The following is a 115,343-nucleotide window of genomic DNA, read 5'->3' on the forward strand; positions in this document are numbered from 1 at the left end:
TCAGTGCGTGTCTTCGGCTTCGATCTCGGTGCGGTCGCCGGACCACTGGGTGTGGAAGGTGCCGGGCTTGTCGATGCGCTTGTAGGTGTGCGCGCCGAAGAAGTCGCGCTGGCCCTGCACGAGCGCGGCGGGCAGGCGGTCGGCACGGATCCCGTCGTAGTACGACAGCGAGGACGAGAACGCGGGGGAGGGGATCCCGGCCTGCGCGGCGGCGACGACGACGCGGCGCCACGCGGCCTGGGCGCGGGTGAACGCCTCGGCGAAGTACGGGGCCGTCATCAGCACCGGCAGATCCGGGGTCTCGGCGTAGGCGTCCGCGATCCGGTTCAGGAACTGGGCGCGGATGATGCAGCCGCCGCGCCAGATCTTGCTGATCGCGCCGAGGTCGATGTTCCAGCCGTACTCGGCCGCGCCCGCGCGGATCTCGTCGAAGCCCTGCGAGTACGCGACGATCTTCGACGCGTACAGCGCCAGGCGCACGTCCTCGATGAACGCGGCCTCATCCGCCACGACGAACTCCTCCGCCGGGCCGGGGAGGGACCCGGCGACCGCGCGCTGCTCCGGGTGCGAGCTCAGCGAGCGGGCGAAGGTGGCCTCGGCGATGCCGGAGACCGGCACGCCCAGGGACAGCGCGGTCTGCACGGTCCAGGCGCCGGTGCCCTTGGCGCCGGCCTGGTCCAGGATGACGTCGACGAGGGGCTTGCCGGTGGAAGCGTCGACCTGACGGAGCACCTCGGCGGTGATCTCGATCAGGTACGACTCCAGCTCGCCGCGGTTCCACTCCGCGAAGATCTCCGCGATCTCGGCCGGGCTCTTGCCCGTGCCGCGGCGGATCAGGTCGTACGCCTCGGCGATGAGCTGCATGTCGGCGTACTCGATGCCGTTGTGCACCATCTTCACGAAGTGCCCGGCGCCGTCGTGGCCGACGTGCGTGACGCACGGCTCGCCCTCGGCGATCGCTGCGATGGAGCGCAGGATCGGGCCGAGCGTGACCCAGGACTCGTCGGACCCGCCCGGCATGATCGACGGACCGGTCAGCGCGCCCTCCTCGCCGCCGGAGATCCCCGCGCCGACGAAGTTGATCCCGGTGGAGCGCACCGCCTTCTCGCGGCGGATCGTGTCCGGGAAGAACGCGTTGCCGCCGTCGACGATGATGTCGCCCGGCTCGAACACCTTGACGAGCTCGTCGATCACCGCGTCGGTGCCCGCACCGGCCTTGACCATGATGATCGCCGTGCGCGGCTTCGACAGGCTCGCCGCGAACTCCTCGTACGTCGCCGCGGGGATGAAACCGGCCTCCGGGTGCGCGTCGAGCACGCCCTGCGTCTTCTCGTAGGTGCGGTTGAAGATCGCCACGGTATTGCCCTCGCGGCTCGCGAGGTTGCGGGCGAGATTCGAACCCATGACAGCGAGTCCGACGACTCCGATATTGGCAACGGCAGTGGGCACGGTGATCTCCTCGATGTGTCCGGTGGGGGATGCGTTCAGCGTATCGCTGACCCGGCCGGGACCACGGATCCGCGACGGGAGGACGCCGGCGATGAGGCGGAGGAAAGCCGAAGTCATTGCGGTTTTCTCCACCGTGTAACGATCCGAACAAACGTGGCTCGTTATCGTGCGCAAACTGGAACTCGCGGGGCTAGTCTCGTGCGATGGGCGGGTGAGCAGCGGTACGCTCGCCACACCTTGATTACATCGGCGTATCGAAGCGGATCGTCGATGACCCGAATCGGAAGGCAATCACAATGATGCGAAAGAATGCCATCGCCGGTGTCGCCGCAGCAGCGGCACTGCTCCTGTTGGCGGGGTGCGCGAATCAGGCCGCGACTCCCTCGTCCAGCAGCGGAGGCGCAGGCCAGCCCAACATCCCGACGGTGAGCACGGTCGAGAGTCCGAAGGACGCGGTGCTGCCCGCCGGCGACGGGAAGGCCACCTGCTCCAACCTGACCCTCGGCTACATCGGCGCCGAGACCGGTCCGAACGCCCAGCTCGGCATCAACATCGTCAACGGCGTCCAGCTCGCGATCGACCAGCACAACAAGTCCAACCCCGGCTGCCAGGTCAACTTCAAGAAGTTCGACACCGAGGGCGACCCGAACAAGGCCACCGGCCCGGTGACCCAGGCCGTCAGCGAGGCCGACATCGTCGGCGTCGTCGGCCTGCCGTTCTCCGGCGAGTCGAAGGCCACCGGCAACATCTTCGAGCAGCAGGGTCTCGTGCACCTGACCCCGTCGGCCACCAACCCCGGTCTGACGAAGAACGGCTGGACGACGTTCTTCCGCGCCCTGGGCAACGACTCCCAGCAGGGTCCGGCCGCCGCGAAGTTCGTCACCGACACGCTGAAGGCCAAGAAGGTCTACCTCGTGCAGGACGACTCGGACTACGGCATCGGCCTCGCCACCGCGACCAGCCAGGCGCTCGGATCCGCGCAGATCGGCAACGACAAGGTCACCACCGGCCAGAAGGACTTCTCAGCCGTGATCTCCAAGATCATGAACGCGAAGCCCGACGCGGTCTACTACGCCGGCTACTACGCCGAGGCGGCCCCGCTCGACCAGCAGCTGGTCGCCAAGGGCTTCAAGGGTTCGTTCGTCGGCCCTGACGGCGTGAAGGACGACCAGTTCATCAAGCTGGCCGGTGACGCGTCGAAGAACGCGTTCTTCACCTGCCCCTGCATCCCGGGCGAGCTGCTGACCACCTTCGAGGGTCAGTACAAGGCCGCGTTCAACGCCGAGCCCGGCACCTACTCGATCGAGGGCTACGACGCCGCGACCGTTCTGCTGAGCGGTATCGACGCCGGCAAGAACACCCGCGCCGCCCTCAAGGACTGGGTGAAGACCTACGACAAGGACGGACTGAGCAAGAAGTACAAGTGGGACTCCACGGGTGAGCTGCAGGCACCCGCGGTGTACGGCTACAAGATCGACAACGGAAAGATCGTCTACATCGGACAGATCGGCAAGTGATCGACGGATCCCGCGGCGCGACCCCCGTCGCGCCGCGGGATCCTTTCCCCCTGCTCTCTCCTGGCGCAATGACGCGCCCCCTGTGGAAGCGAACCTGAATGCTGGATCTCGTCGCCCTGTCCGTCGTGCACGCGGACTCGTCCTGGATCAATTTCGACATCAACGCCCTGTTCCAGAACTTCTGGAGCACCACCTTCGACGGCCTGACGTTCGGCGCCGTGTACGGACTCATCGCGGTCGGATACACGCTCGTCTACGGCGTCCTCAGCCTCATCAACTTCGCCCACTCCGAGGTCTTCATCGTGGGTGCGTTCGGCGTGGTCATCACGCTGACCTCGCTCGGTTTCGGACCGAGCGCCCCGACCATCGGCCCGGCCGCGATCATCATGGATCTGCTGCTGGCGCTCGTCGTCGGCATGATCTGCTCGGCGGCCACCGCGTTCATCGTCGAACGCGCGGCCTACAGACCGCTGCGCAAACGCAACGCCCCCCGGCTCGCGTTCCTGATCACCGCGATCGGCGTCTCGTTCGCGATCCAGTACATCATCTTCATCCTGCCCAAGTTGTCCCTGCTGCCGGGCCTGGGCTTCCTGAACTCGATCGGCGGCGGCAACGCCCAGCCCGCCGTGGTGATGTACATCCCGAGCCCGGTCTTCGACGTGTTCGGCACGATCATCACCGACCAGCAGATCATCATCGTCGTCGCTGCGATCCTGCTGATGATCGGCACCGACATGTTCATCCGCCGCAGCCGCACCGGCCGCGGTATCCGCGCGGTCGCGCAGGATCCGGACACCGCGACCCTGATGGGCGTCTCGAAGGAGCGCACCATCGTGATCACGTTCATCATCGGCGGTCTGCTCGCCGGCGCCGCGGCCCTGTTCTACATCATGCTGGTCCCGTCCGGCGTCATCTACAACGGCGGGTTCATCCTCGGTGTCAAGGCGTTCGCCGCCGCGGTGCTCGGCGGCATCGGCAACGTCCGCGGAGCCCTGCTCGGCGGCATCCTGCTCGGCATCGTCGGCAACTACGGACAGATCCTGCTCGGCGATTCCCAGTGGACGGACGTCGTCGCGTTCGTGATCCTCGTTCTGGTCCTGCTGGTGCGTCCGACCGGCATCCTCGGCAGCACCCTCGGAAGGAGCAAGGCATGAGCGCCTCAGCCGACGGTCCCCGTCCTCTCCCCACAGCGGAGTCGGCGCGCGAGACGATCGAGACCGAATCGGTCGCCACCGTCCGCCGCGGCCCGTTCCGCGGCCTCCGCGAGCGCTGGAACGAGCTGTCCCGGCCGACGCAGTGGGCGTGGATGCTCATCGTCGTCGCGATCGCCTACGCGATGCCGTACATCAACTTCTTCCCGCTGACCACGGCCCCGGGCAACGACTGGCCGCTGGCCCTGTTCGCGATGGCGGTGTACGCGCTCGTCGCCGTCGGCCTGAACATCGTCGTCGGCTACACGGGCCTGCTCGACCTGGGCTATGTGGCCTTCTTCGCGGTCGGCTCGTACACCGCGGCGATGTTCACGAGCCCCGACTCCCCGTATCTGAAGATCCCGTACCTGTGGACGCTTCCGCTGGCGATGGTGATCGCGATGATCTTCGGCGTCGTCCTGGGCGTGCCCACGCTGCGCCTGCGTGGCGACTACCTCGCGATCGTCACGCTCGGGTTCGGTGAGATCGTGCGGATCCTGGCGACCATCATCCCGGCGATGAAGGGCCAGGTCGGCTTCCAGAACGTCGGACGCCCGCCGGGCGTCGCGCCGAACGGGGTGCCGATCTTCGCGAACTCGAACGGCACGCCCTGGTACTGGCTGACGGTCACGATCCTGATCATCGTCCTGCTGCTCGCGGGCAACCTGGAGCGCTCGCGCGTCGGCCGCGCCCTGGTCGCGATCCGCGAGGACGAGGACGCGGCGGAGACGATGGGTGTGCCCACGTTCAAGTACAAGGTGTGGGCGTTCGCACTCGGCGCGAGCGTCGGCGGTCTCTCCGGGGCGCTGTTCGCCGGCCAGGTCGGCTTCGTGAACAACCAGAAGTTCGACGTGCAGACCTCGATCCTGTTCCTGGCCGCCGTCGTGCTCGGCGGCACGGGCAACAAGGTCGGCGCGATCCTCGGTGGCGCGATCGTCGCGTACATCCCGCTCCGGTTCACCGCGGTGGCCGACTACAAGTACCTCATCTTCGGCGTCGCGCTCGTGATCCTGATGATCTTCCGGTCGCAGGGCCTGATCCCGGCGAAGATGCGGCTGATGGCCTACGCCCGCAAGGCGGCCGAATGGGTCGCGCCGCCGAAGACACCGGCGACACCGCCGCCCTCGGCGGCCCCGCCCAAGGAAGGGAGCGCCTCGTGACCGAAGAGACCCCGGAGCCGGTGGAGCCGGTCGAGGTGCCCGTCGACGGCGGTGAGCCTGACATCGTCTCCGGCGAGGCGCCGCCGCTGGTCGAGGGCGCGGAGTCGGAGCGGCCGATCGAGGTCGAGGTCGGCGAGAAGCTCGTCGAGGTGAGGAACCTCACGGTGAAGTTCGGCGGCCTCACGGCGCTCGACGACGTCACCTTCGACATCAAGCGCGGAGAGATCCTCGGACTCATCGGACCGAACGGCGCCGGCAAGACGACCTGCTTCAACGCGATGACCGGCGTCTACCGGCCCACCAGCGGCGACGTGCTCCTGGAGGGGCAGTCGGTCAAGGGGCGCAAGCAGCACCAGATCACCCGCCTCGGCATGGCGCGCACGTTCCAGAACATCCGCCTGTTCGGCGAGATGACGGCCCTGGAGAACGTCGTCGTCGGCCTGGACGCGCGGCACCGCACGTCGGTGCCGGGTGCACTGATCCGCTCGCCGCGGCACGTGCGCGAGGAGCGGTCGTCGGTCGACAGGGCGATGGCCCTGCTCGAGTTCGTCGGCATCTCCCAGCACGCGCAGAAGCGTTCGCGGGACCTGTCCTACGGATCCCAGCGCCGCCTCGAGATCGCGCGCGCCCTCGCCACCGACCCCAAGCTGCTCTGCCTGGACGAGCCGGCCGCCGGCTTCAACCCCGCGGAGAAGGAGGACCTGATGGCGCTCATCCGGTCCATCCGCGACGAGGGGTACACCGTGCTGCTCATCGAGCACGACATGAAGCTCGTGATGGGCGTCACCGACCGCATCGTGGTGCTGGAGTTCGGCAAGAAGATCGCCGACGACCTGCCCCCGGTCATCCGCAACGACCCGCGCGTGATCGCCGCCTACCTGGGAGTGCCCGAAGATGACGTTGCTTGAGCTGAAGGACATCTCCGTCCACTACGGGCGGATCAAGGCGATCCACGACATCTCCTTCTCCGTGGAGGAGGGCGAGATCGTCACTCTGATCGGCGCGAACGGCGCCGGCAAGACGACCACCATGCGCACGATCTCCGGGCTGCTCCAGCCGTCGAGCGGATCCATCCTGTTCGACGGGCAGGACATCACGAAGATGAAGGCGCACGTGCGCGTCGTGCACGGGATCTCGCAGGCTCCCGAGGGCCGGGGGATCTTCCCCGGCATGACGGTGCTGGAGAACCTCGACATGGGCACGTTCGGCCTGAAGAACAAGTCGGGCGTCGCGGAGTCGTACGAGCGCGTGTTCTCGCTGTTCCCGCGCCTCGACGAGCGCAAGAAGCAGCTCGGCGGCACGATGTCGGGCGGCGAGCAGCAGATGCTCGCGATCGGCCGCGCGCTGATGTCGCAGCCGCGCGTGCTGCTGCTCGACGAGCCGTCGATGGGACTCGCGCCGCAGTTCATCCGGCAGATCTTCAAGATCATCACCGAGATCAACGCGCAGGGCACGACCGTGCTGCTGGTCGAGCAGAACGCCAACCAGGCTCTGGCCAGGGCGCATCGCGCGTTCGTGCTGGAGACCGGCGCGATCACCCGCACCGGCACCGGCAAGGAGCTGCTCGCGGACCCGGCGGTGAAGGAGGCCTACCTCGGCGTCGGCTGAGGCCGGCGACCGACAGCAGAAGAACCGCGTCGTCCGTCTCGGGCGGCGCGGTTCTGCGGTGTCCGGGCGTCAGTCCTTGCGGTAGCCGGAGCGGCCCAGCGCGAACAGCGCGCCGAAGCAGAGCACAGTGGCGCCGACCGCCATGAGGCCGATCAGCCAGGCGAGCGCTTCAGTGAGGAACACACCATCGGTCATGGCTCCAGCCTAGCGTCCGCGCCGTCCAGCGAAGTCGGGTAACATGGACGGGTCCTCGGCGAGGGATGGCGCACGTGCGCGCACATCCGTGATCGACGCGGCGAGCCCGAGCTCTCTTCGAGTGCGGTGCTCTCCTTCCGTCGTCGTGTCGAGACGACAGATCAGACCACCCGCGCAGCCCGATGCCGCGCGTGAAGAAGGAGAACACCATGTCCGAAGACACCAAGGTCACCGCCGAGCTCCGCACCGGCTTCGGCAAGGGCTTCGCCCGCCGCCTCCGCGCCGCCGGCCAGATCCCCGCCGTCATCTACGGCCACGGCACCGAGCCGGTCCACGTCGCGCTGCCGGGCCACCAGGTCTCGCTGATCATCCGCCGCGCCAACGCGCTGCTCGAGCTCGACATCGAGGGCAAGGCCCAGCTCGCGCTCGTCAAGGACGTGCAGAAGGACCCGGTGCACCAGATCATCGAGCACATCGACCTGCTCGTCGTGAAGAAGGGCGAGAAGGTCGCCGTCGACCTCCCCGTCGTCCTCGTGGGCGAGTCGGCCGCCGGCACCATCGCGAACCTCGACGCGACCCACCTGTCGGTCGAGGCCGAGGCCACCCACATCCCCGAGCACGTCGAGGTCTCCGTCGAGGGCCTCGAGGACGGCACGCACATCACCGCCGCCGACGTGAAGCTCCCGCAGGGCGTCACCCTCGTCGCCGACCCGGAGACCCTCGTCGTCGCCGTCTCGGTGCCCGCCGCCGCGATCGCGGCCGAGGAGGCCATCGCGGCCGCCGACGAGGCCGTCGCCGAGGCTCAGGCCGAGGAGGCCGCCGCGGAGTGATCCTGCGGCTCTGAAGAGCTCGAGAAGGGGGTGCGACCTGGTCGCGCCCCCTTTCTCCTTTCCTGAGGCTCCCCGTTCGGGGATCACCCCGCGCTCCGGCAGGATGGATGACATGGCGCAGACGTGGCTGGTGGTGGGGCTCGGCAACCCGGGTCCGAAGTACGCGGCGACCCGGCACAACGTCGGGCAGATGGTCGTGGACGAGCTCGCCGCGCGGCGCGGCGAGAACTTCCGTGAGCACAAGGCCGGCGCGCGGGTCGTGGAGACCTGGCTGCGCCCGGGCGGCGACAAGCTCGTGCTCGCCAAGCCGAACTCGTACATGAACGTGTCCGGCGCCCCGGTCGGGGCGCTCGCGAAGTTCTACTCGGTGCCGCCGGAGCGGATCGTGCTCGTGCACGACGAGCTCGACATCCCCTTCGACACGATCAAGCTCAAGGTCGGGGGAGGCCACGGCGGGCACAACGGCATCCGCGACGTCGCCCGGGTCCTGACCACTCCCGACTTCCCTCGCGTGCGGGTCGGGATCGGGCGCCCGCCGGGGCGCCAGGATCCCGCCGACTGGGTGCTGGCGCCGTTCGGCGCCGCAGAGCGCCCGAATCTGCCGATCCTCATCGCGGATGCGGCGGACGCGGTGGAGCAGCTCCTCGGCGAGGGACTGATCGCGGCGCAGCAGAAGCACCACGCCCCGCGGTGAGCGGACCGGTGCCCGTGCTGGTCAGTGCGAGGTCGCGGCGACGCCCAGCGCGATGACGAGCGACAGATAGCCGACGAAGAAGAACACGAACGGGCCGAGCGCCGAGATGACCAGCGCCGCGATCCCGGATCTGCGTCCACGTCGCCTCGCGATCGCGACGATGCCCTGCACGAGCGCCCAGATGCCGACCGCGCTCGCGACCCAGGCGGTGATCTCCCACCACAGCACGATCTGGCGCACCGGCGTGAGGATCGAGAGATCCTCGGCCGCGATCCGGGCCTCGAGCGTGGTCAGACTCGAGGCCGCGCCGACGCCGTACCCGATCTGCCAGGCGAAGACGGCGCCCACGATCGCCAGGACGACGGTGGCGACGAGCGAGAGCAGCAGGGCGATCCGGCCGAGTGCGGGCTTGCCCGCAGGGCGCGTGGTCGGAGCATACGGGGCCGCGTAGCCGGCGGCCGGCCCGGTGAACGCGCCGGGCGGCGGCTGGTACGCGGGGATCGGCATGCCCTGGGGCGGCTGCGGAACCGGCGGCAGGCCGGGACCGGGCTGCCACACCGGAGCAGCGGAGGGCGGCTGAGCACCGTACGGCTGCGGCTGAGCACCATACGGCTGCGGCTGAGCACCGTACGGCTGCGGCGGTGCGCCATACGGCTGCGGCGGTGCGCCATACGGCTGTGGCGGTGCGCCATACGGAGCGGGTGGCGGGGCGGCCGGCGGCACGTAGTGCCCGCCCTGCTCGGAAGCCGGCGGGACGGGCGGGACCTGCTGCGGATCGCTCACGCCCTCATCCTAGGGCGGCTGATTCGCCCTGCACAGCCGGGTGTTCCGGCGACTTCTCCGCAGTTTGTTTTTCTTTGCTCATCTGGGGTTCGAACGGCGGTGGTGCCGGGTCGGATGGGATATGAGATCGACGACGGCCTCGGTTCTGGTGCCCGCGGATCTGCCGCGCGCCGAGGTGTGCGGGCCGGCTTCTGCGCGACGGGCACGCGGCGCCCGATCCGCGGCCCCTCCTGGTCGGACCCGCACGGCGGCAGGCGCCGACCACGGATCCGCGGAGGGCGTCCGATCTCCGACTGCCGAGAGACGCCGGTCGGAGTCGCGCGTCCACCTCAAGGCGCGAGACCCGCCGCGGACGTCGGCGGCGCCACGTAGACTTCTCCGGTGACTGTGCAGGGGATCGTCAGGGCTCTGGAAGAGGAGGCGTCCGGATTCCGCGACGCCCTGAGCTGGGCGCAGACCGATGCCGACCTGCTGGCGAGCGCCGGGATGGACGCGCCGACCCTCTCCGGCCTCCTCGAACGCCGCGCGGCGTCCGGAAAGCCGGCCGCGCTCCTCGTCGTCGCGCCGACCGGTCGCAGGGCCGAATCGCTCGCCGCGGCGCTCGGCTCCTACCTGCCGGACGCCGAGATCCTGGACTTCCCTGCCTGGGAGACGCTGCCGCACGAACGGCTCAGCCCGAGCCCCGACACGGTCGGGCGCCGCCTCGAGGTGCTGCGCCGGATGACCGTCTGGAGCGGAGAGCGCCCGCTCGTCGTGGTCGCCTCGGTGCGCGCCGCGCTGCAGCCCGTCGCCGCCGGCCTCGGCGATGTCGAGCCGCTCGAGCTGACCGTCGGCGGACGCGGCTACGACCTCGACGCCGTCGCCGCCTCGCTCGTCGAGCGCGCCTACTCCCGGGTCGACATGGTGTCCCGCCGCGGCGAGTTCGCGGTGCGCGGCGGCATCCTCGACGTCTTCCCGCCCACCGCGGAGCACCCCTCGCGCGTCGAGTTCTTCGGCGACGAGGTCGATCGGATCCGACTCTTCTCCGTCGCCGACCAGCGCTCCCTCCCCGGCGAAGTCAGGGCCGTCGCGCTGCCCGCGAGTCGCGAGCTGCTGCTCACCCCCGAGGTGCGCGAGCGCGCCGCGGCCCTCGTCGGCACCTTCCCGGGCATCGCCGGAATGCTGCAGAAGATGGCCGAGGGGATCCCCGTCGAGGGCATGGAGTCGCTCCTGCCCGTCGTCGCCGGGCCCGTCGTGCCGCTCACCGACTACCTGCCCGAGGGCGCGGCCGTCGCGCTCGTCGATCCGGAGCGGAGCGGCGCCCGCGCCGCGAGCCTCGGCGAGACCAACCGCGAGTTCCTCGAGGCCGCGTGGAGCGCGGCCACGGCGGGGGCGTCCGCGCCGATCGACCTGCAGACCGGCGACTTCCTCTCGGTCGCCGAGCTGCGCGGAGCCCTGCACCACCGTGGCGGCGTGTGGTGGCGGCTGAGCGCCTTCGACGCCGGGCCTTCGACAAGCTCAGGGACCGATTTCATCCCCGACCAGGGCGCCGACGGGGTCAGCGCCACCCCGATCCCGTCGTTCCACGGCAACGTCGACGGCGCGATCGAGTTCACCGCCGCCCGGGTCGCAGACGGCTGGCGGGTCGTGCTCGTCGCCTCCGGTCCGGGCCTCGTCGACCGCGCCCGCGACGTGCTCGCCGACCGCGGGGTCGCGGCGCGGGTGGTGCCCTCGCTCGACGCGATCCCGGACGCGGGCGTCGCGACGCTCGTCACCGGCGCGATCGAGGCCGGGTTCCAGGTCGCATCGGCGAAGATCGCCGTGCTCACCGAGAACGAGTTCTACGGGCGCACGATCGGCGGCGACACCCGCGTCGTGAAGAAGCTCGCCTCGCGGCGCAAGAACGTCGTCGATCCGATGCAGCTGAAGGCCGGCGACTTCGTCGTGCACCAGACGCACGGCATCGCGCGCTTCGTCGAGATGACGCAGCGCGAGGTCTCCTCGGGCGGACGGAACGCCGTGAAGACCACCCGCGACTACCTCGTGCTCGAGTACGCGCCGTCGAAGCGCGGCTACCCGGGCGACAAGCTCTACGTGCCGACCGATCAGCTCGACCTGCTCTCCAAGTACGTCGGCGGTGAGGCGCCGCAGCTGTCCAAGATGGGCGGCAGCGACTGGGCGGCCGCGAAGGGCAAGGCCCGCAAGGCCGTGCGCGACATCGCCGTCGAGCTCGTGAAGCTGTACTCGGCGCGGATGGCCGCGAAGGGGTACGCGTTCGCCCCGGACACCCCCTGGCAGCGCGAGCTGGAGGAGGCGTTCCCGTTCGCCGAGACGCCGGACCAGCTGCAGACGATCGACGAGATCAAGGCCGACATGGAGCGGCCGATCCCGATGGACCGGCTGCTGAGCGGCGACGTCGGCTTCGGCAAGACCGAGGTCGCCGTGCGCGCCGCGTTCAAGGCGATCCAGGACGGCAAGCAGGTCGCGATGCTCGTGCCGACCACCCTGCTCGTCAAGCAGCACCTGGAGACGTTCAGCGAGCGTTTCGCAGGCTTCCCGGTCAAGGTGCGCCCGCTCTCGCGCTTCCAGACCGACAAGGAGGCGCGGCTCACCCTCGACGGGCTGCTCGAGGGATCCGTCGACATGGTGATCGGCACCCACCGGATCCTCACCGATCAGGTGATGTTCAAGGATCTGGGCCTCATGATCATCGACGAGGAGCAGCGCTTCGGCGTCGAGCACAAGGACGCGCTGAAGAAGATGAAGACGAACGTCGACATCCTCGCGATGAGCGCGACCCCGATCCCGCGCACGCTCGAGATGGCGGTCACCGGCATCCGGGAGATGTCGACCCTGCAGACCCCGCCCGAGGACCGGCACCCGATCCTCTCCTTCGTCGGCCCGAAGAGCGACAAGCAGGTCGCCGCCGCGATCCGCCGCGAGATCCTCCGCGAGGGGCAGGTCTTCTACGTGCACAACCGGGTGCAGTCGATCCAGCGCATCGCGAGCGAACTCGCCGAGCTCGTGCCCGAGGCGAGGATCGCGGTCGCCCACGGGCAGATGGGCGAGCACCAGCTGGAGCAGGTGGTCGACGACTTCTGGGAGCGCAAGTTCGACGTGCTCGTGTCCACCACGATCATCGAGACCGGCCTGGACATCTCGAACGCGAACACGATCATCATCGACCGCGCCGACCGCTACGGCCTCAGCCAGCTGCACCAGCTGCGCGGACGCGTCGGCCGCGGCCGCGAGCGCGCGTACGCCTACTTCCTCTACGACGACGGCAAGCCGCTGAGCGAGACGGCGGCCGACCGGCTGCAGACGATCGCGGTGAACAACGACCTCGGATCCGGCATGCAGGTCGCGCTCAAGGACCTCGAGCTGCGCGGCGCGGGCAATCTGCTCGGCGCCGAGCAGGCCGGGCACATCGCCGGCGTCGGCTTCGACCTGTACCTGCGCATGATCGGCGAGGCCGTCGCGACGTTCCGCGGCGAGGAGACCGAGACCGGCGCCGAACTGCGACTGGAGCTGCCTGTGGACGCGCGGATCCCCGACTCGTACATCGACAGCGAACGGCTGCGGCTGGAGGCGTACCAGAAGCTCTCCAGCGCGGCCACGGCGACGGCGTCCGAGGATGCGATCGGCCATGTCGTCGAAGAGCTCACGGACCGCTACGGCGCCCCGCCGGCCGAGGTCGAAGGTCTCGTCGCGATCGCCCGGCTGCGGCGCCGGGCGGCGCGCGCCGGGCTCACCGACGTCGTCGCGATGGGCTCGAACCTGCGGGTGGCGCCGGCGCGCTTCGAGGACTCCATGAAGGTGCGGCTGCAGCGGCTGTACCCCCAGGCCAAGCTCGTCGGCGGGGGAGAGGCGCTGGTCGTGCCGATGCCCGGACCGGATCGGGCGGACCCCGTCGAGTGGACGGGTCAGCTGCTCACCGCGCTCTTCCCGGACTCCGTTCCCGCGGAGGCCGCATCCGAGCCCGTCGCGTCGGGATCCGCCCGATGAGCGGGGAGCGTCTGGTCCGTGCACGCCGCGACCGCAGCAGGCCGCGGTTGCGCGCGTCGAACCCGGGGGAGCCGCGCTGGCACTGGCTGGCCACCCGCGAGCTGCATCGCGGTCGGGTGCGGATCGACGCGGACGAGGTCGAGCTGCCCAGCGGCGAGCGGACCGTGTTCGAGGTGGATCGGAGCATCCCGTTCTCCGTCGCGACGCTGATCCTGGACGGCGAGCACGTGCTCGTCAGCCGCCAGTACCGGTACGCGATCGACCGGTGGATCCTGGACCTTCCGGGCGGTGCCGGCCGCTCCGGCGAGGCCCCCGAGGCGGCCGCGCGCCGCGAGCTCGCCGAGGAACTGGGGCTCGCAGCCGGAGAGCTGCTGCCGCTGCACACGTTCTTCCCGAGCCCGGGGCGCAGCGTCTGGGCGACCCATCTGTTCCTCGCGGCGCGGGTGCGACCGGGCCGTGCGGCGCAGGACGACCGCCCGGGGCGGGTGCAGCAGGTGCGCATGTCGCTCGCCGAGCTCGACGGCCTCATCAGCGCGGGCGAGATCGTCGATCCGCCGCTGCTCGTCGCCCGCACGATGGCCGCCGCGAAGGGTCTGCTCCCGCCGATCGGCGCCTGACACGTCCCGGCGCCTCGGGCGCTGCGTCGGCCTGCGCCGGAAAACGGAGAGGCGTGCGGCGTGTCGGGCCGGATCCGGCCGCGGCTCGCCGTCCGTGGGCCTGATGGCTCTCTGTTTTCCGGTAAGGGCGGGACTACGCTGACGGCATGATCTACGAGCACCTCGGGTCTCGGCCCCGCATCCACGCCACCGCGGTCGTGGCCCCGTCCGCGGTGATCTCCGGCGACGTGACGATCGGACCGAACTGCCAGGTGCTGCACGGCGCCGTGATCACCGCCGAGGGCGGCCCGATCACACTCGGTGACCACGTGATCGTGATGGAGAACGCGCTCATCCGCGCCACGGCCGCGAACCCGGTGCACATCGGCGACCACGTGCTCGTGGGGCCGATGGCGAGCATCTCCGGCGCGACCATCGACGACGAGGTGTTCCTCGCGACCGGTACGCGGATCTTCAACGGCGCGCACATCGGGGAGCGCAGCGAGGTGCGGATCAACGCGGTCGTGCACCTGCGCACGACCCTGCCCGCCGACAGCGTCGTGCCGATCGGCTGGGTGGCGGTCGGCGACCCGGTGCTGATCCTCTCGCCCGAGCGGCACGAGGAGATCTGGGCGGCGCAGCACGAGCTCGACTTCCCCGGCTACGTCTTCGGCGTCGACCGGTCCACGCCCGATCTGATGGTGCAGCTCACCGAGAGGTACGCGCGTTCGCTTGCGCGGCACTCCGAGGACCACGCGCTCTGAGCGGATCCGTGGTCCGCATGGCGGCTGCGCGAGACGCCTTCGGATCCTGATGGTGAATCGGTGAATCGGATCCGGATTCCGTAGCGATCCTGCGGATTTCGTCGCAGATCCATCGGGATGCATAATGGACAGCTGTTCCGCCGGACGCCCCCGGAGCCGTGCGAGGACCCCACCGCACCCCGAAGGAGAACCGATGGGCACCAAGATTCAGCCGCTCGCGCACGGCGGCGGCACCCTGAAACGCAACCTGGGATTGTGGGCCATCGTCGGCCTCGGTCTCGGGTACATGACCCCGACGATCGTGTTCGACACGTTCGGCATCGTGTCGCAGCAGACCGACGACGTCGTCCCCCTCGCGTACGTGCTGGCCCTTGTCGTGATGATGTTCACGGCGGTCAGCTACGGCAAGATCGCGGGCGCGATCCCGAGCGCCGGATCCGCCTACACCTACGTACGCGAGTCGATCCACCCGAACCTCGGCTTCATGGTGGGCTGGACCTCGCTCATCGACTACATCCTGCTGCCGATGGTGAACTGCCTCATCATCCGCAACTACCTCGAGCAGCTCGTCCCGGGAATCTGGCCGGGCGTCTGGGTGATCCTGTACTGCATCGTCGTGACCTCGATCATCTACCTGACGATGCGCGGCACCTCGAACCTGAACATGCTCCTCATCGTGTTCGCGGGCATCGTCATCATCGCCTTCGTGGCCCTGGTGTGGGTGCAGCTCGCGCAGGGCGCGGGTGCCGGCACCGTGGCCTCGGTGCAGCCGTTCTTCCACGACGGCGTGCAGTTCGGCGCGGTCCTCGCCGGTGCCACCGTCGTCTGCTTCTCGTTCATCGGCTTCGACGCCGTCACGATGTACGCGGAGGAGGCGAAGCACCCGAGGATCATGCCGAAGGCGATCCTGTACACGGTGATCCTGGGAGGTGCGATCTTCCTCATCTCCAGCTACTTCACGCAGCTGCGGTTCCCGGACTGGCACCAGTTCAACGACGCCTCGCTCAGCGACAGCTCGCTCACCCAGATCGGCGACGTCGTCGGCGGCCGCGTGTTCCAGATCATCCTCACCTCCGCGGGCTTCGCCGCGACCGTCGCGTCGGGCCTCGCCTCGCACGCCTCGGTCTCGCGCATGCTGCTCGTGATGGGCCGCAACAACGTGCTGCCGCGCCGCACCTTCGGCTACATCAACCCGAAGACCCACACGCCGACGTTCAACGTCGTGCTCGTCGGGGCGATCTGCCTGCTCGCGATGTCGTTCAGCCTGGATCTGATCGCCTCGTTCATCAACTTCGGCGCCCTCATCGCGTTCACGTTCGTGAACATCTCGGTGATCGCCTGGTTCGCCGTGCGCAAGAACCTCCGGCACACCCCGAAGGACGTCTTCCGCTACATCGTCATGCCGCTGATCGGCATGGCGCTCACCGGTCTGCTGTGGGTGAACCTCAGCCCGGACGCGCTCCTCGGCGGAGCGGTGTGGACCGTGATCGGCTTCGTCTACCTGCTCGTGCTGACCCGCGGCTTCCGGAAGAAGGTGGCGTCGTTCGACGAGAACGAGGCCGTCACCGGGTACAACAAGGTTCCGCTGGACGAGCTGGTCGGGCCCGAGCACGTCGACAGCGAGGGCGTCGACAGCGAGCATCTCGACCCGGAGCCGACCGGCGGGCGCTGACCCCGGTCCGACCGCGACGACGAAGCGCCGGCCCCCGCGGAGGGGACCGGCGCTTCGTGGCGTGCGTGGCGGGATCCGTCAGATGACGCCCTGGGCGAGCATCGCGTTCGCGACCCGCTCGAAGCCGGCGATGTTGGCGCCCGCGACGTAGTCGCCGGGGACGTCGTAGCGCTCGGCGGCCTCGAACGCGGCGTGGTGGATGTCGCTCATGATGGCGCGCAGGCGGCGTTCGCTGTCGTCGAAGCCCCAGCGCTGACGGGCGGCGTTCTGGCTCATCTCGAGCGCGGAGGTCGCCACGCCCCCGGCGTTCGCGGCCTTGCCCGGTGCGAACAGCACGCCCGCGTCCTGGAACAGCGCGACGGCCTCGGGCGTCGACGGCATGTTGGCGCCCTCGGAGACGGCGCGCACGCCGTTCGCGATGAGCGCGCGGGCGCCGTCGGCGTCGAGCTCGTTCTGCGTGGCGGAGGGGACGGCGATGTCGACGGGGACCTCCCAGACCGATCCGCCCTCGACGAAGCGGGCGCCGGGACGGCGCTTCGCGTACTCGACGATGCGGCCGCGCTCGACCTCCTTGATCCGGCGGAGCAGATCGACGTCGATGCCGGCGTCGTCGACGACGTAGCCGGACGAGTCCGAGGCGGTGACGGCGGTCGCGCCGAGCTGAGCGGCCTTCTGGATCGCGTAGATCGCGACGTTGCCGGATCCGGAGATCCCGACGCGCTTGCCCTCGAGGGACTCGCCGTGCACCGCGAGCATCTCCTGAGCGAAGAAGACGGCGCCGTAGCCGGTGGCCTCGGTGCGCACCTGCGCGCCGCCCCAGCCGATGCCCTTGCCGGTGAACATGCCGGACTCGTGGCGGTTCGTGATCTTGCGGTACTGGCCGAAGAGGTAGCCGATCTCGCGGCCGCCGACGCCGATGTCACCCGCGGGGACGTCGGTGTGCTCGCCGAGGTGTCGGTAGAGCTCGTTCATGAACGACTGGCAGAAGCGCATGACCTCGGCGTCGCTGCGGCCGTGCGGGTCGAAGTTGGATCCGCCCTTGCCGCCGCCGATGCCCTGGCCGGTGAGCGCGTTCTTGAAGATCTGCTCGAAGCCGAGGAACTTGATGATCGAGATGTTCACCGAGGGGTGGAAGCGCAGGCCGCCCTTGTACGGGCCGAGCACGGAGGAGTACTGCACGCGGTAGCCGCGGTTGACCTGCAGCCTGCCGTCGTCGTCGACCCACGGCACCCGGAAGATGACCTGGCGCTCCGGCTCGACGAGGCGCTCCAGGACACCGGCGTCGACGTACTCCGGGTGGCGGTCGAGCACCGGGCCGATCGAGTGCAGGACCTCGTGGACGGCCTGGTGGAACTCGGGCTCGTTCGGGTTCAGCGCGCGGACCGCGTCGAAGATCGGCTGCGCGATCGAGGAGAGCGGATGGAACTCGGCGGTGGGGGTTTCGATGATGGTGTCGGTCACGCGGGGATGCTTTCGGATGGGGATGGAAAGGCGCGCGGTCGATCGTGTCATGCGCAGAGGGCCGGATACGGCGGATTCCTCACTCTAATACAGCAGATTCCTCACTTCCGGGCCGTTATGGAAGTGAGGAATCTGCTATACGCACGACTTGAGCTCAGCCGGTGTTCTGCAGGCCGGCGGCGACGCCGCTCACGGAGAGCAGCAGCAGGCGCTGCAGCTCCGGATCCGGTGCCGGCGCCTCGAGATCTGCAGCGGCCGCGTCCGCATCGCGCAGCGCGCGCAGGGCGCGCAGCTGCAGCAGCGACAGGGCGTCGACGTACGGGCTGCGCATCGCGACAGCACGCTGCAGGATCGGCTTGTTCTGCAGCAGGCGCTCGCCGCCCGTGATCCGGATCACCCAGGACCGGGTGAGCTCCATCTCCTCGAGCACGAGGGACGCGAGGTCGTCGCGGTCGCCGAGGGCGAGGTAGCGGCGGGCGATGCGGGGGTCGGTCTTGGCGAGGCTCATCGCGACGTTGTCGACCATCGTGTGCAGCAGCGGCCACTCCTTGTAGGCGGTGCGCAGCAGCTCCTCGTCGCCGACCGCCTCGAGCGCGGTGCCCAGGCCGAACCAGCCGGCCAGGTTGATCCTCGCCTGCGTCCAGGCGAACACCCACGGGATCGCGCGGAGGTCCTCGAGGGACTCCACGGACAGGCCGCGGCGGGCGGGGCGGGAGCCGAGCGCGAGCAGCCCGATCTCCTCCATCGGCGTGACCGTGGCGAACCAGGGCGCGAAGCCGTCGGCCTTGACGAGGGCGAAGAAGCGGTCGCGGGAGGCGCGGTCCATGGTCGCCGCGACCTCGGCGAACCGCACGGCGGCCTCGCTGTTGCGCCGCTCCACGCCGGGGGAGGACGCGAGCAGGGTCGCCGCGGTGACCTGGTCGATGTGCCGCATGGCGATCGCGGGCTCGCCGTAGCGGGCGAAGATGACCTCGCCCTGCTCGGTGAGCTTGAACCGGCCGTCGACGGAGTGCGGCGGCTGGGCGAGGATCGCGGAGTTCGCGGGGCCGCCGCCGCGTCCGAGCGCACCGCCGCGACCGTGGAACAGGGTCAGCTCGATGCCCTCGCGCTGCGCCCACGCGGCGATCTCGGCCTGCGCCTCGTAGAGGGCGAGGTTCGCCGCGACGGGGCCGACGTCCTTCGAGGAGTCGGAGTAGCCCAGCATGACCTCCAGGCGCCGGCCGGTCGTGGCCAGGCGGGCCGCGAAGGCGGGGTGCTCCGCGACCTCGGCGAGGATCCCCGGGGCCGCCTGCAGGTCGGCGAACGTCTCGAACAGCGGCACCACGTCGAGCACCGGCAGGTCGTCGCCGCACGCATAGGCCGCCAGGCGGTGCACGTTCGCGAGATCCTGCGCGGATTGCGTGAAGGAGACGACGTAGCGTCCGGCGGCGCGCGATCCGTGGGTGCGCTGGATGTCGCGGACGGTGCGGAAGACCGCGAGAACCTCCTCGGTCTCGGCGCTGACCGTGCCGCCGTACGGAGCCTTGTCGAGCTCGGCGAGCACGCGGGCGTGCACCTGGGAGTGCTGGCGGACCTCGAGCTCGGCGAGGTGGAAGCCGTACGTCTCGACCTGCCAGATGAGGTGCTGCACGCCGCCGAACGCGTGCCGGCGGGCACCGGCGTCCGCGAGCGAGGACTGCACGACGCGCAGGTCGGCGAGCAGCTGCTCCGGATCTGTGTAGCCGCCCCCGCCGAGGCGGGTCTGCGCGACCCGGTGCGCGAGCAGGACGAGCACCCGGCGATGCGGCTCCTCGGGGGAGCGGGTGGCCGTCTCGGCCGCGAGCTCCGGGTACGCCGACTGCAGCGTCTCCCACAGGGCGACCATCGCGGCGCTGGGCGGCGTGTCCTCGGCGTCCAGGGTGAGGGTGCGCCCGATCCGGTCGATCGCGCGCTCGAGGCCGCGCAGCACGTGGTCGGCGGCGATCTCCGCCGCCTCCCGGGTCACAGCGGCGGTGACGAACGGGTTGCCGTCGCGGTCGCCGCCGACCCAGGATCCGATCCGCACGAACGCGGGGACGATCGGGGCGGAGGATCCGGACTCCTCGCCGCGCAGCGCGTCGTCGATCCGCCGGTACACGTGCGGGATCGTGGTGAACAGGGTCTCGTCGAAGACGCTCATCACCGTGCGGACCTCGTCGGTCGGCGCCGGCTTGTGCGCACGCAGCGGGGCCGTGCGCCAGAGCGTGTCGACCTCCTCGAGCATGCGCCGGCGGGTGCGGTGCGCGTCGGCGCCGCCCGGGGTCGCCGCGTCGTGCTCGCTGAGCAGCTCGGCGAGGCGGCGGATGCTCGAGGACACCGCGCGACGGCGGGCCTCGGTCGGGTGCGCCGTGAACACGGGGTGGAAGCGCAGGCCGCCGAGGCGTCGGCGGGCCTCGTCCTCGCCGACCTCGGACACGAGCTGGGCGAAGGCGCCGGCCACGGTGTCGACCCGGGAATCGGTCCCGGGGCCCGTCGAAGGCTCGGCCCGCTCCCGGAGCACGCGCACGCGCTGGTGCTCCTCGGCGAGGTTCACGAGGTGGAAGTATGCGGTGAACGCGCGCGCCACCTCGTCGGCCCGCTGCACCGAGAACTCCTCGGCGATGCGGGTGGCGCGATCGAACGCCTCCGCGGACTCGTCGGTGTAGGCCTCGATCGTGGCCTGGCGGAGGCGCTCGACGTCGTCGAACAGCTCCTCGCCGCCGGATTCGCGCAGCACCTGGCCGAGCAGGGCGCCGAGCATGCGCACGTCGGCGCGCATCTCCTCGGGCAGCTCGCGGCCTGCTTCAAACCGCACGGCGATGCGGATGGCTTCGGTATCGGTTGTGTCGGGGGTCACGCTCCTGAGCGTAGACCGAGGCTGTGCCCGGGATGGTTCCGTGACGCCCGGCGTCGCGGAGGCCCCGAAGCCCTGCCCGCGGGACCCGGGCCGTCCCCCGCGGCGCACCCGCGCCGCGCGATACGGTGAAGGGGATGAGCCGCACGACCCGCCTTCTCCGGTCCGCACAGTTCCCGGCCGTCCTGCTGCTCGCCGCCGCCGGAATCGGACTGCTGCTGGCGAACCTGCCGACGCATGACGCGGTCGCGGGGATCCTCGGCGCGCATCTCGCCGTCCCGGGCACCGGGCTCGACCTCTCCGTGTCGCACTGGGTGTCGGACGGGCTCCTCGCCCTCTTCTTCTTCGTCGTCGCGCTCGAGCTGCAGTTCGAGCTCACCCGCGGCGACCTCAGCAGCGTCCGCGCGGCGATCCAGCCGGCCATCGCGGCGGCGGGCGGGATCCTCGTCCCGATCGCGGTCTACCTGCTGATCGCCGGGGCGTCGACGGGGTCGGCGGCCGGCACGGCGAGCGGCTGGCCCGTCCCGACCGCGACCGACATCGCCTTCGCGCTCGGCGTCCTCGCCGTCTTCGGGCGGGGGCTGCCGTCCGCCGTCCGGGCGTTCCTGCTCGCGCTCGCGATCCTCGACGACATCGTCGGCATCGTGTTCATCGCCGTGCTCTTCGCGCACGGGCTCAACCTCGGCCTGCTCGCCGTGGGGCTCGTCGCCGTGGCCGCGTTCGCGGTGCTGAGCCGGCTGCTGCGCGGACGGCGGAGCCCGGTGATCGCCGTGCTCATGGTGCTGGTCGGTCTCGTCGCGTGGGGCTTCGTCTCGGCGTCCGGCGTGCACGCCACGATCGCCGGCGTGATGCTCGGCCTGGTCATGGCGCCACGGGCCGCGGGGCCGACCCGGCACGCCCTGGAGCCGTGGGTGAACGGGCTCGTGCTGCCGCTGTTCGCGTTCGCCGCCGCGTTCGTGGTCATCCCGCGGGTTCCGGTCGGGGCGCTGTCACCGGCGTTCTTCGGGATCCTCGTCGCGCTGCCGGTGGGCAAGCTCGTCGGCATCGCGGCGTTCGGCGCGGTCGCGCAGCGGATCCGTCCTCGGGGCACGCCCCCCGCGATCCGGTTCCCCGACCTGCTCGCGACCGGTGCGCTCGGCGGCATCGGGTTCACGGTGTCGCTGCTGCTCGCGAACCTCGCCTTCGCCTCCGACGCGGGGGTGCGGGATCAGGCGATCCTCGCCGTGCTGCTCGGCTCGGTGATGGCGCTGCTCCTCGCCGCGGTGCTCGTGTCGTGGCGGGCGCGCGCCCATCGCGCCGCGGGGGATGCGGCCGACGACGAGGTCGACGAGGATGACGTCGAGGAGGCGTGGGATGAGCGATGAGGTGACGGATCCGCACGATGCGACCGATCCGCTCCGCGCGGCCGCCGAGGTGATGCGGCAGGTGCGCGAGCGCTGCGTGTGGTCGCGGGCCATGACGCACCGCGAGCTGCTGCCGTACCTGCTGGAGGAGTCGTACGAGCTCATCGAAGCGGTCGAGCGCGACGATCGGGCGGAGCTGCGCGAGGAGCTCGGCGACCTGCTCTGGCAGGTGCTGTTCCACGCCGCGATCGCCGCACAGGATCCGGAGGATCCGTTCGACATCGACGACGTCGCCCGCACGCTCTCCGAGAAGATGACGCGCCGGCACCCGCACGTCTTCGGCGACGCCGTCGCGACCACGCCGGAAGAGGTGCTCGTGCACTGGAACGCCGCGAAGGCGGCGGAGAAGCACACCCGGCGGAGCGTCCTGGACGGGATCCCGCGCGGGATGCCCGCGCTCGCGCTCGCGCAGAAGATGCTCGGCCGCGCGGCGAAGCGCGGGGTGGATGCGGGGCCTCCGACGGGCGCAGCGACCGAGACGCCCGCATCCGAGGCCGAGCTCGGCGACGCCCTGCTCGCCCTCGTCGCGACCGCACGCGCGCGCGGCTGGGACGCCGAGCGCGCCCTCCGCGAGCGCACCCGCGCCCTGGAGGACGCCGTCCGCATCGCCGAGGCCAAGGACTGACGCTTCGAGGAGCGATGTTGGTCCCCGAACCGGACGATCGGGAACCAACATCGCTCCTCGAAACCGTGGGAAGGGCCGTCCCACGCGACCTGGAAGAATGGATCCGTGGCAACGGTCAATCCTCCGCGCGGGATGCGCGACTTCCTCCCCGCCGACAAGGCCCGTCGTGAGCGCGTGCTCTCCGTCATCCGCGATCGCTACCGCGCGCACGGCTTCGACGAGATCGAGACGCCCGTCGTCGAGGAGTACGACCGTCTGCACGCCGGGATCGGCGGCGACAACGAGAAGCTGTCGTTCAACCTCCTGCGCCGCGGACTCGACGCGGACGCGATCCGCGCCGGCGCCGAGGACCCCGCCGCACTCAGCGACCTCGGCCTGCGCTACGACCTGACCGTCCCGCTCGCGCGGTTCTACGCGAGCAACCGCGGGCAGCTGCCCAGCGTGTTCCGCGCCATCCAGATCGGCCCGGTCTGGCGCGCCGAGCGGCCGCAGAAGGGCCGCTACCGCCAGTTCGTGCAGTGCGACATCGACATCATCGGCGACGACTCCGCCCGGGCCGAGGCCGAGCTCATCGTCGCCTCGCTCGACACGGTCGACGCTCTGGGCCTGACCGGTGCGATGGTGCGCGTGAACGACCGCCGGGCCCTGGACTGGATGCTGGACTCGTTCGGCTTCAGCGAGGAGGAGCGCCCCGGCGTGCTCATCACGATCGACAAGCTCGACAAGATCGGCCCGGACGGCATCGTCGCCGAGCTGCGCGAGCGCGACGCCACGGCCTCCGCCGTGGACGCGTTCGAGGCGTTCCTGCGCCGTCCGCAGACTCTCGAGTACCACCCCTACGGCGAGCGGCAGATCCGCAAGGCGCTGCCCGAGGACGTGCCGGACGAGCTCGTCGCGCACCTCGTCGGCCTCGGGCAGGCGGTCGCGGCCGCCCGCCCGGCCGCGGAGGGGATCGACCCGATCCCGCTGCAGTTCGATCCGTTCCTCGTCCGCGGCATGGGCTACTACACCGGCACGATCATGGAGCTCGCGCACCCCTCGGTGGCGTACTCGCTCGGCGGCGGCGGTCGCTACGACGGCATGATCGGCCGCTTCCTCGGCCAGCAGGTGCCGGCCGTGGGCTTCTCGATCGGCTTCGAGCGGATCGTCGACCTGCTCGAGTCGCAGGACGACGCTGCCACGCGCGCGGTCGTGCTGATCCACGACGCGGACGTCCCGGTCGCGGAGCTCGTCGCGCACAAGGCCGCCCTGATCGGCGAGGGCGCGCGCGTACGCCTGGAGCGCCGCACGAAGAACCTCAAGGGCCTGCTCGAGCGCGCGGCGGCCGACGGCTACAGCGCCTTCGCGACCGTGCGCGCGGGCGTGGCCGCCGACGCGCTCGAGGTCAAGCCGCTGTCCTGAGCAGCGGCTGTCCCGTCCCGGGGTCGTCGAGCGAGGCCGCCGAAGGCGACCGAGACGAAACGTGTCGTCCCGACGATCGCCGCTGTTTCGTCTCGCCTTCGCCTCGCTCAACGACCGGTGAGACTGCACGCGTACCGTGCGTCGACTGCCGGTCACGCGCCGTTCATGTCGATGCGGTCTGATCGGAGCATGGATCCTCGCCGTCCGGAGCGGATCCGCTCCGCATCCCTCGCCCTGGGCGTCATCGGCGTCGTCTTCGCGGGCTCGGCGGTCGCGGCCCGGATCGCTCTCGGCCGGCAGGCGCGGATCGCCCGCCGGCGGATCGGCAAGCCGCACGGCGAGGACGCGGTCGACGCGGACCGGATCTGGCGGCGACGGCTGACGGGCGAGCCGATCGAACTGCTCCTGCTCGGCGACTCCCTGGCCGCGGGTCTCGGCGCCGAGCGGCGCAAGGACACCCTCGGCGGGCGCCTGGCGAAGGGGCTCGCCCGACGCACGCGGCGGCCGGTGCGGCTGCGCACGGCGGCGATCGTGGGATCCGAATCGCCGGACCTGGATGCGCAGCTCGCGAGCCTGGAGACGGACTACCTGCCGGACGTCGCCGTGATCGTCGTGGGCGGGAACGACGTCACGCACCGGATCCCGGTCTCGGTCTCGGTGCAGCACCTCGAGGACGCGATCGGCTGGCTGCACGCCCTCGGCGCCGCCGTGGTGGTCGGCACCTGCCCCGACCTCGGCGCGCTGCGCCCCGTGCCGCAGCCGCTCCGCGCGATCGCCTCCCGCCTGTCCCGACGGCTCGCTGTGGCGCAGGCGCAGACCGCGCTCGATCACGGCGCGACCGCGGTCGACCTGCGCCGCGCGGTCGGGCCGATGTTCTTCGACGAGCCCGAGGAGATGTTCGGCCTGGACCGGTTCCACCCGAGCGCGCTCGGCTACCGGCGCACCGCCGACGCGCTGCTGCCCGCCGTGGTCGCCGCGGCGGGGGAGACCGGGCTCGCACCCGCGCCGACGGGGATCGCGGTGGAGGCCGCGGCCTTCAGCTCTCCGGTGCGCTGAACGACGCCGCCCACTCCTCGACCCGGGCGGTGCTCTCCTCCTCGGAGAGATCCTCGATGCGGGTCATCACCGACCAGCGCACCCCGAACGGATCCCGGATACTCGCGTACCGGTCGCCCGAGACGAACGTCGACGGGGCTTCCCTCACGGTCGCACCGGCCGCGACGGCACGCTCGACGACCGCGTCGACGTCGGGCACGTAGATGCCCATCGAATAGCAGTCGGCGTCGCCGGAGGGGGAGGGGACGAGCCCGTAGTCGGGGTTCGGGTCGCCCAGCTGCAGGCCGCCCAGCCCGAAGTCGAGGTCGGCGTGCGCGACCACGCCGCCGAACTCCGTGACGCCGACGACCCGGGCGCCGAAGATCGCGACGTAGAAGTCGATCGCGCCCCGCGAGTCGGGGATGGCGAGGAACGGGGTGAGGGTGGTCGCCGCGTTCGGGCGGCCGTCGGTCGTGTGGGCGCCGGTGACGCCCGTGGTCTTCTCTTCGCTCATGGTTGCGACGCTACGCCGCGGCGGGGAGCGGCGGCTTGGAGATCCGCGACAGCCTGTCGTGTGCGCCGATCGCGGCCCGGTGGTCGCGCCGCGATCCGGCCCCGTCTCAACGTCGGCGGCCGGCCGTACCCTCGGAGCATGGTGAACCCCACGCGCGGCGTGCTCTACCCCGCGCGACTTCCGCAGTTCCACCGCATCGCCCCGCCGGCGGACGCGGCGGAGCTCGTGGCGTGGGTCTGGATCCCGGAGTGGGATCTCGAACCGGGGCGCTCGTCCCGGCAGGACCTCGTCTCGTACCCGGCGCTGAACCTGGTGGTGGAGGCGTCGGATCGCGAGACCGCGCCGGTGCAGCTGTTCGGGGCGACCACCCGGGCCGGCTTCCGCGACCTGGCCGGCCGCGGCTGGGCCGTCGGCGCCCTGCTGCGCCCCGCCGCGGTGGCCGCGCTCGCGGCGGAGCCGTCCTCGTTCCTCGACGGAGCGATCGAGATCGACGCGCCCGAACTGGAGCGCGAGGTGGCCCGCGCGATGGCCTCGGGCGACGGCCGCCTCGAACGCGCCGCCGGCGCCGTGTGCGACTGGCTGCGCGACCGCGTCGGCGAGGTCACCGCCCCCGTCCGGCACGCGAACGCCATATCCGAGCTGCTCATGTCGGATCCGTCCATCCGCACCCCGGAGCAGGCCGCCACCCGACTCGCCGTCTCGGTGCGCACGCTGCAGCGCATGGCGCACCGGTACGTCGGGCTGTCGCCGGCGGCGATGATCCGGCGCCGTCGCCTGCAGGAGGCGGCCGAGCGGATCCGCACCGACCCGGCCGCCGAGCTCGCCGGCATCGCCGCGGATCTCGGCTACGCCGACCAGGCGCACCTCGCCAACGACTTCCGGGCCGTTCTCGGGTTCACGCCGTCGTCGTACCGCCGCGACGCCGATCCCACCCGATCCTGATCCCGCGCAGGGCGACGCCGACGACGACCACCGCCGTGCCGATCAGCACCGAGGGCGGGGGGAGCGATCCGGCGAGCACGAGGCAGCCGATCGCGCCGAGCACCTGCAGCGGCTTCGGATAGCGCCGCGCGTCCCGGCGCTGCACGAAGGCGGAGACGTTGGCGATGAAGTAGTACACCAGGACGCCGAACGACGAGAAGCCGATCGCGCCGCGCAGGTCGGCGACCAGCAGCACCGCGACCACGACGAGCCCGGCCGCCAGCTGCGCCCGCCGCGGCACGTGGTGGCGAGGATCGACGGCGGAGAGCAGGCCGGGCAGGTCCCGCTCCCGCGCCATCGCGAGGGTCGTGCGCCCGATGCCGGACAGCAGCGCGAGCAGCGCTCCGGTCGCTGCGGCCGTCGCGGCGATCCGGACGACCGGGCTCGCGGCACCCCAACCCGCGACGGCGACGACGTCCGCGAGCGGAGACGTGGAGTCCGCGGCCGCCCCGCCGAGGGTGAGCGCGACCGCCCCGCCGACGAGCAGGTAGACGACCAGGGCCGTCGCGAGCGCGATCGTGATCGCCCGCGGGATCGTCCGGGACGGGTCCCGCACCTCCTCGCCCATCGTGGCGATCCGCGCATAGCCGGCGAACGCGAAGAACAGCAGCCCTGCCGCCTGCAGCACGCCGTACCCCGACCAGCCGGGCAGGGGCGCGGGGGCGGCGTGCGGAAGGACGGTACCGGCGGCGGCCAGCACGACGAGCAGCCCGACCAGGGTCGCGGCGACGAGCACCTGGGTGACGCGCGCGGTCCGGGTGACGCCGAAGCTCGTGACCGCGGTGAGGATGACGACCGTCGCGATCGCCACCGGCCGCTGCCATGGGGACGGGGCCGCATACGCCGAGACCGTGATCGCCATCGCGGCGCAGCTCGCGAGCTTGCCGATCACGAAGCACCAGCCGGCGACGAAGCCCCACCACGGGCCGAGCTCGGCGCGCCCGTACGCGTAGGTTCCGCCGGAGACCGGATGGACCGCCGCGAGCTGGGCCGATGAGGTGGCGTTGCAGAACGCGACGAACCCGGCGACCACGAGCGAGACGAGCAGTCCGGCGCCTGCTGCTCCGACCGCCGGACCCCACACCGCGAAGACGCCCGCGCCGATCATCGATCCGAGCCCGATCGACACGGCGTCGGCGAGGGTCAGGCGGCGGGCGAGCGGCATGTCTCCATCATGCGCGACGACGGTGAACGGCCGGTGCCGGGGCCTCCGAACGCGCCGCCGTTCTGTACGGCGGATCGATCGAGGTGCGGCGGATCGCCCGAGACCCCTCCCTCAATTGATCTAGTTGCACTAGAATAACCGGACAGGAGGTGAGGGCGATGCTCATCCGGATCGACACCGACAGCGCGCAGCCGCTGTTCGAGCAGATCGCGGCCTCGGTGCGCGCCGAGGTGCTCGCCGGTCGTCTGCGCCCGGGCCACCGGCTGCCCGCGGCGCGCGAGCTCGCGCAGGCGGTCGACGTCAACGTGCACACCGTGCTGCGCGCCTACCAGGAACTGCGCGACGAGGGCCTCGTGGACCTCCGCCGGGGTCGGGGAGCCGTGCTGTCCGCCTCCGCCGCGCCCCTCGCCGATCTCGCCTCGGACATCACCGCGCTCGTGCGTCGCGCCGCCGCCCTCGGCCTCAGCCCCGCCACCCTCGCCGCCCTCATCGCCGCCCAGAATCAGGAGAGGACATCATGATGGATCGAACCGGTTCCGCCGGGCGGAACGTGACCGCGATCCCCGCGGCCGACCTGCGCCGTGCCCGGGTGATCTCCCTGCTGATCGGGGTCGTCATCCCGCTCGTGCTCTCCGGCGTCGTGCTCGGGATCATCCTCGGCTGGCTGCCCGAGCTGCCCGCGCCGGCGGTGACGCACTGGGGGCCGACCGGCGCCGACCGGTTCGGACCGCCGGCGACGTTCGCGTGGGCCGCCGTGCTGCTCGGATTCGTGCTCCCCGCGATCCTCACGATCGCCACGGTCGCGGTGGTCCGCGACAACTGGGGCGGGGCCGCGCGGCTTCTCGGCGGCATGGCACTGGGCCTGTCCGGGCTCAGCGCGGTCGTCAACCTCGCCGCGGTGGGCACCCAGCGGGGCCTCTCCGACGCGAAGCAGGCTCCGGATCTGTGGCCCTACATGCTGATCGGCGCGGCCCTCTTCCTCGTGCTCATCGCCGTGGGGTGGCTGGTGCAGCCGCACATCCGCCCGGCGCCGGCGGCACCGCTGCAGCCCGTGCACGTGACCTCGATCGCCCGCGGCGAGCGGGTCGCCTGGCTCGCGACCGCGACGATGTCACGGGTGGCCCTGATCCTCATCGCACTCGTGATGGTCCTCGTCGTGGCGCTCACGGCCGTGATGGCGATGCGGTTCACCGACCGGCTGTGGGTGCCGGTGGTCACGCTCGTGCTCGTCGGCGTCGCGCTGGCCACGGCGGTCTCGTTCCGGGTGCGGATCGACCAGGACGGCCTGTCGGTGCGCTCGCAGGTCGGCTTCCCCCGGGTGCACGTTCCGCTCGACGAGATCGTCGCGGTGCGCGCGGTCGACTGCAATCCGTTCGGCGAGTTCGGCGGCTTCGGCTGGCGGCTCGGGCTGGACGGACGCACCGGGATCGTGCTGCGCACCGGTCCGGCGATCGAGGTCGAGCGCCGCGACAAGCGGGCGCTCGTCGTCACGGTCGACGGCGCCGACATCGCGGTCGCGGTGCTGCGGGCCTATCTGGACCGCGGATCGGCGTCCTCGGCGGCCGCGGAGGAGGCGGGATCATGAGCGGACGAGGAGAGGTGTCCGGGATGCGGGAGCACGGATCGCCCGCACGGGTGCGCGGGGGCGCGATCGCCCTCTACACGGTGCTCGCGTGGGGGCTGGCCTGGCTGATCTGCCTGCCGCTCTGGCTGGGCCGGGGCCTGGCCACCCCCGGCGCGGTGATCATCCTGACGGCGATGATGTTCGCGCCGACGATCGCCGTGGTGGTCACGATGCTGGTCACCGGCTTCCCGCGCAGGGGGGAGCGACTGCGCTCCCTCGGCATGTGGCCGCTGCGCCCGGCGAAGCGCGTGGTCTGGCTCACGGTGATCGGCTGGCTGGGCCCGCTCGCCGTCGTGCTGCTCGGGATCGGCGTCGCGATCGTGCTGGGCTGGCTGCACCCCGACTTCACCTTCCCGCTCATCGCCGAGCAGCTGAAGAAGGTCGTGCCCGCGGGGGTGACCCTTCCGCCGATCGGCGTGATCGTGATCGCCCAGCTCGCGGCGATCCCGGTCGGGGCCCTGTTCAACGGCATCTTCGCCTTCGGCGAGGAGCTCGGCTGGCGGGGCTGGCTGGTGCCGGCGCTGCGCCCGCTCGGCACCTGGCCCGCGCTGCTGATCAGCGGTGCGATCTGGGGGATCTGGCACGCGCCGGTGATCCTGCTCGGCTACGACTTCGGCCGCCGGGATGTCGTGGGCGTGCTGCTCATGGTCGGCGGCTGCGTCGCCTGGGGCGTCCTGTTCGGCTGGCTTCGTCTGCGTTCGGCCTCGCTCTGGCCGTCGGTCTTCGCACACGGCATGCTGAACGCCTCCGCGGGGCTGTCCGTGCTGATCAGTCCGCTGCACCCGAACCTGGCGCTTATCAGTCCGCTCGGGGCATCCGGCTGGATCGCGTGCGCGGTCGTGATCGCGATCCTGCTGCTGACCGGCCAGTTCCGTCGGCAGCCCGCGCTCGCCGCCGGGCGTCGGAAGGATCCGGCGCCCGTCGCGAGCCCGCCGCCGGCCGCAGCGCCCGTCGCCCCGCCCGCCGCGACGCTCGACGGGCGGCCGCAGACCGCGGGCCCGGCCCCGACGGATCCCGGAGAATCCGATCCTTCGCGCTCTTGATCGCTCGCCGCGGACCGACGATGCTGAAGCCATGGCCGATCCGACCCCTGCGAACTGGCGCGCCACCGACGACTTCCTCGCCGAGACCCTCGTCGGTCATGACGGAGCGCTCGAAGCCGCGCTCGCCGCACAGGCTGCCGCGGGCATGCCGGCGATCGAGGTCGCGCCGGTCAGCGGCAAGCTGCTCGCCCTGCTGGTGCGGATCTCCGGCGCCCGCCGGGTCCTGGAGATCGGCACGCTCGGCGGATACTCCACGATCTGGATGGCCCGGGCCGTCGGCCACGGCGGCCGGGTGGTCACGATCGAGGCCGAACCCGGCAACGCCGCCGTCGCACGGGCGAGCATCGACGCGGCGGGCGTCGGCGAGAGGGTCGAGATCCTGATCGGGCGCGCCGCGGACGTCCTGCCGACGCTCGCGGATCCGGGCCCGTTCGACCTCGTCTTCGTGGACGCGGACAAGGAGTCCAACACGCTCTACCTGGACTGGGCGGCACGGCTGGGCCGGTCCGGCACCGTCGTGGTGCTCGACAACATCGGCCGCGCGGGCGACATCGTCGACCCGGACTCCGCCGACAGCATGGTGGTCGGCACCAGGGCGGCGCTCGAGATGCTCGGGACGGATCCTCGCTTCGACGCGACCGCGCTGCAGACGGTCGGGATCAAGGGCTGGGACGGCGTCGCGATCGCCGTGGTCGCCTGAGACGCCGCGCCGGCGATCGGCGGCGGCGGGTTCCGAGTCCGGCCGTTCGGCCGCGCACGCCCGCCCCGAGACCGGACACACCTGCGCTCACGGCCCCGGATCTCCCGGTGGCGGGTCAGAATGGACGCGTGACGCAACCGATGGGTCTCGGAGGGCGGCCGATGATGCCGCCGCCTGGCGCGCCCGCGGAGGAGCGGCTCATCGCGCGGTTCCACCCGCACGCGCGTCACTTGTTCTGGTCCGCGCTCGTCCTGATCGTCGTCGCTGGGGCGACCGGGTATTTCACCAAGAACCTGCCTAGGCCGTTCGCCGACTGGATGCTGTGGGTCGCCGCGGGCGCCGTCGTGCTGCTGCTCGTCGTCGTGCCGTACATCGTCTGGGCGTCCCGCCGGATCACGATCACCACGCGCCGGGTGATCGTGCGCGACGGGATCGGATCCCGGCGCAGCATCGAGATGTCGCACGCCCGCGGCTACACGATCACCGTGCGCCGCGGACCCCTGCAGCGCATGGTCGGAATCGGCACGATCGTGCTGTCGAACGGGGTGGACGCGCCGCTGCGGCTGCGCGATGTGCCGAACGTCGCGCTCGTGAACGAGACCCTGGCCGACCAGGTCGAGGTCGGGCAGATCCTCGCGCACCGCGATGCGCAGTCCGCGCTGAACCCGCCCGCGGAGTGACCCGGGCCCGCTGAGCCGTCCGCACGGTCGGCGTCGGGCCGGCTTCCGATGCGGAAGAATGGATCTTCGAGGAACGGAGATCCGATGGCTTTGCGTGTGGGTGTGATCGGCGGCGGACAGCTGGCGCGGATGATGATCGCTCCGGCGGTCGAGCTGGGGATCGACATCCGCGTGCTCGCCGAGGACGACGGCATGTCGGCGCAGCTCGCCGCGACCGCGGTGGGCGACTACCGCGACCTCGACACCGTGCGGCGCTTCGCCGCAGACGTCGACGTCGTCACCTTCGACCACGAGCACGTGCCGCAGGAGATCCTGCGCGCCCTCGTCGCCGACGGGATCCCGGTGCACCCCGGCCCCGACGCGCTGCGCTTCGCGCAGGACAAGCTGGACATGCGCGCCCGCCTCACCGAGCTCGACGTGCCGCAGCCGGACTGGGCGCGCGTCACCGGCACCGCCGAACTGCAGGCGTTCCTCGACGCCCACGACGGCCGTGGCGTGGTGAAGACCCCGCGCGGCGGCTACGACGGCAAGGGCGTCCGTGTGGTGTCCACCGCCGACGAGGCCGCGGACTGGTTCGCCGGACTCGCCGAGGGCGGTGCGCTGCTCGTCGAGGAGCTCGTCCCGTTCGTCCGCGAGCTCGCACAGCAGGTCGCCCGCCGCCCGGGCGGCGAGCTCGCCGCCTACCCGGTCGTGGAGACCGTGCAGCGGGACGGCGTCTGCGCCGAGGTCATCGCCCCGGCGCCCGGCGTCGACGCGGAGCACCTCGAGGAGGCCGCGCGGATCGGCCGCGCGATCGCGGAGGGCCTCGGCGTCACCGGCATGCTCGCGGTCGAGCTCTTCCAGACCGCCGACGGGCGGGTCCTCGTCAACGAACTCGCGATGCGCCCGCACAACAGCGGCCACTGGAGCCAGGACGGCGCCGTGACCGGCCAGTTCGAGCAGCACCTGCGCGCCGTCGCCGACCTTCCGCTCGGCGGGACCACGCCGATCGCGCCGTGGTCGGTGATGATCAACATCCTGGGCGGCCCGGCCGACGCCGGCATGGTCGACCGGATCCCCGCGGCGCTCGCCGCGAGCCCCCTCGCGAAGGTGCACACCTACGGCAAGTCGCCCCGCCCGGGGCGCAAGGTCGGGCACGTGAACGTCGCGGGAGCGGATCTCGAGCAGACCCTCGCGACCGCCCGCGGGGCCGCCGCCGCCTTCGCCTGAGCCCGACCCGGCTCCGCCCCCGGCCGAGCTCACTCGGCCGGTCCACCCCTTCGTCCACCGTGGGAAAACAGAGAGGCATGCGGCGTGTCGGAAGTCCGCAGCCCGTGACACGCCACGATGACACGCGGTGCTCTCCGTTTCCCGGGGAAGGGGAGGGAAGGGGCGGGGCGGGTGGCAGGAAGCGGATCCGGTCCCGAGCATCGCCCGGGCGCGCCGCAGCGGGGATCTCCCAGCCGCCGCCCCTAGCCTGGAGGGGTGACCGGGACACTGCATGCCTCCGCCGCGCCCCTCGTCGGCGTCGTGATGGGATCCGACTCCGACTGGCGCGTGATGAGCGACGCCTCGCAGGCCTTGACCGAGTTCGGCATCCCGCACGAGGTCGAGGTGGTCTCCGCCCACCGCACCCCCGAGAAGCTGCACCGCTACGGCGTCGAGGCGCGGGAGCGCGGGCTCAAGGTCATCATCGCGGGAGCAGGGGGAGCCGCGCACCTGCCCGGCATGCTCGCCTCCGTCACCGCGCTGCCGGTGATCGGCGTGCCGGTGCCGCTCGCGTACCTGGACGGCATGGACTCGCTGCTGTCGATCGTGCAGATGCCCGCCGGCATCCCGGTCGCCACGGTCTCGATCGGCGGGGCGCGCAACGCCGGGATCCTCGCCGCACGGATCCTCGGCACCGGGGATCCGTCGATCGCCGACCGGATCGAGGCGTACGCGCGGGAGCTGGAGTCGCAGGTCGAGGAGAAGAACCGGCGGCTGAAGGACAGCCTGTGACGCAGGTCCTGCACCGCCCCTCCTCGACGTCCGGTCCGCGCGCGTCGCTCATCCGGACGCGCCCGATGCGGGACCCCGACTTCGGCTCGCCCGAGGTGATGACCCGCCGCGGCTGGTGGCTGGTCGTGCTGAACGTGCTCATCCCCGGATCCGCGCAGATCCTCTCGGGCAACCGGCGGCTGGGGCGCTTCGGCCTCGGCGCCACGCTGACGATGTGGGCGCTGATCGTGGTCGCCGCCCTGACCGGACTGCTCTGGCGGCAGGCGCTGCTGTGGCTCACGATCGGCGGCGGCTGGGTGTCCTGGGTCGTGCTGACGCTCATCCAGGTGCTCTGCTACGCCTATGCGCTGCTCTGGATCGTGCTCACCTTCGACACCCTGCGGATCGTGCGCCTGGTGCGCATCAAGAACTACGCGCGGATCGCGATCCCGCTCGTCGCCGTGCTCGTGGTCGCGCTGTGCGGCAGCGGCGCCGCCTCCGCCGCCACGATCGTCGCCTCGAGCCGCACCGCGATCACGACGCTGTTCGGATCCGGCGGACCGAGCCTGCCCCCGAGCGATGGCTACTACAACGTGCTGCTGCTCGGCGCCGACAGCGGAGCCGGGCGTGACTCGATGCGCTTCGACAGCATCTCGGTGGTCTCCGTGAACGCCGAGACCGGCAAGGTGACGATCTTCGGGATCCCGCGCGACATGCCGAACGTGCCGTTCGCCGCCGGCCCCATGCACGACGCCTACCCGAACGGCTTCACCGCGCACGACGACGAGAACTGCGGGTGGGGCGCCGGGATCAACCAGCTCACCAACGCGGTCGAGGTCTGCCACAGCGGGAAGTCGTACTACCCGGACGCGAAGGCGCACGGATCCACTCCGTCGATCGAGGCCACGAAGGCGGCCGCCGAGGGAGTGCTGGGGATCACCATCCCGTACTACGTGTTCCTCGACATGAACGACTTCGCGCGGCTCGTGGACGCGCTGGGCGGCGTCGACATGGACGTCAAGGAACGGCTGCCCGAGGGCGGCCCGCCGCCGGGATCGGGTGCGAAAGACGTGAACACCTGGGCGACCGGCTGGATCGAGCCCGGCAAGCAGCACATGAACGGCGACACCGCGCAGTGGTACGCCCGCTCTCGGTACACGACGAGCGACTTCGACCGGATGCTGCGTCAGCGCCAGCTGCAGGAGGCGATCCTGAAGCAGTTCACGCCGCAGAACGTGCTCACGCACTTCAGCGAGATCGCCAAGGCGGGAACCGCGATGGTGAACACCGATCTGCCGCAGGACAAGCTGCCCGAGTTCGTCGACCTCATGATGAAGGCGAAGCAGCAGAGCGTGCAGGCGGTCGAGCTGACTCCGGCGAACGGCGTGGACGAGTTCACCCCGGACTGGAACCAGATCCATCAGATGGTGAAGACGGCGCTGCACCCGACGCCGAGCCCCACGCCGACCCACTGATCCGGCCGACCCTGGAGCGCCTGGGAGACCTGCCGGCGGACGCTGGTTAGGCTCGAGTCATGGCTGTGCTGCGCGTGGTGCTCGATCAGGCGAACGACATCGTCGACCCCGATCAGGCGGACGCCGCACGCTCCCTGGTCGCGGGGCTGGTCGCCACGGCGCCCGAGCGGTGCACGGTCGAGGCGATCGTCCCGGCCGGAGCCGACGACGACGCCGCGGCCTCCGCCGATGCGGTGCACCGTCTGGCACTCGGCCGCCGCGAGCTCGGCGCGGCCTGGCAGCTCGGCGTCGTCGCGGGGGTCGGCGGCGGCATGATCCACGCCCCCTCGCTCTTCGCCCCGCTCGCCAAGCACGACCGGGTGCACGACCACGACCAGACCGTGGCGACGGTGTGGGATCTGCGCGCCTGGACCGCTCCCGAGCAGCTGTCCCGGGCGAGCGTGCTCTGGCAGCGTGGGATGCTCAAGCGCGCGGCCAAGCACGCCGACGCCGTGGTGGTGCCCACACACGCCATGGCGGAGCAGCTCGCCGAGCTCGGCCGCTTCGGGGACCGCATCCGGGTGATCCCCGGAGCCGCGCCGGACGGCTTCGCGATCCCGCACGACGGGCCGGAGCGCCGGGCGGCGCTGGGCGCTCCGGCCCGCTATCTCGTGGCGACCGGCACCGCCGGGACTCTCGACGGCGTCTTCGCCGCGGCGGCGGCCGTCGACGCGGACGCGTTCGTGCTCGACGCCCCGGACGGATCCGCTCCCGCGATCGCCGCGGTCGCCGTGGCCGCGGGTGTCGAGGCGCCGCGCGTGCACGTGCTCGGACGGCTCGACGCACAGGACCGCAGCGCCCTGCTCGGCGGGGCGATCGCGCTCGCCGCGGCGGACCCGGCGCCCGCCTGGCCGTGGCGTGTGCTCGAGGCGCTGGCGATCGGCGTGCCCGTGATCGCGGCCGACGGGGGAGTGCATCGCGACGTTCTCGCGGACGGCGGCCTGCTCGTGCCGTCGGACGGATTCGTCGCGGCGGTGCAGCGGGCTGCGGGCGAGGGGGCGCGCACGCTCTCGGTGCTCGCGTCCGACCGCTCCCGCGCGTACTCGTGGAACGGCTCCGCCGAGCGTGTGTGGGCGCTGCACGCCGACCTGTGAGGCGGGCGTCCGCAGGGCGCGCTCGATGGCAGCCGCGGTCCCGGTACGCTGACAGGGTGCCGAGAGTGGATGCTGTGCCAGGTGCGTCGAAGGCCCCGATCGGCCGGCGATGGGCGAGATGAACGCAGGCCCCTCCTCCCTCGGCCGGAGAGCGGTCGCGGCGGTGCGGGCCCTGTGGCGGCGGTCGCGCGGGCTTGCGCTGATCGGGCCGGCACTCCGGGCCGCCGACCGCGTCGTCTGGTTCAGGGCCGTGCGCCGCAGCGGACTGATGGATGCCGACTTCTACGCCGCGCAGAGAGGGTGGCGTCGGGCAGGCCCCGCGCGCGCCACGATGGACTATGTGACCCGCGGCTTCCGGGCGGGTGTCTCGCCCAATCCGCTCTTCGATGAGCTCTACGCCGGCCGCGGGCTCCCCGACAGCGACCGGGTTCCGGCCCTGTACGCCTATCTCGTCAGCGACCGGGCGACGGCGCCGGTGCATCCGTGGTGGTCGATGGCCGACTACCGGGAGCGGCACGACCTGGACGGCTCCGTCGGGGCGCTGGAGCATGCCTGGGAGAGACGAGCCGGGGCGCGACTGACCGTGCGCGTGAACGACGCGGGCGTCGATGTCGATGTCGACGGCTGGCGGTCGGCGGCGATGCGCGCGGTCGCGGGCGGCACGATCGGCGCACGCCCGCAGGAACCTGTCCGAGCCGCCCTGATCCGCGCGCTGCAGAGGGCGGACCGGCATTCGGATCTGAAGATCGCCGCGGCGATGCGCACGGCGGACAGCCACGTGCACGTGGTGGGGATCGATCCGGAGCCCAGCACCTGGGCGGGCGTCGGAGTCGCCGCGCTGGCGTTCCCCGACGGCGGCCTGACCGCGGTGCGGTATCCGCGGGGAACGCGGTACGTCGAGATCCTCGCGGACGCCGCGCGGAACGCGCACACCGAGGTCGTGGTCGTCACCGATCCGCGTGCCCACGTCACCGCCGACCAGTTCGCCCGGCTGACGGAGCTGGGCGCGGACGGGCCGGTGGCGCCCGTCGAACTCGACGAGAACGGCACGATCGGCGCGGTCGGTGCCGCCGTCGTGCCGGTCCAGCAGCGCTCGGTGCGGGTCGCTCTCCTGCGCGGCCACCCGAGGGAGGATCTCGAGCGCTTCGCGCACGCCGTCCTGGACGTGCCCCTGCTCACCGGACGGACCGTGGCGCTGCCGACCCGGATGCTGGTCGAGGCTCTCGAGAGGCCTCTGCCGACGGGGTTCGAGCTGGAGGCGCTCGGTCTGCGACTCTCGCGGACCGCTGCGCCGCGCGTCGACACGGCGACCGCCGTCGGCCGCTTCGCACCAGACTCGGCGTTCCGTCCGGCGCGGTCGCCGCTGCCGCCGGAGCTCGACGCACGGGACGATCGGACGGAGGCGGAGCGGATCATCGCGGCCGCGGGGTTCGCGGTGCAGGAGTGGGGCCGGTCGGTCGGCGATCCCGCACCGCTGCTGAGGCGTCGTGACTCCCGGCTGCGCTGGGCGATCAAGACGTCTGCGCCGGCAGGACCCGCCGGCGACGTCTGGGGCGACACGCATTTCGCGCAGGGGCTGGCGGCTGCGCTCAGACGACGCGGCCACGAGGTGGTCATCGACGCCTTCCCCGCCGCGAACCGGGCGAGCTCCTACCTGGACGACGTGCACCTCGTCGTCCGCGGACCGTTCCGGATCACGCCGCCCCGATCCGGGGTGCGGATCGAATGGATCATCAGCCATCCCGACGAGATCACGCGGGCGGAGGCGGCCGAGTTCGACCTGCGCTTCGCGGTGTCGCCCGGATGGTCCGCGCGGACGTCGGAGCGGTGGGGGCTGTCCGTCGAGCCGCTCCTGGAGGCGACCGACCGGGACAAGTTCTACCCGCGCGGGGTGGAGCGCACCGGTGAGGTCGTCTTCGTCGGGACGGCTCGCGGGATCCCCCGGCCGAGCGTGGTCGCTCCTCTCGCCGCGGGGGTCGACGTGCGCGTCTACGGGCCGGACTGGCGCGGCTTCATCCCGGCGCAGGCGATCGCCGCCCCGACGATCGCCAACGAGGACCTCAGCGAACGGTACGAGTCGGCCTCGGTCGTGCTCAACGACCAGTGGCCGGCGATGCGGCGCGAAGGGTTCATGGCCATGCGCCCGTTCGACGTCGTCGCCGCGGGCGGACGCGTCGTCAGCGAGCACATCACCGGGCTGGCGGAGATCTTCCGTGGGGCGCTCGTCGAGTACGAGGACGAGGCCGAGCTCGTGCGGCTGCTGCGCGGGGATCTCGACGCCCGATTCCCCTCACAGGACGAATTGAGCGAGATCGCGGCGTACGTCCGGGCCGAGCATTCGTTCGACGCGCGGTCCGCCGTGCTCGAGCGGGCTGTGTGGAACTTCGCAGGAGCGGTCACGTAGACTGACCAGTCGCGCGCGGACCCGGAGACCGCGGCTCTGCGCGCGCGCGTTCGCATCACTGAGAAATAGGAGCCATCCGAGTGACCGGAAGAGTCGGAAAACTTGCGTCCTTCCCGACCGGCGGACGCCGGGTGATCTTCTACCTCTTCTACGATCACGAGGGCCGGGTCGACGACTACATCCCGTACAAGCTCGAGCGGCTGCGTCCCTTCGCGGAGCACATCTTCGTCATCGTCAACGGGTTCGTGACCGACGAGGGCCGCGCCAAGCTCGAGGCCGTCGCCGACGAGGTCTGGCAGCGCGAGAACGTCGGATTCGACGTCTGGGGCTACAAGGAGGGCCTCGCGCACTTCGGCGAGGATCGTCTCGCGGAATACGACGAGCTCCTCCTGATGAACTACACCTGGTTCGGCCCCGTCAACCCGTTCGAACCGGTCTTCGAGAAGATGGACGCTCTGTCCGTCGACTACTGGGGGCTCACCGAGCACGGGCAGCTGCGTCCGAACCCGTTCACCCGCAAGGGAGTGCTGCACAGCCACATCCAGTCGCACTGGATCGCGGTGCGCAAGAGCATGTTCCAGAGCGAGGAGTTCCGCTCGTACTGGCGGGACATGCCGCCGATCGTCTCGTACACGGACTCGATCCTCGGCCACGAGTCGAAGTTCACCCACCACTTCTCGTCGCTCGGATTCCGGTACGAGGTCGCCTTCCCAGAGCGGAACTACTCGACCTGGCATCCCGCCTTCTACGACTCGGAGGCGCTGCTGGAGGACGGATGCCCCGCGCTCAAGCGGCGGCCGTTCTTCCACGACCCGCTGCTGCTCGATCGTCACTCGATCATCGCCCGCCGCTTCGCCGAGAAGGCCGAATCGCTCGGCTATCCGGTCGATCTGATGTGGCGCAACCTCTCACGCAGCTCGCAGCCGAAGGCGTTCAACACGAACGCCGCGATGCTCGAGGTGATGCCGGACATCGACATCCAGTACGACGCGGAGAGCCCGCTGCGGGTCGCGGTCATCGCGCACATCTACTACGTCGAGCTCACCCGGGAGATGATCGCGCACTGCGCGACGATCCCCAGCGAATACGACCTCTACGTGACCACCACGGACGACGCGAAGGCGGAGGCGATCCGGACGATCATCGCCGAGGCCGGCGATCCGCATCTCGGCACAGTCGATGTGCGGGTGCTGCCGTCCAACCGCGGGCGCGACATCGGCGCGTTCTTCGTCGGGTGCGCGGACGTCCTCCGGTCGGACGACTACGACGTGATCTTCAAGATCCACTCGAAGAAGACCGTGCAGGAGGGCAAGAACGCGGGGGACACGTTCCGGCGGCATCAGCTGATGAACCTGCTCAACTCGCCCGGGTACACCGCGAACCTGCTGGGGCTGTTCCAGCAGGAGCCCGGTCTGGGGATCGTCTACGCGCCCACCATCCACATCGGCTACCCCACGCTGGGCCGGGGCTGGTTCGCCAACAAGGAGGCGACGCGCAAGATGGCGGACGAGCTGGGGATCCACGTCCCGTTCGACGACCCGTCACCGCTCGCCCCCTACGGGTGCATGTTCGCGTTCCGCCCCGACGCCCTGCGGATCATGTCGGACGTGGAATGGACGTACAAGGACTACCCGCTGCCGCAGAACCATCGGGACGGGAGCATCTCCCACGTCCAGGAGCGGCTGTTCAGCTACGCCGTCGCCGAGCGCGGCTACTACACCAAGACCGTCGCGACGACCCGCTACGCGGCGATCAGCCACACGTCGATGGAGTACAAGCTCGACCGCATGAGCGCGAACCTGCAGGGGTACGCGATCGACCAGGTCCATCTGCTCGACGCCTCGGGGGACTTCGTCGGCGGAGGCCCGCTCGGGTATCTGCTCGCCTACACCCGCTTCCACTACCCGCGCTGGTTCCCGCTCGTCGAGGGGGTCTACCGTCCGGTGCGGGGCGTCTATCGCGGCGTCCGCTACGCCATCGATCCGCGGTACCGGCGCTGGCGGAAGTCGCTGAAGGCGGCGCCGATCGAGGAAGTCATCGACGAGACGATCGACGACACGATCGACGAATGGGAGCTCTTGTGATCTCTCTCGCCGAGGCGTTCGACCCCCGTCGCAACGCGATCGGCTTCGTGAGGTGGCTGATGGCGTTCATGGTCATCTTCTCGCACGCCGGGCCGATCGCCGGGTTCTACGGCGGGAAGGATCTCGGCACGCAGCTCAGCCGGGAGCAGTCGCTCGGCGGCGTCGCCGTGTGCGGCTTCTTCTTCCTGTCCGGGTTCCTGATCACCCGCAGCAAGATGGGGCCGATCAGCACCCTCCGGTTCCTCTGGCACCGCTTTCTGCGCATCTACCCGGGCTTCTTCCTGATCCTGCTGATGACAGCGTTCGTCTTCGGGCCGATCGCGTGGGCGCGCGAGGCCGGCACCATGAACGGGTACTGGAACGCCGGGACGGCTTCTCCGCTGACCTATTTCTCGAACAACTTCACCCTGATCCTGAAGCAGATCGACATCGCCGGGATGGGGACGTCGACGCCGGCGTACCAGATCAGCGGCATCCGCGACTGGAACGGCTCGGCGTGGACCCTCGCCTTCGAGTTCGGCGCGTACCTCCTGGTGGCGCTCCTCGGCGTGTTCGGGGCCCTCGCGAACCGCCTCGTCGGCGGGCTGGTCGCAGGGGGCATCATCGCGCTGTCCACGATGCAGTGGCTCGGAATCGGCAACCTCCCCGGGCTGAGCCACGTGTTCGGCGACAACCGGCTGCTGCTGCTCTTCGCACCGTTCGCGTGGGGCATGCTCTTCCAGCTGTTCAAGGATCGGATTCCGATCGACGATCGCGTCGCGATCGCGTGCCTGGTCGTCGCGGCGGCGACCTACGCGAAGGGCGGATGGCTCGTCGCGGGTCAGTACGCCTTCTGCTACGTGCTGATGTGGTTCGGGATCCGCGCCACCCGGCTCGCCGGCTGGGACCGTCATGCCGACCTGTCGTACGGCATCTACATCAGCGGGTGGCCGCTCATGTGGCTCGCCACCTATTTCCACGTCCAGGACTGGGGATGGCTGGCCTACCACGCCATCGTCGTCGTCGGGTGCCACGTGTACGCCTACGGCAGCTGGCACCTGGTCGAGAAGCCGGCGATGTCGCTCAAGCGATGGACGCCGCGGTGGGGTCATTGGCTGCTCGACCGCACAGCGGACGCGCGAGCCGGCTGGCAGTCCCTCCTCGAGCGTCGACTCGTGATCACGCGATCGAAGGTGGGGTCATGACCGGTTTGCACGACGTCAGCAGCCATGGCGCGACTCCCCGTGCCCCTCGACGGTGGTGGCGACACGCGGGGTACGCTCCACTGTCGGTCCTCGCGGCCGCGTCGGTCGCCGCGCTCCTGCTCGGGATGACGACGACGGCGCAGCAGAACCGGCACACCGTCCCCGCCGTCACCGCCGCGCCGACCGGAACCGCCAAGGAGTGCCGGCCGCCCGTCGCCGCGCCCGCAGCACAGCCGTGGCTGTCCGGCGGCGCGAGCGCCGAGCAGACCTGGCAGCAGCACTCGGCCGAACTCGCGAAGCCGTACCTCGTGGGTTCGAACGGCTGGACCTTCTGGAGCGACTACATCGAGCAGTACGCGTCGCAGGCGGTCGGCCGGGACACGCTGAGCCAGGCGCAACTGGACGCGTGGGCGAGCTACCACAAGTCGATCCGCGACAACCTGGCGGCTCAGGGCATCGAGTTCTACATCGAGATCACGCCCTCCACGTCGAGCGTGTATCCGGAGCAGCTGCCGACCTGGATGCAGTCGCTGCGCGGGTCGACCATCCTCGATCAGTACTTGTCCGTCGCCGGCGACCTCCCGGTGATCGATCTGCGCCAAAACCTCATCGCGGCGAAGACCCCCGACACGCACCTGTTCAGCTGGAGCAACAGCCACTGGACCGGCTACGGCGGGTATGTCGGATGGAAGCAGATCGCGTCGTGCGTGAACGCGATGCACCCCTCGGACAAGCCGCTGCAGGTGCCGGCCATCACCGGCACCCGTGTCATCGGCGACTTCAACGAGTGGGCGAGCTTCGGGGTGCCGAGCCCTGGGCAGGACTGGTCGGTCCCGACCTTCGCCCATCCGCTGCAGGATGTGACGTACACCGACAACAACCAGCAGACCAAGACGGTCCCCGGCGACACGGACATGGACGCGGGCTGGCTTCCGCTGCACACGTCGGTTCCGAACTCGTGGACCGGCAAGAGCGCCCTGATCATCCGGGACTCGATGGGCAACGCCCTGTCGCCGTACTGGGATCAGGCGTATTCGCCGACCGTGCAGGTGTCCCACCTGTACAACAGCTACTCGGTGTGGCCGAACTATCGGCAGCTGGTGGACGAGTACCACCCGAAGGTCGTGATCGTGCAGATCGCGGAACGCCACCTCATCAATGCACCCCCTCCGGGAGCCGGGTACTAGTCTGAACGGGTGAACTCGAAACGCCGTCAGCTGCTCGGGGCCGTGTTCCCCGCGGTGGCGCTCCTGGTTCTCGGACTGTCAGCGTGCGGTCCGCTTCCGTCTTCCGGGAGTCAGGGGCCGTCCACCGGCGCGTCATCGCCGTCGACGAGCACGCCGTCGGCCGATCCGTCCCCGCATGCCACCACGCCCGCGACACCCTCGTCGCCGGCGACGAGCGCGCCGTCGCCGCAGCCGACCTCGGAACCGGGGAGCGGAGTGGGGGTGACGATCATCACCGCCGATCTGGAGTCGGACGGGATCGAGGTGACCGGCATCGCGCCAGGGCAGAACGACCAGAGCGCACGGTGCACGGCAACCGCGACGAAGGACGGGACCACGGTCTCGGGCAGCGCGGACGTGACCGTCACCAACGGCAACAGCTACTGTCCGCTCATCGTCCTCGACAGGGCGCGACTCTCCTCCGGGACCTGGCAGGTCGTGCTCCGCTACGACGGCACGTCGGCCTCGGGTCGCTCCACAGCCAAGGCGGTGGTCGTCCCGTGACCCGGGGGACGCCGGAGGCGCGGGGGGCGTTCGGGGCGCTGATGCTGGCGCTCGCGCTGGTCGTGGGTGTTCTCGTCCCGGTCGTCGGCTCCGCTCCCGCCGCGTCGGCCGCGTCGGCATCGGACTGGAACGCCGGATACATCATCGACGACGCGGTCTTCTACGACTCGAACGCGATGACCGCGACCGATGTGCAGACCTTCCTCAACGCCGTGCAGTCCGGGTGCGCGTCCGGCTACACCTGCCTGAACGGATACGGGCAGAGCACCCCGAACGTCGCAGCGGACCGGTACTGCAACGGCTATTCCGGGGCCGGCTATCAGACCGCAGCCCAGATCATCGACATCGTCGCCCGCAGCTGCGGTATCAGCCAACGCGTCATCCTGACCCTGCTCCAGAAGGAGCAGGGGCTCGTCACTTCGAGCGCACCGACGCAGTGGAACTGGTCGGCCGCGATGGGGCAGGGGTGTCCGGACACGGCGGCGTGCGACAGCAGCGTCGCCGGATTCTTCTACCAGGTCTACTACGGGGCCCGGCAGTTCCAGGTCTACCGCTTGAACCCGAACAGCTTCGGCTACCAAGCGGGCCGGGTCAACAACATCCTCTACAACCCGGAAGCCAGCTGCGGGACCGCGAGCGTCTACATCCAGAACCAGGCGACCGCGGGGCTGTACATCTACACCCCGTACACGCCGAACGCCGCAGCACTCGCCAACCTGTACGGCACCGGCGATGCCTGTTCCGCCTACGGGAACCGGAACTTCTGGCGGATCTTCACCGACTGGTTCGGCAACCCGCAGCGGTACACGGTCCTCGACGGGTTCGCCTCGTACTACTCCGCCCACGGCGGCGCGACGGGACCGATCGGCCAGCCGATCTCGTTCGGGGTCTACGTCACGCAGAACGGCCAGGGCTGGTACCAGCGGTTCTCCGGCGGCAATCTCTACGGCAGCTATCAGGGCGGCACCGCCTTCATCCCCAACGGGTCGGCCCTCACCGAGTACAACCGTCAGAACGGTCCCTACGGCTCGATGGGCTGGCCCAGCAGTGAGCAGACGTGCGATGCATCAGGGCGCTGCGTGCAGTCGTTCGTGTCCGCGATGATGTCGTCGACCAGCACGTACGGCGCCCACGTGCTCTGGGGCGGCGTGAAGGACTACTGGCTGCAGTCGGGCGGCAACGCCGGCCCGCTCGGGGCCGCGCTGAACGACATGGTCTACTCGACGCCCGCGGCCGGGGCCGCCTGGGTGCAGAACTTCCAGGCCGGGGTGCTGGTGCAGACCGGGGCAGGGTTCCAGCTGATCCCGTATTCCCCGACCCAGGACGTGTGGTCGGCGAGCGGCAGCGGCGCCGGACCGTTGGGCTGGCCCGTCTCCGCCTACTCCTGCGACGCGTCGGGGTGCCTCCAGCGCTTCACGGGCGGGGCGATCACCTCGACCTCGACCTATGGCGCGCACGCCATCACCGGACCCTTCGCACAGGCGTGGTCCGCTTCGGGCGGGATGACCGGATTCGGTGCGGCTCTCAACGACGCCGTCACGCTCTCGACCGGCGGCGGCGGAGCGGTGCAGAACTACGCGGCGGGCATCGTGACGTCCACGAGCGCGGGCACCTTCCTCGTGCCGTACGGCTCGATCCAGGCGATGTGGTCCGCGGCCGGCGGGCAGTCCGGCACCTACGGATGGCCGCTCGGCGCCGCGCAGTGCGCGGGGGGAACGAGCTGCGCGATGTCCTTCCAGGGCGGGGTGATCTCGTCGTCCACGTGGGGCGTGTTCCCGACCTTCGGCTCCCTCGCGGGAGCATGGGTCGCCGGCGGCGGAGTGAAGGGCTACGGCGTCGCGATCAACGCGATCCGATTCGGATCGCCGTCGGGCGGAGGCTGGATCCAGCACTACATGACCGGTGTGCTCACTCAGCAGGTCGGCGGGCAGCCCGTGTACAGCGCGTACGGACCGATCCTCGACACCTGGTACCACTACGGCGCGGAGAACACCTGGCTGGGGTGGCCGAGCTCGGCCGCCGTGTGCACCGCGAACGGATGCACCCAGCAGTTCCAGCACGGGGTCGCGCGCTCGAACGCCGGAGGCGTGTCGTTCACGACGACGTAGTGAAGTCCACCTCGGCGGCGACGGTGCCGACGCTGCGCTCGCTCCCGCGCACGTGCAGCAGCGCCGCCTGCCATCGGATGTCCGTGTCGGCACGGACCAGGTCGTTGACGCGGGCGTTGATGTAGTACTCACCGACGCCGAGGGCGACGGTGCGGATGCGGAAGTCGACGTGCCGGTTCTCCCCGGCGCGGAGGGGGGACAGGTCCTCGCGGAGCCGGTCGCTGCTGGTGCCGAGGACCATCTGACCGTTCGGCGTGTCGATTCCGAATCCGATCGTCCACTCGGCGACGTCCTCGACGGCCTCGACGTGCAGGCGGATGGTCAGCTCGTCGCCCTGTGCGACGTGGTTGGAGACCGTGCCTTCGGAGTCGAGGAGCTCGACGTCCGTGACGCTGACCGGATGGGTCGGCTCGACCTGCTCCGCGGCCCCGTTGATGCGGCCGTACTCGAGGATGTCGCGCAGGGCGGAGAGGCCCTCCTGAGGGCGACCCGCGAACGCGACCTTGCCGTCGTTCATCACGAACGTCCAGTCGCAGAGCTCGGAGATCTGAGACGCGGCATGGCTGACGATCACGATCGTCCGGCCCTCCTGCTGGAAGCTGCGGATCTTGTCCATGCATTTGCGCTGGAACGCCTCATCGCCGACCGCGAGCACCTCGTCGACCAGCAGGATGTCGGGATCGGTGTGCACGGCGACGGCGAACGCGAGCCGCATGTACATGCCGGAGGAGTAGAACTTCACCTCGTTGTCGATGAACTCGCCGATCCCGGAGAAGGCGACGATCTCGTCGAACCTGTCGTCCGTCTCCTGACGGCTCAGACCGAGCAGCGCGGCATTGAGGTACACGTTCTCGCGCCCGCTCAGCTCAGGGTGGAATCCGGCGCCGAGTTCGAGCAGCGCCGCGATGCGACCGCGCACCAGGACGCTGCCGGAATCGGGGGAGAGGATGCCGCCGATCAGCTTCAGCGTGGTGCTCTTGCCGGAGCCGTTCGCTCCGAGCAGCCCCACGGTGGTCCCGGCGTGGATCGTCAGGTCGACCGCGTCGAGCGCGACGTGGTGGCGACGGTGCTCGCGCGCCTTCATGTAGCCGAGGACGCGGTCCTTGATGGTGTTGTCCGTGCGGACCACGAACGACTTCGACACGGTGTGGAGGCGCACGACCTCCGGGGTGGGTTCGGCCAATGCCATGTCACAGCTCCTGAGCGAGACTGCCCTGCATGCGCTGGAACAGCCAATGCGCGACGAACAGGAGGGCAACGCCGACGATGCCGGCGATGCCCATCCGCAGTGCGAGATCGGTGGGGTAATCCGCTGCCGTTCCACCTGCCCACAGTGCGCGGTGGAACCCGAGCACGGCGAGGGTGAGCGGGTTGTTGGTGTAGAGCTCGAGGGTCCAGGACGGCAGCCCGAAGCGCGTGAAGACCGCGGCGACCATGCGCCAGGAATAGACGATGGGGGAGGCCCACATGAGCAGGGTGAGCAGGATCTCGGTGATGTACTGCACGTCGCGCAGGTACACGTTCAGCGCCGACAGGATGAGTCCGGCCGCGAGCACGTAGACGAGCACGAGGAGAATGGACGGGAGCAGATACCACAGGCCGCTCGGATCCGGCCACTCCCGGAACACGACGACCGCTCCGATGAGGACGAGCAGCTGCATGCCGAAGAGGAAGATCGCACCGCCCACGGACGCGAGCGGGAAGATCTCGCGCGGGAGATAGATCTTCTTGACGAGGCCCGCGTTGTTCACGATGGAGCCCGCCGCGGCGCCCAGGCTCTCGGAGAAGAGCATGAAGATGGTCAGCCCCGAGAAGATGTAGATGCCGAAGTTCGGCACGCCCTTCGCTGCGCCGAGCACCTGACCGAGGATCAGGAAGTAGGTCATCAGAAGGACGATCGGCCGGATCAGGGTCCACAGGAACCCCAGCGCGCTCCCGCGGTAGCGCACCTGGAGGTCGCGACGGGTCAGCAGCCAGAGAAGCTCCCTGTGTCGTAGGATCTCGCGCAGCCTGCTCGCCGGTGCCGGGGATCCGCCCAGGGGGCGCAATGGCAGTTCGGCCAGGCGCGCGTAGCGGTCGTCAGCCGTCATCTGACCTTCAGTCGTCATCTGACCGACTCAGTCCTGCCCTGTTCGAACGCACACCAAGAAATATACTTGAGACATCATGAGTGCTTCCCCAGAACCCTCCGCCGTCGTCGTGACCGGTGCCGCCGGTTACATCGGTCGCCACGTCGTGACCGCTCTGATCAATCGGGGCCACCGCGTCGTCGCCGTGGTCCGTCCGGGATCCCGCGATCGGGTCGATCCGGCGGCCGAGATCAGGGAAGCGGACATCCTCGCCCCGGAGTTCGACCCCGCCACCGTCGTCGACGCGTCCACCGCGGCGTTCGTCCACCTCGCCTGGCAGGACGGCTTCCGCCATGACGCGCCTTCGCACATGCTGGCGCTGTCCGCGCACTTCCGCCTCCTGACCGCGGTGGCCGAGCTCGGCGTGCCCCGACTCAGCGTCCTGGGGACGATGCACGAGATCGGCTACTGGGAGGGCGCGATCGACGAGACCACTCCGGCGCGCCCCCGATCCCTGTACGGCATCGCGAAGAACGCGCTGCGCACCGCCCTGGACGTCGCGATCCCGGCCACGACGGATGTCGCCTGGCTGCGCTGCTTCTACATCCTGGGGGACGACCGGAACAACAGCTCGATCTTCGCGAAGCTGCTCGACGCGGCCGACCGCGGGCAGACGACGTTCCCGTTCACCTCCGGACGCAACGAGTACGACTTCATCGACGTGCACGAGCTGGCCGACCAGATCGCCGTCGCATCGGTCACGGACGGCGTCACCGGAATCATCAACTGCGCCTCGGGCGAGCCCATGTCCCTGGGTGCTCGCGTCGAGCAGTTCATCGCCGACAACTCTCTGGCGATCACGCTGGAATACGGTGCGTTCCCCGACCGCGAGTACGACTCGCCGGGCGTGTGGGGGGACGCGACCCGGATCCGGCAGCTGATGGCGAGCGCCGCCCCGGCAGCGGCCGCGGGAACCGCACGCTAGGCTCCGTGGATATGCCTCTCGAATACGGTAAGCCTCTGGCCGCGCACTCCACGCCGATTCCCGGCATGCTCCTCATCGATCTGCCCGTCCACGGCGACAACCGGGGCTGGTTCAAGGAGAACTGGCAGCGCGAGAAGATGCTCGCGATCGGCCTGCCCGATTTCGGCCCGGTGCAGAACAACATCTCGTTCAACGACGCCGTCGGCACGACCCGCGGAATCCACGCGGAGCCCTGGGACAAATTCATCTCGATCGCCTTCGGCAGCGTGTTCGGGGCGTGGGTGGACCTTCGCCCCGACAACTTCGGGACGGTGTTCACGGCGGTGCTCGATCCGTCGACGGCCATCTACGTCCCCCGAGGCGTGGGCAACGCGTACCAGACGCTGGAGCCCAACACGGCGTACACCTACCTGGTGAACGACCACTGGAAGCCCGGTGCACAGGCGGAGTACACGTTCCTGAACCTCGCGGACGAAGAGGCCGCGATCGAGTGGCCCATCCCGCTGGAGCAGGCGGAGCTCTCCGACAAGGATCGTGCCCACCCGCGCCTGCGCGAGCTCCGGACGATGGATCAGGGCTGAGTCGATCGCGCGCTGCGCGGGCGTCGAGCGAATGCCGCATCGGACGCCGCAGACCCGCCTGAACTAGGATTGCGAACGATGAACGAAAGCTCCCCCTCCGCGTCGCCCACGCCTCACCGCGTCAGTGTCGTCATTCCCGTCTACCAGGGCGAGCGGACGCTGGGCCGGGTGGTTGAAGAACTCGTGGAGTACTCGGTCACGTCGGCTTCGCCTCAGGGCCGGCGGTTCGAGGTGACGGAGATCATCCCGGTCTACGACCACGGACCCGATGGTTCCGCTCGGGTGATCCGCGAGCTCGCCGAGCGACACGCGATCGTGCGGCCGGTCTGGTTGTCGAGGAACTTCGGCCAGCACCCGGCGACGATGGCCGGAATGGCCTCCTCCAGTGGTGACTGGATCGTCACGATGGACGAAGACGGGCAACAGGATCCGGCATTCATCGGCCGCCTCCTCGACGCCGCCGTCGAGGACCGCGCGGGTGTCGTCTACGGCGCCCCGACGAATCCTCCTCCGCACGGGGCGTTCCGCAACGCCGCCTCTCGCGCGTCGAAGCGCATCACATCGATGCTGATGGGATCGGACCAGGCCTCGAAGTACAACAGTTACCGGTTCCTGCTCGGAGAGGTCGGCAGGAGCGTCGCCGCCTACGCCGGGCCCGGCGTCTATCTCGACGTCGCGCTGGGTTGGATCGCGAACAAGACCTCGACCGCCCCTGTCGTGGCACGCCAGGAGGGCGACGACCGGCGTTCGGGATACCGGCTGCGGACCCTCCTCTCGCACTTCTGGCGCATGGTCGTCACCAGCGGTACCCGCGTGCTCCGCCTCGTGAGCCTTCTGGGTGCGCTCATCGCCCTCATCGGAGTCGTGCTCGCGGTCTGGATCGCGGTCGCGCATCTCGTCGGCGCGGGGACGAACATTCAGGGCTGGAGTTCCCTGATGGTGGTGATCCTCCTCTCCAGCGGCGCGATCCTCTTCGCGCTCGGGGTCCTGGCGGAGTACATCGGAGTCGCCGTGAACTCCGCCCTGGGGCGGCCGCTGTACGTGATCTCGTCCGATCCCCTTGCCGGCCCGCTCTACCGCGATTCCGTCGCTCAGGCTCCCCGGTCGCCGACGCAGTAACCCATGTCAGAGTCATACGCGCGACCTCATCGGTGGGTCATCGGCGCAGGAGGACTCCTCGGGGGTGCGATCTGTCGAGCAGCCGCCGAACGCGGCGAAGCGCCCTTCACGCATCGCGTGACGTGGGACAGCCGGGAGTCGGCTCTCGCGAGCCTGACCGCGGGGCTGCAAGGATTTCGAAGGATCCGGAACGGCCGGCGACTCGAGATCCTGTGGTGTGCGGGCTCCGGCGTGACGTCCAGCGGTCAGGCGCATCTCGAGCAGGAGATCTCCGTCCTGTCCGAGTTCCTCGAGTCGCTTGCGAACCACCTCTCTCCCGAGGAACTGGCGTCTCTCACGCTGTTCTACCCCTCGTCCGTCGGCGGCGTGTACGGGGGCAGCACCGACGCCCCGATCACCGAGGTCTCGGCGACCCAGGCGATCTCCCCCTATGGAGAGGCAAAGCTTCGCGCAGAGAACATCGTCCGGCGATTCGCGCACGCCCACAGCGTCCGGGTGTTCATCGGCCGACTGTCGAACCTGTACGGCGCCGGACAGGACATGCGCAAGGGACAGGGCCTCATCTCGGTCCTGCTGCAGAAGAACCTCGAACGCAACGCCACGACGATCTTCATGCCACTGGACACGTTGCGGGATTACATCTACGTCGACGACGCGGCCGCGCTCATCCTCGACTGCGTGGACAGATGCGCGACGGCATCCTCGTCCCAGACGGTGACGAAGATCATCGCCGCGAACTCCCCGACCTCGATCGCCTCGATCCTCGGCGCGGTCAGGACCGAACTCAAGCGACGGCCGCTCGTCGTGATGGCCTCGACGCCGCAGGCCAGCATGCAGGCCCGGAATCTGACGGTGCAGTCCGTCGTCTGGCCGGACCTCGACCAGCGTCACCTCACGTCGTTGCCCGTCGGCATCATGAAGATGCGCCGCACACTGCGGTCGTGACCCTGCTGCGGAGGTCTCAGGACTCCGACCGCGAGTCGTCGGCGCCCGCCGTCGCCGGCCGGAAGACGACGGTCTTGAACATCAGGAAGTTCCAGACGAGGGCGATGCCGATCGCCGCAGCCTTCGGGATCGCGATGCGAAGGATCTCGGTAGGGTGGAAGCCGGCGAGGACCGCTCCCACGCCCCAGATCACGAGAGGTTGGATGATCCACAACCCGACACCCGTGACGACGATGAACTTGGCCAGCTGGACGGCCGCCGAACGCCGCCCCGTCGGGTGGACCTTGAACGTGAAGTACCGGTTCCCGAAATAGCTCGTCAGGAGGCCGCAGCTCGTCGAGATGAGATTGGCGATGAACGGGGGAACACCGGCCCACGCGAGCACGAGGTAGACGAAGAAGTCGACGAGCGTGTTGACCACGCCGACGAGGCTGAAGCGCAGAACGTGCTGGGCGTGCTTCCTCACGCCGCGAGCTCGGATTCGCGTCGGCGCGTCAGGCGCACAGCCAGGCAGAACCAGAGCACGGCGACGACCCACTGGATTCCCAGAAGTTCTCCGTTGGTCTGGACGTACGGGGTGTTCGGCACGACCGGAGTGGCGAGGACGATCCGCGACACCGTGACGGCCAGCGTCAGGATCAGGAAGACCGAAGCGATCATCACGGGCCACCGGGGCGTGGATCCCTGGTCGAGGACGCCCGTGAAGACGCGGGAGTCCGCATGTACGGGTGCCGTCGGGTCCCTCAGGACGACGGCGGCCACGGGAAGGGCCGCGACGTAGTAGTACGTGAAGGTCGTCGGCACGGCGATCGCGGAGATCAGGAAGAGCATGGCGATCAGCAGGGCCGGGCTCATGCGGCGTCGCGCGAACCAGATGGCGGCGACGACGAGGACGACCGCGATCCCGGAGACCAGGGTGTCGTGCGCGGCGACGAAGGTGTGCTTGGCGTCCAGACCCAGCGCCTGTCGCGTCCAGAACTCGACGAGGTAGATCCCCTCCGCGATCGACGAGTTCGTCGGCGGGCCGACCCTCGTCAGCCCTGATGTCCCGCCGTTTCCGAAGAACAGGATGCCGTTGACGGCTTTGACGAGGGTCGACGGGAAGTGCGCCGGCCAGAGCAGGAACGCCGCGAGGTTCGAGACGATGACCGCGCCGATCGAGATGAAGAACCAGCGGTATCGAGCGACGATCAGGAACGCGAGGACGGCGAAGGCGAACTGCGGCTTGACCAATGCGGCGGCGGACAGGGCGATGACCGCGGTCGCGTTCGCCCCCCTGGCGAATGCGAAGACGGCGATCATGATCGCGGGAACCGCGAACGCGACGACATTGCCTCGGTCGAGAGCCATGAGCGTCGGCACGGACAGGATCCCGAAGGAGGACCAGATGACGATCCGCGCCGTCAACGGGCGGTAGCGTGCAGCCCAGTACGCGGGAAATGCGAGGCTGACCATCGCGGCGCCCAGATAGAGCAGGAGCCCGGCCTTGTCGGACCCGACGAGCTTGCCGATGGCGATGAAGATCAGCGACGGGATCATGCCGGATGCGGGATAGTTCCAGGTTCCCACTCCCGGGACATCCCAGGGATCGGCCGAGAAGACCACGAGGCGCATGACGCTGAAGTCGCCGAAGCAGTGATAGCCGATCGTCGGGACCCCCGGCCAGCACGGTTCCACGCCGGCATAGAGCACCGATGTGAAGACATCACGGGAGAAATAGTGGATGATGACGTAGGTGCTCAGCCAGAACAGGGTCGCGACGGCGACGACGGCGATCACGAGCAGGTTGCCGTAGCTGCCGATCGACACCTGCCACCACGAGCCACGGGAGGGAGTCGCGACGACTCCTTCTTCCGTCACGTCCGACATCTTCTGCAACTGATCTGCCCTCTCAATTCGTCGCCACCCCGGTGGCATCGGTCCGAGGGGATGGCATGTGCGCCCCCCTCGCGCCCGCGCGTTCGTCGTCATCGCGGCACAACCGCCGGCTCGACCAGCTACTACAGTAACGGGTCACCGAGGTGCCCCGTTCCGGCGTGGCTGTCGGCCCCGATGTCACGCGGGCCGGCGGGCGTGCTCACTTCAACAGCTTGCGCTCCGCCATCTCGGCGAGCGACTGCGCGTAGGAGTCCTCCTCGAGGGGCTCGGACCGGACCCACTCGACGAAGCGCTGGATGCCCTCGGTGAACGGCACCTGAGCGACGAAACCGAGCACGTCACGGGCACGGTTCACGTCCGCCACGTTGTGGCGGATGTCCCCGAGCCGGAAGTTGCCCGAGATGGAGACCGGGACGGTGGTGCCGAAGGCGATGAACAGGGTCGCGACGACCTCCGAGACCGTTGTGGCGACACCGGATCCGACGTTGATGATCGCGCCATTGGCGTCGGCGCAGAAGCAGGCGCGGAACGTGGCATCGACCACGTCGTCGATGTAGACGAAGTCCCGGCTCTCCTCGCCGTCCTCGAAGAGGTTGATCGCCTTGTTCTCGCGGATGAGCGTCGAGAAGATGGACAGGATGCCCGTGTAGGGGTTCTTGAGCGACTGTCCCGGGCCGTACACGTTCTGATAGCGCAGCGAGACCGACTCGATCCCGAGTGCCGGCGCCGTCGTCATGATGAGCGCCTCCTGCGACTGCTTGGTGATCCCGTAGACCGATGACGGGTGCAGGAGCGCCGTCTCGTGGGTCGCTATCGGGGTGAGAGGCCCGAAGCCGTCCATGTGGACCTGGAAATCGCCGGCCTCCATCGCCGCGGCGGAGCGGTGCGGGGGGAAGACGCATTCTCCGCCGTCCGTGCGGTACGCGCCCTCGCCGTAGATCGATCGCGACGAGGCGACGACGATCCGGCGCACCGAGTGCGGTTCGTTCGCCAGCAGGTTGAGGAGCTTGGCCGTGCCGCCGACGTTCACGCTCACATAGCGGTCGATCTCGTACATCGACTGACCGGTGCCGGTCTCGCTCGCGAGATGGACCACGATGGTCGCGTCCGCGAGCGCCCGGCGGAGATCATCCGTCGACGTCACGGTCCCGACGTGCACGTCCGCGATGCCGTTCAGCGAGCGCAGCAGCGGCGACGTCGTCGCCGGGTCGGCTCCGTGCACCTGTGCGATCAGCGCGTCGAGCACGGTGACGCGATGGCCCGCGTCGACCAGCCGCCGTGCGAGCGCCGACCCGATGAATCCGGCACCACCGGTGATGAGGATGCGTTCGGTCATTCGAAGATGCTCCTGAGGGTGAAGAAGCTCCTGAGGGGGAAGGCGTCGGCCCGGGACACGGGCGTGATCAGCGGAGCGCGTCCCGGGCCGACGACCGGAGTCAGCGCACCTCGGTCAGGGTCACTGACCCTTGGCGGCGTAGAAGGCCTCGACGCCGGCCTTCGCGGGTGCCCACCACTCCTCGTTCTGCGTGTACCAATGGATGGTCGCGGCGAGCCCTGCCTCGAAGTCCTGGAAGGCGGGCTTCCAGCCCAGCTCCGTCCGCAGCCGGGTCGCATCGATCGCGTAGCGCAGATCGTGACCGGCGCGGTCGGTGACGTGGTCGTAGGCGTCGGGGGACTGGCCCATCAGGCTCAGGATGAGCTCGATGACCTCCCGGTTGTTCTTCTCGCCCTCCGCGCCGATCAGATAGGTCTGCCCGATCTCGCCCTTCTCGAGGACGGTCAGCACCGCCGAGGAGTGGTCGTCCGCGTGGATCCAGTCGCGCACGTTCTCGCCCGCCCCGTAGAGCTTCGGACGGATGCCGCGGATCACGTTCGTGATCTGACGCGGGATGAACTTCTCGACGTGCTGGTACGGGCCGTAGTTGTTCGAGCAGTTCGAGATCGTCGCCTGCACGCCGAAGGAGCGCACCCAGGCCCGCACGAGCAGGTCCGACCCGGCCTTGGTCGACGAGTAGGGGGACGACGGGTTGTACGGGGTGGACTCGGTGAAGCGCTGCGGGTCGTCGAGCTCCAGATCGCCGTAGACCTCGTCGGTCGAGATGTGGTGGAACCGCGTCCCGTGCCGCCGGGCCGCCTCGAGCAGCGTGTAGGTGCCCACGATGTTCGTGTCGAGGAAGGGGCGGGGGTCGTGCAGCGAGTTGTCGTTGTGCGACTCGGCGGCGTAGTGCACGACCTGATCGACCTGCCCGAACAGCTCGTCGACCAGCTCCGCGTCGGCGATGTCGCCGACCACGAGGCGGACCCGGTTCGACGGCAGGTCGGCGAGCGATGCCGGGTTGCCCGCGTAGGTGAGCTTGTCGAGCACGGTCACTTCGTGATCGGTGTTCTCGACCACGTGGTGCACGAAATTCGATCCGATGAAACCGGCGCCGCCGGTGACCAGGAGGCGCGTCATCAAAGTCCTCGTTCCAGAATTTCCAACAGGTAGGTGCCGTAGCCCGACTTCGTGAGGTGCACCGCGCGTTCGCGCAGCTGCTCGTCCGTGATGAACCCCTGGCGCCAGGCCACCTCTTCGGGCACTCCGATCCGCATCCCGACGCGACGCTCCATCGTGCGCACGTAGTCCGCGGCGTCGGTCATCTGGTCGAACGTGCCGGTGTCGAGCCACGCGGTGCCGCGCGGCAGCACCTCGACGTCGAGTCGTCCCCGCTCGAGATAGATGCGGTTCACGTCGGTGATCTCGTACTCGCCTCGCGCGCTCGGCGTGAGGTTGCGGGCGATCTCGACGACGTCGTTGTCGTAGAAGTACAGACCGGGCACCGCGTAGTTGCTCTTCGGGTTCGCGGGCTTCTCCTCGAGGGAGACGGCACGACCCTGCTCGTCGAAGTCCACCACGCCGTAGGCCTGCGGATCCGCGACCCAGTACGCGAACACCCGCCCACCGACGATGTTCGTGTACTGCTTCATCCGCGTGCCGAGTCCGGGGCCGTAGAGCAGGTTGTCGCCGAGGACGAGGGCCACCGCGTCGTCGCCGATGAAGTCGGCGCCGATCACGAAGGCCTGGGCCAGTCCGTCCGGGGACGGCTGCTGGGCGAACGTGATCGAGATGCCGAACTGCGAGCCGTCGCCGAGGAGGCGCTCGAACGCCGGGGCATCGTGCGGGGTGGTGATCACGAGGATCTCCTGGATGCCCGCGAGCATGAGGGTCGACAGCGGGTAGTACACCATCGGCTTGTCGTACACGGGGATGAGCTGTTTCGATACGCCGAGGGTGACTGGATGCAGTCGCGTCCCGGAGCCGCCAGCAAGAATGATGCCCTTCACAATCGACCATCTTGCCAGATGCTGTCTGCGAGCCCGGAAGATCCGCGCTGATCGCGTGCGGGGCTGCGGCCGCGCCGGAGCGGGCGGAATGCGTGGTGATAGCCTTCGAAGATCGAAACCCCGGCAGCCACAGGAGTTCCTTTGCCCGAATCGTCCGTACGCGTGGGCATCGTCGTGAGGACCAAGGATCGGCCGGTTTTCCTCGAACGTGCGCTGCGCGACATCGCCGCGCAGACGTTCACGGACTGGTCCGTCGTCGTCGTGAACGACGGCGGGGATCCCGCTCCGGTCGATCGCCTGGTGGCGGAGCTCCCGGCCGGGATCCGCGCCAAGACGTCCGTGATCCATCGCACCGGCGGCCTGGGCCGCTCGGCGGCGGCGAACGCGGGCGTGCAGGCGCTGTCCACCGAGTTCCTGGTGCTGCACGACGACGACGACCTCTGGGCGCCGTTCTTCCTCGCCGACTCCGTGGCGTGGCTGGACGCCTCCCCGGCGGACGCGGGAGTCGTGAGCCGCACGGAGATCGTCTACGAACGGATCGACCAGGGCCGGATCGTCGAGACCGGGCGGGAGCCGTTCTGGGGCGCGATGTCGCGGATCACGTACGCGGACATGCTGCAGGTCAACCGGTTCGTCCCGATCGCCTACCTGTATCGCAGGGCTCTGCACGCCGAGGTCGGCCTGTATCGCGAGGACGTGCACGCCGCCGAGGACTGGGAGTTCAACCTGCGGGTGCTGCGGCTGCATCCGATCGGCTATCTCCGGGACCGCGTCGGCGCGTACTGGATGCAGCGCCGCGGGCAGGACGGCATCCTGGGCAACAGCATGTTCGTGCTGGCGGACGAGCACGACCGCTACGACCGGATGATCCGGGACGAGGCGCTGCGGGCTTTCGCGGCGACCCACGGCGACGGGCTCATGCTGTATCTCTCCCGCTTCGTCCAGGACGAGATCGAGCGCCAGCTCGCCGCGCGCAGGTCTCTCGGGCAGAGGGCGGTCGAGGTCGCCCGCCGCGGATGGCGCCGGTTCCGTGGCCGCTGAGCCCGGAGGCGTCGTCGCGCAGCGCCTCGTCTTCCCCCGGGACGGGATCGCCGCCGAGGCGCCCGCGCTGTACCTGCGCGGCGACGCAGTCGCCGAGGGCAGGAGCTCGTTCTCCGTGCCGCCCGGATCGCGGGGGTCGTTCGCGACGTACTTCAATGCGTTCCCCGCGGCGATCTGGGCGTCCGTCTCGGGCATCGACCGGGCGGCCCTGCACCTGCACGCCGAGGGGGAGGGGATCCACCGGCTGCGCGGCGTCACCGCCGACGGCGCGCCGTGCACGCTCGCCGAGGCGCGGGGCGCCGGGGAGCTGATCCTCTCGACCGGGTCCTTCCCGGACGGCCTCACCTGGGTGTGGCTCGAGACCGAGGCCGGAGCGGGCCCCGTCCGCGTGTCCGATGCCGAATGGCGCATCGATGCGACGACCCGGCCGGTGCGGATGGACGTGGCGATCACCACCATGAACCGGGTGGAGGACTGCGCGCTGCTGATCGGCGCCCTCGGCGACGACGAACTCGCCGACGTGCTGGCGCACGTGGTCGTCGTGGACCAGGGGACGGATCCGATCGCCCCGCACGCCCCCGCAGGAGACCTCCGCAACGGCGTGCCGGTGCGGGTGATCGCGCAGGACAATCTCGGCGGTTCCGGCGGATTCAGCCGGGGGATGATCGAGGCGCTCGACACGGACGCCACGCATGTGCTGCTGCTCGACGACGATGTGCGCATCGAGGCCGAGTCGATCCGGCGCCTGCACGCGCTCGCCGCGACGGCGATCGGCGAGCCCCTGCTCGGAGCGCAGATGCTGAGCATGCTCGATCCCACCGTGCTGCACTCCATGGGCGAGCAGATGGATCGCGCGACGATGTGGTGGCACTCCACCGAGCCGGAGCTCTCCGCCGCAGACCTCGCGACGCATCCGCTCGAGCTCACGCCGGGTCTGCGCCGATTCCGTCCGGTCGACTTCAACGGCTGGTGGATGTGCCTCGTCCCGACCGCGGCGATCCGCCGGGTGGGAGCGTCGCTGCCCTACTTCATCAAGTGGGACGACGCGGAGTACGGTCTGCGCGCCGCCGCGGCGGGACACCGGACCGTGACGATCCCCGGGGTCGCGCTCTGGCACGTGCCGTGGACCTCGAAGGACGACGGGCTGGACTGGCAGGCCTACTTCCAGCTCCGCAACCGGATCGTCACCGCCCTCGTGCACGAGCGCCGGCCGCGACGGGTGCTCTGGGCGACCTGGGCGCAGGACCTGAACCACATCCTGTGCCTGCAGTACGGATCCGGGCGCCTGCGGAACGTCGCGCTCCAGGACGTCCTGACGGGGCCGGAGCACCTGGCGGAGACCCTCCGCGGCGGGCGGACGAGGGCGCAGCGGATCCTCGCGGAGGCCGGCCAGGCGGTGCGTGCGGACGAGCTCGTACGGACCGGGACCGACACCGTCCCGGATCGGGCGGCCGAGTCGGCGCCGCGAGGGGCCGTGCGCCAAGCGCGGCGGCTCGCGCGTGTGCTCCTGCACCAGCTCGCCCCGGTGCGGCGGAGCACCGGCGGGCCGGAGTCGGTGAGCCGGAAGACGGGGAAGTGGTGGCGGCTGGGGCTGGCGGACGAGGTGCTTCTGCGCAGCGCGTCCGGCACGGGGCACTTCCTGCTCCGCCGATCCCGGGCCGAGGCGTTCTCGCTGCTGCGCCGCTCGGCCGGACTGCGCGTGCGCCTCTGGCTGGGCTGGCCGCGTCTCTCCCGCCGTTACCGCGACGCGGCGCCGGGCCTCGCCTCGAGCGACTTCTGGAGAGGCGTCTTCGTCCCCGCGCGCGAGGAGTGACGCCGGCGGGACGCGGACGGAACTCCGGGACGCCCCCGTATAGACTGGGCGTCTGTCTGCTGGCATCCCGAAGGAACGCATGGATCTCCTCATCGTCGGGTCGGGCTTCTTCGGCCTCACCATCGCCGAGCGCGCCGCGGCCGCGGGGCGCAAGGTCACCGTCATCGACCGCCGTCACCACATCGGCGGCAACGCCTACAGCGAGGACGAGCCGACCACCGGCATCGAGGTGCACCGGTACGGCGCGCACCTGTTCCACACCTCCAACGCGACGGTGTGGGAGTACGTGAACCGGTTCACGACGTTCACGAACTACGTGCACCGCGTGTACTCGACGCACAAGGGCGTCGTGTACCCGCTGCCGATCAACCTCGGCACGATCAACCAGTTCTTCCAGGCCGCGTACTCGCCCGACGAGGCGCGCGCCGTCATCGCCGAGCAGGCGGGGGAGTTCGACGCGAACGAGGCGACGAACCTCGAGGAGCGCGGGATCGGGCTCATCGGGCGCCCGCTGTTCGAGGCGTTCATCAAGGACTACACGGCCAAGCAGTGGCAGACCGACGCCCGGGAGCTGCCGGCGTCGATCATCAGCCGCCTGCCCGTGCGCTACAACTACGACAACCGGTACTTCAACGACACGTGGGAGGGCCTGCCCACCGACGGCTACACCGCGTGGCTCGAGCGGATGGCGGACCACCCGAACATCGACGTGAAGCTCGAGGTCGACTTCTTCGACGAGTCGCAGCCGCTGAACAAGAAGGCGACCGTGGGCCGGCTCCCCGTCGTCTACACCGGCCCGGTGGACCGCTACTTCGACTACGCGGAGGGCGAGCTCGGCTGGCGCACGATCGACCTCGAGCAGGAGGTCCTCGACGTGGGCGACTTCCAGGGCACGAGCGTCATGAACTACCCGGACGCGGACGTGCCGTTCACCCGGATCCACGAGTTCAAGCACTTCCACCCCGAGCGCGCCGACCGCTACCCGACGGACAAGACGGTCATCATGCGCGAGTTCTCGCGCTTCGCGGAGCGCGGCGACGAGCCGTACTACCCGGTCAACACCGCGGCCGACCGCGAGGGACTGCTGGCCTACCGCGAGCTCGCCAAGGGCGAGCAGGACGTGCTCTTCGGCGGACGCCTCGGCACGTACCAGTACCTGGACATGCACATGGCCATCGGGTCCGCCCTGTCGATGTGGAACAACCAGCTCGCGTGACCGACGCCACCTGGCTCGACCTCGTCCTGCCACTGCTCGCCGCGACGGCCCTGCTGCTCGTCCCCGGCGTCGTGGCGACCGCCGCGCTCCGGGTGGGCCTGGTCGCGCGGGTCGCCTTCGCGGGCGTGAGCGGGGTCGTGAGCATCGGCGTCGCCGGTGTTCTCGCGGCGCTCGTCGGCCTCCCCTTCGCGCCCTGGCAGCCGCTGCTGCCCGCCGCGGTGATCCTCGGCGTCTCGATGCTGCTCCGGCGCCGGCGTCCGCGGACGGATCTGCTTCCCCGCGAGCGCGTCCGCTGGTGGTGGCTCGTCGCGGTCGGGATCGCCTCGACGGCCGTCGTCGTGCTGGTCGCGTTCGCGCACGTGCCCGGCCCGGATCGGATCAGCCAGACCTACGACAACGTGTTCCACCTGTCCGCGATCGCGCACATCCTGCAGACGGGGGACGGCTCCTCGCTCGCCCTGCGCACGATGATCGAGACGACCCGGACGTTCTCGTACTATCCGGCGGCCTGGCACGACCTCGTCGCCCTCACCGTGCAGCTCAGCGGTGCTCCGATTCCGGTCGCGGTCAACGCGGCCTGGGTGGCCGTGTGCGCGGTGGCGTGGATCCCGGGCGCCGCCTGGCTGGCGCAGCTCGTGGCGCGATCCTCCGACGGCGGGATCGTCGCGCTCATCGCGATGCCGCTCGCCGCGTGCAGCGGCGCCATGCCGTTCGCCCTGCTCGGATGGGGCAGCCTGTATCCGACGTTCGTCGCCACGGCGGCGCTGCCGGTCGCGGTCGGCATTCCCTTCGCGGCATGGATCCACCGCCGTGACCGCCCGCGGGACGCGGGGACGATCATCGCCCTCGTCCTGGCATTCGGGACGGCCTGCGCGGCGGTCGCGCTCGGCCAGCCCCGGGTCCTCGCGACGCTCGCCGTGATCCTCGTCCCGTTCTTCGGAGCCGTCGCCGCCGTCGCGTTCCTCCGCGCCTGGCGCGCGGGAGGGCGCAGCCGCCGCCGCGCCGTCGTGGCCGTGGCGACCGGCTCAGGCGTCCTGGTCGCCGCGGTCGTCGTCGGCTTCCTCTACGCCGTGGTCCGTCTCGGACTCTTCTCCCGTCCGCTGGAGAGCCGGCTCGGCGGCGGCCAGGCACGGGCCACCCAGTCCGTCGCCGACGGGCTCATCCAGGTGCTCACCCAGACCTGGCTCACCGGCATCGGCACCGCCACCGCACCGGCGCTCCTGGTCGCCGTGGCGACGGCGGTCGGGCTCTTCGCCCTGGCGCGCACCCCCGGGTCGCGCTGGATCGTGGTGTCGTTCCTCGCGCTGGCGGTGCTCTTCGCGCTCGCGGCGGGCTCGGATGCGGTCGTCACGAAGCTCCTCACCGCCCTCTGGTACAAGGACCGGTATCGTCTGAGCTCCGGCCTGCCGGTGCTGGGCGTGGCACTCGCCACGGTCGGGATCCTGTTCCTGGCGCGCCTGATCGGCCGTCGCGCGGTGCGCTGGCGCCCGGCCATCGCCGCCGTCCTCGCCGTCGCGACGACGGCGACGGCGGTCCTCGCTCTCGGGGCGACGAGCGCGGCGACGGGGTTCGTGTTCCGGCTCCCGTCGGTGCACGCGGGGGACGCGGTGGTCTCGCGCACGGAGGCGGCGTTCTTCGCCCGTTCGTCCGGGATCATCCCCGCCGGCGAGCGCGTGCTCGGAGACCCCTGGGACGGGTCGGCCCTCTCCGCGGTCTTCGGCGGTCGTGAGCCGGTCTTCGCTCACGTGAACGGGCAGTTCGACGCGGACCGGCTCGTCCTGGCCTACAACCTGGACGAGATCGGGTCGAACCCGGCCGTCTGCCGGGCGCTCGACGCCCTCCGGGTGAGGTTCGTGCTCTACGACCCGCATCAGCTGGACGGCGGGGATCCGTCCGGCAATCACTTCCCGGCCGTCCATCGCGCGGTGGATCACGGGCTCTTCGAACGGGTCTCCCGAGCCGGGGACACGGTGCTCTACCGCATCGACCAGTGCGGTCCGCTGGCTGCACGGTGACCGGTTCTGCCGGGTCGGTCGGCGCCCTGCCCCTAGACTTGAGGTCGTGAGTCAACCCACGGCCGGCGCTATCGGCACGCCCCGGCGCTACGTCCACTCGCTGTGGCTGCTCTCGGCTCGCGATCTTCGCGTGCGCTACGCCACGAGCGTGCTCGGCTACCTGTGGTCGGTGCTCGATCCGCTGGTGATGAGCGCGATCTACTGGTTCGTGTTCACGGTCGTGTTCCATCGCAAGGTCGGCGCGGAGCCGTACATCGTCTTCCTGATCTCCGCCCTGCTCCCGTGGGTGTGGTTCAACACCGCGGTCGGCGAGTTCACCCGCGCGTTCCAGAAGGATGCGCGCCTGATCCGCTCGACGGCGATCCCGCGGTCGATCTGGATCGTCCGGGTGATCCTCACGAAGGGCATGGAGTTCACGTTCGCGATCCCCGTGCTCGTCCTGTTCGCCGTCTTCGGCGGCGCGAAGGCCGGGTGGGGACTGCTGCTGTTCCCCGTCGCGATGATCTGGCAGGCCGTGCTGCTGATCGGTCTCGGGCTGCTCATCGCCCCGCTGTGCGTGCTCTGGACGGATCTCGAGCGCACCACGGCGCTGATCCTGCGGGCGCTCTTCTACGTCTCGCCGATCATCTACGGCTTCCACGACCTCCCGCACGCCTTCCACATCGTCGGCGCGCTGAATCCGCTCTCGGGGATCTTCACGCTGTACCGGCTCGGATTCTTCCCCGGTCAGTGGCAGACGGAGCCGGTCGTGATCGGCGCGATCGTCACCCTCGTCTTCCTCGTCCTCGGTCTGTACACGTTCCGCTCCCTCGAGCGCAACGTGCTGAAGGAGCTGTGATGCCGGCGGAGCACGGACAGGCCGCGATCGACGTCGAAGGACTCGGCGTCCGCTTCCGGCTGGGCCGGCGAGGCCGGCGCAGCTTCAAGGACCTCTTCGCCGGATCCTCCCGGCGCACCAGGCCCGGCGAGTTCTGGGCGCTGCGGGAGGTGTCGTTCCGGGTGCGCCAGGGCGAGGCGATCGGCGTCGTGGGGCGCAACGGACAGGGCAAGTCCACGCTGCTCAAGCTCGTGGCGGGCGTGCTGCTGCCCGACGAGGGCCATGTCCGGGTGCACGGCGGTGTGGCGCCGCTGATCGAGCTCACCGGCGGCTTCGTGGGCGATCTGACCGTGCGCGAGAACGTCAAGCTGACCGCCGGCCTGCACGGCATGAGCCGGACGGCCGTCGCCGAGCGCTACGACGGGATCATCGACTTCGCAGAGCTGCAGAAGTTCCAGGACACGCCCTACAAGCACCTCTCCAACGGGATGAAGGTGCGTCTGGCGTTCTCGGTCGTGTCGCAGCTCGACGAGCCGATCCTCCTCGTCGACGAGGTCCTCGCGGTGGGGGACAAGGCGTTCCGGGACAAGTGCTACCGGCGGATCGACGAACTCCTCGCCGACAACCGCACGCTGTTCTTCGTGTCGCACAACGAGGGCGACCTCCGGCGGTTCTGCACCCGGGGGCTCTACCTCGACAAGGGCGGGCTGGTGCTCGACGCCGGGATCGGCGAGGTGCTGGACCGCTACAACGCCGACAACGCCTGAGCGTCGCCGGCGTGTGCGCTCAGGCTCTCAGAGTCCGACCAGCGCACGCAGGTTCCCGAGGGCCGCGCGCGCATCGGCCAGCGGGCCGGACGGGTCGGATCCGGCGCTGAGGGCGGAGCGCAGGGCCTGGAGCTTCGCGGAGTAGGCGTTCACGCCGTCGCCCCACGCCGCGCGGATCGAGTCGGGGGCCGACTGCTCGGCGAGGTTCTGCGCGTTGATCTGCAGCGAATCGACGATCTGCACGGCGTCGGCGCCCTGCTTCCCCTGCACCATGTCGAGGCCGGTCGAGCCGTCGTCGAGACGCGGCTGCACCTGCCCGCGGAACGGCGCGACGGACGGGTCCGGCGTCGGGGGCGGGGTGACCGGCGCCCCGGTCGGCGCGCCCGGGGGCGCCGCTGTCGGGGCGGTGCTCGGAGACGCCGTCGGCGCCGCGTCGTCGCGCGGGATCAGGAACAGGGCGAGGCCGGCGGCGACCACCACGACGAGGAGGACGAGACCGACGACCAGCGCGATCCGCGGCCCGCGGTTCTGGTTCGGCTCCTCCGGGAAGACCCAGACGGCCTCGCGCTGCTCGTCGCTCACTCAGTCCGCCAGCGGCGGCATCGGGCGCCACGAGCGGTCGCGGCCGATCCGGCCACCCTCGCGCAGCCCGCGGAACAGGTTGCTCGTGCCGCGCACGGTGCGCTCCACGAACACCAGGCGGATGAGCTCCTTCGCGAAGGTCATCGCCGTGCCGAGGCCGAACAGCACAGGGCTGTAGACCCCGTGGAACCGGTAATAGTGCTTCAGATACGCGCGGTTGCGCATGATGTAGAACCGGTACGCGTTGCTGGAGGCGTTCATGTGCCGGACGCCCATGTCCCACTGCTTGATCTCGCGGGTGCGGCGCAGCACGAACTCGTCCACGATCACCGCGGAGGTCTTCCGCGACGCCAGCCAGCCGTACATCTGGTCGTCCCAGTAGATGAAGAACCGGGGATCCGGCAGGCCGATCTCCTGGACGATCGACCGGTGGATGAACATCCCCTCGAAGCAGCCGCTGTTCATCGGCTTGAAGCCGGTGGCGTCGAAGTGCGCCGGCGCGAACGGGATCGGGATGCCCATCCGCTCGGCGATCCGGTACTGCCAGTAGAACGCGCTGCCGTCGTAGTCGTAGCGGCGCCCCTGGATGCTCTTGAACCGCGGCGCCCAGGCGCCCATCCGGGCGAGCCCGTCCGGCAGCACCTCGACGTCGTCGTCCATCATCCAGACCCACTCGGAGCCCAGCTCGTACGCGGTGCGCATGCCCTCGCTGAAGCCGCCCGATCCGCCCGTGTTCGTCTCGAGACGGCGGTACACGAGCTCGGCGCCCAGGGTCGCACGGTACGAGTCGACCACCTCGGTGGTGTCGTCGGAGGAGGCGTTGTCGATCACGACCACACGGCCGGGCTTCGGATCCATCCGCACGATGCTGTCCAGAAGCCCCTGGAGCAGGTGCGAGCGGTTGTAGGTGACGATGACGATCGTCGCGGAGGCCGGGTCGAAGCCGGCGGTGCCGTTCTGCGGGTCAGAGGTCACGAGGGAAAGCTCCAGAGGTGTGAGGGTGCGCCATCCAGCCTACCGTCGGCGCGCGGGGGTCCCTGCGTGCCGGCGGGCGCGCCGGGCGTCCGCTGCCGGTCAGCGACCCGGCAGGGTCGGCATGCTGCCGGTCTGCGCGGCGTCGATGTTCTCGCGCCAGGAGCGGGACTGCCCGGCGCGCAGCGCGCACAGCACGAGGAGGAACCAGCCCGCGCCCGTGAGCGTGAAGCTCTCGAACAGGGAGTCCACCGCGAGCGTGGTGAGGATCAGCGGCGTCCACGCGTACACGACCGACCGCCGTACGCTGGCGACCAGCCAGGACCGCACCAGCGCGATGCCGCCGAGCAGCACGAACAGCAGCATGCCGCCTCCGCCGACCTGCAGCAGGGCGTCGAAGAACGCGTTCAGCGCGCTGCCGTGGGCGCCGTTGGTGAAGTAGTTGATCGAGTTGTACGGGTACGCGTCCCGATCCCAGTACCCGAACCAGCCCCAGCCCTGCACCGGACGCTGCTGGGTGTACTCGAACATGACCCGCCACAGCTGGACCCGCATGTCGAAGTCGCTGCCCGCGTCCAGCACGGCGATGATCCGCTGGCGCAGGACGTACGCGGCGACCAGCGCGGCCACCACGACCACGCTGATCGACCACTGCAGCGCGGGGCGCCGCCGCGGCGGCGCCTGGCGCACCATCACGAGGGCGACACTCGCGACGCCGACGACGACGGCGAGCACGAGCACGGTCGGGGAGGCGGAGAAGAGCGCGAGGAAGCCGGCGAGCCCGATCGACGGGATCGCGACCGCGGCCGCCAGGGACTGCGAGCGCCACTCCACGACGAACGTGATGAGCGCGACGACGGCGATGAAGCCCAGCATGTTGCGCGTGCCGAACAGGCCCTGGATCGGTCCGCCGTGGGCGAGGTTGCCCTGGATGGCGAGGAACGGGAACGGCATGTCGAGCAGGATCCCCGACATGATCTCGGCGATCAGCGACGCGCTGAGCAGGATCCGCAGCACGTCGCCGAGCGCGCGCACCGTCTGCAGGGTGTCGCGGACATGCCCGATCACGACGGCGATGAGCGCGAATCCGGCCAGCGCGGACCAGGCCCGCAGGGACGGCTGCATGCTCGTCGACCAGAACACGCTGGCGAACGTCCAGGCGACGAAGGCCAGCACGGTCGACGGCACGATCCGCAGAGGCGACAGCTCGTCGCGCCGCGCGTAGAGGATGGCGGCGCCGATGAGGCACAGCACGGCGACGATCGTGGTCAGCGTCACGGTCGACGTGAAGGACGTGATCGCGAAGGATCCGAACATCGCCAGCAGCGCGCACAGCGTGTACGCCCGAGCCATCTCGACCGAGGCCAGCAGCCGGGCCAGCCGGCGCCGGGGGGTGTTCATGCCGCCCGCCGGCGCGCCTCGGGCGGAGCGCCCTCACCGGGACCGGTGCCGACGAACGGCGAGATCTTCATCTTGAACGAGAACAGGATCAGCAGCAGCCAGCCCCAGAGGATGATCGGCGTCGATTCGGCCAGGCCCAGCACCAGCATCATCGCGACGATCGCGAGGGGCAGCAGCGACAGCGCCGAGTACGGCCGGGTCTCGTCGAGGTCCCAGCGCGGCCGGTCGACGGCGAAGAACCACGCCCGCCACGCGAAAGCGAGGAAGGCGATCGCGATCAGCAGCACGCCGATCGCGCCGAGCTGCAGGAACGCGTCCAGCCACATCTCGTGGGCCATGAACACCGTGATCCGGTGGTCCAGGATCCAGTTGTGGAACGCCGGATCCCAGGGCACCCAGGGGGAGGAGAAGCCGTTGCCGAAGATCGGGTGCTGCACGGCGCGCGCGATCACCCTCCGCCAGATCTCCACGCGCCCGGTCAGGTCGGACGACTTCCCGAGCGCGCCGAAGATCTTGTCGCGCAGCAGCCACAGCCCTCCCGCGCCGACCACGGCCGCCGCGGCGAACAGCACGTAGAGGCGTGCGCGTCCGCGCGTCTCGCCGACGCGGCGCATCAGCAGGGCGGCGACGAGGACCGCCACGCCCCCCGCGAGCGAGGCGTAGGACGTCGCGGATCCGGCGCGGAGCAGCAGGTAGCCCGCGAGCAGGATCCACACCAGCAGCACGGAACGGCGCCGGGTGTGCTCCGCGTAGAGCAGGGCGAACACGACGAGTGCGAGCGCGCACAGGATCCCCAGCGTGTTCGAATTGCCGACGATCCCCTGGATCCGGCCCGTGCCGATCAGGTCGCCGCGCACCCAGTACCAGTGCGGGTCGACCTTGCCGGGCGGGAAGATGGCGAAGTTCGGGATCAGCGGGTGGTGCAGCACGAGCGCGACCCACGCCTCGAGCAGCACCGACAGGCCGAGGATCCACTTGAGCGCGGAGGCGAGCGCGCGCACGATCTCGTGCCAGCTCAGCGTGAAGGCGATGAACAGCGCCACCACCGTGATCGAGGCGTGCAGCACCCACGTCAGCAGGGTCGCCATCGGCCAGCGCGACCACAGCACGGACACCAGGGCGAGCGCGAGATAGACGAGCGCGGCCCACGGCATCCGCCGCCACGGGAACCGCGCGGGGCGTGCCATCGCGATGCGCGGGATCGCCAGCCCGAGCGTGGCGAGCAGCAGCACGCCCAGCACGACGGCGGCGCCGTCGATGCCGAAGAGGTTGAACACGGCCGTGTGCGCGAGCACGCCGAACAGCAGCAGTGCGATATGGGCGCGCAGCAGCAGATGCCGGGTCGACTCGCGGGCGGGAGCGCTCGGCGGAGGAGCCGTGGAGAGTCGGGAGTGCTGCGCCATCGTCGTTCAGGCTACCGTGCGCGCTCCTGCGGGGCCGGTGCGCGCGCCGTGCCGGCGTCGGGTGCGACACGCCGAAGGCGCTGCACGCGACACGCCGAAGCATGTGCGTCAACGTTCAACGAGTGATTGAGGGTTACGATCCGCGACTTGACCGCGGCGAATGACAAGAGTGTAATTAGTTCATGCAACGCGGCCCGCGGGGCACCCGGGGGGATAAAGGGAGAGGGCGATATGACGGCTTACCGATCGGACGTTCCCGAAGACTGGTTCATCGATCCGGTCCAGCTGGGAGTTCCGGGCGTCCGCCGCCCGACCGAGGACGACGAGAACGCCCTCGCCTGGCAGAGCGACGCGCTGTGCGCCCAGACGGATCCGGAGGCCTTCTTCCCGGAGAAGGGCGGATCCACCCGCGACGCGAAACGCATCTGCACCTCCTGCGACGTCCGAGGCGAATGCCTGGAGTACGCCCTGAAAAACGACGAGCGCTTCGGCATCTGGGGCGGCCTGTCCGAGCGCGAGCGTCGCAAGCTCAAGCGCCGCGCCAGCTGACGCCTCTCCGCAGGAGCGCGGCCGGCGGACGATCCGGCGACGCGCCCGCGCGAAACCCTCCGCCTCGGGGCGGCCCGCTTAGGCTGGCCCCGCCATGTCTGCCCGAGTTCACGCCGTTCTCGTCGCCCGTTCGGGCGCGACCTCCCTCGCGCGCCTGCTGCGCGCCCTCGACGCGATCGCCGCCCAGACGCGGCGCCCCGACGCGCTGACGATCGTCGCGTGCGGCCCGTCCTCGGCCGTGCGCACGAGCGCGCGTGTGGCCGCTGCCGCCGAGGCCGTGGTGGAGACGAAGTCGTCCACCACGCTCGCCGCCGCCGTCGCGCTCGCCGTGCCGCGCGTCGCCGACGGGTCCGCGCTGTGGATCCTCACCGAGGACTGCGTCCCCGACCCCGACGCGCTCGAGCACCTCGCGGGGGCGCTCGAGCGCTCCCCGTCGTCGGTCGCCGCCGCGCCGAAGCTCCTGAGCGAGGCCGACGACCGCCGGATCGTGTCGTTCGGGCAGAGCATGACCCGGTTCGGCCGGACGGTCGACCCTGCGCGCGGCGAACTCGATCAGGGCCAGCACGACGCGCAGGACGATGCGCTCGGGGCCGACGTCCGCGGACTGCTGCTGCGCGAGGCTCGCGCGGTGCTGCCCGATCCCGGGCTGAGCGGGCGCGACGAGGGCCTCGACATCGGCGTGCGGGCGCGGCTCGGCGGCGGACGCATCGTGCTCACCGCCGGCGCGCGGATCGCCGTGGACGAGCACGCCGAGGCCGCCGGCACCGCCGCGGACGCGTACGCGGTCCGCCGTGCGCAGCTGCACCGTCGGCTCTCCTACGCGCCGACGTTCGCCGTACCCCTGCACTGGCTCTCGTTGCTGCCGCTCGCGCTGTGGCGCTCGATCGCGCATCTCACCGGCAAGCGCCCTGCCGCCGTGCTGCCCGAGTGGGGTGCCGCGGCCGTGGCGATGGTGTCCGGATCCGCCGTCTCCCGATCGCGTCGGGGGATCCGCGCAGGGCGCGTCGCGAGCTGGTCGAGCATCGCACCGCTCCGCGTGACCCGCGCGCAGCTGCGCCAGCGTCTCGACGACGGGCACGGATCCGAGGCGGGCGTGCATGAGGAGCTCGGCTTCTTCTCCGGCGGCGGAGCCTGGGCGGTGCTCGCCGCGCTCGTGCTGGGCATCGGCCTGTTCACGTCGCTCCTGGCCTGGCCGGCCCTCGGCGGCGGAGCGCTGCTGCCCCTGCGTCAGACCGTCGCTGCGCTCTGGCGCGACGCCGCCTACGGGCAGCGGGGCTTCGGCGTGGACGTGGTCGGCCCCGCCGACCCGTTCTCGGGCGTCATCGCCGTGCTCGGCTCGCTCTGGCCGGGCGCGCCCTCGTACTCCCTCGTGCTGCTCTGGGTCGCGGCGCTCCCGCTCGCGATGCTGGGCGGCTGGTTCGCCGCGACCCGCATCACCGACAAGGCCGGCCTGCGGATCTTCGCGGGGACGGTCTGGGCGCTCGCGCCGACCTTCCTCATCGCGCTCGGGCAGGGCCGCCCCGCCGCGGTCCTGTTCCACCTGCTGCTGCCCTGGGTGCTGCACGCCGCCCTCGTCGCACACCGGTCGTGGGGGGCGGCGGGCGCCGCGTCCCTGCTCACCGTCGCCGCGCTCGCCTGCGCACCGTCGCTCGCGCCCGCGTTCGCGCTGCTCTGGCTCGTCGCGATCGTCTGGCTGCTCGCGCGCCGCGCGTTCCGCGGTGCCGTGCGCATGGTCTGGGTGCTCGTCCCCGCCGTCGTCCTGTTCGCGCCGCTCGCGATCTGGCAGCTCGCGCACGGCGATCTCCTCGCCCTCTTCTCGGATCCCGGTGCGATCGTCGCGGCGCCGCAGGCGACGGCCGACGCGGCGGGGCGGCTCTCCCTGCTCGCGGGCCTGCCGACCATGGAGCAGGCGGGCTGGCCGACCCTGCTCCAGTCGGTGCTGCCCGGTGTGCACGAGACGCCCTGGGCACTCTGGCTCGCCGCACCCCTGGCCGTCCTCGCGCTCATCTCGACGATCTCGCCGCGCTGGAGCGTCGGGATCGGATCCGTCGTCGTCGCCGCGACCGGGCTCGCCACGGCCTTCGCCGCGGTGGGGATCTCAGTGGCGTTCGCGCAGTCGACCGCCGTCCCGATCTGGCCGGGCGCCGCGCTGAGCCTCACCGGGATCGGCGTGCTGGGCGGCGCGCTCGTGACCCTGGACGGCGTCCTGCCGCTGCCGGCACTGCGCACCGCGGCCGCGCTGATCGCTGCCGCCGCGGTCGCCGTCGCCGCCGTGCCGTCGGGGGTCGCCCTGGTGAACGGCGATGCCGCGATCCATCGCGGCGAGCTCAGTACCCTTCCCGCCTACGTCACCGCGCAGGCGCGCGACGACCGCGATCTCGGCACGCTGGTGCTCACCGTCCAGGCGAACGGCGGGCTCGCCACGACCGTGGTCTGGGGTGCGAGCGCCACGCTCGGCGCGCAGGCCACGATCCTGACCACCGCGACCGCTCCGCGCGGGCACGACCTCGCCGGCCTCTCGGTCGACCTCGTCTCGGCGCGGCAGTTCGACGCTCCCGCCGCGCTCGGCACGCTCGGCGTGCGCTACGTGCTGCTGCAGGCCGGGACGCCGAAGGAGAGCGACGCCGAGCGCGCGCTGCGCCTGCAGTCGGCGACCGCTCTCGACCAGCGCGCGGGCTTCGTGCGGGTCGGTGAGACCGCCCGCGGCGTGCTCTGGAGGATGGAGGCCGTCCCCGCGGCGCGCGCCTCGCTGACCGACGCCCAGGGCGCCACGTCGCGGGTGGTCACCGCGATCGAGCTGATCGTGCTGCTGGCCGCCCTGCTGCTCGCGCTGCCGACCCGCGCCTCGCGCCGGGCCGCGCACGCCGTCCCGCGTGCGATCGGCGTCCTTCCGGAGCGTGCGCCCCGTGCGCCCCGCCCGCCGAAGGAGCCGCGCGCGCCGCGTGCGCGCCGCGGGCCGAAGGCCGCCCCGCAGACGGCCTCGGTCGTGATCCCGGGCGAGCCGATCATTGCCGAACGCGTCCTCGACGCCGACGCCGCCCCTGACCTCGCCGAGCCCGCCCCCGGAACTACGTCCGCCCCCGAGGCCGGCCTCGGGGAGGCGGAGACCGCGACGACGGATCCGGAGGCCGCGGATCCGGAAGCCGCGGATCCGGAGGCCGCGGATCTGGAAGCCGAGGATCCGGAAGCCGCGGATCCGGAAGCCGAGGATCCGGAAACCGAGGATCCGAAGGGCGAGGATCCGGGGACCGAGACGGCCGACGAGGACGCAGCGGCCCGCCCGGATCCGGCTTCCGATGAGCCGGAGCCGGGTCGCGAGCCGAGCCTCCAGTCCGAGGCCGCCGACGCCGACCATCCCCACCCGGAACCCGCGCCCGCGAAGGAGGCCGCCGAATGACCAGGCAGAACGCCCTCCGCATCGCCACGACCGGTGCCCGTCTCGTCGCCGGCGCCGTCGTCTCGGCGGCCTGCGTCGTCGCGGCCGTCGTCGCCGTCCCCGCGGCCTGGCCGACTGTCGAACGTGCTCCCGCGCACACGACGGTCAAGCCCGTCGCCGGCGACACCCTGCTCACCTGCGCGGGCCCGTTCCGCGCGCTCGGACGCGACGCGTCGCGCGCCACGGAGCTCAGCACGGCCGGCACGCCCAGCGTCGTGAGCGGTGCCGCGCCCGGATCCCGCCTCGCCCAGAAGAGCATCGCCATCGCCGGCGTGCCCGACGCGCGCCAGGCGCCGATGTTCACCGCCGCGCCGAACGGCCAGGACCCGGCCGAGGTCGCCGCCGCGGAGTCCCTGTCGATCGCGGCGGAGGACCTCGCCGGCTTCGCGGCCTCCGCCTGCCGCCCGCCGAGCATGGAGTCCTGGATCGTGGGCGGCGCCGGCACCACCGGATCCAATGACATCCTGCTGATCGCGAACCCCGGGGCCGTCACCGCGACCGTGACGTTCACCGAGTACGGCTCCCAGGGCGGCGGCATGCACACGACCGAGGTCGTGGTGCCGGCCGGCACCCAGTCGTCGATCCCGCTCGCCGCCGGCGCCGCGGGGGAGGCGACGCCCGTGGTCCGGGTCACCTCGAGCGGAGCGGCGGTGCGCGCCGCCCTGCAGTCGAGCCTCATCCGCACCCTGGACCCGGTCGGCATCGACGTGCAGGACGCGATCGCCCGCCCGTCGAAGGCGCAGTCCCTGCTCGGGGTGCGTGCCGTCGTCCAGTCCGACGACGACGACAACCCGAGCACCGCTGTGCGGCTGCTCGCGCCGAGCACGGACGCGATCGTGATGCTGCAGCCGCGCAACGCGGCCGACGGAACCCCCGCGGGAGCCGCGAAGAAGGTGCAGCTCACCGCGGGACAGGTCGGCTCGGTCGACTTCTCCGCGCTCAAGGCCGGGCTGTACTCGATCGACGTGACCTCCACGGCGCCCGTGGTCGCCGCCGCGTGGGAGACGACGGGCCTCGGCAAGGGCTCCGACTTCGCCTGGATGACCCCCGCCCCCGACATCACCGGCAGCACGGCGTTCGCCGTCGCCGACGGCCCCGCGCCGCTGCTGCACCTGCAGAACGCCTCGACCTCCGCCGCGACCGTGGAGTTCACCCCGGTGCGCGGGGGCGCGACGCAGCGGATCACCCTGGCGGCCGGCGGCGCGGCGACGGTCCCGGTCGCCGCGCGCGCGGTGTACGCGCTGTCCTCGCCGACCGCGGTGCGGGCCGCCGTCAGCTACTACGCGGAGGGGAAGCTCGCCGGGTACCCGGTGTGGCCGACCGACGCCGTGGCGGCGCCGATCGCGGTCTACCAGTAGGGCCGATCGCGGTCCACCGGCGACAGGGTGCGCCCGATGGCGGCCGCGCTCAGTCCTCGGGGTGGTGCGGGTCCATCTCCCACGGCTCACGCCCGATGTACTGGGCGGCGGCGCGGAACACCGCTCCCTCGATCGCGACCCGGCGGTGCGCGGAGTCGTCGTGGCCCGGCTCCATGAGCCGTTCGATCGGCACGCGGTACAGCACGATCCGCTGGCCCTCGCGGTCGACCAGCCAGCGCGGAAGGCCGTCCGGATCCGCGTGCGCGGGCATCGCTGCGATCTCGATCCTGACGGGGCGCAGGTCCGGCCACATCGAACGCAGCAGCTCCACCGCGGACCCGACGTGCAGGTCGAACGTGTCCAACCGGCCGTCCAGCGGAGGCAGGGGAGGGCGGACGACCGAGCTGCGGCCCAGCCGGCCGTGCCTGCCGTGCCGGTCGCCGCGCCGGGGCGCGGCCGCGCGGGAGGATCGGGTGCGGCGCATGCGGCCAGTCTAGGCGCACCCGTTCGGGCCACGGATCGGTCGCGCGCCGCGCGGCGTGCCGGCGATGCGCGGCGCACGGTCGTACGCTGATCCCGATGTACGGACGACTCTGCTCGAAGGTGGGCTGCGCACGCGAGGCCGTGGCGACCCTCACCTACGACTACGGGGACCAGATGGCGGCCCTGGGCCCGCTGGGCGCCGAGAACGATCCGCACGCGCACGACCTGTGCGCCATCCATGCCGACCGGCTGTCGGTGCCCGCGGGCTGGATCGTCGTCCGGCACGAGACGCTGCGCGCCTGAGCGTTTCCGCGGCCCGGTCTCCGGCCCGTCCGGATCAGGATCCGGTCAGACCTGCACCCGTACGCCGCTGAGCCGCTCCACGCGCTCGTCGGCGAGGGCGAGGCTGCGCCGCTCCCGGTCGCGGCGGAGCACGGTGGCGGCGATGAGCACGACCTCGGCCGGCGCGGCGGGGACCGGCGAGATGTACGCCGCCGCCTCGGCGAGCAGCTCCTGCGCGACGCGGGCGCGGGAGGCGGGGAGCATCTGCGGCGCGCTGCCCAGGAACTGCGAGATGCGCCGGGCGAGGCGATCCGGCATCCGTGCGACGTCGGCGATCGCGGCCCAGGACTCCAGACCCGGCGGCAGAACCGGTGTCCGGAACGGCAGCGGGGGCGTGCGCACCCGCTGGCTGTAGGTCCCGGCGACGAGGTCTCCCAGGCGCTGCGAGCGCCCGCTGAAGGCCGCCACCAGGAAGGCCACCGCGCCGAGGGTCCCGTAGATCTCCAGCACGCCGAGCATCGCCCGGATGAACGCGTGCCGGAAGCCCGCTGCGCCTCCGTCGGCGCGGACGATCCGCCCGCCGACGGCGAGCCTGCCGAGGCTGCGGCCGTGGGTGAGGGTCTCCACCGTGCAGGGCACCACGACGAACGCGGTGACGAGGGCCAGCACGTTCAGGATCCGATCCAGCGCGGGGTCGCCGGTGGCCTGCATCATCCAGTACCGCACGGCGAGATAGCCGAAGAAGAGCGTCATCGACAGCGCGACGTCGATGGCCGCTCCGAGGGTGCGCAGGAACAGGCCCACCGGCTGCACCTCGATCGCGACGGCCTCGCCGGAGAGCAGCACCTCGTCGCCGGGCGCCTCGACGGCGGGCACGGCGTCCGGGGGCGGCGGCACGGACATGGGTACAGTAAACCAGGTGGACGCCGATGCTCTCGCCGATGCCAGGAACCGCGAATGGTCGCGCCTGGACGAGCTCAGCCGGCAGCGCCTGGACGGCGCCGGCGTCGACGAGCTGATCACCCGCTACCGGGCCGCGTCGGCCGACCTGGCCGACCTCACCACGTCGATCGGCAGCTCCCCGCAGAGCGCCTACGTCTCCACGATCCTCGCCCGGGCACGCCTGCGTCTGACCGGCACGGACGAGAACGTGCTGCGCCAGACCGGGCGGTTCTTCGCCCGGCAGCTGCCCGCCGCCCTGTACCGGCTGCGCTGGACGACGCTCGCCATCGCTCTGGGCAGCCTCGCGGTGATCGCGGTCGTCGCCGCCTGGATCTCCTCGGATCCTGCGGTCGTCGCCTCCCTCGGATCCAAGGCGGATCTCGCGTACTACGCCAATCACGCGTTCACCGACTACTACACCGAGAACCCCGCCGCAGAGTTCGCCGGCATGGTCTGGACCAACAACGCCTGGATCGCCGCCCAGTGCGTGCTGTTCGGCGTCACCGGCATCTGGCCGATCATGATGCTCGTGCAGAACGCGGTGGGGATCGGGATCGCCGTCGGGGTCATGTTCGCGATGGGGCGCGGCGACGTCGTCGTTCTGCACCTGCTGCCGCACGGCATGCTCGAGCTCACCTGCGTCTTCGTGGCGGCGGCCGCCGGGCTGCACATCTTCTGGGCCTGGCTGGTGCCGGGGGAGCGCGGACGAGGGGCCGCCCTCGCCGCGGCCGGGCGGTCGCTGGGGGCGGTCGCGCTCGGGCTCGTGTTCGCGCTCGCCCTCTCCGGTGCCGTGGAGGGGTTCGTCACCGGCTGGGGGCTGCCCTGGCCGGTGAAGATCGGGATCGGCGCGCTCGCCCTCGGGGTCTTCCTCGCATACATGCTCGTGCTCGGCCGGCGCGCCCAGCGCCACGGCGAGACCGGGGATCTCACCGAGTTCGAGGCGGGGACGCCGACGCTCGTCGTGGGCTGAACCGGATTCGGCCAGGCGCGGGGCCCGGCCGGGCCGGTTGACCGCGAGACCGAACCCGCGTCGCGAGACCGCGCCTGATTCCCGCTGTCTCGCGACGGAGTTTCGGTCTCGCGGGCAGAAGGTCTCGCGGGCAGCGGGGGCGCGGGGGCCCGGGGCGATTAGGCGCGGGCCGGGGCGTCGAACAGTGCGCGGTAGGTGAAGCCGGCGATCAGGGCGCCGAGGATCGGGAAGACGACGAACACCCAGAGCTGGGTGAGCGGGCCGACGCCGCCGTAGATCGCGGTCGCCAGCGATCGGGCCGGGTTCAGCGACGCGTTGTCGACCGGCAGGGTCGCCAGCACGCCCAGGGTCAGGGTGAGCCCGATCGCGACGCCCGCGAACGGCGTGCCGCGCTCGGGATGTGTGACGCCGAGGATCACGAGCAGGAACAGCGCCGTGAAGACCACCTCCGCGACGATCGCCGCCCACATCCCGAAGCCGCCGGGGGAGAGCGTGCCCCAGCCGTTGCTCGCGAAGCCCGCGTCCTGCGCCCGGGCGAGCCAGCCGTCCGGGCCGAACGTGCCGATCAGGGTGAGCACGGTCGACGCGACCACGCCGCCGACCGCCTGCGCGACGACGTACGGCAGGGCGTCCCGCCACGGGATCCGGCCCGCGGCCGCGGCGCCCAGCGTCACGGCGGGGTTGAAGTGCCCGCCGGAGACCGGGCCGAAGGCGTAGAAGCCGACCAGCACGGCGATGCCGACCGCGAGCGCCACCGCGACGGAGATCGCCGACTGCGCGCCCGGGTCGGTGAAGTGCGCAGAGGAGAACAGCGCCGTGCCGATCGCGCCGGCGACGAGGAGGAACGTGCCGAGGGCCTCGGCGACGAGGCGGGAGGGCAGGGCCGCCGTCGGCGCGACCGACGGTGCCGAGGGGGTTCCGGTGGAGGACATCTCGCTCCTTGCTGCGCCGTGCGGACCGGCACGGCTCCGTGAGCGAGACTAGCCGCGTCGGCGGCCCGGGAGGACGCGGCGGGCCGTGATCGCGCCGATCCGACGGGAACGGCCCGCCCCCGGACGGGGACGGGCCGCTCTGCCCTCCGGCAGTCTCAGGACCGGGTCAGCGCACGTCGAAGCGGTCGAGCTCGGCGACCTTGACCCACGCGGCCACGAAGTCGTCCACGAACTTCGCGCTCGCGTCGTCGCTCGCGTACACCTCGGCGAGGGCCCGCAGCTCCGAGTTCGAGCCGAACACGAGGTCGGCGCGAGTGCCGATCCAGGTCCGCTCTCCGGTCACGTCGTCGATGGCCTGGAACGCGTGCGATCCCGGATCCAGCGGCTTCCACGTCGTGTTCAGGTCGAGCACGTTGACGAAGAAGTCGTTCGTGAGCGCGCCCGGGGTCCGGGTGAACACGCCGTACGGCGAGGCGTCCCAGTTCGCGCCGAGCACACGCAGACCGCCGACGAGCACGGTCATCTCCGGCGCCGACAGCGTGAGCAGGTTCGCGCGGTCGACGAGCAGGTGCTCGGCGGGGATCGCGCGGGCCACGTCGCTGACGTAGTTGCGGAAGCCGTCCGCCTGCGGGTTCAGGTACTGGAACGACTCGATGTCGGTCTGCTCCTGCGTCGCGTCCGTGCGGCCCGGGGTGAACGGGATCTCCACGACCCGGCCCGCGGCGGCCGCCGCCTGCGTCACGCCGACGTTTCCGGCGAGGACGACGAGGTCGGCGAAGGACACCTGTGCGCCGCCGGCGGCGTTGAACTCCGCCTGCACGGCCTCGAGGGCCTCGATCACGCGGCCCAGCTCGGCGGGCCGGTTCACCTCCCAGCTGCGCTGCGGCTCGAGGCGGATCCGTCCGCCGTTCGCGCCGCCGCGCTTGTCGCTGCCGCGGAAGGAGGCCGCAGCGGCCCAGGCGGTCGAGACGAGGTCGGAGACGCTGAGCCCGGTCGCGGCGATCCGCTCCTCGAGCGCGGCGACGTCGGCCGCGTCGATGAGCGCGCCGGTCTGCGCGGGCACCGGGTCCTGCCAGAGGAGGTCCTCGGCGGGCACCTCGGGGCCGAGGTAGCGGGACTTCGGGCCGAGGTCGCGGTGCGTCAGCTTGAACCAGGCGCGGCTGTACGCGTCGGTGAAGGCGGCCTGGTCGTCGCGGAACCGCAGCGCGATCTCGCGGTAGACCGGGTCCTCGCGCAGCGCCAGGTCGGTCGTCAGCATGCGCGGCTCGCGACGGCCCTCGCCCTGCGCCTCGGGGACCATGTCGTTTCCGGCGCCGTTCTTCGGCTTCCAGTGCTTGCCGCCGCCGGGGCCGGTGGTCAGCTCCCAGTCGTAGGCGAACAGGATGTGGAAGAACTCGTTGTCCCAGCGGGTGGGGTGGTAGGTCCAGGTGACCTCGAGGCCGGATCCGATCGTGTCGTTGCCATGCCCGGCGCCATGGCTGTTCTTCCAGCCCAGGCCCATCTGCTCCATCGGCGCGCCCTCGGGCGACTCGCCCACGTTGCCGGCCTCGGGGGCGGCTCCGTGCGTCTTGCCGAAGGTGTGGCCGCCGGCGATGAGCGCGAGGGTCTCCTCGTCGTCCATAGCCATGCGCGCGAAGGTCTCGCGGATGTCCTTCGCCGCGAGCAGCGGGTCGGGGTTGCCCTCCGGGCCCTCCGGGTTGACGTAGATGAGGCCCATCATGGTCGCCGCGAGCGGCTTCTCCAGGGAGCGCTCGCCGGCGTCGTCGGTGCTGATCCGGTCGGTGCTGTCGAGCCAGATCTTCTCCGAGCCCCAGTACACGTCGTCGTCCGGCTCCCACACGTCCGGGCGGCCGCCGGCGAAGCCGAACGTGGGCATGCCCATCTGCTCGTGCGCGACGTTGCCGGCGAGGATCATCAGGTCGCCCCAGCTCAGCGCCTTGCCGTAGGTCTTCTTGACCGGCCAGAGCAGGCGGCGGGCCTTGTCCAGGCCGACGTTGTCGGGCCAGCTGTTCAGCGGGGCGAAGCGCTGCTGGCCGGTGCCGCCGCCGCCGCGGCCGTCGAAGACGCGGTAGGTGCCGGCGGAGTGCCAGGCCATCCGGATCATCAGCGGGCCGTAGTTGCCGAAGTCAGCGGGCCACCACGGCTGCGACTCGGTGAGCAGGGCGGCGATGTCCTTCTTCACGGCGTCGAGGTCGAGGGCTTCGAACGCGGCGCGGTAGTCGAAGTCCTCGCCGTGCGGGTCGCCGACGGCCGGGTTCTTCGCGAGCTGGCGGAGGTTCAGCCGCTCCGGCCACCAGTCGGTGTTGCCGGTGCGGGAGGGACGTGCGAAGGCGGAGGCGTGGCCGTCCGGGGCCGCGCCCGCGTGGTCGATCGGGCAGGTGAGTTGGTCAGTCATTGCTGATCCTTTCCTGTTCTTTCGTGGGGATCCGGGGCGCGTCGGCCGGTGCGCTGTCGCACTCGCGGCAGATCGCGCGGTAGGTGACGGACGCCTCGAGCAGACGCATGCCGTGATCCTCGGCGGGGTGCAGGCACGGTGCGGCGCCGACCGTGCACGACACGACCTCCAGCCGCCCGCAGCGCACGCACTGCATGTGGTGGTGGTTGTCGTCGGGTTCGACCTCGAACAGCGCCCGGTCCGCATCGGGCAGGCTCACCCGGCGGATGATGCCGGCCGAGGCGAGGTCGCCGAGGATCGCGTGCACGGTGGGCAGCGCGATGCCGCCGCCGCTGACGGCGGTGTGGATCCGATCGGCCGAGGTGTGCGGCGCGAGGGCGAGCGCCTGCAGCACCGCGATGCGCTGAACCGTGACGCGCAGCCCCGCGCCGCGGAGGATCGCTGAGGTGTCCATTCGGCCACCGTAGCTTGTTCTGAATGATTCAGGAAAACGGAGGCGGCGTGTTTCCGGATCCGGTTCGGAAATCGCCGGGACCGCACGGCGTGTCGCGGGCTTCTCTCGCGTCCTCGCCCCCTCACAGCGTCGTCGCCCCCTCGCAGGCACGTCGTTCACAGGGGGCGCCGACGCTCAGAGGGGGCGCCGACGTTCAGAGGACGTTCAGAGGGTACGCCCGCACGCGGTGCGACGGGGTTCGAGCCGCGGCCGGGTCAGAGGCGCCCGGCGGCCTTGAGCTCCAGGTACCGGTCGGCGATCCGCGGCGGAAGGTCGTCGGGGTCCGCGGTCAGCGGCTCGCCGCCCGCCCGCCGGATGGCGTCGGCGACGAGCGCGGCGTCGTGCAGGGTCCGCTCGGCTGCGGCGGCGAGGTAGACGTCCTCGCGGGATCCGCGCGCGCGGGCGAGCTCCTCGATCGAGGCGTCGGTGGCGGAGCCGACGAGGATCGTCGTCGCACGGGAGGTGCGCGGGAACGCGCCGAGGAACGAGCGGGCGCTCTCCACGGCATCCTGCGCGGTCAGCACGACGATGAGCGACGGACGGGTGGTCACCGTGCGGATCGCGGCGAACGCGGCGCCCCAGTCGGTGTCGACGAGGCGGGCGTGCACGGGCGCCATCGCGTCCGACAGCGCCGGCAGCAGCCCCGGGCCGTCCACGCCGCTGACCCGGCCGCGCACCGCACGGTCGACCAGCAGCAGGTGCACGTGGTCGCCGGCGCGCTGGGCGAGGGCGGCGAGCAGCAGCGCGGACTCGTACGCCGCGTCCAGCCGGGTGCCGTCGCCCACGCGCGCCGCGGCGGTGCGGCCCGTGTCGATCAGGATCACGACCTGCCGGTCGCGCTCGGGGCGCCAGGTGCGCAGCATCGTCGTGCCGGCGCGGGCGGTCGCGCGCCAGTCGATCGAGCGCACGTCGTCGCCGCGCACGTATTCGCGCAGCGAGTCGAACTCGGTGCCCTGCCCGCGTACCTGCACACTCGTGTTGCCGTCCAGCTCGCGCAGGCGCGCGAGGCGGGAGGGCAGATGCCGGCGCGACGTGAACGGCGGCAGGATCCGGATCGCGCCGCGCACCCGATGCCGTCCCTGCCGGCCTGCCAGTCCCAGCGGGCCGGTCGAGCGGATCGCGACGAACTCGCTGACGAGCTCACCCCGCCGGCGGGGGAGCAGCCCGATCGCGATCCGGCGCCGCTCCCCGGCGGGGAGGTCCAGCCTCGCCCGGCTGCGCTCCGCGGCGCCCGCGGTGGGCTGCCAGCCGTCGCGCAGCAGGCCGCGCAGGCGCCGCGCGCCGAGGTTCTGCACGATCACGGTCGCGGTGACCGCCTCGTGCTGCCGGCCGCGGCTCGGCACGTCCCGGGAGATCCGCAGACCGCCCACCGATGCGGCCGCGAGCACGTCGACGGCCACGAGCACGGCGCACAGCACGAGCCAGCCCGCGAGGGACAGCCACGGCGGGACCCGCGCCGCATCGAGCAGCACGAGCGGGACGACGCCGAACGCGGCGACGATCACGAGACGACCGGTGAGGAACACGATGGTGACGCCTAGATCGGCACCCGGGTTTGCTGCACCACGGAGGTGAGCACGGCATCGGCCGACACGCCCTCCATCTCCGCGTCGGGGCGCAGCTGCAGGCGATGCCGCCAGACCGGGATGAGCATGGTCTGCACGTGGTCGGGGGTGACCGCGGTCGATCCGTTCAGCCAGGCCCACGCCTTCGCGGCGGCGAGCAGAGCGGTGGACGCGCGAGGGCTCGCGCCGAGCTGCACCGAGGGCGACTGCCGGGTGGCTCTGGCGAGGTCGACGACGTAGCCGAGCACGTCGTCGGTCACCTCCACCCGGCCCGCGGCCTCCTGTGCGGCGAGGATCTCCTCCCCGGAGACCACCGGGCGCAGGTCCGTGAGCTCTCGCGGGGAGAAGCCGTCGGCGTGCCGGCGCAGCACCGAGACCTCGGCGTCGCGCTCGGGGATCCCGACCACGAGCTTCATCAGGAAGCGGTCCAGCTGCGCCTCGGGGAGCGAGTAGGTGCCTTCGTGCTCGATCGGGTTCTGCGTCGCGGCGACGAGGAACGGATCCGGCAGCGTCAGGCTCGCGCCGTCCGACGACACCTGCCGTTCCTCCATCGCCTCGAGCAGGGCCGCCTGGGTCTTCGGCGGGGTGCGGTTGATCTCGTCCGCGAGCAGGATGTGAGTGAACACGGGCCCGCGGCGGAACTCGAACTCACCCGAGCGGGCGTCGTAGACGAGGGATCCGGTGACGTCGCCCGGCATCAGGTCGGGGGTGAACTGCACGCGCTTCGTGTCCAGGCCCAGCGCGCGCGAGAACGAGCGCACCACGAGCGTCTTCGCCACACCGGGCACGCCCTCGAGGAGCACGTGCCCACGGGCGAGCAGGGCGACGAGCAGTCCGGTGACCGTGCCGGCCTGGCCGACCACGGCCTTGTCCACCTCCGCGCGCACCCGCTGCATCGCCTGGCGGAGCGCGGTGTCGTCGGCGACCCCGGCGGCGGGCGCGACGGAGGAGGAGACGGACGGGGCGAACAGGTGGCCCTGCGGGACCCCCTGCGCTGTGGAGGGCTGGTCGGTCACGGCGTGTTCCTTTCGATGCGGACCGCGTGCTCGACGGCGGTCTCGAGGTCGGAGAGGCTTCGGGCGAACGGGACGAGCTCGGCGTCCGTGGCGGGCAGCGGGCCGGTCAGCAGCGCCCGGCAGCCGGCGCGGTCGGCGCGGATCCGGTCGGCCGCGGCGTCGGCGACGGCTCCGGGGTCGGCACGAGCGGCCAGCCCCAGCCGGAGCGCGAGCCGGGCGGTGGTCCCCGCGCGCAAGGCGTCCGCGGCGTGCGCGGAGTCCGCCGCCCTCGCGGTGAGCCGGGCGCGGCCGTGCATGGTCTCCGAGGCGCGCACGGTGACCGGCAGGGTCTCGGCGACGAGCGGGCCGAAGCGCCGCCCTCGCCAGACCGCGGCGAGCAGGGCGACGATCATCAGCAGCGCGATCGCCGGGGTCACCCACCCCGGCGTGAGGTCGGCGAGACGCTTCGGCGCGTCGGCGTCGGTGCGGTCGGTGTCGTCGTACGACGGCACGTACCAGACCACGTGCGGCTGCGCGCCGAGCAGGGCGAGCCCGAGGGCGGCGTTGCCGTTCTCGGCGAGGTGCTCGTTCGTGAACAGGTCGGTGCCGTCGACGATCGCGCGTCGCGCGCCGTGATCCGAGATCAGCACGGCCCCGTCTCCCGTGCCGGCGCCGAAGCAGGCCGTCACCGCAGGGCCGGGGGCGAAGAGCTGCCCGGGCCGGATCGTGCCGACGTGGGCGAACGCCGGGACATCGCAGTCGGCCTCCGCGCGGGAGGGGGAGACGTCGGATCCGTAGCGGCCGAGCTCGAGGATCCGGAGCATGCGCGCGCTCGCGCTGAGGAGCACCACGTCGTGCGCGTCGCGGACGAGGGCGGAGGCCGCGGCGTCGCTGAGCGTGTAGGGGTCGCTCATCACGAGGGTGGTGCGGTCGTCGAGTGCGCGCTCCGCATCGGCGCGGCTGCGCACGACGTCCACCGTGACGCCCTGCCCGCGGAGGATCTCGGCGAGCGCCTTCGTGCCACCGGGGCCGGCGAGCTCCGGGTCGTAGCTGTCGCGCCGCTGCGCCGCCGGCACGGTCAGCAGCAGCCCCGCGCCGGCGACGACGAGCACGAGGACGACGACGAGCGCCCAGCCGGCCAGACGGCGCAGCCGCCGCGGATCGCGGATCAGCGTGTCGGACCCCGGGGCGGTGCGTCCGGGCGCCGGATCGGTGCCGGCGGGGGAAGGGGCGGTGGCGGACGTCATGCCGGCGCCCCCTGACGCTGCTCCGCCGGATCCGCTGCAGGACGCTGGTCGCGGAGCCGCTCGTCCGTGTCGGCGACGGTGCGGTAGAGATCGGCGTCGCCCGGGTGTCCGAGGTAGCGGACGTCGTCGAACGCGACGGCGGCGGCGTGCAGGGCCTCCGCCTCGGCGGGGAACGGCGCCGCGGCCTCGCGGGCGATCGTCTGCGCGGTGGCGCCCGGGGCGGGGGCGATCAGGTCGCGCTCCATCAGGGCCCGTGCGATGGCCCGGTAGCGCAGCACGATCGCGCCGGCCCAGTCCTCCTCGCGGGCGGCGCGTGCGGCCTCGACGCGCAGCTGCGCGGCGGTGCGGTCGTCGACGGCGCCGAGGAGCACGGACGCGGCGGACCGGGCCCGGGAGCGCCGCGGCCGTCCCCAGATCACCAGCACCGCGAGCAGCACCGCGGCCAGCACGATCGCGATCACGATCGCCGCCCACGGCCCGAGATCCACCGCGTGCTGCGGCGTGAAGAGGTTCCGCAGGAAGTCGACGATCGCCCGCGCCCACTCGTCGATCAGGGTCGGCTCGGCCGCCCGGTACTCGGCCTTGGCGAGCTCCTGCTCCGCGAGCCTGCGCGCGGAGTCCCCGTCGGGGATCAGGGGGATCGCCGAGAGCCGGACGAGCGTCGACGCGAGGGTCATCGGGCGGAGGAGGATCCGGGTGCCGCCCACGGGTCGTCGTCCTGCGGCCGCACCCCCGGGCTCTGCGGAGCCGGCGGGAGGGGTGCCGGCGCGGGGGGCGCCGATGACGCGGTCGCCCGCGGCGCAGGCGGGGGCGGCGGCGGGGCGGCCGGCATCGCCGGCGCGGGCCGAGGCGGAACGGGCGTGTAGTACCCCTGCGGCTGCGGCGCCGGGAAGGACGAGGGAGGTGTGTACCCCTGCGGCGGCTGAGGGCCCGCCGGCGCCGGATGACCGGCCGGGGCGGTGTATCCGGGCGGGTACGGGTAGGGGACCGGCGCGGGCGCCGGGCGGAAGCCGGGGCCGACCGCCCGGGCGGGATCCACCCGGAACGGATCCGATCCGTCGTCCCGGCCGGCGGCGCGGCGCTCGACCGTCGCCATCAGATCCTGATCCAGCCCCTCGTACCGCATCCGGCAGTCGACATAGACGAGCACGCCCGCCGTCGACTGGACGACCGCGCTGATGGCCTGCAGCACGACGACCACGAGCTCGGTGATCGCGAAGGAGACGATCGTGCCCGCCGTGTACGCACTGAGGGTCTGGCCGGTCGGGTCCAGCACGGGGCCGAACAGCGAGGTGACCAGGCCGCCGATCAGGCCGATGGCCTGTGCAGCGAGCCACGTGGCCACCACGATGACGACCATGATCCCGAAGGCGAACCACCACCGGCGGCGGGTCAGTCGCCAGGAGCGCGCGATCGCCGTGCGGATGCCCGTGCCCTCGAGCACGAGGATCGACGGCACCAGCATCAGCTTGATGCCGATCCAGATCGCGAGCCCGATCACGATGAACAGCCCGGGGATCATGGCGAGCACCGCGAAGCCGACGCCGGCGCTGCGGAATCCGGTCGGCGCGGCGATCGCGCCGAACGCGACGGCGACCACGAGCAGCACCGCGAGCACGCCGGCGGCGCCGTACAGCAGGGTGTAGCCGATGAGCCGCCAGGCGGCGGGCTTCACTCGCGCCCAGAGCCGGGGCAGCACCGCGGACTCGCGCAGCACCGCCGCACGCACGTCGGCCGCGACGATGCCCTGCACGATCGCGCTGAACGCGACGGAGAGGAGGCCGAGCAGCAGTCCGGTCAGTCCGACGATCGCTGCGGAGCCGACCATCAGCGTGACGTACTCGTCGCTCGCGGGCGACACGGTCTGCAGCCGGGAGAACGCGGCGAACGCGACGGCGCCGATGACGACCGCCGTGACGACCATCACGACCAACTGCACGACGACCGCGAAGCCGAACAGCACCTTGGGATTGTGCCGCAGCGCGGCGAACGCCTTGCCCAGGATCGTGCCGAACCCGAGCGGGCGCAGCGGGATCAGGCCGGGCTTCGGCGCGGGCGTCCACCCCTGATCGGGCAGCCTCTGTTCGGTCACGGGTCCTCCGGTTCGCGGTCCTGGCTCCATCGTGGCACAGGCCGCCGACGCGCAGGCGGAGCCCTCCGCGGCGTGCGCAGGGGCCGCCTCCGCGAATATGGCAGACGGGTGAAGTAACCTGGACGGACGTGGGGGCGCCCGGACGCGCCCGCACGCATCGACGAAAGACGACTGGGCACAATGACCTCACGCATCCTCGTGGTCGACGACGACACGGCGCTCGCCGAGATGATCGGCATCGTGCTGCGCACGGAAGGCTTCGAGCCGGTGTTCTGCGCGGACGGCGCCAAGGCCGTCGACGAGTGGCGCACCCAGCGGCCCGATCTGGTGCTGCTGGACCTCATGCTGCCGGGCATGGACGGCATCGAGATCTGCACGCGGATCCGCGCCGAGTCCGGCGTGCCGATCATCATGCTCACCGCGCGCACCGACACCGCCGACGTCGTCCGCGGGCTCGAGGTCGGCGCCGACGACTACATCGTCAAGCCGTTCAACCCGAAGGAGCTGGTCGCGCGGATCCGCACCCGGCTGCGTCCCACGCCGCAGTCCACCACCGAGGTGCACCGGATCGGCGACCTCACGATCGACGTCGACGCGCACGAGGTGCGCCGCGGCGGCGAGCCGATCGCGCTGACGCCCCTCGAGTTCCAGCTGCTCGTCGCCCTCGCCACCAAGCCGCAGCAGGTCTTCTCCCGGGAGATGCTGCTCGAGCAGGTGTGGGGCTACCACTACAAGGCGGACACGCGCCTGGTGAACGTGCACGTGCAGCGACTGCGCGCCAAGGTCGAGGTCGATCCGGACAGCCCGCGGATCGTCACGACGGTGCGCGGCGTCGGATACCGGGCCGGAGGCGTGGCCTGACCCTGATGCGGGCCGCGGGCGGGTCGATGTCGCAGAGCGCGATCGTGCGCGGCGCTCGCCGTGGCGCCCGCCGCCTGGCACTGCTGTGGCGCCGTTCGCTGCGGTTCCGCACCCTCGTCGTCACCCTCGCCTTCACGTCCGTCGCGGTCCTCGTCACGTGTGTGGCGATGGCCCTCGCCGTGCAGAACAACCTCTGGGAGGCGCGCAAGGATCAGGCCCTGCACGACGCGCAGCGCGCGGTCAACTCCGTGCAGGCGGCCGTCTACGCCGCCGACACCCAGGGCAACCGCACGGCGCTCACGGGCCTCATCCGCGACGTCCACGACAAGCTCAGCGCGGCGTCCGTCGCGCCGATGTCGGCGGCGTACCCGATCGACAACGGATCGGCGCAGGCGGCCCCGCCCGGGTTCCGCTCCGTCGGCTTCACCGAGGACCTGCTCTCCGCGCAGCTGCGCCAGAGGGTCGTGAAGGACGCCACCAAGCAGTGGTGGCAGCCGGTGGCCCTGCACGACGCCGACGGCTCGACGCACGCCGGCATCGTCGTCGGCCAGCAGCTGCAGGTCCCCGAGGCGGGCGCCTACGAGCTGTACACGGCCTACGACCTGTCCGACACCGAGCAGACCCTCCTCCTGGTGCAGAGCAGCCTGTGGATCGCGGGCACCGTCCTGGTCGCCCTCATCGGCGTCATCGCGTGGCTGTCGCTGCGCTCGGTGGTGCAGCCGATCACCGAGGCGGCCGAGACCAGCGCCCGCCTGGCCGGCGGCGACTTCGACGTGCGCCTGCCGGTGCGCGGCAAGGACGAGCTCGCCACGCTCGGCCGCTCGTTCAACGCGATGGCCGACAGCATCGAGGCGCAGATCAAGGAGCTCGGCGAGCTCTCCCTCGTGCAGCAGCGCTTCGTGTCGGATGTCTCGCACGAGCTGCGCACGCCGCTCACCACGATCCGGCTCGCCGCCGAGATGCTCAACGACCGCCGGGAGGAGTTCGACCCGACCACGGCGCGCACCGCCGAGCTGCTGCAGACGCAGGTGCACCGCTTCGAGACCCTGCTCTCCGATCTGCTGGAGATCAGCCGGTACGACGCCGGATCCGTGCAGCTGGAGACCGAGGTGACGAGCCTCGCGCACCTCGCCGAGGAGCTCGTCGACGACATGCGGCCGCTCGCGGAGGCGCACGACACCGAGCTGCGCTTCGTCGCGCCCGGGGGGCACACGCCGGTGGACCTCGACCCGCGCCGAGTGCGCCGGATCCTGCGCAACCTGGTCGGCAACGCGATCGAGCACGGCGAGGGCCGGCCGATCGTGATCACCGTCGACAGCAACCAGAACGCCGTCGCGGTCGGCGTGCGCGACTTCGGCATGGGCATGTCGGCCGAGGACGCGGAGCGCGTGTTCGACCGGTTCTGGCGGGCGGACCCGTCCCGTCAGCGCACCATCGGCGGCACAGGGCTCGGCCTGTCCATCGCGCTCGGCGACGCACGGCTGCACCGGGGCACGCTCGCGGTGTGGTCGGAGCGGGGGAGCGGGACCAACTTCGTGCTCACCCTGCCGCGCGGGACGGGCCCCCTCGACGGCGCATCGCCGATCCCGCTCGAGGCGGCGGAGCCGATCGCGGAGATCGGGGCGGTCACGGCGCCGATCGCGCAGCTGCGGGAGGCCGCGGCGGCCGAGCGCAGCGCTGCGGCATCGGCGGAGGATCCGGAGGAGGGGTCATGAGACTCGGGCGGATCATCCGGGGCGCGGCGGTCATCGCGGCGGCGCTGAGCCTCGCGGCGTGCGCGTCGCTGCCGATGACCGGGGACGTGCGTCCCGGTCTCGCCGTGGGCCAGAGCGACAGCGGCTCCGACATCGCGTTCGTGGCGCGGGGCCCGTCCGACGGGATGGATCCGGAGCAGATCGTGCGCGGCTTCATCGACGCCGCCTCCAGCCCGGCGGACAGCTGGAGCATCGCCCGGCAGTTCCTCACCCCTGCCGCGGCTCAGACGTGGAAGCCCGATTCCGGGGTCACGATCGACACGGCGCTGACGGACCGCCGCTACGACGTCCCCGACGTGCAGAAGCAGGCGACGACGGCGACGGTGCGGCTCAGCCTGCAGCAGACCGCGAGCGTGGACGAGAACGGCGCCTACGCGAGCAAGGCGGTGAACGGAACCGCCGATCTCGGTTTCTCGCTCGCGAAGAACGCCGACGGGCAGTGGCGGATCTCCGCGGCCCCGGACGGCGTCGTCCTGGACGCGCAGTCCTTCGCGGACGCCGGCGTGTTCGCGCCGTACTCGCTGGAGTACTTCGACCCGACCTGGACCTACCTCGTCCCCGACGTGCGCTGGTTCCCGAAGCGGAAGAACACCGCCAGCCGCATCGTGCAGTCCCTCGTGGGCGGAAAGCCCAGCGCGTGGCTCACGAACGGCGTGCGCACGGCCTTCACCGGGGACATCGCCCTCGCGCACGACGCCATCGCGGTGGACTCGCAGGTCGCCGAGGTCTCGCTCACCGACGCCGCGCTCAGTGCGGACAGCGCGACGATGTCGCGCATGCGCACGCAGCTGGAGCGCAGCCTCATCGGCGTCGGGGTGCTGCAGGTGAAGCTCATGGCGGGCGGCCGCGACCTCAACGCGGGCACCGCGTCCGTCGCCTCGACCGTGGTGGACTCCCGGCCGCTGGTGCTCACCGACAAGGGCTTCGGCTACCTGTCCGGTGGAGGGATCGCCCCGATACCGGGCGTGTCCACCGAGGTGGCCGCGTTCTCCAAGCCGATCACGGCGATCAGCGCGGCCAGCGGAGCCCAGCGCGTGGTGGCGCAGGCCTCGGACGGCATCGTCTACGCGATCGCGGACGGCAAGGTGGATCAGATCGACGGGCGGGCGGGTCTCGCGCCGCCCACGCTGGACCCGTTCGGCTACGTCTGGACGGTGCCGCAGGGCGCGCCCGCGAGCGCTCTCATCGCCTGGTCGACGACGGTCTCGCCGCGGCCGATCGCGGCGCAGCCGGACGGTTCGCAGGTCTCCGGGATCGCGATCAGCCGGGACGGATCGCGCCTCGCGCTGGCGGTGACGGCGAGCGGGCTCGTCCGCGTCGAGGTGGCCGCGGTCAGCCGCGACGACCGCGGGGCACCGACCGGGATCGGTCCGCTCCGCGAGGTCGCCTGGCCGGCCGGTCCGGTGATGGACCTCACCTGGCTGGACGACACCACGCTGGGCGTGCTCACGAGCGACGCCGGCAGGACCGTGCTGCTGGAGCAGTCGGTGGGCGGCCCGCAGAAGTCCGCGGACGCGCCGGACGTGGCCCGCGTCGTCGCACCGTCCTCGCCCGCCTCGAACATCCAGCTGCTCGGCAGCAGCGGCGTCATGTGGGTGCGCAGCGTCACGACCTGGCAGCTGCAGAGTTCGAACGTGAAGGTCCTGGCGACCCAGCTCGGCGGCTGATCCGGATCCGGGATCCTTCGTCCTGCACAGCACGGCATGCCCGGGCGCTGCGCACGGAGTCCGGACGAGCCCGCCCGAGCCGGAACGGTCGCGGTCAGGATCGGGGCATGACGACCGAGCGCCTGCGCCGCCTGATCCGGGAGATCGCCGATCTCGCGTTCGCCTCCGCCTGCGCCGGCTGCGGTGCCGCGGGCACGGCCCTGTGCCCGGCCTGCGAGAGGCGGCTCGCGCCCCGGCCGGTGCGTCCGCCCTCCGAGGCGCTCGTGCTGCGCGCCGGTCTCGCGTTCGACGGCGTGGCGGCCCGGGTGATCCGTGCCATCAAGGAGGACGGCCAGACCTCCTTGGTGCGGAAGCTGGATCCGGCGCTCGCCGCGGCGATCGCCGATCTGCCGGGCGGACCGGGGGACGGCGTCGGGGGTGGGCGGCGCATCGACGTCGTGGTACCGGTGCCGACGTCGCGGGCCGCGTTCCGGCGCCGCGGCTTCCGGGTTCCGGAACTGCTCGCCCGGCGCACCGGGTTCCCGATGGTGCGCGCGCTGCGGCACACCCGCCGGGTGCAGGACCAGCGGGCCCTGACCGTCGAGGAACGGCGGCGCAACACCGCCGGCAGTCTGCGCGCCGTCGTCCGCGGCGAGGGCGCGGTGGCGCTCCTCGTCGACGACGTCATCACGACCGGCGCGACCTGCGCGGAGGCCACGAGGGCGTTGCGCGAGGCCGGCTTCGAGGTCGCCGGAGCGATCGCCGCGGCGGCCACGGAACGGCGCCGCGCGGGGGTCGCGGGCGCACCCTGGCAGGACTCGGAGCGAATGCCTACGACACACAGGTGAATAGTGGATGACAGGGCCGTGTCGCCCGACTACGGTAGGGATTCACAAAGGCGACCACGGTCCGCCCTTGGCCGGGCGGACCGGAACAAGGAGGTCAGGATGGAAACGAACATCGTCGGTGTCGGAGTCGGCATCAGCGATCGATTCCGTGGGGTGGTCGAAGAGAAGACCGCACGGATCGCGACACTCGCGACGAAGGCTCAGCGCCTGGACGTGAAGGTCACCCATCGTTCCTATCGCGGCGGTCATGTGGAGGACGAGACCGTCGAACTCACTCTCGTCGGACGAGGTCCGCTGGTGCGTGCGGAGGCGCGCGACGGTGACAAGTTCGTGGCGCTGGACCTCGCCGTGGACAAGCTCATGGAGCAGGTCCGGCGCGCCAAGGAGCGCCGGATCGACGGACGCCACCATCCGCGCGGTGCGCACCTGGAGAAGAGCACCGGCGAGCTGGCCGGGATCGACGTGCACCCCGTGTCGGTCGACACGCTGCACGCGGTCTCCACCGGCGCGATCCCGACGATCGAGGTCGAGGAGGAGTACTCCCCGGTCGTCATCCGCACCAAGAACTTCGACCCGGAGTGGATGACCGTCGAGGAGGCCGTCGACCGGATGGAGCTCGTCGGCCACGACTTCTTCCTCTTCGTGGACGCCCGCAGCGACCACCCGAGCGTCGTGTACCGGCGCAAGGGCTGGGACTACGGCGTGATCGCGCTGACGACCCAGGCGGCCCCCGTGGAGGTTCTCGTCGGCTGACGCCCCGACTGTTCCAAGAACGCGGCCCGAGGCTCACGCCCGGGCCGCGTTCTCGTGTCTGCACGTCATGGCCGCGCCCGGTCCGGTGGTCAGGTCCGGTCCGACAGGATCCGGTCCCTGAGCCCGTCGAAGGGACGTCACCGTGGGCGATCGAGGTGGCGGGTCGCCTCAGTCGAAGATGTCGCCGAGCAGCCCGCCGATGACGAGGCCGCCGAGCACGCCGGTGACGATGTCGCCGCCGCCGGATCCGCGGCCGCCTCCGCCCCAGCCGTTGCCTCCGCCCCAGCCCTGGTCGGGGCGGGAGGAGTCGATGTCGCGCTGAGCGAGCTGCAGCGCCTCGGCGGCGAGCTGCGCGACGCGGCGGGCGCCGGACATCGCCTGCTCGCGGGTGTCCTCGGCGGGCAGCAGCGAGGGCACATCGACACGCAGGCGCTCCGCCTCGGCGAGGCGGGTCCGCGCGTCGGCGCCGATCCACCCGCGGTGCCCCTCGATGAGGCCGCGGGCCACGCCCAGCTGGCGGTCCGCGTCGTCGAGCGCGTGCTGCACCGCGTCGAGCGTGGGCAGGGGGTGCTCGGCGCGGTAGCGCGCGGCGGCGACCGCGGCGTCCAGCGCCGTGTTCGCGGCGCGCAGCCGGGTGAGCTCGCCGAACGGATCGGAGGGGGTGCCGGCGGGGGTCAGGGAGTCGAGGGCCTGCTGCAGCGCGGTCGCCGCCGCGGCCACGGCCGGGGCGTCCGCCGCGGGCGGGAGCATCGCGAGGTCGCCGCGGGAGTCCGCCACGACCTCGGCGAGCGTGGACTCGGCGCGCAGCGCCTCGATCTCGAAGTCGTCGACGGCGTCGAGCAGAGCGGTCGCCCGCCGGGTGGCCTCGGTCGCGGTCTCCAGGGCGAGCACGGCCTCCTGGTTGCGTCCGGCCTCGCGACGCCGCTGCGACACCTCGGCGCCGTGCGTGGCGAACGCGATGAGCTGGGCGGCCTCGTCCGCGCTCTTCGCGATCCGCTGCATCGCGGCGTCGGAGTAGCGGGTGGCCAGACGGCCGACCGCGTCGCGGGCCTGCGGGATCCGGGCCTCGAGCGCGGCGGCGTCGGCCTGCACCTTGGCCGCCACCTCGGGCGCGTGCCGGACGGCGTTCACGGAGTCGGCGATCGCCGCCGACTTCTCGTCGATGAGCTCCTCGGCCCACTGGCACAGCTGCGCGATGCGGGCGTTGCGGGTGCGCAGCTCCTCGGCCGTGTCCGGGATCTCGTCGTGGTTCAGCTGGTGCAGCTGGAAGGCCTCGCCCATGTGCGCGCGCACGGCATCGAGGGCGGCGCGGAAGTCCGCCGTCATGTCCTCGCCGAGCTCGGCGGTCGCGAACGCGAGCTCGTCGCCCGCGGTTCGGATCCGCTCGTCGGCGGCGACGATCGCCTGCTCGGCGCGGCGAGCGAGATCCTCGTCCTGCGCCTGCTCTTCACGTTTGCGTCTGCCCCAGAAACCGGCCATGCGCCGATCCTATGATCCCGTGCCGTGGACGGGCTGTGCATCGATTGCGCCCTCGGCGATCAGGGCGGTCCGGGGCAGGGGATTCGGGGATCAGGCGGGCACGGCGGCGCGTGCGGGCCGTCCGCGCTTGGGGCGCTCGGCCGAGAGCTCGAGCGCCAGGGCGTGCTGCGGGTGCTGCGCGAGCCGCTGCTCGACGTGGTCGAGCCAGCGCAGCTCGGCCTCCGCGGCGCAGACCATGGCGTCGATCACGAGCATCCGGGCCAGTTCCACCGGGCCCACCGGTTCGGTGCCGGCGGGCGTCGCGTCCTGCAGGGTCTGCAGCTGCGCCAGCGAGGCCCGACGCTGCGTCCGGATGACGGCGGCGACGTCGACGCCGGGCAGCGTCGCGGCGACGGCGAGCTTGACCGCCAGCTCGTCGCGGGTGCCCTGGTTCCGCGCGACGGGGGACGACAGCCATCCCGCCACCTCCGCGGATCCCGCCTCGGTGATGCTCCAGTACACGTGCCCTTGGTCGTCGGCGTCGCCGCGGGCGACGAGCCCGTCGCGCTCGAGGCGCTCCAGGGTGTTGTAGATCTGGCCGACGTTGAGCGGCCACGTCGAACCCGTGCGGCGGTCGAACTCCGCCCGCAGCTGATAGCCGTAGCACGGGCCCTGATCGAGGATGGCGAGGAGGCTCTGACGGACGGACATCGGTTCCCTTCCGGAATCTGGTTCCGAGCATATGCATACCCGGAAACCCCGGGGAGGGATCCGTGCGCGGCGTGTCCTGTCGCTCGCCGGTCGCGAATCGTCGCCAAAGGGGCGGAATGAGGGCGTATCGCGACCAGCGAGCAGGGGTGAGGGGAGGGCGGATCGGATCAGTCCGCGGCGAGCCAGATCGTCATGCGCAGGCCGTCCTCGGGCAGGTAGAGCACCTCGTGGCGGCGGGGGAGGACCTCGCCGGTCCCGGTCCGGACATGCTTGACGGAGGTGCGCCGACGCTCGACGATGTGCTCGGTCCACCACTCCTCGAACAGCGGGCTCTCGGAGCGGAGCTCGGCGACGAACCGCTGCAGCGCCGGATCCTGCAGATCGTCGACGTTGGCCGCGCGCAGATGCGCGACGGCGCCGCGCGCGATCTCCTCCCACTCGACGAACATCTCCCGCGCGCGCGGATCCGTCATCAGATAGCGGCAGGTGTTGCGCCGTTCGCGGGGGAGCTCGGCGAAGCCCGGATAGAGGGCGAGACCCTCCGGGTTCGCCGCGATCATGCCGCCGAGCCGGTCCAGGACGTACGCGGGATTGGGGCGCACGGCCTCGACGAGGGCGTCCATCCGCTCGCGGGCGGAGGGATCCTCGGGGGCGCGCACGGGCGCGGGACCGGAGGATCCGCGCAGGCGGGACAGGTGCTCCCTGGCATCGGGGCCCAGCCGCAGGACGCGGGCGAGCGCGTCGAGGACGGCGTCGCTCGGGTGGGTCTCGCGTCCCTGCTCGAGACGGGTGTAGTAGTCGGCGCTGATGCCGGACGCCGCGGCCACCTCCTCCCGTCGCAGCCCCGTCACCCGCCGGCGTCGGGGGGAGCCGGCGTTCGGGGGCTCCAGACCCGCATCCGTCCGTCGGGCACGCAGGAAGTCGCCGAGCTCGTTGGGCATACGACGACTCTCGCAGAAAACGGTCCCTGCCGCAGGGGTGCGCGTCTCGTCGGAGCATCACGGTCTCGTCCTGCCGATTCGTCGCGCGCGGAGGGCCGCGTCGCCCGGAATCGGCGCGACGCACCGCGGATCTGCCCAGAGGATCGACAGGTCACGGGCCGGTAACATGGGTCCGTATGCCGTGCGCGCGTCTGCACGCGGGCACAGAACCACTAGGGAGATGGAATCCGTGGCGAATCCTCTTGAGAAGCTTCTCCGCGCGGGCGAGGGGCGGATCCTCCGTCGTCTCGGCGGTGTCGTCAAGGCCGTGAACGCGCTCGAGGACGACTTCGCCAAGCTCAGCGACGAGGACCTCCGCAACGAGACGGCCGAGCTGCGCGCGCGATTCGAGAAGGGCGAGACGCTCGACCAGCTCATGCCCGAGGCGTTCGCCGCCGTCCGCGAGGCCGCCAAGCGCACCCTGGGCATGCGCGCCTACGACGTGCAGATCATGGGCGGCGCCGCCCTGCACGACGGCAACATCGCGGAGATGAAGACCGGTGAGGGCAAGACCCTCGTGGCGACGTTCCCGTCGTACCTGAACGCGATCGCCGGCAAGGGCGTGCACATCATCACGGTGAACGACTTCCTCGCGAGCTACCAGTCCGAGCTCATGGGGCGCGTCTACCGCGCGCTCGGCATGACCACGGGCGTGATCATCTCCGGGCAGACGCCCGAGGTCCGCCGCGAGCAGTACGCCGCCGACATCACCTACGGCACGAACAACGAGTTCGGCTTCGACTACCTGCGCGACAACATGGCCTGGCGCAGCGAGGACCTCGTCCAGCGCGGCCACTACTACGCGATCGTCGACGAGGTCGACTCGATCCTCATCGACGAGGCCCGCACCCCGCTGATCATCTCCGGCCCGTCGTCGGGGGAGGCGAACCGCTGGTTCACCGAGTTCGCGAAGATCGCGCGGACCCTCGAGGCCGACGAGGACTACGAGGTCGACGAGAAGAAGCGCACCGTCGGCGTGCTCGAGCCGGGCATCGAGAAGGTCGAGGACTACCTCGGCATCGACAACCTGTACGAGTCCGCGAACACCCCGCTGATCTCCTTCCTGAACAACTCGATCAAGGCGCTCGCCCTGTTCAAGCGCGACACCGACTACGTCGTGATGAACGACGAGGTCATGATCGTCGACGAGCACACCGGCCGCATCCTGGTCGGCCGCCGCTACAACGAGGGCATCCACCAGGCGATCGAGGCCAAGGAGGGCGTGCCGGTCAAGGCCGAGAACCAGACCCTCGCTACCGTCACGCTGCAGAACTACTTCCGCCTCTACGAGAAGCTCGCCGGCATGACCGGTACCGCCGACACCGAGGCCGCCGAGTTCATGTCGACGTACAAGCTCGGAGTCGTGCCGATCCCGACGAACAGGCCGATGATCCGCCAGGACAAGCCGGATCTCGTCTACAAGAACGAGACCGCGAAGTTCGCGCAGGTCGTCGAGGACATCGCCTCCCGGCACGCGAACGGGCAGCCCGTCCTGGTCGGCACGGTGAGCGTCGAGAAGAGCGAGTACCTCTCCCGGCTGCTCGCGAAGAAGGGCATCAAGCACGAGGTCCTGAACGCGAAGAACCACGCCCGAGAGGCCGAGATCGTCGCCCGTGCCGGTCGCCTCGGCGCCGTGACCGTCGCCACCAACATGGCCGGCCGCGGCACCGACATCATGCTGGGCGGCAACGCCGAGTTCCTCGCGGTGCAGGAGCTGAAGGCCAAGGGGCTGGACCCGCACGAGACGCCCGACGAGTACGAGCAGGCCTGGGACGAGGCCTACGAGGCCATGAAGGCCAAGGTCGAGACCGAGGGTGCGAAGGTCGTCGAGGCCGGCGGCCTGTACGTGCTGGGCACCGAGCGGCACGAGTCGCGCCGCATCGACAACCAGCTGCGCGGACGCTCCGGCCGTCAGGGCGACCCGGGGGAGAGCCGCTTCTACCTCAGCCTCACCGACGACCTCATGCGGCTGTTCCAGCAGGGCGCCGCCGAGGCGATCCTGGCCCGCACGAACTTCCCCGAGGACATGCCCATCGAGTCGGGCCTCGTCACCCGGGCGATCCGCAGCGCGCAGAGCCAGGTCGAGGCGCGCAACGCCGAGATGCGCAAGAACGTGCTCAAGTACGACGACGTGCTGAACCGTCAGCGCGAGGCGATCTACGCCGACCGCCGGCACATCCTGGAGGGCGACGACATCGCCGACCGGGTCCAGCACTTCGTCGAGGACGCGATCGGCGCGATCGTGGACGACCACACCAGCGAGGGGCACACCGAGAGCTGGGACTTCGACCACCTGTGGACCGAGCTGAAGACGCTGTACCCGGTGGACGTGACGATCGACGAGGTCGTCGCCGAGGCGGGCGGCCGCAAGGGCGGGATCACCGCGGAGGGCCTCAAGCGCGAGCTGATCTCCGACGCCATGGTCGCGTACGAGAAGCGCGAGGAGGGGCTCGGCGACGCCGCGACCCGCGAGCTGGAGCGGCGCGTGGTGCTGCAGGTGCTCGACCGCCGCTGGCGCGACCACCTCTACGAGATGGACTACCTCAAGGACGGCATCGGCCTGCGCGCGATGGCGCAGCGCGACCCGCTGGTCGAGTACCAGCGCGAGGGCTACGCGATGTTCCAGGCGATGATGGGCCAGATCAAGGAGGAGTCGGTCGGCTACCTCTACAACCTCGAGGTCGAGGTGCGCCGGGCCGGCGAGGAGGGCATCACCGAGGTCGAGGCCAAGGGCCTGGCCGCGTCCGCCGGCGACCAGCGCCTGGAGTACTCGGCGCCCAACGACGCCGGCGACGTCGAGGTGCGCAACGACCGCGGCCAGGTGCAGCAGGCGGCCACCGACCGCCTCCGCCAGGCGGCGGCCCGCGCCCAGGCGGAGACCGCCGAGCAGCACGAGCCCGCCGCCCGCGGCGCCTTCGGGCAGCGCGTCGACGGCGAGGCTCCGGCGAACCGCGCCGAGCGCCGGGCGCAGAGCAAGCGCAAGTAACGAGCGACACGAAGAAGGCCGGTACCCGAGCGGGTACCGGCCTTCTTCGTTGCGGCGGCGTCAGCCGTTGAGGCGCTGGAACTCGGTCCAGATCGACGCGCAGTCCTCGCGGCCGCTGTCGAGGTGGATCATGTCGAGCGTGGAGGTGTCGCTGCCGTCCAGGTAGCGGCGCAGGTGCATGTCGCTGAAGCCGTTGTCGCCGGCGTCGACGTGCGTGGAGGCGTAGTAGCAGGTGGTGATCCCGGCCCACATCATCACGGCGACGCACATCGGGCACGGCTCGCACGTCGCGTACATGACGTGACCCGACAGGTCGAGCGTGTCCAGCTTCTTGCAGGCCTCGCGGACGGCGACCATCTCGGCGTGGCCGGAGATGTCCGTCTCGCGCAGCACGGTGTTGCCGACGGCGACGACGATCTCGCCCTCGGGGTCGACCAGCGTGGCGCCGAACGGGCCGCCGTCGCCGGCGCGCAGCCCGGAGAGGGTGACCTCGACGGCGGGGCCGAAGTAGCTGTCCAGCACGTCGGCCGAGGGAGTGGTGTTGCTCATGGTTGTCTCCTTGGGGGTGATGCGGTCAGGCGCGGTCGCGGCGGCCGGCCAGGGCGAGGATGGTGTAGCCGAAGAATCCGATGATGAGGCCGGAGAAGAACGCCAGGTTGTTGACCTGCGCCAGGAAGTCCACCGACGAGATGCCGGGGATCCGGCCGATCATGGTGATCACGAAGCTCGCGATCAGCACGCCGAGCGCCCGCCAGTTGTAGGCCGGCAGCGATCCCTTCTGGCCGGCCTTGTAGTCGGCGTAGATGCCCTCGACGTCGAGGGTCTTCTTGCGCTCGACGAAGTACGAGGCCAGCATGATGCCGGCGATCGGGCCGAACATCGATCCGATGAGCGAGTAGAACAGGAACAGCGCGTCGGTGTTCGCCACGAACTGCCACGGCAGGATCAGGGTGCCGATGACGGCGGCCAGGATCGCGCCGCGCTTGAGCGTGAACAGCTTCGGCAGCTGAGCGGTCAGCTGGAGCCCCGCCGGGAGCATGTTGCCGAACACGACGAAGGCGACGGCGCCGACGTTCATCGCGAGGATGAGCAGGACGACGACGATCGGGTTGCCGACGCCGTGGTTGATGGCGTCGATGAACACGCCGGGGCGGTTGATGTCGATCTTGCCGCCGCTGACGACCTGCAGCGCAGCCACGAACGAGACCGTGACGAGGGCGAACAGGATGTACGAGCCGATCACGCCGATGGGGAAGCCGACGGTCGGCGCCTTCATCGAGGTCGCGTTGCGGGTGTAGTCGCCGGTGTTGACGATCGGGCCCGCCCAGTTCGACACCAGGATCGAGACGCAGGTGATGAAGATCAGCGGGGTGACCGGCGAGTCCACCACGCGGGTGGAGAAGACCGCGCCGAGGCCGCCGGCGTTGATGACGGCCAGCACGACGGCGATCACGACGAGCACGAACACGGCCGGGTTGGCCCAGTTGCTGAACCTGCCGAGGAACTTCTGTCCGCCGAGGAACAGCGCGACCGTGAGGATCCAGGTGATCAGGTACGAGATCGCGGTCGGGATCGGCAGACCGAGGATGCTCGCGCCGCCGCCGAGGTGCGCGTAGCCGGGCCAGATGGTCTGGAAGACCACGTCGAAGGCCTGCGCCGAGGAGACGCTGGTGATGCCGAAGAACATGAAGCCGGCGATGATGCCGCGCACCCAGGTCGGGACGAGCGCGCCCTTGTGACCGAAGGCCTCGCGCAGCTGCATCGCGAACGGCACGCCGTACTTCGCCGCGGCCTGGCCGTTGAGGATGTAGCCGATGGACACGATCACGGCGGCGGTCATGATCGCCGCGACGACCTGCCAGGCGTTCAGGCCCAGGGCGAAGAACGTCATGACCGTGAAGTAGGACAGGATGTTGTGGATCGGCCCCATCCAGACGGTGATGAACTGCGGGGTCTTCCAGCTGCGATCCTGCGGGCGGATGGGGAGGACGTCCTCCGCGTAGCCGCGGGACGCGTAGAGCGCGACCTTGTCCGCGCCGGGATCGACGAGGGCGGGGTCTGTGGTGGGAGTGGACATGGCCTGCCGTTCTCTCTGCACCGGAATGAGGTGTGGGGGTAGCGATATGGCCGGGAGCGGTGCACTCCCGGCCATATCGTGATGTCACTGCGTGACGAGCGTCGCGACGTCCTCCGAATGCCTCATCGGGACGCCGGCGCCGGCCGTCATGTCAGGCGATCTTCTCCGAAAGGGCGACGAGGGCCTGCTGGAAGGCCTCGACGGGCGGGTGCGTGATGCCCGCGCCGATCATGCCGATGCCCGGGTCCTTGTGCGCGATGGCGGTGTTGATGATCGGGAGGATCCCGGTCTCCATCACCTTGCGCACGTCGATGCCGGTGGGCACGCCCATGAAGTCCAGGGACGGGATCGTGATGTTCGGGTTGTTGCCGGTCGTGATCGCGTTCATGGTGCGGGAGTAGCCCATCGCCTCGTCGACGGTGCCGCCGACCAGGGCGACGATCGCCGGGGCCGCCGCCATGGCGAAGCCGCCGATGCCGAAGGTCTCCGTGATGGCCGAGTCGCCCATGTCCAGGCCGGAGTCGGCCGGGGTGTAGCCGGCGAACATCGGGCCGATGACCTCCTGCGCGGGGCCGGTGAACCACTGGCCGCCGGTGCCGGAGACGCGGATGCCGAAGTCGACGCCGTTGCGGGCCATCGTGGTGACCACGGTGGAGTTCTCGATGCCGTTGGCGGCGTCGAGGGACGCCTTCGCCGTGACCATCCAGGTCGGACCGGAGAAGTAGTCGGACGAGGCGACGAAGTCGAACACCTCGCGCTTCTCCTTGGTGGTGAAGTCCGTCTCCAGGATGTACGGGGCGAGCGCCTGGATGAGCAGGGTCGTGCCGGCCACGTTGCGGTTGTGCGCCTCGTCGCCCATGTGCAGGGCCTGGGACAGCATCAGACGCAGGTCGAGACCGTCGGTGTTCAGGGCCATGGCGCCGGAGAGCACGGGGCCGAACACGTCGCGCATCCAGTTCAGGCGGTCGATGACCGACTGGTCGTTCGCGCCGAAACGCAGGATCTTGGAGAGCTGCTCGGACAGGTTGGTGAAGGCATAGTTGCCGTGCGTGCGGTTGCGGACCTTGTGCACCCACATGCTGGCGCTGGTGACACCGGCCATCGAGCCGACGGACTGGTGCTCGTGGCACGGGGAGAAGATGATCTCGCCCGAGGACGCGAGCTCGAAGGCCTCGTCGAGGTCCTTCGCCAGGCCCTCGAAGACGAGCGCGCCGGTGACGGCGCCTTTCATCGGGCCCGACATCCGGGGGAACTCGATGGGCGGACCCGAGTGCAGGATGGTGTTCTTGGTCATCCCGGGGACGGTGTCCAGCGCCTGGCCGAAGCCCTCGAGGAAGGGCTGCGCGGCGAGGATGCGGGTGAGCGCCTCCTGGTTCGCGGCGTCGATCTTCTCGGCCACGGCCGGGTCCTCGAGACGGCTGAGCGCCGCGATGACCTCGGGGTCGCCGCCGCCCGGCGGGGTCCAGTCCATCAGGACCGGCTCGACGCCCTGGGTCTTCAGATCGTCGGCGAACATGTCGAGGCCGAGGTTGACCGGCTTCAGGTCGGTGGAGAACAGATCGTTCACACTCATCAGTTGTCACCCTTCGCGACGAATTCACGGGCCAGCAGCCCGAGGTTGGTGGAGGAGGAGGCGATGGTCACGCCGGCGGCCTCGAGCTTCGCGACCTGCTCGGCGAAGGCCGGGGTGTCCAGGTCCGTGCCGAGCACGTAGCCGAGGATCTCGAGGTGCTGACCGCGCGCGGTCGCCTTCGCCTTGGCCTCGGTGATGGCGGGGATGGTGACGCCCACCGGGTCCTCGTGCGCGCCGAAGCCGAGCACGAAGTCCATCGCGATGACGCCGACGGAGGGGTCGTCGGCCTCCTGGACGAGGCGCTGCAGACGCAGCGACGGGTCGATCATCGGGTGCGGACGGCCGTTGGTGAAGTCGTCGTCGCCCATGTCGAGAAAGGTGTGCTCGCGCGAGGAGTCCATCGCGCCCAGCTTGTAGGCCGGGTTCTTCTGGATGTTCGAGTACACGTTCTCGTACTTGTCGAGAGCCGAGAACATCGACTCGTCGCACAGGGTGCCGCCGCAGAACAGGCCGCGGATGTACTTCTGCTCCGGGGCGAGCTTGGCGCGCACCTCCTCGACCAGCGGGATGTTCAGGGGGTGCTTGTCGAGCGTCGACTCGTCGATGCCGCTGGCGACCACGGCGGCGATGGCGAGGGGCTTGGTGCCCGCGGTGACCATGGTCACGTTGTCGTAGCCCGACTCGGTGCGGTCGGAGCCCAGGAAGGTCACGTAGACCGGCTTGGACGCGGCGCCGGCGACGGCGAGCACCTTCGAGGCGACCTCCTCCGCCGGGGGCTTGGAGACGATCACGATGACCTTGGTCTCGGGGTCGGCGTCGAGGGCGTTGATGCCGTCGATCATCGAGATGCCGCCGATCTCGGTCGAGAGGTCGCGACCGCCCGTGCCGATCAGCTGCGAGACGCCGCCGCCGAAGTCGTGGATGCGGACGGAGACCTCCTGGCTGCCGGTGCCCGAGGCGCCGACGATGCCGATGCTGCCGCGGCGGACCGCGTTGGAGAAGGCGAGGCCCACGCCGTTGATGATCGCGGTGCCGCAGTCCGGGCCCATCACGATCAGGCCCTTCTCGTGGGCGAGGTTCTTCAGCGCGAGCTCGTCCTCGACGGGCACGTTGTCGGAGAAGATCATCACGTTCTTGCCGGCGTTGAGGGCCTTGCGCGCCTCACGGGCCGCGAACGCGCCGTTCACGGAGATCAGCACGAAGTTGCTGTCCGGGACCTCCTCGAAGGCGCCGTCCAGGGTGCGGTAGCGCACCTCGGATGCCTCTCCGGCCTTCTTGTCCTTGCGGGCGAGGATGTCGTTGACGGCCTCGATCGCCGCCTCGATGGTGTCGTCGGAGGCGTCGATCACGATCATCAGATCGCTGGGCTTGGCCTCGTCGATGGCGGGGTCGACCACGCCGACGTTGAGGAGCACCTCCTTGTTCATCGGGGTCGCCATGCCGAGCAGCGCCTGGGTGACGCCGTCGACCGCGTTCGCCTTCGTGCTCATCGACATGAGCGACACGGAGTCGAGGTAGGTGTTCTTCCTGATTTCGATGTGCCTGGTCATCGTTGTCCTTTCCGGGAGGTCTTTATGCCTGGTGGCTCTCGAGGATGCCGACGATCTCGGTGTAGCCGCGCTCGCGCGCGAGCTCCACCGGCGGCACGCCCCACGGGTCGGGCATGCCGGGCTTCGCGCCGTGGGCCAGGAGCAGCTCGACGATCTGCTGACGGACCGGGCCGCCGTCCCCGAGGATGATCGTCTCGATGAGAGCCGTCCAGCCCAGGTTGTTGGTGAGGTTGACGTTGATGCGGGTGTTCTCCAGGAGGTAGCGGACGACCTCCAGGTGACCCTTCTCCGCTGCCGGGGTGAGCCCGTTTCCGCCCATGCGGGTGAGCCGCTTGAGGTCGGCGCCGGCCTCGGCCGCGATCGTCACGAGCTCGAGGTCGTCGTTGATGCAGCCGAACAGGAACGGGTTCGCGCAGGTCTGGTCCTGCGCGTCGATGTCGACACCCTCGGCGACGAGAGCGCGCACCACGTCGAGGTGACCCGCGCGGGCCGCGAGCAGGACGGCGGTGGCCTCTTCGCGGTCGACCGTGTTCTTGTCCGCGCCGTCCACGAGGGCGGCGCGCACGCCGTCCAGGTCGCCGGCCGAAGCGGCGGCGAGGTAGCGCTCGTCTGCGGTGCTCATCGAGTGGTCTCCTTCGCGTAGGCGAACTGCTCCAGCACGAGGTAGGCGACGGTTCCGACGACGAGGCCGACGACCGCGTCGGAGAGCACCGGGGTGAAGAAGTGCGTGACCAGCGCCGCGCCGGCGCCGATCGCCCAGGCGGCCAGCGCGGTCCAGCGGACGCGTTGCTCGGGACGGCCGGCGTTGCGCTTGGCCAGGATGATCTGGTCGGCGATGAGCACCGCGCCGAGCGGCGGCACGAGCACGCCGAGCAGGACCAGCCAGTTCACGAAGTAGTGCCACGCGCCGAGCACGGCGACCAGAGTGCCGATCACGCCGAGGATCAGGGTGAGCACGCGGATCTTCGAGCGGGTCAGGTGCGACCAGCCCAGGGCGCCGTTGTAGAGGCAGTGCGTGCAGACGGAGCCGAGGTTGATCACGACGAACGCGAACAGGAAGATGTCCAGCAGCACGTTGTGCGTGCCGGTGAGCAGCGGGGCGAAGTTGCCGCCGTTGGCCGCCGGGTCCGCGATCGCGCCGGCCGCGACGAACAGCGCGCCGCTGAGCTGGGCGACCAGGCTCGCCACGGGGAAGGCCGTGAAGGTGGCCGCGACGGCCTGCTTGCCGGTGCGCGCCCAGCGGGTGAAGTCGGCGGTCATCGTGCCGGAGTCGGCGAAGGTCGCCATGATCGCGGTCACCGCGACGCCGAACGACATCGCGCCGCCCCCGACGCCCTTGTAGCCGAACACGGCCGAGAAGTTGTGGCTCTGCGCGGCGAGCGAGATCGCGATGATCACGGCCGCGATGAACAGCGGTGCGGCGATCGCGCCGAGCACCGACAGGGCGCGGATGCCGAGGTAGGTGACGACGATGAAGACGAGCCCCGCGAGCGCGGCGACCAGCGTCTCGTTCCAGCCGAACGCGCCGCTCAGGCTCGCACCGGTGGCGCCGGTGTTGAAGGCGAACCAGCCCACCACGACGGTGGCGAGGAAGCCGGACGCGATCGCGTATCCCGCGGTGCCGAAGGTCTCGGTCGCCTGCAGCGCGAAGCTCTTGCCGGTGCGGCCGGCGCGCCAGCTGAGCAGGCTCACGTAGACGAACATGATCGCGTTCGCGGTGAGGATCGCGCCCACGCCGGGCCAGAACCCGAGCATGGCCACGACGAGGCCGCCCGGCACCGCATTGGTGAGGATCATCGGGAAGCCGAACCACACCGCGGAGACGGTGAAGAGCGACTTACGGTGGCTGAGGGGGACCGGTTCGTGTTCGAACTCGGAGGTGGCGGTGTCGGCCGGCGTGGCGGTCTGCGTCATCGCCCGGCTCCCTTCTCATCGGACCCTGGCGTCGGTGCCGTGGGTACATCGGGGGAGGCGGCGCGCAGCGCCGCCTCAGTGCGCAGGGCGAGCCGGACTCCGGTGAGGATGTCCGTGCCCGAGGTGTGCCCGATCTCCGCGATCCGGGCGGCGGCCTCGTCGATCGCCGCGACGTCGTCGTCGCCGATCGCGTGGACGAGGTCGTGCAGGCTCTGCCTGGCCCGCGCGCGGAGCGCGTGCCGGGCGGTGACGGTGCTGAGCAGGGTGGTGCGCTCGGATCCGTCCTCGATCGCGGCGGAGAGCGGCTCGAGCGCCGTGCGGAGCCGCATGCCGGGCTGGGCGGCGAGGAAGGAGAGGCCGGTGAGGACGTCGTCGCCGGACGGGGTGAGGCCCTCGCCGAGTCCGAGCAGGAGGGTCGCGGCCGCGGTGATGCCGTCGGGGTCGCGGTCCCGCAGCGCCTCGCCGAGTCCGTCGATGCGCGCGGCGAGCATCCCGGCGGCGATCCGGCCGAACGCGGTCTGCTCGGCGGGGGCGGGGACGGCGGCGATCCTCTCCTCGGCGCCGAGGAGCCGGTCGGCGGAGAGCCCGCACAGACACGAGACCGACGGCGTCCACGGCTCGGCGGCGGAGAGCAGGATCGCGATCGGGCCGTGCGTGGTCTCGATCCGGAGGCCGTCCTCGCCGATCAGGGCGGGATCGCCGGGGCGGACGTCGAACGCGGTCCAGTCCGGGACGGGGACCCGCACCGTGGCGGGGGCGTCGTCGAGTTCCGGCGAGACCAGCGCGATGAGCTCGTCGTCGATGCGGAGGTTCAGGGTGCGGCGGTGCACGGAGTGCACGGACACCGGCGTCGACGCGAGCGCGGCGTCGGAGGAGGGGGTACGGGAGAGGACCGACCGGGGGGTCGGGAAGGCGGCATCGACCGCGCGTGAGAGCGTCTCCTCAAGCGCGGCATCCCAAGTGATCGCGCGAACGGAGATCGGGGTTGCGACGGGGGTCATCGTCTTCTCTCGAAGGCCTCCGGGATTCGTGGGGGTGACGGTCCGCGGAGGGCTGTAAAAGTGTTCCTCTCAGGTATACCATCGATACGAATGGAATACCATTTCCGTACACACTTCATCGGGCCGCCCTCTGCGGCCACACTACTTAGGAGAACACCACATGCGCGTCGTAGTGGCACTGGGGGGCAACGCCCTCGCTCGCCGGGGCGAGCCGATGACGGCCGAGTTCCTTCGGGCCAACGTCAAGTCCACCTGTGAGGCTCTCGCGAACCTCGGTCGCGACAACGAGATGGTCATCACCCACGGCAACGGCCCGCAGGTCGGTCTGCTGGCTCTGCAGAACCTCGCCTACCAGGACGTCGCGGCGTACCCGCTCGACATCCTCGGCGCCGAGACCCAGGGCATGATCGGCTACGTCGTCCAGCAGGAGCTCTCCAACGCGCTCGCCGGTGAGCGCGAGGTCGCGGGCATCATCACGACCACGGTCGTCGACGAGGCCGACCCGGCCTTCGCCCGCCCGACCAAGCTCATCGGCCCGACGTACTCGGCACACGACGCCGCCGAGGCCGCGGCCGAGTACCGCTGGACCATCGCGAAGGACGGCAACGCCTTCCGCCGCGTCGTGCCCTCGCCCGTCCCCGTCTCGATCGTGCAGGCGCCGCTGATCCGGCGCCTCCTCGAGGCCGGCAGCCTCGCCGTCTGCGTGGGCGGCGGCGGCGTGCCCGTCCGCGAGGACTCGAAGGGCCGCCACATCGGCGTCCAGGCCGTGGTCGACAAGGACCTCGCCAGCGCGGCCCTCGCCGCCGAGATCGGCGCCGACACGCTGATCATGCTCACCGACGGCGATTACGTCAGCGAGAACTGGGGCACCCCGGAGCAGCGCGACATCCACACCGCCTCGGCCGACGCCGTCGCCGCGATGAAGTTCGCGGAGGGCTCGATGCAGCCGAAGATCGACGCCGCGATCCGTGTCGCGCGCGCCGGCGGCCGCGCCCTGATCGGCCCGCTGGACCGTCTGGACGACCTGCTCGCCCGCAAGATCGGCACCGAGATCGTGCCGACCCTCAAGGAGGGCATCCGCTGGGTCGAGCCGGCGAAGGCCTGACCTCACCGGGACAAGCGCCACTCGATGGGAGAATGAACGCCGTGACAACAGCGGAAGAACGCCTCCCCGAGTCCACCAGGATCGCGTCGTGGTTGCGCGACGCGATCCTGGATGGCGAACGTGCCCCCGGCAGCCGTCTCATCGAACGCGACCTCGCGTCCGAGTTCGGCGTGAGCCGGGTCCCGGTGCGAGAAGCACTGAAGGTCCTCGTCGCCGAGGGACTGGTCGAACTGCGCCCGCACACGTGGGCGATCGTGCGCGAGTTCACCGAGGCCGATCTGGCCGACCTGGACGAGGTGCGCACGGTGCTCGAACCGCTCGCCTTCCGCCTCGCCGCGGAGCGCCATCGGCGCGACGGCCTGGCCCGGCTGCAGGAGTCGCTCGAGCTCGAGCAGTCCAGCGCCCTCGCCGGAGAAGGGGTCGCGGCTCGCCGGGCCGCCGCGGACTTCCACGAGATCGTGACCGATCTCACCGAGAACATGCTGCTCGGCGACATGATGCGCGCCATCCGCAGCCGCCTGCGCTGGGCGCTGTCGCAGCACGACGACCTCCAGCACGTCAGCGCGGAGCACGTCGAGCTGTTCGACGCGATCCGTCTCCGGGACGGCGACCGGGCGGCCGAGCTCGCCGCGGCGCACGTGGACAGCAGCCGGCTCGAGCGCATCGCCCACGTCGAGGCGCAGCGCACCGGCGCGGTCCGCACGACGGCCTTGGACGGACCGGATCCGATCGACCGGTAATCTGGCTCGATGGCACCGAGAACCTTCGATCAGTCGTCCAAGCTGAAGAACGTCCTGTACGAGATCCGCGGAAACGCGCTCGCGGAGGCGGCTCGGCTGGAGGCGGCAGGTCACGCGGTGCTGAAGCTGAACACCGGCAACCCGGCGATCTTCGGATTCGAGGCGCCGCAGCAGATCGTGCGCGACATGCTGGAGACGCTCCCGAGCGCGCACGGCTACAGCGAGAGCAAGGGCATCATCTCCGCCCGGCGCGCCGTGGTCAGCCGGTACGAGGAGGTCGAGGGCTTCCCGCCGGTCGACCCCGAGGACGTCTATCTCGGCAACGGCGTGTCCGAGCTCATCACGATGGTCATGCAGGCTCTGCTCGACGAGGGCGACGAGGTCCTCATCCCCGCGCCCGACTACCCGCTGTGGACCGCCATGACGAGCCTGGCCGGCGGCACCCCCGTGCACTACCTGTGCGACGAGGAGAACGGCTGGAACCCGGACCTCGAGGACATCCGCGCCAAGGTGACCCCGCGCACCAAGGCGATCGTCATCATCAACCCGAACAACCCCACCGGCGCGGTGTACTCCCGCGAGGTGCTCGAGGGGATCGTCCAGATCGCGCGGGAGAACGATCTGCTGCTGCTCAGCGACGAGATCTACGACCGGATCCTGTTCGACGACGCGCAGCACATCCCCACCGCGACCCTCGCCCCGGATCTGCTCTGCCTGACCTTCAACGGCCTGTCCAAGACGTACCGCGTCGCGGGCTACCGCTCCGGCTGGATGGTCATCACCGGGCCGAAGCAGCACGCGAAGGGGTTCCTCGAGGGGATCACGCTGCTCGCCTCCACCCGGCTGTGCCCGAACGTCCCGGCGCAGCACGCCGTGCAGGCCGCCCTCTCCGGCGTGCAGTCGATCGAGTCGCTCGTCGCCCCGCTCGGCCGCCTGCACCTGCAGCGCGACGCCGCCTGGGAGGGACTCATCGCGATCCCCGGCGTCTCCTGCGTCAAGCCGGCCGGCGCGCTGTACGCGTTCCCGCGGCTGGACCCCGAGGTGCACGAGATCCACGACGACGCGAAGCTCATCTACGATCTGCTCGTCGCGGAGCACATCCTGCTCGTGCAGGGCACCGGTTTCAACTGGCCGACGCCCGACCACCTGCGCGTGGTCACGCTGCCCGAGCCCCGCGTCATCACCGAGGCCATCGAGCGTCTCGGCAACTTCCTGTCCAGCTACCGCCAGTAGCCGTCAGGCGTCGGCGGGCACCCGGCCGCGGCGTGCGCGGCGCGTCGCGGCCGGAGCCGTCTCGTCGCGCAGGAGCGAGCTCGCCAGGGCGCGCACGGCGGTCGTGAACGGCGAACGGCCGGACACGTCGGACACCGGGCGCGCGTACAGGGCCGCCGCGTCGAGGGCGCGCTGGTCGTGCGGCAGGAAGTGCACGTCGCGGATCCCGGAGAACCGGTCGAGGGCGCGGCGGATCTGCCCGCGCGCGTCAATGCCGAGCGGTCCGGGGCGGACCCGGTTCACGGCGACGGTCACCGGAGTGTCTCCGATCTCGGCCCGCAGCTCGGCGTAGCCGCGCACGAACCGGGCGATACCGAGCGGATCCGCGCTCGCGACCGCGACGATCCGGTCGACCGCGGCGAGCGCGGCGAGGGCGGCGGCGTTGCGTCGAGGCCCGTCCAGATCGCTCACGATCTCCTCATCGGTCTCCAGGGATGCGGCGACGTCGACGATCGTGACCGCGCTCCACTCCCGGCAGGCCTCCAGCGCCGAGCGCACACGAGGACCGGAGAGCTCCGGCCAGCGGGCGGGGCGGTTGATCCCGACCAGGACGTCCACGCTTCCGCCGGCGGTCTCCACGGGGCTGGCCAGGCGGCTGAGCTCGGCCGGGTCGAGCAGCCCGAGCTCGGCCCTGCGGCAGGCGGCGGCGATGCCGGGGCCGTCGTCGGTGAGCCCCAGCAGGAGGGCGAGCGCCGGCGCGTGCGTGTCGGCGTCGACCAGGGCGACGCCGCGGCTCGGCGAGGCCAGGGCCGCCGCGAGCTGCACCGCGACCGTGCTCCGGCCGGGGGAGCCGTGCGGGCCCCATACCGCGATGAGGCTGCTGCGCGCCGGTTCGGGCCCGGGGCCGGGGTCCGGTGCCGCCTGCAGCGCATCGGCGATGTCCCAGCCGTTCGCGGAGAGCGGCAGCGGCGCGGACAGGCCGTGCCGCTGCGCCAGACGGGTGGCGGCGGGGCCGTCGCCGAGGGCCAGGATCCGCACGCCGGAACGGTCGCAGGCGCTGCGCAGGGCGGCGCTGAGCACGGTGCGCTCGGCGGGGACCACGAGGGCGTCCGCGGCGCGCAGCTCCTCCGCATGCGCGGACAGCCGTGCGGCGTCCGCCGGGGCCAGGCGCGCGACGACCTCGCATCCGGCCAGCGCGAGCTCCTCGGCGAGCTCTACGGCGCGCTCTTCCGGCAGCGCGAGCACGATGCCAGTCACGAGCGGGCTCCGACCGGCACGACCGACAGCGAGGATCCCGCCGTGATCGCTCCGAGCACCTCGCCCACGCGCGCCCGCTCCACGACGAGTTCGAGGGTCGTGCTCTTCGCCGAGAGCGGGCCGCTGTCCCGTTCGACCCAGGCCACCGTCGCCTCCGACAGCAGGATGCGCGGCTCCTCGAACCCCTTGCCCTGCCCGGCGGGCGCCGCGGCCCACACTTCGACGACGGCGCCCTTCGCGACCGCGGCGGGCACCCGTACGGTGCTCTGCACGACGACGGACGTCGTCCGGCCCGCATCGGCGTCGGAGGCGGCGGCGGCCGGGACGAGCTCGCCCTCCGTGATCGTGCGCGTGGCGATGAGGCCCGGCTCGAGGGTGGCCGGGGTGAGGTAGCCCGGGCCGACCGCGCCCAGGGCGACGTCGACCACGCGCACGTCCGCGGAGGTCAGCGGTTCGCCGGGGACGATCGTCCGCACGGCCTGGAGCGCCGGGGTCGTCTGCTTCGCGGCCCCCACGACCAGCCACACGCCGACGACGGACACGACGATGAGGCCGAGGCCGATGAAGAAGCGCAGATCGGTCCAGGGCCGGCGGGCGGCGCGTGCGGTGCTCATGCCCACATGGTCACAGAGTCGCGCCCTCCGCCCGGAAAGTTATCCACAGGCGGGGCGCTGACGGTCGAGTCCGCCCTCCGGGGAGGACAATGGGTCGCATGCCCGACGCATCCACGCCCGCCCTGCGGTACCTCGCACCGGCTCAGGTCGCCGAGCTCCTCGGCGTGCGCGTGGACGAGGTCGTGGCGCTGATCCTCGAGGGGCGTCTGCGCGGCGCGCGGCTCGGTCTCCCGGCCGCCTGGCGGGTGGAGGAGCCGAGCATCGCCGAGTACTTGGCCGAGCAGGCCGAGGAGGCACGCCGGATGGCGCTCTGGCGGCAGGCCGACGCCGCGAGCTTCCCGGAGCTCTGGGGGCCGCCGGTCCGCCTGAGCGACTGACCGCGGCACCTCCGGCTCCGGTTGCCCGACCCGGCCGGAGCTGCACGGCCGCGACGCACGGGCCTCAGTCCGCGATGGCGGGCGCCGGTCCGTCGGTGGTGATCGACAGCACCGACGCGAACGGCACGAGGCGGAACCCGGTCACGGCCCGCGCCCGGCGCGGCGCCCCGGCGTCGTGCAGAGCGAGGTCGAGGTGATCGGCCCCGGCGCGGTCGATCGTGCCGGTCAGGAGCGCACCGGAGCACGTCTGCACGGTGACGCCCGAGCGCCGGCGTGCGATGTCCCGCACCACGAAGCCGAACGTCATCCGCTCCCGCAGCGGCGAGAGCGGTTCGCTTCCGGCCCCGCTGGAGAGCATCGCGCCGTGGTCCACCGCCCAGAGCTCCACGGCGTGGGAGGGCAGCAGGACGAGGCCGCGGGCGTCGTGCGGCTGCAGGGCGCTCCAGTCCGCGCCGACGGCGCGCAGTCGCCCGCTCAGCCGGGTGGAATCGGTCAGCACGGCCGACACGGCGGCGCCGTCCGCGGCGAGGGCGCCGAGGCGCGTGCGCAGGTCGAGACGCGCGATCCGCAGCCGCTCGGCCTCGGCGTCCAGGGCGGCGCGCTCCGCCTCCCAGCCGGACGCGATCTGGTCCTCGAGGTCCTCGAACAGCCGGTCCCATTCCATGCCGTCGAGGCTACGGGACGGCGAGGACCGATATACGGGTTATCCACATTCCTCGTCGGATCGTCCCCGCGCGCCGCGCGGATGTGATCTGATGCCGATCAGACACGCCACGAATCGCGAACCGGGGGGAACGCCGATGATGACGCTGGAAGACTTCGCCCGGCAGCCGACGCCGACTGCCGAGCTGCCCGATCCGACCCCGCTCCTGGAGAGCCTCACGCGTGGCGTGCTCGAGGTGCTGGCGGGTGTGCGGGAGGTCGACCAGCTGGCCCGGTGGTTCACCGAGGACGCGTTCCGAGTGCTCATCGCTCGGGCGAACCTGTCCTCCCGCGCCCGCAGCGCCCGCGGGGTGGCGCCGTCCCGCCCGGTGTACCGGATCCTCTCCACGCACGCCTCGTCGCCCGCGGACGGCGTCGTCGAGGCCACCGTGATCGTGGAGAGCCCCGGCCGGACCAGGGCCGTCGCGATCCGGCTCGAGGGCATGGACCGGCGGTGGCGCGCGACCTCGCTCGCGGTGCTCTGAGCGGGTGCCGCCGCCTGGTGCCGGAGCGCGTGCGACGGCTCGCACGGCTCCCTCTAGGCTGTGAGGGTGTCGACTCTCAGTGACCTCGCCCAGGCTCAGGGCCGCCTCGCCGACGAAGACGTGGAGTGGCTGCACCGCCTCGCCGGCGACGGCCAGCTCCTCGCGGATCTCGCCTCCGCCGACATCGTGATCTGGATCGCGACGTCCGACGGATCCTTCGTCGCCGTGGCGCACACCCGCCCGAGCGGCGCCGCGACGCTCTTCTACCGCGACATCGTGGGGGAGCGGGTGCGGCCGCAGTGGCGCACCCAGGTGCAGGTCGCGTTCGACGAGGCGCAGATCGTGGACTCCTCGAACCCGGACTGGTTCGAGGAGACGCCGACCCGCGTCCGAGCGGTGCCGATCGTGCGCGCTCACCCCAAGGGCGAGGAGGCGCCGCGGCCGATCGGCGTGGTCACCCGGCACACGAACCTGGGCGAGGCGCGCACGCCGTCGCGCCAGCAGATCACGTTCAACGAGGCCGCGGACGACCTGTTCGGGATGATCGGCGCCGGCGCGTTCCCCGACCTCGCGGCCCCCACCTCGCCGCGGCGCGGCGCGCCCCGGGCCTCCGACGGCCTGATCCGCATCGACGTCGACGGCGTCGTGACGTTCGCGAGCCCGAACGCGCTGTCCGCATTCAACCGGATGGGCTTCGACGAGGAGCTCGAGGGGGAGTCGCTGGTCGAGGTGACCACCCGGATCGTGCCGCCCTCACGGCAGGTCGACGAATCGCTCCCGGTGGTCGTCACCGGGCGCGCGCCCTGGCGGACGGATGTGGAGGCGCGCGGCGTGACCGTGTCGCTCCGCGCGATCCCGCTCAAGGACCACGGCACCCGGATCGGCGCCATCGTGCTGTGCCGGGACGTCTCCGAGCTGCGCCACCAGGAGCAGGAGCTCATCACCAAGGACGCGACGATCCGCGAGATCCACCACCGCGTCAAGAACAACCTGCAGACGGTCGCCTCGCTGCTGCGGATCCAGGCGCGGCGCACGCACTCCGAGGAGGCGCGCGACGCGCTCACCCAGGCCATGCGCCGGGTGGAGTCGATCGCGGTCGTGCACGACACCCTCGCCGGGGGACTGGCGCAGAAGGTCGACTTCGACGAGGTGTTCGCGCGGGTGCTCAAGCTCGTCGCGGAGGTCGCCTCGGCGCCGAACACGCGCGCCCGCACGCAGTCGACGGGCCGGTTCGGCGTGCTGCCCAGCGAGTACGCGACGCCGCTCGCACTCGCCCTCACCGAGGTCGTCACGAACGCCGTGGAGCACGGCCTCGCGGGTCAGGAGGGCGTGGTCACGATCGAGGCGCAGCGCACCGACGAGAACCTGCGCGTGATCGTCAGCGACACCGGGCACGGCCTCGTCGAGGGCCGGATCGGCCAGGGCCTGGGCACGCAGATCATCCGCACCCTCATCCAGGGCGAGCTCAGCGGCACGATCGCGTGGCAGGGCTCCGAGGGCGAGGGCACGGTGGTGACCATCGACATCCCGATGCGCTGGATGAAGGCCTGAGCCGGACGACGAACGGATCCGGCTCCGTGACGAGGCCGGATCCGTTGCGATGCCGGGGGATCAGCCGGCGCGGCGGGCGCGCGCGGCGCGGCGCTTCAGCGCGCGGCGCTCGTCCTCGCTGAGACCGCCCCACACACCCGAGTCCTGGCTGGTCTCCAGGGCGTACTGCAGGCAGATCTCGGTGACGGTGCACCGGGCGCACACGGCCTTCGCCTTCTCGATCTGGTCGACGGCCGGACCGGTGTTCCCGACGGGGAAGAACAGTTCGGGGTCGACGGTGAGGCAGGCGGCCTTGTCGCGCCAATCCATGGGGGCTCCTCGGTGTGGAAATATCGTGAGCGCGCGAATTTCGCGGGCTCGATGGTCAGGGCGGCGTTCGGGGGTCGTCGTCCTTCGGTGATGCGAGCGGATGCTCGCCCCACGCCGCTGTGGGAGCACATGGCTGTGATCTATTCTCTTACATGAATCGTCAACGATCAAGGGTTTTCTGTACCGCGGGTGAATCGGCGCGGAACCGCA

100 protein-coding genes and 1 pseudogene are annotated in these 115,343 nt (G+C 71.1%); 58 read left to right on the forward strand and 43 right to left on the reverse strand.

The genetic code is table 11. The features are described 5' to 3' along the window. Positions 1-1,449, reverse strand: coding sequence for an NADP-dependent phosphogluconate dehydrogenase (gndA, locus tag RBR11_RS15580; RefSeq protein ID WP_308490295.1), 1,449 nt, complete (start codon positions 1,447-1,449; stop codon positions 1-3). 296 nt (positions 1,450-1,745) lie between these two features. Between gndA and RBR11_RS15585 the strand changes: the two genes are divergently transcribed. From RBR11_RS15585 to RBR11_RS15605, 5 genes are all read left to right on the forward strand, one after another. After that, positions 1,746-2,966, forward strand: a complete 1,221-nt coding sequence (locus RBR11_RS15585; protein WP_308490296.1) for a branched-chain amino acid ABC transporter substrate-binding protein — start codon at positions 1,746-1,748, stop codon at positions 2,964-2,966. 98 nt (positions 2,967-3,064) lie between these two features. Further along, a complete protein-coding gene (locus RBR11_RS15590) occupies positions 3,065-4,120 on the forward strand; it encodes a branched-chain amino acid ABC transporter permease (RefSeq protein ID WP_308490297.1) in 1,056 nt (351 codons plus the stop codon). Beyond that, positions 4,117-5,316, forward strand: a complete 1,200-nt coding sequence (locus RBR11_RS15595) for a branched-chain amino acid ABC transporter permease (RefSeq protein ID WP_308490298.1) — start codon at positions 4,117-4,119, stop codon at positions 5,314-5,316. The genes RBR11_RS15590 and RBR11_RS15595 overlap by 4 nt, the downstream gene beginning before the upstream one ends. Continuing rightward, positions 5,313-6,224, forward strand: coding sequence for an ABC transporter ATP-binding protein (locus RBR11_RS15600; RefSeq protein ID WP_373889808.1), 912 nt, complete (start codon positions 5,313-5,315; stop codon positions 6,222-6,224). The genes RBR11_RS15595 and RBR11_RS15600 overlap by 4 nt, the downstream gene beginning before the upstream one ends. Next, positions 6,211-6,924, forward strand: a complete 714-nt coding sequence (locus RBR11_RS15605; RefSeq protein WP_308490299.1) for an ABC transporter ATP-binding protein — start codon at positions 6,211-6,213, stop codon at positions 6,922-6,924. The genes RBR11_RS15600 and RBR11_RS15605 overlap by 14 nt, the downstream gene beginning before the upstream one ends. 69 nt (positions 6,925-6,993) lie before the next feature. Here the strand turns inward: RBR11_RS15605 and RBR11_RS15610 are convergent, their stop codons facing one another. After that, positions 6,994-7,119 (reverse strand): hypothetical protein, encoded by a 126-nt coding sequence (locus tag RBR11_RS15610; RefSeq protein WP_308490300.1) that lies wholly within the window; start codon positions 7,117-7,119, stop codon positions 6,994-6,996. A 209-nt stretch (positions 7,120-7,328) separates the two neighbouring features. Between RBR11_RS15610 and RBR11_RS15615 the strand changes: the two genes are divergently transcribed. Both RBR11_RS15615 and pth read left to right on the forward strand, forming a co-directional pair. Beyond that, the gene (locus RBR11_RS15615; RefSeq protein WP_308490301.1) at positions 7,329-7,949 is read left to right on the forward strand and encodes a 50S ribosomal protein L25/general stress protein Ctc; all 621 of its coding nucleotides are present in this window, start codon (positions 7,329-7,331) and stop codon (positions 7,947-7,949) included. Positions 7,950-8,061: 112 nt separating this feature from the next. Continuing rightward, on the forward strand, positions 8,062-8,643 hold the full coding sequence (pth, locus tag RBR11_RS15620) for an aminoacyl-tRNA hydrolase (RefSeq protein ID WP_308490302.1): 582 nt from the start codon (positions 8,062-8,064) through the stop codon (positions 8,641-8,643). A gap of 21 nt (positions 8,644-8,664) precedes the next feature. Here the strand turns inward: pth and RBR11_RS15625 are convergent, their stop codons facing one another. Continuing rightward, complete coding sequence (locus RBR11_RS15625) at positions 8,665-9,426, reverse strand: hypothetical protein (protein ID WP_308490303.1); 762 nt, start codon at positions 9,424-9,426, stop codon at positions 8,665-8,667. A gap of 381 nt (positions 9,427-9,807) precedes the next feature. On the opposite strand from RBR11_RS15625, the gene mfd reads away from it, so the two are divergent. The 4 genes from mfd (at position 9,808) to RBR11_RS15645 (ending at position 16,442) form a co-directional block, all read left to right on the forward strand. Beyond that, positions 9,808-13,410 (forward strand): transcription-repair coupling factor, encoded by a 3,603-nt coding sequence (mfd, locus tag RBR11_RS15630; RefSeq protein WP_308490304.1) that lies wholly within the window; start codon positions 9,808-9,810, stop codon positions 13,408-13,410. Next, complete coding sequence (locus RBR11_RS15635) at positions 13,407-14,027, forward strand: NUDIX domain-containing protein (protein ID WP_308490305.1); 621 nt, start codon at positions 13,407-13,409, stop codon at positions 14,025-14,027. The genes mfd and RBR11_RS15635 overlap by 4 nt, the downstream gene beginning before the upstream one ends. 146 nt (positions 14,028-14,173) lie before the next feature. Continuing rightward, positions 14,174-14,770 (forward strand): gamma carbonic anhydrase family protein, encoded by a 597-nt coding sequence (locus RBR11_RS15640; RefSeq protein WP_308490306.1) that lies wholly within the window; start codon positions 14,174-14,176, stop codon positions 14,768-14,770. Positions 14,771-14,963: 193 nt separating this feature from the next. Continuing rightward, positions 14,964-16,442 (forward strand): APC family permease, encoded by a 1,479-nt coding sequence (locus tag RBR11_RS15645; RefSeq protein ID WP_308490307.1) that lies wholly within the window; start codon positions 14,964-14,966, stop codon positions 16,440-16,442. A 78-nt stretch (positions 16,443-16,520) separates the two neighbouring features. Here RBR11_RS15645 and gdhA read toward each other — a convergent pair whose 3' ends face one another. Next, positions 16,521-17,903, reverse strand: a complete 1,383-nt coding sequence (gene gdhA, locus RBR11_RS15650; protein WP_373889809.1) for an NADP-specific glutamate dehydrogenase — start codon at positions 17,901-17,903, stop codon at positions 16,521-16,523. Between the two features lie 154 nt (positions 17,904-18,057). Continuing rightward, entirely contained in the window at positions 18,058-20,679 is a 2,622-nt protein-coding gene (locus RBR11_RS15655; protein ID WP_308490400.1) for a phosphoenolpyruvate carboxylase, read from the reverse strand. A gap of 212 nt (positions 20,680-20,891) precedes the next feature. Between RBR11_RS15655 and RBR11_RS15660 the strand changes: the two genes are divergently transcribed. The 4 genes from RBR11_RS15660 (at position 20,892) to RBR11_RS15675 (ending at position 25,239) form a co-directional block, all read left to right on the forward strand. Beyond that, positions 20,892-22,118 carry a Na+/H+ antiporter NhaA gene (locus RBR11_RS15660; RefSeq protein WP_308490308.1) on the forward strand — a complete coding sequence of 409 codons (1,227 nt, stop codon included), beginning with the start codon at positions 20,892-20,894 and terminating at the stop codon, positions 22,116-22,118. Further along, positions 22,108-22,782 (forward strand): nucleoside triphosphate pyrophosphohydrolase, encoded by a 675-nt coding sequence (locus RBR11_RS15665; protein WP_308490309.1) that lies wholly within the window; start codon positions 22,108-22,110, stop codon positions 22,780-22,782. Before RBR11_RS15660 ends, RBR11_RS15665 begins: the two co-directional genes overlap by 11 nt. 132 nt (positions 22,783-22,914) lie before the next feature. Next, positions 22,915-24,183: a histidine--tRNA ligase gene (locus RBR11_RS15670; protein ID WP_308490401.1), complete on the forward strand. Its 1,269-nt coding sequence runs from the start codon at positions 22,915-22,917 to the stop codon at positions 24,181-24,183. Between the two features lie 189 nt (positions 24,184-24,372). Beyond that, a complete protein-coding gene (locus RBR11_RS15675) occupies positions 24,373-25,239 on the forward strand; it encodes an SGNH/GDSL hydrolase family protein (protein ID WP_308490310.1) in 867 nt (288 codons plus the stop codon). Here the strand turns inward: RBR11_RS15675 and RBR11_RS15680 are convergent. Next, positions 25,220-25,732 carry a VOC family protein gene (locus RBR11_RS15680; RefSeq protein ID WP_308490311.1) on the reverse strand — a complete coding sequence of 171 codons (513 nt, stop codon included), beginning with the start codon at positions 25,730-25,732 and terminating at the stop codon, positions 25,220-25,222. The two genes, RBR11_RS15675 and RBR11_RS15680, sit on opposite strands and share 20 nt — an antisense overlap. A gap of 138 nt (positions 25,733-25,870) precedes the next feature. Between RBR11_RS15680 and RBR11_RS15685 the strand changes: the two genes are divergently transcribed. Further along, complete coding sequence (locus tag RBR11_RS15685) at positions 25,871-26,674, forward strand: helix-turn-helix domain-containing protein (RefSeq protein ID WP_308490312.1); 804 nt, start codon at positions 25,871-25,873, stop codon at positions 26,672-26,674. Here the strand turns inward: RBR11_RS15685 and RBR11_RS15690 are convergent. Next, positions 26,628-27,878 (reverse strand): APC family permease, encoded by a 1,251-nt coding sequence (locus tag RBR11_RS15690; RefSeq protein ID WP_308490313.1) that lies wholly within the window; start codon positions 27,876-27,878, stop codon positions 26,628-26,630. The genes RBR11_RS15685 and RBR11_RS15690 overlap by 47 nt on opposite strands. A gap of 158 nt (positions 27,879-28,036) precedes the next feature. Between RBR11_RS15690 and RBR11_RS15695 the strand changes: the two genes are divergently transcribed. The 13 genes from RBR11_RS15695 to RBR11_RS15755 all read left to right on the forward strand — a co-directional run bounded on the left by RBR11_RS15695 (position 28,037) and on the right by RBR11_RS15755 (position 43,351). After that, complete coding sequence (locus tag RBR11_RS15695) at positions 28,037-28,399, forward strand: GntR family transcriptional regulator (RefSeq protein WP_308490314.1); 363 nt, start codon at positions 28,037-28,039, stop codon at positions 28,397-28,399. Next, positions 28,396-29,463 carry an SdpI family protein gene (locus RBR11_RS15700; protein ID WP_308490315.1) on the forward strand — a complete coding sequence of 356 codons (1,068 nt, stop codon included), beginning with the start codon at positions 28,396-28,398 and terminating at the stop codon, positions 29,461-29,463. The genes RBR11_RS15695 and RBR11_RS15700 overlap by 4 nt, the downstream gene beginning before the upstream one ends. Then, positions 29,460-30,545: a CPBP family intramembrane glutamic endopeptidase gene (locus RBR11_RS15705; protein WP_308490316.1), complete on the forward strand. Its 1,086-nt coding sequence runs from the start codon at positions 29,460-29,462 to the stop codon at positions 30,543-30,545. The genes RBR11_RS15700 and RBR11_RS15705 overlap by 4 nt, the downstream gene beginning before the upstream one ends. Before the next feature lie 31 nt (positions 30,546-30,576). Further along, positions 30,577-31,245 (forward strand): O-methyltransferase, encoded by a 669-nt coding sequence (locus tag RBR11_RS15710; protein WP_308490317.1) that lies wholly within the window; start codon positions 30,577-30,579, stop codon positions 31,243-31,245. 128 nt (positions 31,246-31,373) lie between these two features. Next, the gene (locus RBR11_RS15715; RefSeq protein WP_308490318.1) at positions 31,374-31,925 is read left to right on the forward strand and encodes a PH domain-containing protein; all 552 of its coding nucleotides are present in this window, start codon (positions 31,374-31,376) and stop codon (positions 31,923-31,925) included. A gap of 84 nt (positions 31,926-32,009) precedes the next feature. Further along, positions 32,010-33,134: a 5-(carboxyamino)imidazole ribonucleotide synthase gene (locus tag RBR11_RS15720; RefSeq protein ID WP_308490319.1), complete on the forward strand. Its 1,125-nt coding sequence runs from the start codon at positions 32,010-32,012 to the stop codon at positions 33,132-33,134. A 303-nt stretch (positions 33,135-33,437) separates the two neighbouring features. After that, entirely contained in the window at positions 33,438-33,905 is a 468-nt protein-coding gene (gene purE / locus RBR11_RS15725; RefSeq protein WP_308490402.1) for a 5-(carboxyamino)imidazole ribonucleotide mutase, read from the forward strand. Further along, on the forward strand, positions 33,902-35,359 hold the full coding sequence (locus RBR11_RS15730; RefSeq protein ID WP_373889810.1) for an LCP family protein: 1,458 nt from the start codon (positions 33,902-33,904) through the stop codon (positions 35,357-35,359). The genes purE and RBR11_RS15730 overlap by 4 nt, the downstream gene beginning before the upstream one ends. A gap of 59 nt (positions 35,360-35,418) precedes the next feature. Then, positions 35,419-36,492 (forward strand): glycosyltransferase, encoded by a 1,074-nt coding sequence (locus RBR11_RS15735; RefSeq protein WP_308490320.1) that lies wholly within the window; start codon positions 35,419-35,421, stop codon positions 36,490-36,492. A 118-nt stretch (positions 36,493-36,610) separates the two neighbouring features. Beyond that, entirely contained in the window at positions 36,611-38,896 is a 2,286-nt protein-coding gene (locus RBR11_RS15740) for a glycosyltransferase (RefSeq protein WP_308490321.1), read from the forward strand. An 80-nt stretch (positions 38,897-38,976) separates the two neighbouring features. Next, positions 38,977-40,980, forward strand: coding sequence for a rhamnan synthesis F family protein (locus tag RBR11_RS15745; protein ID WP_308490322.1), 2,004 nt, complete (start codon positions 38,977-38,979; stop codon positions 40,978-40,980). Then, positions 40,965-42,164 (forward strand): acyltransferase family protein, encoded by a 1,200-nt coding sequence (locus tag RBR11_RS15750; RefSeq protein ID WP_308490323.1) that lies wholly within the window; start codon positions 40,965-40,967, stop codon positions 42,162-42,164. The genes RBR11_RS15745 and RBR11_RS15750 overlap by 16 nt, the downstream gene beginning before the upstream one ends. After that, positions 42,161-43,351, forward strand: coding sequence for an alginate O-acetyltransferase AlgX-related protein (locus RBR11_RS15755; protein WP_308490324.1), 1,191 nt, complete (start codon positions 42,161-42,163; stop codon positions 43,349-43,351). The genes RBR11_RS15750 and RBR11_RS15755 overlap by 4 nt, the downstream gene beginning before the upstream one ends. A 110-nt stretch (positions 43,352-43,461) precedes the next feature. On the opposite strand, the gene RBR11_RS15760 is transcribed toward RBR11_RS15755, so the two are convergent. Then, a complete protein-coding gene (locus tag RBR11_RS15760) occupies positions 43,462-43,626 on the reverse strand; it encodes a hypothetical protein (protein ID WP_308490325.1) in 165 nt (54 codons plus the stop codon). Here RBR11_RS15760 and RBR11_RS15765 point away from each other — a divergent pair. Further along, on the forward strand, positions 43,613-43,894 hold the full coding sequence (locus RBR11_RS15765) for a hypothetical protein (RefSeq protein ID WP_308490326.1): 282 nt from the start codon (positions 43,613-43,615) through the stop codon (positions 43,892-43,894). The two genes, RBR11_RS15760 and RBR11_RS15765, sit on opposite strands and share 14 nt — an antisense overlap. After that, positions 43,891-46,002 (forward strand): LGFP repeat-containing protein, encoded by a 2,112-nt coding sequence (locus tag RBR11_RS15770; RefSeq protein WP_308490327.1) that lies wholly within the window; start codon positions 43,891-43,893, stop codon positions 46,000-46,002. Before RBR11_RS15765 ends, RBR11_RS15770 begins: the two co-directional genes overlap by 4 nt. On the opposite strand, the gene RBR11_RS15775 is transcribed toward RBR11_RS15770, so the two are convergent. Together RBR11_RS15775 and RBR11_RS15780 are read right to left on the reverse strand one after the other, a co-directional pair. Then, positions 45,989-47,191 (reverse strand): ABC transporter ATP-binding protein, encoded by a 1,203-nt coding sequence (locus tag RBR11_RS15775; RefSeq protein WP_308490328.1) that lies wholly within the window; start codon positions 47,189-47,191, stop codon positions 45,989-45,991. The genes RBR11_RS15770 and RBR11_RS15775 overlap by 14 nt on opposite strands. A 1-nt stretch (position 47,192) precedes the next feature. Beyond that, positions 47,193-48,092 carry an ABC transporter permease gene (locus RBR11_RS15780; protein WP_308490329.1) on the reverse strand — a complete coding sequence of 300 codons (900 nt, stop codon included), beginning with the start codon at positions 48,090-48,092 and terminating at the stop codon, positions 47,193-47,195. Between the two features lie 76 nt (positions 48,093-48,168). Between RBR11_RS15780 and RBR11_RS15785 the strand changes: the two genes are divergently transcribed. From RBR11_RS15785 to RBR11_RS15800, 4 genes and pseudogenes are all read left to right on the forward strand, one after another. Beyond that, positions 48,169-49,056: an NAD-dependent epimerase/dehydratase family protein gene (locus RBR11_RS15785; RefSeq protein ID WP_308490330.1), complete on the forward strand. Its 888-nt coding sequence runs from the start codon at positions 48,169-48,171 to the stop codon at positions 49,054-49,056. Positions 49,057-49,067: 11 nt separating this feature from the next. Continuing rightward, positions 49,068-49,625, forward strand: a pseudogene (locus RBR11_RS15790) (dTDP-4-dehydrorhamnose 3,5-epimerase family protein); the annotation flags it as partial. Positions 49,626-49,715: 90 nt separating this feature from the next. Continuing rightward, positions 49,716-50,756, forward strand: coding sequence for a glycosyltransferase (locus tag RBR11_RS15795; RefSeq protein WP_308490331.1), 1,041 nt, complete (start codon positions 49,716-49,718; stop codon positions 50,754-50,756). Positions 50,757-50,759: 3 nt separating this feature from the next. Continuing rightward, a complete protein-coding gene (locus RBR11_RS15800) occupies positions 50,760-51,701 on the forward strand; it encodes an NAD-dependent epimerase/dehydratase family protein (RefSeq protein ID WP_308490332.1) in 942 nt (313 codons plus the stop codon). A gap of 16 nt (positions 51,702-51,717) precedes the next feature. Here the strand turns inward: RBR11_RS15800 and RBR11_RS15805 are convergent, their stop codons facing one another. From RBR11_RS15805 to rfbA, 5 genes are all read right to left on the reverse strand, one after another. Then, positions 51,718-52,167: a GtrA family protein gene (locus RBR11_RS15805; protein WP_308490333.1), complete on the reverse strand. Its 450-nt coding sequence runs from the start codon at positions 52,165-52,167 to the stop codon at positions 51,718-51,720. After that, entirely contained in the window at positions 52,164-53,561 is a 1,398-nt protein-coding gene (locus tag RBR11_RS15810; protein WP_308490334.1) for a hypothetical protein, read from the reverse strand. The genes RBR11_RS15805 and RBR11_RS15810 overlap by 4 nt, the downstream gene beginning before the upstream one ends. A 217-nt stretch (positions 53,562-53,778) precedes the next feature. Next, positions 53,779-54,915, reverse strand: coding sequence for an NAD-dependent epimerase/dehydratase family protein (locus RBR11_RS15815; protein WP_308490335.1), 1,137 nt, complete (start codon positions 54,913-54,915; stop codon positions 53,779-53,781). Between the two features lie 120 nt (positions 54,916-55,035). After that, positions 55,036-56,034 (reverse strand): dTDP-glucose 4,6-dehydratase, encoded by a 999-nt coding sequence (rfbB, locus tag RBR11_RS15820; protein WP_308490336.1) that lies wholly within the window; start codon positions 56,032-56,034, stop codon positions 55,036-55,038. Then, positions 56,034-56,903: a glucose-1-phosphate thymidylyltransferase RfbA gene (rfbA, locus tag RBR11_RS15825; protein ID WP_308490337.1), complete on the reverse strand. Its 870-nt coding sequence runs from the start codon at positions 56,901-56,903 to the stop codon at positions 56,034-56,036. The genes rfbB and rfbA overlap by 1 nt, the downstream gene beginning before the upstream one ends. Before the next feature lie 141 nt (positions 56,904-57,044). On the opposite strand from rfbA, the gene RBR11_RS15830 reads away from it, so the two are divergent. The 6 genes from RBR11_RS15830 (at position 57,045) to RBR11_RS15855 (ending at position 64,572) form a co-directional block, all read left to right on the forward strand. Next, on the forward strand, positions 57,045-57,944 hold the full coding sequence (locus RBR11_RS15830) for a glycosyltransferase family 2 protein (protein ID WP_308490338.1): 900 nt from the start codon (positions 57,045-57,047) through the stop codon (positions 57,942-57,944). Then, complete coding sequence (locus RBR11_RS15835; protein ID WP_308490339.1) at positions 57,934-59,757, forward strand: glycosyltransferase; 1,824 nt, start codon at positions 57,934-57,936, stop codon at positions 59,755-59,757. The genes RBR11_RS15830 and RBR11_RS15835 overlap by 11 nt, the downstream gene beginning before the upstream one ends. 79 nt (positions 59,758-59,836) lie before the next feature. Next, positions 59,837-60,973: a UDP-galactopyranose mutase gene (gene glf, locus RBR11_RS15840; RefSeq protein ID WP_308490340.1), complete on the forward strand. Its 1,137-nt coding sequence runs from the start codon at positions 59,837-59,839 to the stop codon at positions 60,971-60,973. Then, entirely contained in the window at positions 60,970-62,988 is a 2,019-nt protein-coding gene (locus RBR11_RS15845; protein WP_308490341.1) for a DUF6541 family protein, read from the forward strand. The genes glf and RBR11_RS15845 overlap by 4 nt, the downstream gene beginning before the upstream one ends. Before the next feature lie 46 nt (positions 62,989-63,034). Next, the gene (locus RBR11_RS15850) at positions 63,035-63,826 is read left to right on the forward strand and encodes an ABC transporter permease (RefSeq protein ID WP_308490342.1); all 792 of its coding nucleotides are present in this window, start codon (positions 63,035-63,037) and stop codon (positions 63,824-63,826) included. Beyond that, complete coding sequence (locus tag RBR11_RS15855; RefSeq protein WP_308490343.1) at positions 63,826-64,572, forward strand: ABC transporter ATP-binding protein; 747 nt, start codon at positions 63,826-63,828, stop codon at positions 64,570-64,572. Before RBR11_RS15850 ends, RBR11_RS15855 begins: the two co-directional genes overlap by 1 nt. 27 nt (positions 64,573-64,599) lie before the next feature. Here the strand turns inward: RBR11_RS15855 and RBR11_RS15860 are convergent, their stop codons facing one another. From RBR11_RS15860 to RBR11_RS15875, 4 genes are all read right to left on the reverse strand, one after another. Then, the gene (locus RBR11_RS15860) at positions 64,600-65,154 is read right to left on the reverse strand and encodes a hypothetical protein (RefSeq protein WP_308490344.1); all 555 of its coding nucleotides are present in this window, start codon (positions 65,152-65,154) and stop codon (positions 64,600-64,602) included. Continuing rightward, complete coding sequence (locus RBR11_RS15865) at positions 65,155-66,129, reverse strand: glycosyltransferase family 2 protein (RefSeq protein WP_308490345.1); 975 nt, start codon at positions 66,127-66,129, stop codon at positions 65,155-65,157. Positions 66,130-66,228: 99 nt separating this feature from the next. Beyond that, positions 66,229-67,527: an O-antigen ligase family protein gene (locus RBR11_RS15870; protein WP_308490346.1), complete on the reverse strand. Its 1,299-nt coding sequence runs from the start codon at positions 67,525-67,527 to the stop codon at positions 66,229-66,231. Continuing rightward, positions 67,524-68,930, reverse strand: a complete 1,407-nt coding sequence (locus tag RBR11_RS15875) for an O-antigen ligase family protein (RefSeq protein ID WP_308490347.1) — start codon at positions 68,928-68,930, stop codon at positions 67,524-67,526. The genes RBR11_RS15870 and RBR11_RS15875 overlap by 4 nt, the downstream gene beginning before the upstream one ends. A 231-nt stretch (positions 68,931-69,161) precedes the next feature. Between RBR11_RS15875 and RBR11_RS15880 the strand changes: the two genes are divergently transcribed. The 3 genes from RBR11_RS15880 to RBR11_RS15890 all read left to right on the forward strand — a co-directional run bounded on the left by RBR11_RS15880 (position 69,162) and on the right by RBR11_RS15890 (position 74,273). Continuing rightward, positions 69,162-69,479, forward strand: a complete 318-nt coding sequence (locus tag RBR11_RS15880) for a WhiB family transcriptional regulator (RefSeq protein WP_308490348.1) — start codon at positions 69,162-69,164, stop codon at positions 69,477-69,479. A gap of 94 nt (positions 69,480-69,573) precedes the next feature. Continuing rightward, positions 69,574-72,876 carry a glycosyl transferase gene (locus tag RBR11_RS15885; protein WP_308490349.1) on the forward strand — a complete coding sequence of 1,101 codons (3,303 nt, stop codon included), beginning with the start codon at positions 69,574-69,576 and terminating at the stop codon, positions 72,874-72,876. After that, a complete protein-coding gene (locus RBR11_RS15890; protein ID WP_308490350.1) occupies positions 72,873-74,273 on the forward strand; it encodes a DUF5719 family protein in 1,401 nt (466 codons plus the stop codon). The genes RBR11_RS15885 and RBR11_RS15890 overlap by 4 nt, the downstream gene beginning before the upstream one ends. Before the next feature lie 49 nt (positions 74,274-74,322). On the opposite strand, the gene RBR11_RS15895 is transcribed toward RBR11_RS15890, so the two are convergent. Then, positions 74,323-74,757 (reverse strand): hypothetical protein, encoded by a 435-nt coding sequence (locus RBR11_RS15895; RefSeq protein WP_308490351.1) that lies wholly within the window; start codon positions 74,755-74,757, stop codon positions 74,323-74,325. Between the two features lie 95 nt (positions 74,758-74,852). Between RBR11_RS15895 and RBR11_RS15900 the strand changes: the two genes are divergently transcribed. Continuing rightward, positions 74,853-75,059 carry a DUF3499 family protein gene (locus RBR11_RS15900; protein ID WP_308490352.1) on the forward strand — a complete coding sequence of 69 codons (207 nt, stop codon included), beginning with the start codon at positions 74,853-74,855 and terminating at the stop codon, positions 75,057-75,059. 45 nt (positions 75,060-75,104) lie between these two features. On the opposite strand, the gene RBR11_RS15905 is transcribed toward RBR11_RS15900, so the two are convergent. Further along, on the reverse strand, positions 75,105-75,941 hold the full coding sequence (locus RBR11_RS15905; protein WP_308490353.1) for an RDD family protein: 837 nt from the start codon (positions 75,939-75,941) through the stop codon (positions 75,105-75,107). 16 nt (positions 75,942-75,957) lie between these two features. On the opposite strand from RBR11_RS15905, the gene RBR11_RS15910 reads away from it, so the two are divergent. Beyond that, a complete protein-coding gene (locus RBR11_RS15910) occupies positions 75,958-76,950 on the forward strand; it encodes a stage II sporulation protein M (protein ID WP_308490354.1) in 993 nt (330 codons plus the stop codon). 158 nt (positions 76,951-77,108) lie between these two features. On the opposite strand, the gene RBR11_RS15915 is transcribed toward RBR11_RS15910, so the two are convergent. From RBR11_RS15915 to RBR11_RS15950, 8 genes are all read right to left on the reverse strand, one after another. Beyond that, positions 77,109-77,882 carry an aquaporin gene (locus RBR11_RS15915; protein WP_308490355.1) on the reverse strand — a complete coding sequence of 258 codons (774 nt, stop codon included), beginning with the start codon at positions 77,880-77,882 and terminating at the stop codon, positions 77,109-77,111. A gap of 166 nt (positions 77,883-78,048) precedes the next feature. After that, positions 78,049-80,277, reverse strand: a complete 2,229-nt coding sequence (gene katG / locus RBR11_RS15920) for a catalase/peroxidase HPI (RefSeq protein WP_308490356.1) — start codon at positions 80,275-80,277, stop codon at positions 78,049-78,051. Continuing rightward, a complete protein-coding gene (locus tag RBR11_RS15925; RefSeq protein ID WP_308490357.1) occupies positions 80,270-80,731 on the reverse strand; it encodes a Fur family transcriptional regulator in 462 nt (153 codons plus the stop codon). The genes katG and RBR11_RS15925 overlap by 8 nt, the downstream gene beginning before the upstream one ends. A gap of 254 nt (positions 80,732-80,985) precedes the next feature. Further along, positions 80,986-82,296, reverse strand: coding sequence for a DUF58 domain-containing protein (locus RBR11_RS15930; RefSeq protein ID WP_308490358.1), 1,311 nt, complete (start codon positions 82,294-82,296; stop codon positions 80,986-80,988). Positions 82,297-82,307: 11 nt separating this feature from the next. Next, positions 82,308-83,231 (reverse strand): AAA family ATPase, encoded by a 924-nt coding sequence (locus RBR11_RS15935; RefSeq protein WP_308490404.1) that lies wholly within the window; start codon positions 83,229-83,231, stop codon positions 82,308-82,310. A 116-nt stretch (positions 83,232-83,347) separates the two neighbouring features. Then, complete coding sequence (locus tag RBR11_RS15940; protein ID WP_308490359.1) at positions 83,348-84,577, reverse strand: DUF4350 domain-containing protein; 1,230 nt, start codon at positions 84,575-84,577, stop codon at positions 83,348-83,350. Beyond that, a complete protein-coding gene (locus tag RBR11_RS15945; protein ID WP_308490360.1) occupies positions 84,574-85,254 on the reverse strand; it encodes a DUF4129 domain-containing protein in 681 nt (226 codons plus the stop codon). The genes RBR11_RS15940 and RBR11_RS15945 overlap by 4 nt, the downstream gene beginning before the upstream one ends. Further along, positions 85,251-86,669 carry a DUF7847 domain-containing protein gene (locus RBR11_RS15950; protein ID WP_308490361.1) on the reverse strand — a complete coding sequence of 473 codons (1,419 nt, stop codon included), beginning with the start codon at positions 86,667-86,669 and terminating at the stop codon, positions 85,251-85,253. Before RBR11_RS15950 ends, RBR11_RS15945 begins: the two co-directional genes overlap by 4 nt. Before the next feature lie 180 nt (positions 86,670-86,849). Between RBR11_RS15950 and mtrA the strand changes: the two genes are divergently transcribed. The 5 genes from mtrA (at position 86,850) to hpf (ending at position 92,531) form a co-directional block, all read left to right on the forward strand. After that, the gene (gene mtrA, locus RBR11_RS15955; protein WP_308490362.1) at positions 86,850-87,530 is read left to right on the forward strand and encodes an MtrAB system response regulator MtrA; all 681 of its coding nucleotides are present in this window, start codon (positions 86,850-86,852) and stop codon (positions 87,528-87,530) included. A 26-nt stretch (positions 87,531-87,556) separates the two neighbouring features. After that, positions 87,557-89,245, forward strand: coding sequence for an MtrAB system histidine kinase MtrB (gene mtrB, locus RBR11_RS15960; RefSeq protein WP_308490363.1), 1,689 nt, complete (start codon positions 87,557-87,559; stop codon positions 89,243-89,245). Next, positions 89,242-90,951, forward strand: coding sequence for an LpqB family beta-propeller domain-containing protein (locus tag RBR11_RS15965; RefSeq protein WP_308490364.1), 1,710 nt, complete (start codon positions 89,242-89,244; stop codon positions 90,949-90,951). Before mtrB ends, RBR11_RS15965 begins: the two co-directional genes overlap by 4 nt. A gap of 107 nt (positions 90,952-91,058) precedes the next feature. Further along, entirely contained in the window at positions 91,059-91,778 is a 720-nt protein-coding gene (locus RBR11_RS15970) for a ComF family protein (protein ID WP_308490365.1), read from the forward strand. Between the two features lie 99 nt (positions 91,779-91,877). Then, the gene (hpf, locus tag RBR11_RS15975; protein ID WP_308490366.1) at positions 91,878-92,531 is read left to right on the forward strand and encodes a ribosome hibernation-promoting factor, HPF/YfiA family; all 654 of its coding nucleotides are present in this window, start codon (positions 91,878-91,880) and stop codon (positions 92,529-92,531) included. Between the two features lie 168 nt (positions 92,532-92,699). On the opposite strand, the gene RBR11_RS15980 is transcribed toward hpf, so the two are convergent. The 3 genes from RBR11_RS15980 to RBR11_RS15990 all read right to left on the reverse strand — a co-directional run bounded on the left by RBR11_RS15980 (position 92,700) and on the right by RBR11_RS15990 (position 95,641). After that, positions 92,700-94,010, reverse strand: coding sequence for a coiled-coil domain-containing protein (locus RBR11_RS15980; protein WP_308490367.1), 1,311 nt, complete (start codon positions 94,008-94,010; stop codon positions 92,700-92,702). Between the two features lie 90 nt (positions 94,011-94,100). Continuing rightward, complete coding sequence (locus tag RBR11_RS15985) at positions 94,101-94,700, reverse strand: PadR family transcriptional regulator (protein ID WP_308490368.1); 600 nt, start codon at positions 94,698-94,700, stop codon at positions 94,101-94,103. A gap of 167 nt (positions 94,701-94,867) precedes the next feature. Continuing rightward, complete coding sequence (locus RBR11_RS15990) at positions 94,868-95,641, reverse strand: helix-turn-helix transcriptional regulator (RefSeq protein WP_308490369.1); 774 nt, start codon at positions 95,639-95,641, stop codon at positions 94,868-94,870. Between the two features lie 229 nt (positions 95,642-95,870). Here RBR11_RS15990 and secA point away from each other — a divergent pair, with 229 nt between their 5' ends. Further along, a complete protein-coding gene (gene secA, locus RBR11_RS15995) occupies positions 95,871-98,666 on the forward strand; it encodes a preprotein translocase subunit SecA (protein ID WP_308490370.1) in 2,796 nt (931 codons plus the stop codon). 60 nt (positions 98,667-98,726) lie between these two features. Here the strand turns inward: secA and RBR11_RS16000 are convergent, their stop codons facing one another. From RBR11_RS16000 to RBR11_RS16030, 7 genes are all read right to left on the reverse strand, one after another. After that, complete coding sequence (locus tag RBR11_RS16000) at positions 98,727-99,215, reverse strand: nucleoside deaminase (RefSeq protein ID WP_308490371.1); 489 nt, start codon at positions 99,213-99,215, stop codon at positions 98,727-98,729. A gap of 25 nt (positions 99,216-99,240) precedes the next feature. Then, on the reverse strand, positions 99,241-100,743 hold the full coding sequence (locus RBR11_RS16005) for a cytosine permease (protein WP_308490372.1): 1,503 nt from the start codon (positions 100,741-100,743) through the stop codon (positions 99,241-99,243). Positions 100,744-100,894: 151 nt separating this feature from the next. Beyond that, positions 100,895-102,316 (reverse strand): YlbE family protein, encoded by a 1,422-nt coding sequence (locus RBR11_RS16010; protein ID WP_308490373.1) that lies wholly within the window; start codon positions 102,314-102,316, stop codon positions 100,895-100,897. After that, positions 102,316-103,866 (reverse strand): acyl-CoA synthetase FdrA, encoded by a 1,551-nt coding sequence (gene fdrA / locus RBR11_RS16015; RefSeq protein ID WP_308490374.1) that lies wholly within the window; start codon positions 103,864-103,866, stop codon positions 102,316-102,318. The genes RBR11_RS16010 and fdrA overlap by 1 nt, the downstream gene beginning before the upstream one ends. A gap of 22 nt (positions 103,867-103,888) precedes the next feature. After that, complete coding sequence (locus RBR11_RS16020; protein ID WP_308490375.1) at positions 103,889-104,488, reverse strand: ankyrin repeat domain-containing protein; 600 nt, start codon at positions 104,486-104,488, stop codon at positions 103,889-103,891. Beyond that, positions 104,485-105,780 (reverse strand): cytosine permease, encoded by a 1,296-nt coding sequence (locus RBR11_RS16025; RefSeq protein ID WP_308490376.1) that lies wholly within the window; start codon positions 105,778-105,780, stop codon positions 104,485-104,487. The genes RBR11_RS16020 and RBR11_RS16025 overlap by 4 nt, the downstream gene beginning before the upstream one ends. Further along, positions 105,777-106,781, reverse strand: coding sequence for an oxamate carbamoyltransferase subunit AllH family protein (locus tag RBR11_RS16030; protein ID WP_308490377.1), 1,005 nt, complete (start codon positions 106,779-106,781; stop codon positions 105,777-105,779). Before RBR11_RS16030 ends, RBR11_RS16025 begins: the two co-directional genes overlap by 4 nt. A gap of 160 nt (positions 106,782-106,941) precedes the next feature. On the opposite strand from RBR11_RS16030, the gene RBR11_RS16035 reads away from it, so the two are divergent. Genes RBR11_RS16035 through RBR11_RS16045 form a run of 3 tightly spaced genes read left to right on the forward strand, consistent with a single transcriptional unit; the run spans position 106,942 to position 109,859 of the window. After that, the gene (locus RBR11_RS16035; protein WP_308490378.1) at positions 106,942-107,886 is read left to right on the forward strand and encodes a carbamate kinase; all 945 of its coding nucleotides are present in this window, start codon (positions 106,942-106,944) and stop codon (positions 107,884-107,886) included. 32 nt (positions 107,887-107,918) lie between these two features. After that, the gene (locus tag RBR11_RS16040; protein ID WP_373889811.1) at positions 107,919-108,626 is read left to right on the forward strand and encodes a GntR family transcriptional regulator; all 708 of its coding nucleotides are present in this window, start codon (positions 107,919-107,921) and stop codon (positions 108,624-108,626) included. A 9-nt stretch (positions 108,627-108,635) separates the two neighbouring features. Further along, positions 108,636-109,859, forward strand: coding sequence for a pyridoxal phosphate-dependent aminotransferase (locus RBR11_RS16045; RefSeq protein ID WP_308490380.1), 1,224 nt, complete (start codon positions 108,636-108,638; stop codon positions 109,857-109,859). A gap of 3 nt (positions 109,860-109,862) precedes the next feature. Here RBR11_RS16045 and RBR11_RS16050 read toward each other — a convergent pair whose 3' ends face one another. Continuing rightward, positions 109,863-111,095: a CpaE/TadZ family protein gene (locus RBR11_RS16050; protein ID WP_308490381.1), complete on the reverse strand. Its 1,233-nt coding sequence runs from the start codon at positions 111,093-111,095 to the stop codon at positions 109,863-109,865. Further along, positions 111,092-111,709 (reverse strand): SAF domain-containing protein, encoded by a 618-nt coding sequence (locus tag RBR11_RS16055; RefSeq protein WP_308490382.1) that lies wholly within the window; start codon positions 111,707-111,709, stop codon positions 111,092-111,094. The genes RBR11_RS16050 and RBR11_RS16055 overlap by 4 nt, the downstream gene beginning before the upstream one ends. A 98-nt stretch (positions 111,710-111,807) precedes the next feature. Here RBR11_RS16055 and RBR11_RS16060 point away from each other — a divergent pair, with 98 nt between their 5' ends. Further along, entirely contained in the window at positions 111,808-112,086 is a 279-nt protein-coding gene (locus RBR11_RS16060; protein WP_308490383.1) for a helix-turn-helix domain-containing protein, read from the forward strand. Positions 112,087-112,150: 64 nt separating this feature from the next. Here RBR11_RS16060 and RBR11_RS16065 read toward each other — a convergent pair whose 3' ends face one another. Further along, on the reverse strand, positions 112,151-112,750 hold the full coding sequence (locus RBR11_RS16065) for a hypothetical protein (RefSeq protein WP_308490384.1): 600 nt from the start codon (positions 112,748-112,750) through the stop codon (positions 112,151-112,153). A gap of 139 nt (positions 112,751-112,889) precedes the next feature. Here RBR11_RS16065 and RBR11_RS16070 point away from each other — a divergent pair, with 139 nt between their 5' ends. Both RBR11_RS16070 and RBR11_RS16075 read left to right on the forward strand, forming a co-directional pair. After that, positions 112,890-113,273, forward strand: a complete 384-nt coding sequence (locus RBR11_RS16070) for an Rv3235 family protein (protein ID WP_373889813.1) — start codon at positions 112,890-112,892, stop codon at positions 113,271-113,273. A gap of 66 nt (positions 113,274-113,339) precedes the next feature. Beyond that, positions 113,340-114,824 (forward strand): sensor histidine kinase, encoded by a 1,485-nt coding sequence (locus RBR11_RS16075; protein WP_308490386.1) that lies wholly within the window; start codon positions 113,340-113,342, stop codon positions 114,822-114,824. Between the two features lie 60 nt (positions 114,825-114,884). On the opposite strand, the gene RBR11_RS16080 is transcribed toward RBR11_RS16075, so the two are convergent. Beyond that, positions 114,885-115,133 (reverse strand): WhiB family transcriptional regulator, encoded by a 249-nt coding sequence (locus RBR11_RS16080; RefSeq protein WP_308490387.1) that lies wholly within the window; start codon positions 115,131-115,133, stop codon positions 114,885-114,887. Positions 115,134-115,343: the final 210 nt, after the last annotated feature.

This window comes from Microbacterium capsulatum (assembly GCF_030865425.1).
GTDB classification, from domain to species: Bacteria; Actinomycetota; Actinomycetes; order Actinomycetales; family Microbacteriaceae; genus Microbacterium; species Microbacterium capsulatum.

Coding starts and splice junctions, on each gene's coding strand:
- RBR11_RS15585 (WP_308490296.1), top strand. CDS start 1,746: ATGATGCGAAAGAATGCCATCGCCGGTGTCGCCGCAGCAGCGGCACTG.
- RBR11_RS15590 (WP_308490297.1), top strand. CDS start 3,065: ATGCTGGATCTCGTCGCCCTGTCCGTCGTGCACGCGGACTCGTCCTGG.
- RBR11_RS15595 (WP_308490298.1), top strand. CDS start 4,117: ATGAGCGCCTCAGCCGACGGTCCCCGTCCTCTCCCCACAGCGGAGTCG.
- RBR11_RS15605 (WP_308490299.1), top strand. CDS start 6,211: ATGACGTTGCTTGAGCTGAAGGACATCTCCGTCCACTACGGGCGGATC.
- RBR11_RS15610 (WP_308490300.1), bottom strand. CDS start 7,119: ATGACCGATGGTGTGTTCCTCACTGAAGCGCTCGCCTGGCTGATCGGC.
- RBR11_RS15615 (WP_308490301.1), top strand. CDS start 7,329: ATGTCCGAAGACACCAAGGTCACCGCCGAGCTCCGCACCGGCTTCGGC.
- pth (WP_308490302.1), top strand. CDS start 8,062: ATGGCGCAGACGTGGCTGGTGGTGGGGCTCGGCAACCCGGGTCCGAAG.
- RBR11_RS15635 (WP_308490305.1), top strand. CDS start 13,407: ATGAGCGGGGAGCGTCTGGTCCGTGCACGCCGCGACCGCAGCAGGCCG.
- RBR11_RS15640 (WP_308490306.1), top strand. CDS start 14,174: ATGATCTACGAGCACCTCGGGTCTCGGCCCCGCATCCACGCCACCGCG.
- RBR11_RS15645 (WP_308490307.1), top strand. CDS start 14,964: ATGGGCACCAAGATTCAGCCGCTCGCGCACGGCGGCGGCACCCTGAAA.
- RBR11_RS15655 (WP_308490400.1), bottom strand. CDS start 20,679: ATGCGCGCCGACGTGCGCATGCTCGGCGCCCTGCTCGGCCAGGTGCTG.
- RBR11_RS15660 (WP_308490308.1), top strand. CDS start 20,892: ATGAGCCGCACGACCCGCCTTCTCCGGTCCGCACAGTTCCCGGCCGTC.
- RBR11_RS15665 (WP_308490309.1), top strand. CDS start 22,108: ATGAGCGATGAGGTGACGGATCCGCACGATGCGACCGATCCGCTCCGC.
- RBR11_RS15670 (WP_308490401.1), top strand. CDS start 22,915: ATGCGCGACTTCCTCCCCGCCGACAAGGCCCGTCGTGAGCGCGTGCTC.
- RBR11_RS15675 (WP_308490310.1), top strand. CDS start 24,373: ATGGATCCTCGCCGTCCGGAGCGGATCCGCTCCGCATCCCTCGCCCTG.
- RBR11_RS15680 (WP_308490311.1), bottom strand. CDS start 25,732: ATGAGCGAAGAGAAGACCACGGGCGTCACCGGCGCCCACACGACCGAC.
- RBR11_RS15685 (WP_308490312.1), top strand. CDS start 25,871: ATGGTGAACCCCACGCGCGGCGTGCTCTACCCCGCGCGACTTCCGCAG.
- RBR11_RS15690 (WP_308490313.1), bottom strand. CDS start 27,878: ATGCCGCTCGCCCGCCGCCTGACCCTCGCCGACGCCGTGTCGATCGGG.
- RBR11_RS15695 (WP_308490314.1), top strand. CDS start 28,037: ATGCTCATCCGGATCGACACCGACAGCGCGCAGCCGCTGTTCGAGCAG.
- RBR11_RS15700 (WP_308490315.1), top strand. CDS start 28,396: ATGATGGATCGAACCGGTTCCGCCGGGCGGAACGTGACCGCGATCCCC.
- RBR11_RS15705 (WP_308490316.1), top strand. CDS start 29,460: ATGAGCGGACGAGGAGAGGTGTCCGGGATGCGGGAGCACGGATCGCCC.
- RBR11_RS15710 (WP_308490317.1), top strand. CDS start 30,577: ATGGCCGATCCGACCCCTGCGAACTGGCGCGCCACCGACGACTTCCTC.
- RBR11_RS15720 (WP_308490319.1), top strand. CDS start 32,010: ATGGCTTTGCGTGTGGGTGTGATCGGCGGCGGACAGCTGGCGCGGATG.
- purE (WP_308490402.1), top strand. CDS start 33,438: ATGGGATCCGACTCCGACTGGCGCGTGATGAGCGACGCCTCGCAGGCC.
- RBR11_RS15735 (WP_308490320.1), top strand. CDS start 35,419: ATGGCTGTGCTGCGCGTGGTGCTCGATCAGGCGAACGACATCGTCGAC.
- RBR11_RS15740 (WP_308490321.1), top strand. CDS start 36,611: ATGAACGCAGGCCCCTCCTCCCTCGGCCGGAGAGCGGTCGCGGCGGTG.
- RBR11_RS15750 (WP_308490323.1), top strand. CDS start 40,965: ATGGGAGCTCTTGTGATCTCTCTCGCCGAGGCGTTCGACCCCCGTCGC.
- RBR11_RS15755 (WP_308490324.1), top strand. CDS start 42,161: ATGACCGGTTTGCACGACGTCAGCAGCCATGGCGCGACTCCCCGTGCC.
- RBR11_RS15775 (WP_308490328.1), bottom strand. CDS start 47,191: ATGGCATTGGCCGAACCCACCCCGGAGGTCGTGCGCCTCCACACCGTG.
- RBR11_RS15780 (WP_308490329.1), bottom strand. CDS start 48,092: ATGACGGCTGACGACCGCTACGCGCGCCTGGCCGAACTGCCATTGCGC.
- RBR11_RS15785 (WP_308490330.1), top strand. CDS start 48,169: ATGAGTGCTTCCCCAGAACCCTCCGCCGTCGTCGTGACCGGTGCCGCC.
- RBR11_RS15795 (WP_308490331.1), top strand. CDS start 49,716: ATGAACGAAAGCTCCCCCTCCGCGTCGCCCACGCCTCACCGCGTCAGT.
- RBR11_RS15800 (WP_308490332.1), top strand. CDS start 50,760: ATGTCAGAGTCATACGCGCGACCTCATCGGTGGGTCATCGGCGCAGGA.
- RBR11_RS15815 (WP_308490335.1), bottom strand. CDS start 54,915: ATGACCGAACGCATCCTCATCACCGGTGGTGCCGGATTCATCGGGTCG.
- rfbB (WP_308490336.1), bottom strand. CDS start 56,034: ATGACGCGCCTCCTGGTCACCGGCGGCGCCGGTTTCATCGGATCGAAT.
- glf (WP_308490340.1), top strand. CDS start 59,837: ATGGATCTCCTCATCGTCGGGTCGGGCTTCTTCGGCCTCACCATCGCC.
- RBR11_RS15855 (WP_308490343.1), top strand. CDS start 63,826: ATGCCGGCGGAGCACGGACAGGCCGCGATCGACGTCGAAGGACTCGGC.
- RBR11_RS15870 (WP_308490346.1), bottom strand. CDS start 67,527: ATGAACACCCCCCGGCGCCGGCTGGCCCGGCTGCTGGCCTCGGTCGAG.
- RBR11_RS15875 (WP_308490347.1), bottom strand. CDS start 68,930: ATGGCGCAGCACTCCCGACTCTCCACGGCTCCTCCGCCGAGCGCTCCC.
- RBR11_RS15880 (WP_308490348.1), top strand. CDS start 69,162: ATGACGGCTTACCGATCGGACGTTCCCGAAGACTGGTTCATCGATCCG.
- RBR11_RS15885 (WP_308490349.1), top strand. CDS start 69,574: ATGTCTGCCCGAGTTCACGCCGTTCTCGTCGCCCGTTCGGGCGCGACC.
- RBR11_RS15890 (WP_308490350.1), top strand. CDS start 72,873: ATGACCAGGCAGAACGCCCTCCGCATCGCCACGACCGGTGCCCGTCTC.
- RBR11_RS15895 (WP_308490351.1), bottom strand. CDS start 74,757: ATGCGCCGCACCCGATCCTCCCGCGCGGCCGCGCCCCGGCGCGGCGAC.
- RBR11_RS15900 (WP_308490352.1), top strand. CDS start 74,853: ATGTACGGACGACTCTGCTCGAAGGTGGGCTGCGCACGCGAGGCCGTG.
- RBR11_RS15905 (WP_308490353.1), bottom strand. CDS start 75,941: ATGTCCGTGCCGCCGCCCCCGGACGCCGTGCCCGCCGTCGAGGCGCCC.
- RBR11_RS15915 (WP_308490355.1), bottom strand. CDS start 77,882: ATGTCCTCCACCGGAACCCCCTCGGCACCGTCGGTCGCGCCGACGGCG.
- katG (WP_308490356.1), bottom strand. CDS start 80,277: ATGACTGACCAACTCACCTGCCCGATCGACCACGCGGGCGCGGCCCCG.
- RBR11_RS15925 (WP_308490357.1), bottom strand. CDS start 80,731: ATGGACACCTCAGCGATCCTCCGCGGCGCGGGGCTGCGCGTCACGGTT.
- RBR11_RS15935 (WP_308490404.1), bottom strand. CDS start 83,231: ATGCAGCGGGTGCGCGCGGAGGTGGACAAGGCCGTGGTCGGCCAGGCC.
- RBR11_RS15940 (WP_308490359.1), bottom strand. CDS start 84,577: ATGACGTCCGCCACCGCCCCTTCCCCCGCCGGCACCGATCCGGCGCCC.
- RBR11_RS15945 (WP_308490360.1), bottom strand. CDS start 85,254: ATGACCCTCGCGTCGACGCTCGTCCGGCTCTCGGCGATCCCCCTGATC.
- mtrA (WP_308490362.1), top strand. CDS start 86,850: ATGACCTCACGCATCCTCGTGGTCGACGACGACACGGCGCTCGCCGAG.
- mtrB (WP_308490363.1), top strand. CDS start 87,557: ATGTCGCAGAGCGCGATCGTGCGCGGCGCTCGCCGTGGCGCCCGCCGC.
- RBR11_RS15965 (WP_308490364.1), top strand. CDS start 89,242: ATGAGACTCGGGCGGATCATCCGGGGCGCGGCGGTCATCGCGGCGGCG.
- RBR11_RS15970 (WP_308490365.1), top strand. CDS start 91,059: ATGACGACCGAGCGCCTGCGCCGCCTGATCCGGGAGATCGCCGATCTC.
- hpf (WP_308490366.1), top strand. CDS start 91,878: ATGGAAACGAACATCGTCGGTGTCGGAGTCGGCATCAGCGATCGATTC.
- RBR11_RS15980 (WP_308490367.1), bottom strand. CDS start 94,010: ATGGCCGGTTTCTGGGGCAGACGCAAACGTGAAGAGCAGGCGCAGGAC.
- RBR11_RS15985 (WP_308490368.1), bottom strand. CDS start 94,700: ATGTCCGTCCGTCAGAGCCTCCTCGCCATCCTCGATCAGGGCCCGTGC.
- RBR11_RS15990 (WP_308490369.1), bottom strand. CDS start 95,641: ATGCCCAACGAGCTCGGCGACTTCCTGCGTGCCCGACGGACGGATGCG.
- RBR11_RS16000 (WP_308490371.1), bottom strand. CDS start 99,215: ATGAGCAACACCACTCCCTCGGCCGACGTGCTGGACAGCTACTTCGGC.
- RBR11_RS16005 (WP_308490372.1), bottom strand. CDS start 100,743: ATGTCCACTCCCACCACAGACCCCGCCCTCGTCGATCCCGGCGCGGAC.
- RBR11_RS16010 (WP_308490373.1), bottom strand. CDS start 102,316: ATGAGTGTGAACGATCTGTTCTCCACCGACCTGAAGCCGGTCAACCTC.
- fdrA (WP_308490374.1), bottom strand. CDS start 103,866: ATGACCAGGCACATCGAAATCAGGAAGAACACCTACCTCGACTCCGTG.
- RBR11_RS16020 (WP_308490375.1), bottom strand. CDS start 104,488: ATGAGCACCGCAGACGAGCGCTACCTCGCCGCCGCTTCGGCCGGCGAC.
- RBR11_RS16025 (WP_308490376.1), bottom strand. CDS start 105,780: ATGACGCAGACCGCCACGCCGGCCGACACCGCCACCTCCGAGTTCGAA.
- RBR11_RS16030 (WP_308490377.1), bottom strand. CDS start 106,781: ATGACCCCCGTCGCAACCCCGATCTCCGTTCGCGCGATCACTTGGGAT.
- RBR11_RS16035 (WP_308490378.1), top strand. CDS start 106,942: ATGCGCGTCGTAGTGGCACTGGGGGGCAACGCCCTCGCTCGCCGGGGC.
- RBR11_RS16040 (WP_373889811.1), top strand. CDS start 107,919: ATGAACGCCGTGACAACAGCGGAAGAACGCCTCCCCGAGTCCACCAGG.
- RBR11_RS16045 (WP_308490380.1), top strand. CDS start 108,636: ATGGCACCGAGAACCTTCGATCAGTCGTCCAAGCTGAAGAACGTCCTG.
- RBR11_RS16055 (WP_308490382.1), bottom strand. CDS start 111,709: ATGAGCACCGCACGCGCCGCCCGCCGGCCCTGGACCGATCTGCGCTTC.
- RBR11_RS16060 (WP_308490383.1), top strand. CDS start 111,808: ATGCCCGACGCATCCACGCCCGCCCTGCGGTACCTCGCACCGGCTCAG.
- RBR11_RS16065 (WP_308490384.1), bottom strand. CDS start 112,750: ATGGAATGGGACCGGCTGTTCGAGGACCTCGAGGACCAGATCGCGTCC.
- RBR11_RS16070 (WP_373889813.1), top strand. CDS start 112,890: ATGACGCTGGAAGACTTCGCCCGGCAGCCGACGCCGACTGCCGAGCTG.
- RBR11_RS16080 (WP_308490387.1), bottom strand. CDS start 115,133: ATGGATTGGCGCGACAAGGCCGCCTGCCTCACCGTCGACCCCGAACTG.